Below are 113736 nucleotides of genomic sequence, written 5' to 3' on the forward strand. Positions count from 1 at the left end.
GAACAGGATTACGCGGTCTGCGCCCTCGTCGGCTCCTCGGGTCTGACCGAGCCCACCGACGCCCAGCTGCACGGACTGCGCGACGCCATCGACCACTGCCGCCGCGAAGGTGCGGCCGGACCGTGGCTCGGCGGCCACAAGGACGGTTATCCCACCAGCTGCCCCGGCGGTCCGCTGCACGCCTGGGTCCGCGCGGGCGCCAGGCGACCCGTCGGCACCGCGCCCGAACACCCCCAGGAGGAAACCGAGATGCCCACCGAGCTCCGCGAGTCCGTCGCGGGCGGACCCGCCCTCCCGGCCGGCCGCTGGACCCTCGTCAAGATGGCCGCCGACACCGCGCTCGTCCAGGGACCGTGCGCGTACACGGTGACCGTGTACGCCACCGTCACCGGCGCCCCCGGCACCCGCGTCTCCGGCCGCTTCCAGGACACGGTCCTGGTCACCGGCCGGGCCTCCCTCGACCTGCCGATGGACGCGGGGACCATCGGCCCCGACGGCCGCCTCGACCTCACCCTCACCCGCCCCGGCACGCTGCCCGCCGGGGTCCAGCTCAGGCTCGAACTCCGCGCCGACCAGCCGGTGACCCTCACCCACCGCGTCCTGCGCGGCCTGCGCTGGACCGCCTGAAGGGACACCCGGTGACCGTCCTGCCGTCCCTGCTGCGGACCCTCGTCCCCCTCCTCGCCGGCTGGGCCCTCGCCCGCGCCGCGGGGGTCGGGTGCGGCGGTGGCGTCGTCGGCGCCACCGCCGCGTACTACACCGCGCTGCGGCTGGCCGAGGAGGCCGGCGTCCGCCTGCCCTGGGACTCGCTGCGGGTGCTGGCCGGTCTCGGCCTCGGCTGGACCCGGCCGCCGCGGTACCCGGGCCGGTCCGCCGTACGCCCGTACAGCCGTGCCGCGCTGGACCGGGCGTACCGCGAGGACGGCATGTGACGTCGCGGAACATGTGAAAGGCCCCTCTCCCCGGGTGCTACGGGGAGAGGGGCCTTGGATCCGGCCGTTCGGATGTCAGGGCGTCCCGGCCGGAAGCCTTGGCACGAGCCGGTCTCAGACCGTGAGGGGCTTGATCGCCGTCGGGGCGTGGCCCGGCTCCGTGGCGAGCTCCTCGAACTCGGTGACGTCGCTCATGTCGACCGTCTTGCTCATCGCGATGTTGGTGATGCGTTCCAGGATGGCCTCGACGACGACCGGGACCTGGTGCTCCACGGCGAGCTTCTTGGCCTGCTCGAAGGCGGCGCCCAGCTCGTTCGGGTCGGTGACGCGGATCGCCTTCACACCCAGGCCCTCGGCGACCTTGACGTGGTCGACGCCGTAGACGCCGATCTCCGGGGTGTTGATGTTCTCGAACTCGAGGTTGACCTCGAAGTTGATGCCCAGGTTGCCCTGCGCCTGACGGATCAGGCCCAGGTACGCGTTGTTGACCAGCACGTGGACGTACGGGACCTTGTGCTGCGCGGCGACCGCCAGCTCCTCGATCATGAACTGGAAGTCGTAGTCGCCGGAGAGGGCGACGATCGGGGTATCCCGGTCAGCCACCGCGGCGCCGATCGCGGCCGGGATGGTCCAGCCGAGCGGGCCGGCCTGGCCGCAGTTGATCCAGTGGCGCGGCTTGTAGACGTGCAGGAACTGCGCCGCGGCGATCTGGGACAGGCCGATGGTGGTGACGTAGCGCGTCTCCGGGCCGAAGGCCTTGTTCATCTCCTCGTACACCCGCTGCGGCTTGAGCGGGATGTTGTCGAAGTGCGTACGGCGCTGCAGGGTGGCCTTGCGCTCCTGCGCCGAGGCCGCCCACGCGGAGAAGTCCGGCAGCTTTCCTGAAGCCTTGAGCTCCTTGGCGATCTCGATGAAGAGCTCCAGCGCGACCTTGGCATCGGAGGCGATGCCGTAGTCCGGCGCGAAGATCTTGCCGATCTGGGTGGGCTCGATGTCGACGTGGACGAACTTCCGGCCCTTGGTGTACGCCTCCATGTTGTAACCGGTGTGGCGGTTGGCCCAGCGGTTGCCGATGCCGAGGACGAAGTCGGACTCGAGGAAGGTCGCGTTGCCGTAGCGGTGGGCGGTCTGCACACCGACCATGCCGGCGGCCAGCGCGTGGTCGTCCGGGATGGTGCCCCAGCCCATCAGGGTCGAGATGACCGGGATGTTGGTCAGCTCGGCGAACTCCACCAGCAGGTCGGAGGCGTCGGCGTTGATGATGCCGCCACCGGCGACGATCAGCGGGCGCTCGGACTCCAGCAGGAAGCTCAGGGCCTTCTCGGCCTGCGCGCGGGTGGCCTGCGGCTTGTAGACCGGCAGCGGCTCGTACGTCTCCGGGTCGAACTCGATCTCGGTCAGCTGGACGTCGATCGGCAGGTCGATGAGGACCGGGCCGGGACGGCCGGAGCGCATCAGGTGGAAGGCCTGCTGGAAGACGCCGGGGACCTGCGCGGCCTCCAGGATCGTGGTGGCGGCCTTGGTGACCGGCTTGGCGATCGAGGCGATGTCGACGGCCTGGAAGTCCTCCTTGTGGAGCTTCGAGACCGGGGCCTGGCCGGTGATGCACAGGATCGGGATCGAGTCGGCGATCGCAGAGTAGAGCCCGGTGATCATGTCGGTGCCGGCCGGGCCGGAGGTACCGATGCAGACACCGATGTTGCCGGCCTTGGCGCGGGTGTAGCCCTCGGCCATGTGGGAGGCGCCCTCGACGTGGCGGGCGAGGGTGTGGCTGATACCGCCGACGTTCTTGAGCTCGCGGTAGAAGGGGTTGATCGCCGCGCCGGGCACGCCGAACGCGTCGGTGACGCCTTCGCGCTTGAGGATCTCAACGGCCGCTGCGGCGGCGGTCATACGAGGCATGGAGTGCTCCTGCTTCGGCCGGGCGGAGACGAGCTCTGATCCGCCCTGGAAGGGCGTCGGCGGCTCGTTTCCGTAATGCGGAAGTATTGTTCTGCTATACGGAAGCAATGTAAGTGGGCTCCGCAACGGTCGTCAAGGGACGCCGTGCAGAGGCCGGCAAGGGGATGGCCAAACTCCCTCCCTCATGGAGCCGCCTTGGGAGACCATGGGGACGGACGAAGGGGGACCCAGTGGGAGAGAACGACGTGCCGGTGCGCTGTCCGGAATGCCGTCGGACGCACGCGTACGCGCCACCGGCCTTCCCGTGCCGGTGCGGGGCGCCGATCGTCCCGCCAGTGCTCCGGGGAGCGCCTGCGGAGCCGATCACACACCGCAACTGGACGGACGAGTGGGTGACGGTCCGCTGCGAGGCGTGCGGGCGCCTGGATCAGTGGCCGCAGCCCGAGCTCGGCTGCGCCTGCGGGGCGGTGCTGCGGATCCCGGTACGGCCGGTGAGCGCCACGGCTCCCCCGGCCGGCCACTCCCCCGACGTCCACCCGGGCTCTCCCCGGGCGACGACCTCCCTGCGCGCGCCCGCCCACATCCCGCTGCCGCCGACCGCCGCCCCGGCCCGCCCGTCGTTCCACCCGGTGACCATCCGGACGGCCCGTGACGCGGTCACCGCGGCCGCCCTGTACCTGCGCTGGCTCGGCTACCGCGACATCGTCCAGCCGGAGGACCGCTCCACCAGCGGCATCGATCTGCGCGCCCCCGGCCTGGTCGCCCAGGTGGACCCCACGACCCGCCACACCTCGCTGCGCGCCGTCGAATGCCTCTGGCTCAACGGCCTGAGCGCCTCCTCGGCGAGCGTGTTCTTCTCCCTGGCCGGATACACCCCCGACGCCCGCTGCCGCGCCGACGACCTGGGGATCCCCCTCTTCGTCATGGACCTCACCGGCACCCCTCAGCCGGTGAACGGCCCGGCCGACGAGCTCGTCGTCCGGGGCGCCTAGTCACGCACCGCCGGACCCGCGGCTGCTCACGGGCCGGGCAGAGCGCCGGGGACCCGGCGGGTACGGGACGGGAGCCGGCCAGGGGGCCCGGTGCCGCTAGCCGACCCCGTACCGCTCCCGCAGCTCCACCTTGCGGACCTTCCCGCTGACCGTCATGGGGAAGCCGTCCAGGATCTCCACCCGGCGCGGGATCTTGTAGTGCGCCAGCCGTTCGCGGCAGTACGCGGTGATCTCGTCGAGCGTGGGCGCGTCGGCCGGGTCCCGGGGGACGACACAGGCGAGGATCTCCTCGCCGTAGCGCTCGTCCGGGACGCCGACGACCTGCACGTCCGCGATCTTGGGGTGGCCGTACAGGAACTCCTCGATCTCGCGTGGGTAGACGTTCTCCCCGCCCCTGATGATCATGTCCTTGATCCGGCCGACGATCTGGACGTACCCGTCCTCGCGGATCACCGCGAGGTCGCCGGTGTGCATCCAGCGACCCGCGTCGACGACCTCGGCGGTCTTCTCGGGCTCGTCCCAATACCCGAGCATCACCCCATAGCCGCGGGTGCACAGCTCACCCGCCTCGCCGCGCTCGACCGTCACACCCGTCACCGGGTTCACGACCTTGATCTCGACATGGGGCAGCACCCGCCCGACCGTTCCGGTGCGGCGCTCCAGGTCGTCGTCGCGGCGGGTCTGGGTGGAGACGGGCGAGGTCTCGGTCATGCCGTAACAGATCGACACCTCGGCCATGTTCATCTCGGCGACGACCCGCTTCATCACCTCCACCGGGCACGGCGAGCCCGCCATGATACCGGTGCGCAGCGAGGAGAGGTCGTAGGAGGCGAAGTCGGGCAGGCTCAGTTCGGCGATGAACATGGTCGGCACGCCGTAGAGCGAGGTGCACCGCTCCTCGGCGACCGCCCGCAAGGTGGCCGCCGGGTCGAAGGAGGGGGCGGGGATGACGATGCAGGCGCCGTGGGACGTGGCACCGAGGTTTCCCATCACCATGCCGAAGCAGTGATAGAAGGGCACCGGCAGGCAGACCCGGTCCGCCTCGGTGTAGCCGATCATCTCCCCCACGAAGTAGCCGTTGTTGAGGATGTTGTGGTGGGAGAGCGTGGCGCCCTTCGGGAAGCCGGTGGTGCCGGAGGTGTACTGGATGTTGATCGGGTCGTCGCAGGACAACTCCGCCTCACGAGCTGCCAGTTGTTCGTCCGTGACGCCCTGGGCGCCGTCCAGGAGCGTGTCCCAGGAGGGATCGCCGATGTAGTGCACCGCCCGCAGCCCGGGGCAGCGGGGACGCACGCTCTCGACCATCGCCCGGTAGTCGCTGGTCTTGTGGAACCGGGAGGCGAAGAGGACCGAGATGCCGGCCTGGCCGAGGACGTACTCCAGCTCGTGGGCGCGGTAGGCGGGGTTGACGGTGACCATCACGGCGCCGATGCGTGCGGTGGCATATTGCACCAGCACCCACTCGGCGCAGTTCACCGCCCAGATGCCGACCCGGTCCCCCTTGGCGACGCCGGCGCCGAGCAGTCCGCGCGCGAGCTCCGCGACGGCCGCGCCGAACTCGGCGTACGTCCAGCGCTGCCCGGAGCCCAGGTCGACCAGCGCCTCCCGCTCGGGCCAGGCCTCGATCGCCCGGTCGAGGTTGCCGCCGATGGTGTCCCCGAGCAGCGGTGTGGTGCCGGTGCCATGGGTGTACGAGAGGCTCATCGCAGGTCCCCCTCGTGGTACTCGGCACCCGAACCCGCTTCCGTACGCTCACGCAGCTCGATCCGGCGGATCTTGCCGGAGACGGTCTTGGGCAGCTCGGCGAATTCGACCCGCCGGATCCGCTTGTACGGGGCGAGGACCGCGCGCGAGTGCGCGAACAGCACCTTCGCCGTGTCCGGGCCCGGCTCCCAGCCCTCCGCCAGGACCACGTACGCCTTCGGCACGGCGAGCCGCACCGGGTCCGGGGCGGGGACCACGGCCGCCTCCGCGACCGCCTCGTGTTCCAGCAGCGCGCTCTCCAGCTCGAAGGGGCTGATCTTGTAGTCACTGGCCTTGAACACGTCGTCCGAGCGCCCCACATAGGTGAGGTAACCGTCGTCGTCGCGGGACGCGATGTCACCGGTGCGGTAGTACCCTCCGGCCATCGCCTCCGCCGTACGCTCCGGGTCACCGTGGTAGCCGGTCATCAGACCGACCGGATCGGCCGACAGATCGAGGCAGATCTCGCCTTCCCGTACCCCCGGCCGCCCCGTGACCGGATCGACGAGCTCCACCCGGAAGCCGGGGCTCGGCCGGCCCATGGAGCCAGCCTTGACCGGCTGACCTGGGCTGTTGGAGATCTGCACTGCCGTCTCGGTCTGGCCGAAGCCGTCCCGGACGGTCACCCCCCAGGCGCGCCGCACGGTCTCGATGACCTCCGGGTTGAGCGGCTCGCCGGCGGCGACGACCTCCCTCGGGGGCGTCCGCAGCTGGGTCAGATCGGCCTGGATCAGCATGCGCCACACGGTCGGCGGGGCGCAGAAACTGGTGACGCCGTGCCGGTCCATCTCGGCCATCAGCCGGGCCGGGTCGAAGCGGGTGTAGTTGTGGATGAAGACGGTCGCCTCGGCGGTCCACGGCGCGAAGAGGTTCGACCAGGCGTGTTTGGCCCAGCCGGGCGAGGAGATGTTGAGATGCACGTCGCCAGGTCGCAGGCCGATCCAGTACATCGTCGCCAAGTGCCCCACCGGGTACGAGACATGGGTGTGTTCGACGAGCTTGGGGCGGGCGGTGGTGCCCGAGGTGAAATAGAGCATCAGCGGGTCGTCGGCCTGGGTGACACCGTGCGGGACGAACGGCGCGCAGGCGCCGTAGGCGTCCTCGTACGCGATCCAGTCGGGAACCCGCCCGCCGACGGCGATCGGAGTGTAATTTCCCGGCACCTCCGCGAACTTGGGTGTGTCCTCGGCGCGTACGATCACATGGCGCGCCCGGCCGCGCTCCACCCGGTCACGCAGGTCGGCGGGGCCGAGCAGCGGGGTGGCCGGGATGACGACGGCCCCCAGTTTCATCGCGGCGAGCGCCGTCTCCCAGAGCTCGGCCTGATTGCCGAGCATCACCACGATCCGGTCGCCGGGCCGCACCCCGAGCCCGCGCAGCCAGTTGGCGACCCGGTGGGAGCGGTCGGACATCTCGGCGAAGCTGCGCCGGAGCTCGCTGCCGTCCTCCTCGACGATGTGCAGCGCGGTGCGGTCGTTGTCCCGGGCGATGACGTCGAACCAGTCCAGCGCCCAGTTGAAGCGCTCCGGACGGGGCCAGGCGAAGCCCTCGTACGCCGTCTCGTAGTCCTCCCGGTGCTCCAGCAGGAAATCCCGGGCCGCCCGGAACCTCTCCGTGGCGCCGCGTTCCGACATGTGTCCTCCTCGTTGCGGGACCGGTCAGGGACATCGTCCATTCGGTGGCCCAGATCTCACTACCCCTTGACGGGGGTGGTCTGCACCCGAGGAACGTCTGCCGCTCAGCCGGCCACCGTCCCGAAGCGCACGGTCCGTACCGGCGCCGTGCCCAGCACCGCAAGCGTCCGCTCGGCTTCCTCCACCAGCTCGTCGCGGTGTGCGCGACCGAGCTTGTCAAAGGGCTGCAAGGTCAGGACCGACTCCTCCCTGGTCTCCTCCAGCCGCCAGATCCCGGCGAGGAATCCGTCGACGAGGAAGGTGCAGTAGGCCTGGTTCCCCTTCCAGGTGCGGTCCTTGAACACGGCCGGTACGACACGGGACCGGTCGGCGTGCGAGAGGAGCAGGTTGTCGAACTCGGCGAGAAGGCGGGGTGGGGCGGGGGTGTCCCCGTCGGGGCGGGGGGCGTCGGGCAGGTCGAAGAGCTCGACGCCGTTCTCGTCTTGGAAGACCAGGAGCCGGGGCCGTAGCCGCTCGAAGGCGTCCCGGAGCCGGGTCAGCCCGGACCAGGTCTGCATGTCCTTGACCGAGGCGGGTCCGAAGGCGGCGAGGTAGCGCAGCACCGTCGCGTCGGGGGAGGGAGCGGGGACGGCGACAGGCCGGCCGAGCCACTGCTCGGCGGTGGTGAGCGCGACCTGTCCGCTGCGGCCCCACACGCCGCGCGGGGTGACCTGGACGAGCGGGAGCAGACAGCGCGCGGCGACAGTGAGGGCGAGGGGGTCGGCGTCGGGCCACTCCTGGAGGAGGAACAGCCGCAGTTCCTTCACCGGGCGGGGCCGCTCCTCGACGAGGGCGCGGCTGAGCGCGGCGAGACGGTCCAGGTCGACGCCGTCGAGCCGCTTGAGGAACATCTTCAGTTCGCGGTCGGGTCCGCCGGCCTGCATGAGCGGGCGCAGGGTGAGGCAGTCCTCGGCGGTGTGGGTGTGGATGGTGGAGCGCATGGTGACGAGCCGGGCGACCGCGCGGCTCTCCATGAGCGTGGCGAGGTCCTCGGGCCGGAAGCCGTCGAGGCGGGCGGCGAGCGCGTAGTAGGGCGGCTTGGTGTTCTGGGCCTGGAGGCCGACGAGGTGGGCGACGGCGTCCTCGGCGGACAGGGCGCTGCGTCGCAGAAGGAGCTGGCGGTCGAGAGTGGCGCGGTTGAGGGCGCGGCGGGAGAGCACCGGGCTCGTCGTCTGAAAGGCCATGGCGGCACGCTATCGAGCGTTGCGGTCAGATTCGGTCCGCGATGGCTGGGCGGGCGCGGGGCGGGCGCGGGGCCGCCGTGCCGGGCCGGTGGGGCCGGTGGGGCCGGTGGGGCCGGTGGGGCCGGTGGGCGTCGTACCCGCGCCGTGCCAGCCGATGGCGCTCGTAGCCGCCGTGCCGGGCGATGGGCGCGTACCCGCCGCGCCAGGCCGGTGGGCTCGTAGCCGCCGTGCCGGGCCGGTGGGGCGCGGATATCCTGCTCATCGGCGCCGTGGACCAGGGCGCCGAGGGTTTCGAGCGCAGGGCGGAGGTGACGCAGACGATGCCGGAGCGCCGTCCGCGCCCTGCGGCGACGCCGAAGAAGCACGCCTGGCGGCGCCAGCCGGACCAGCCGGTCGTTCCGTCCGCGCCGAGCGTCCAGGCGCCGGTCCACCGCGACCGGGAGACGGTCGTGCAGGCGTCCGTCTACCGCGACGGCCACCGGATCTCCTCGCCGGACTCGCTCGCCGAGACGTACCGGCAGCTGCGCGAGGAGCCGTCGGGCATGGCCTGGATCGGCCTGCACCGCCCGACGGAGTCGGAACTGCATTCGCTGGCAGCCGAGTTCGACCTCCACGAGCTGGCGGTCGAGGACGCGCTGGAGGCCCATCAGCGGCCGAAGCTGGAGCGCTACGGCGACACCCTCTTCGTCGTACTGCGCGCGGCGCGCTACATGGACGCCCAGGAGGAGGTCGACTTCGGCGAACTGCACGTCTTCGTCGGCCGGGACTTCCTCATCACGGTCCGCCACGGCGCGGCCCCGGACCTCTCGGCGGTCCGCCACCGCATGGAGGAGACCCCGGAACTCCTGGCCCTCGGCCCGGAGGCGGTGCTCTACGCGATCCTCGACGCCGTGGTCGACGGGTACGCGCCCGTGGTGGCCGGCGTGCAGAACGACATCGACGAGATCGAGACGGAGGTCTTCGGCGGCGACCCGGCGGTCTCCCGCCGCATCTACGAACTCTCCCGCGAAATGGTCGAGTTCCAGCGCGCGACCCGCCCTTTGGTGGGCATGCTGCACGGACTGATGGCGGGCTTCGCGAAGTACGGCACGGACGAGGAACTCCAGCGCTACCTCCGCGACGTCGCCGACCACGTCACCCACATCAGCGAACGCGTGGACGGCTTCCGCCAGGCCCTCACCGAAATCCTGACGGTCAACGGCACGCTGGTGACCCAGCAGCAGAACGCGGAGATGCGGGCCCTGGCGGAGGCGGGCTTCGAGCAGAACGAGGAGATCAAGAAGATTTCCTCGTGGGCGGCAATTTTGTTTGCACCCACTCTCGTGGGAACCATCTACGGCATGAACTTCGACTCCATGCCCGAGCTGGGCTGGAGCTTCGGATACCCCTTCGCAGTCGGCTTGATGGGGGTGGTCTGCGTCAGCTTGTACGTAGTTTTCAAGCGGCGGGACTGGCTATGAGAGGCGACTGACCCCACTCGCGCTGCGCGCACGGTTTGCGCCTGCACCTCCCACACGAACCGCCCATCTAGGACTCTGGGGAGCCCCTGGGGAGAAGTGATGCGGGTGATCTCCTCACCCTCGCGCCGGAAGGCCTCTGACCTGGCCTTTTGAAGGTTCTCGAACGCTGGGAGGATCCGGGGAGAATCGACTGACGACACGGCTCCTGCGTCTGCAGCTTCGTCCATGTCCCCCTTCACGCTCAACATCTCGCTGGTCGCCCTTGCCGCCCCTGCGCCAAATCACAGACAGTGACATTGACCCCGTGCCCCCACTCAGGGACGAGAACGGGCTGCGACAGCCGGTGCACCGCCAGGCTCCACCGCTGCTCACTCCGGGCTCGCACATCACGGCCCGCACCACTTCTGCGGCCGCCATAATGGAGGCATGTCCTCCAGCCCGCAGCACCCCGCACCCGCGCCGAGGGACCTCTCGGACGCGGACGCCGAGAACCTCGCGCTGTACCTGGAGAAGTTCCGGCGCCGTCTGCCGGAGTCGCTGGACGAGCTGCATGGGCCGACGCACGGTGTCGTAGAGCTGCCGCTGCACCTGGCCTGGTCCGGGATGACTTCGTACGACCTGAGCAAACCTCGCCAGCGCATGGGCCTGTACCGCACCGTCCTGCACGAGGGCCTGCACGACGACCTGCCTCTCTACCTCAACCAGGATCTACTCCTCCAGCTGTGGCCCGTCCTGCGCGCCCTCGTCGGACGCACCGTGCGCACCGTATGGGAAGACGCCTTCCCCCAGCTCGCCTCCCACACCCGGGCGGCCGCGTGACGGACATGCCGGAGCTGCACAGGCGGCTCCTGGCGGATGTGATCGCCCTCGGCTCGCCGTATCCCTTGGTCCTCACCGGCGGCTATGCCGTGAGGGCACATCGCCTCGTGAACCGTCCCAGCCAGGACCTCGATGTCGCCACCGAGAACCCGGCGCCGATGGCCGACATCGCGGCCGCACTCTGCCGCGGCCTCGATGCCCGGGGCTGGGAAGTGCAAGCGCTGGAAACTGCCCCACTATCCGCTCGCTTCATCGTGACCGACCCACTCACCGGGCAGGAATGTGAAGTCGATATCCTCAAGGAGATCTTCTGGCGGCCCGTCTCCCAGAGCCCGTACGGGCCCGTCCTGGCGGAGGAGGACGTGATCGGGACCAAGGTCCGAGCCCTTGCCGACCGCGGAGCGCCCCGTGATCTGATCGACGTGTTCGCTGCCTCCCGGCGTTGGACGAACTCCGAGCTCGAGGAGTTCGGCCGTCGCCACGCCCGCGGCCGCTTCGAGCGTGAGGACCTCCAGGCGAACCTCACCGGCGCCGAGTGGACCGATGACGAAGCCTTCGCCGCCTACGGCCTCGACGATGCCACCATCACCGCTCTTCGCACCTGGGCCGTGGAGTGGGCCGACGACCTCGGGTCCCGCCTCCTCGAAGAGTCCGTTGATCCGGACATCGATTGATCGCAGCCGGGCGAGAACGAATCTCCAAGCAGTCCGGCCAGCAGACGCCATTTCAACCCCTCTAGATCAAACGCCTGATCGAGGAGGATGACGCCCCGCAGTCAGCTCGAGATCTGGCAGCCTTTGGTACCTGCCCCAAGGGCGACGTCGCGCTGCCCTGCCCCCCTTGGAGCGTCAGCTCCTTTACTCCGAGAGCCGGGTGGTCGCGCCGAGCCAGCCGACCGCTTTCAAGTCACGGATGAGCCACTCATAAGCGAGTGCAGTCGCCGGGCGGGATGAACCCGTCGGCAGTTCGCGATCTTCGTAATGCGGCTGATGGAAATTCGTCTTTGATTCGACCGGCCCTCCGGGAAACGGCAAGGTGGGGCCGAACCCGGGCTCGGTCCACAGGGCCAAGTCCACCTCGGGCGGGTCGTTGCGGCGCCCGGTTGCCCTGGGGACGGAGAGTGTAGAGCAAGCCGCTGTGTGAACCGTCTGTGTCGTCTTCCGGCATGACCACCATGCCCTCGGCTCTCACGGGCAGCGCGGTGTACAGCCCGAGGGCAGGTCCGAGGGAAGGGAAGTTCAGCTCGACCAGTTGTCGGTAACCGCTGACGGCCTCCCGCAGAATCTGTGCGGCAATGCTCAAGGTCAGCGAAGGGGAGTATCCCTGCCAGACCCGTCCGCGCCGTGGCGGACAAGGCGCATCCAGGCTTCCTGGACCACGTCCTCGGCATCGGCGTGCGAGCCCAGTACGCGGTACGCGACAGCGCGCAGCCGGTCGCGCTGGGCCTCGAACGCCTCGGCCACGAGGCCGGACGGCTGGGCGGTCACGGCTTGAGCGGCTGACGGAGCGAGATCCGATTGCCGTCCGGGTCCACCGCCTCGATGCGGACCCCGAACGGATAGTCCACGGGTTCGGACTCCTCGAACGTGACGCCGCGTTGGCGCATGATCTCGAAGTCCTTTCGCAAGTCCGCGGATTCGAGGATCAGCGGACCGGGCGCGCCCGTGCCGCCGGGCTGTCCCGCGGTGGGCGCATGCGACCACAGGATGATCTGCACGGGGCTGTCGGGAACTCCGACGGTGAGGAAGCGTCCGTCGGGTCCCGGGAAGTCGAGCTGCTTTTCCAGGCCGAGTCGCTCGGTGTAGAACTCCAGCGCGCGGTCCTGATCGGTGACGTAGATCGTCACGTACATGATATTGGTCAGCATCCGGTTCTCGATTCACTCGTTGGGACGACGACCGTTCGTACTCGGCCGTCACACCCAAGACGAATGCCGACGGGAGAAGGTAACAGGACCGGTCCGTCCGAGCGGATACCGTGCGCATGCGGTGGGGCTTGGACACACGCGTACAGCCCGGCACGCCGAGGGAGATCACGCGAAGGGCGGGGAGTCGACTGAGCAGGTTTGGCCCCAACGGGAGCGCCGCCTGAGGAGATTCAAGCTTCTGACCGCGACTCCGCACGCACGCCGAGCCGCCCCGGCTCCGGCTCCGGCGCTCAACATCACCCCTGGCCGGGACGGCCTCTGAGGCCGGGGCGCGCCGAGCCCCGGTGCGGGGTGTCGGGCCCACGGGGAATTCCCCCTGAATCAGGGGGAGCCGAGGGACCGGATCGGCATTCTTCCCGGTCCGGATGCTGACCTGCCGGTCAGCATCCGGACCGTCGGGGCGGCTCAGCCCTTGGGCAGGGTGTAGGTCTTCGCCGCGGGGACCTCGTGGGCCGGTTCGACGTTCGCGAGGCCGCCGGGGGCCGTCTTCGCCGGCTTGTGGATGAAGGACTGGTACGTCGCCGGCTTGGCGCGGTCCGAGAAGTTCAGCGGCACTCCGAGCACCGTGAGCTTGGACTGCTTGCGGTGAGCCGCCGCTATGCCCTCGCGGGTCAGGTCCTTCGCCCGGCAGGCCGCCTTCAGGTCCTCGCCGAGGACACTGATCGCGTTCCAGCCGCTGACGACACCGGCGTCGAGCAGGTCCTTCGGGTACTTCGCCTTGTAGTCGTCGGCGAGCTTCTTCATCGCCGGGTTGTCGGCGCTGAACGCCGGGGCGGGGCTCACCACCTGGAGCATCTTCTCCAGGGCGGGGCCGACCGGGGTCGCCAGCAGCTGCGGGGCGAAGCCCGGCGAGCTGGTGAGGACCGGGACGGCGAAGCCCGCGGCGGCCGCGGTACCGACCAGGGCGGCCGTCTGGCGCGGGCCGGCGCTGATCAGGATCGCCTTGACGCCGGCCTGCTTGAGGGCGGTGACCTGGGCGGTCAGGTCCTGGTCGGTGGGCTTGATCTTCTGCCCGACGATGGTCAGCTTCTGGTTCTTGGCCGCGTACGTGGCACCGGCGAGCGCGTTCTCGCCGTACTCGCCCTCGAAGTAGACGTGGCCGATCTTGTCGCCCGCCTTCAGCTTGGCCGTGCGGACCACGAAGTCGACGCCGTTGATCATGTCGACGTCATACGTGGAGCCGACCACCTGTACGTACTCGCGGCCCAGCAGGGTGGAGGTCCAGGCCATCGGGAACGTGAGCAGGTGCTTCGACTCCAGCTCCTGTTGGAGCGAGGACACCACGGGAGAGCCGACCATCTGGGACACCGCGGCCACGTTCGGCTCGGTCTCGGTGAACGCGGACACGGCCTTCTGCACGTCGTAGCCGTGGTCCTTGACCGTGATCTTGACGGTCCGGCCGCAGATGCCGCCGGAGGCGTTGAGCTGGTCGGCGTACAGCTGCTGGGCGTTGACGATGCTCTTGCCGAGCGAGGCGTACGGGCCGGTGAGGTCGGTCAGCGCGCCCAGGGTGATGGTCTTGTCCGTCACTCCGGGGCCGGTCTTGATGCCGTCGCTGCCGGCGCTGTTCGCGTTGGTTCCGCTCTTGGTGCTGCAGGCCGTGGCGCTCAGGGCGAGTGCGGCGATGACGGCTGCGGCCGGGGCAAGTCGGGTGTGTCTCACGAGGTGTGCTCCTTCGGGGTGGTGCGGGTGCGGAGAGGGAAACGCCGGGTGCGGGGTGAGTCGTCGCCCTTGCGGCGCGGCCGTCTGTGGGCCAGTCCGGCCAGGCCACCGGGGGCGAAGATCAGGACGAGGACGATCGCGGTGCCGTAGAGATAGCGGGCCGCGTCGCCCGGAGACACGCCCGATCCCGTGGTGCCGGGAGCGGTGAGCAGGGGCAGGTCGTCGGCGTACTTGGTGAGCAGGTGCGGGATCAGGGCGACGAAGACCGCACCGCAAGCCGCACCGCCGACCGAGCCGAGGCCGCCGATGACGATCATCGCGAGGTAGTCGATGGACAGCAGGAGCCCGAAGTGGTCGGGGACGACGCGCTTGAACACCAGGGCCAGCAGGGCACCCGCGGCGCCCGCGTACATCGAGGAGATGATGAACGCCGAGGCGCGGTAGCGGGTGAGATGGACTCCCATGACGGCCGCGGCGACCTCGCTGTCGCGTACGGCGCCGAGTGCGCGGCCGGGGCGCCCGCGCAGGAGGTTGCGCGCGGCGAGCCAGGCCACGGCGACCAGGGCCAGGCCGACGTACCACAGGCGCTCCAGCCCGCCGAAGGGGACGCCGATGACGGTGAGACCGTCGGGCGAGGTGTCGGTGAAGGAGAAGCCGAGGATGTCCAGCGGCGGTACGGAGCGGCCGTTGAACCCGCCGGTGACATGCGGGGCGTTGAGCATCATGTGGTGGCCCAGGAAGACCAGGGCGAGGGTCGCGATGCCCAGGTACATGCCGCGCAGCCGGCCGGAGATGGGGCTGAAAAGGCCGCCCGCCGCACCAGCGAGGACGATGGCCAGCACGAAGGCGAGCACGGGCGGGAGCCCGAGGCCGTACAGGCTGCTGGAGCCAGTGCCGGACGGCTCGGACGCCAGCCACACATAGCCGTACGCGCCGACGGCGAGGAAGAAGGCGTGGCCGAGGGAGAGTTGTCCGGTCGTCCCGGAGAGCAGGTTCAGCCCGATGGCGCCGATGACGGCGGCCATGGCGAACAGGCCCGTCTGGAGCCAGAAGGAGCTGACGTAGAAGGGCAGGGCCAGCAGGACCAGCACGCCTGCGGCAAGGGTGGCCGCGCGCCGCCCCCGCGGGGAGACCTTGCCGGACCACCTGCCGGGGGCGGACGGGGAATGGGGGGCGGCGGCGGGAGCCGTCACGGTGTCCGTGGGTTCCGTGGGTTCGGTGGATTCGGCGGATTCGGTGGATTCGGCGGTGGCGCGGGTGTCAGACACGGGTCAGCTCCTTCGATCCGAAGAGACCGGTGGGCCTGACCAGGAGCACGAGCACCATCACGAGGTAGGGGGCCACATCGGCGAATCCGGCGCCCAGGACGCTCAGTTCGTTCTGATAGCCGGCGGCCATCGCCGCCGTGAGGCCGATCACCAGGCTTCCGACGAGCGCGCCGACGGCCGAGTCCATGCCGCCGAGGATCGCCGCGGGGAAGGCACTCAGGGCGATCTGACTGGTCGTACGGTCGAGTCCCGGTGCGGGGAAGGCGGCGAGGAACACGGCGGCGACGGCGGCCAGTGCCCCGGCGACGCACCAGGCGATGAGGCGTACCCGGTCCAGCCGTATCCCCATCAGCGCCGCGGCTTCCGGGTCGGCGGCCGCGGACCGCATGGACAGGCCCCAGCGGGACCAGCGGAAGGCGGCGAAGAAGGCGCCGATGACGACGACCGCGACGACGATGCTCGCCATCCGCGCATCGGCGACGGTGATGCTGCCGAGCCGGGTCACATCGGCGCCCCAGGGGTCGCCCATGGTGAGGTAGTCGGCGCCGACCTGCCGGTTGAGTTCGGTGCTGAGCAGGACGTCCACGCCGATGGTGAGGATCGTCAGCGTGTGGATCTCCGCGCCGCGCAGGCCGCGGGTGGCCAGGAGCTGCACAAGGCCGGCCAGTGCTGCGGCGAGCGCGGCGCCGACGAGGACGGCGGGGATGAAGCCGATGGCGTCGTGGAGGCGGGCGGTGACATAGCCGCCGAAGAGCAGAAGGGAGCCGTGCGCGAAGTTCATGACGCCGGACGCCTTGAAGATCACGACGAAGCCCAGGGCTATCAGCGCGTAGACGGAGCCGAGCGCGAGTCCGTTGAGGACGGTTTCGGCGAACTTGATCATGATTCTTCCTCCGAGTCGCGCTCGGTGTCCTTGGCGGGGTCCGAGGCGGCGGCCGTGGCACGTTCCGGGTCCGGATCGCTGTCCGGTTCGGATGCATCCACCGGCTCGGGTGCCGGGCCGGCTTCTGGCTCGGGTGCCGGGATGGGCTCTGGAGCGGGTGCCGGACCGGGTTCTGGAGCGGGTGCCGGGCCGGGTTCTGGTTCGCGTGTCGGGCCGGGCTCTGGACCCGGCTCAATTTCCTGGACCGGGGTGCCGAGATACGCGCTGATGACCGCCGGGTCGTTCTGGATGCGCTCGGGCGGTCCGTCCGCGATGAGCCGGCCGAAGTCGAGCACCGTCACCGAGTCGGCGATCCGCATGATCAGGCCCATGTCGTGCTCGACGATGAGGATCGAGATCTTCAGGGCGTCACGGACCCGGGCGATCGTCTCGGCCATCGCCGAGCGCTCGGTCGGGTGCATGCCGGCGACGGGCTCGTCGAGCAGCAGCAACTGCGGCTCCATGCACAGCGCGCGAGCCATTTCCACCCGCTTGCGGTCGCCGTAGGCAAGCCCGGCGACCGGCTTGTCGAACGCGGGGCCGAGACCCAGGAAGTCGGCGATCTCGGCCGCCCGCTCCCGGTGGCGACGCTGCTCGCGCACCGTGTGCGGCAGTCGCATCGCGCTCGCCGTGAAGCCCGCCCGGGTCAGCCGGTGGCGGCCGAGCATGAGGTTGTCGGCGACGGTCCCGTGGGTGAGCACGATGTTCTGGAAGGTGCGGGCGACGCCGAGCTGCGCGATGCGGTGGGGTGCGAGGCGGGTGAGGTCCTTGTCCGCGTACCGGACGCTTCCGGCGGTGGCTCGGTAGACGCCGGAGATGACGTTGAAGCAGGTGGACTTGCCCGCGCCGTTGGGGCCGATGAGGGCGTGGATCGTGCCGGGCGGGACCGTGAAGGACAGGTCGTCGAGGGCGACCAGGCCGGAGAAGCGCACGGTCAGGTTCTCGACCGTGAGGGCCGGGACCGGGTCGGGCCCCGCGTCCGGTCCGGGGGTCGTGGCGCCCTCGGGGGTGGTGGCGGCCTCGGGGGTATTGGCCGTCGCGTCGACGCTCATCCGTTCCACCTGCCAAGCTCGGTCAGTCCCGGTCCGGTCACGGCCGGAGTGCTCGCGGACGTCGCGTACGGCGCGTCGGCGTCGGGCGCGCCGCAGCCGGTCCCGTAGCTCTCGCCCAGATACAGCCGCCGCACCTCGTCCGCCGCGGCGAGATCGGCCGAGGCCCCCTCCAGCCGCACCTGGCCCACGTCCAGCACCGACGCGCGGTCGGACAGTTCCAGCGCCATGGCGGCGTTCTGCTCGACGAGCAGGATCGAGGTCCCCTGGGCGTTGATCTCGCGGATGATCTCCGCGATGCGCCGGACCATCAGCGGTGCGAGGCCCAGCGAGGGCTCGTCGAGGAGGAGCAGGCGCGGCCCGGCCATCAGCGCGCGGCCCATCGCGAGCATCTGCTGCTCTCCGCCGGACATCAGCCCGGCGGCCTGCCGCCGACGTTCGGCCAGTACCGGGAACTGCGTGAAGACACGGTCGCGGTCGGCTCGCAGCTCGGCGCGCGAGCGGCGTGCCGACCCGAGGAACCCGGCCTTGAGGTTGTCCTCCACGGACAGGGCGCCGAAGATCCGCCGACCCTCGGGCACCTGCACCACCCCCGCGGCGACGGACCGCGTGGCGTCGCCGCGCAGCCGTACGCCGTCGAAGTGCACGGTGCCGCTGTCGACCGTGCCGCGGTGCAGCGCGAGGGTCCCGGAGACCGCCCGGAGCAGTGTGGACTTGCCCGCGCCGTTGGAGCCGAGCACGGCGACGATCCGGCCCTGCGGGACGGTCAGCGACACCCCGTGGAGCGCCTGCACGGACCGTCCGTAGCTGACGTGCAGATCGCTGACCCGGAGGGTCCCGGCCTCGGTCTCTGGTGGGCTCATCAGGGCGTTCTCCTTGCTTCTCGGCGAGCGGGCGCCGGACTGGAGCGCTACGGGAACACGGCGGGGGCAGGGCGTCCATGGGCTGGGAACGAGCCGCTGTCAGCTCCCAGCTGGGGTGCGCCGTGACTGTGAGGGGGCACAATCCGTACCTCCTGCTGTGCGTGGGTCATCACGATTTGGCGGAGGTCCCGCCCCAATGGGTGACCGACTGCTTAGCATGTGGATTCCTTGAAGGTGCGCCGCCGCCACACGCCGATCGCCGACCGGTGGAGCACCCGCACCTGCGACCCGCGCAGCACAAGACATGGCGACCCGCCGTGGTGTCCCCGCACGCCCCGTCCGTCTGGAGGGTCCATGCACACCAGTTCCGTCCGTGGCTCGGTCCGCCCCCGCGTCACCACCGTCGGTCCGCTGCCCCAAGCCGCCGCCGAGCCTTCGCCGCTCCAGCTGTTCGACCACGCCTGCCGGCGTCTTCTTGGGCGGGGCACCTCCTTCACCGACTCCGTGGTGCACCAGATCCGTACCGAGGTGCCGTACTACGCCGACCCGGTACTCTCGCCGCCCGACCTCAAGCAGTCCGCGGACACCGGCATCCGCTTCGCGCTGGAGGCGGCCCTCGACCCGGGCCGCATCGTGGACATCGAGCGCTACACCCGTGAGCTCGGCATACGCCGTGCCGAGGAGGGCCGCCCCCTCGACGAGGTGATGCACGCCTTCCGGGTGGCCGGCTCGGAGGTCTGGAGCGGGATCATCAGCGTCGTGGAGCGGGACGGGCTCGGCGACCAGCGCCATCTCGTGCACGTGGCGGAGCTCGTGTGGAAGACGAACGACCGCGACGCCGTCCTGGTCGCCGACGCCTACCGGCAGGTCGCCAAGGGCGTGGCCAGCCGGCACAACGAGCGGGTGCGCCTGATCCTCGCCGCCGTCCTGGAGAGCCGTAACGACCCGGCGTTCATCCAGGACGCCGCGTCGATCCTCGATCTGCCGCCCGACGGACGCTTCGCGGTGGCGGAGCTGCGGGCCACGCCGCCCTTCGGCCGAGCACCCGACGCCGTTCCGGAGATCCGTGGCATGCGCGTCCTGCGCCACGTCGGCGCTCAGCGCGATGTGCTCGTCGTCCACCTCGGCGACCGCCCACTCGACGCGCTCGCCTCCGCCCTCGACGCCGGACCCGGCATGCGCATCGGCATCAGCCCCGTCGTCCACGGCCTGAAGAACCTGCCCCGGGCGCGGGACATGGCCGGACTCGCCCTGCGCACCTGCCGCGCGGACGGGGAGGTCGCCCAGCTCGACGCCCGTCTGCCCGACGGTCTGCTGGTCTCACGGCCCGACCTGTCCGCCGAGCTGGCCCTGCGAGTGCTCCGGCCGCTGTACGACCTGGAGCCCGCAGACCGCGAAACGCTGATCGACACGCTCGGAGTGTGGATCGAGAAGGGCGGCTCCGCGGTCCAGGCGGCCCGGCACATGCTGTGCCACCGCAACACGGTGCTGAACCGGCTGCGCCGCTTCGAGCAGATCACGGGTCTCGAACTGTCCCGCCCCCGCGACCTCGTACGGCTCACGCTCGCCTTCGACACGCTCCAACTGCTCGGGCCGGCTGCCGTCCTCGGCTGCGGGGACGCCTGGGACTCCGACCCGGAGAGCTGAAGCCGCACGGCGGTACGCCCGTCTGGCACGAGTAGTCCGCACGGGAGTGCGGCGCCTGGCACGCGTACGGCGCCACGGCGGTACGCCCCTCCCGGCACGCGTACGGCCGCACGGCGGTACGCCCCTCCCGGCACGCGTATCACCATGCCGGATTCCTTGCCGCGGATGGCCGAATGGGCATCAGCACAGTCGCACCCCTACGGCGTTGGGAGCGGACAACGGGGCGCCCGAAGCGCATGGACTGACCGGTCGGTACGTGCTCTGGTGAGCCCTCATCAAGGGGCAATGCCGTCAGGGGCAATGCCCTCGCCATGCCATCGCCCGAGCGAGGCGATGCGCGCGCGTCCCTGCCCGCCAGGAGAGCTCCATGGCCCATCAGCACGCCCATCCGCACACCCCCCCGTTCCGTCAAAGACCCCGGCCCCACCGGCCGGGCAGATCCTTCGCGCTCGTCAACGGACTGACCTTCGCGGTCCATCTCGTGCTTGCCTGCGCCGCGGAGGACCTGCTGGCCACCCGTGTCACCGGACAGATCAACCTCGGCGTCGTCGCCCTTCTCGCGCAGGGCTCGCTCCTGTTGTGGACGGCGGCCCGTTACGACCGCGCCGTCCACGAGGGGGCCGCGTACGAGTCGGCGGAGGAGCACTGATGCTTCCTCAGATCCTGCTCGCCGCAGGGGGTCCCGGCACCCTCGACCTGGACACGGACACCCGTTCCTGGGTTCTCGTCGGCTTCCTCACCTTCATCGTCCCGATCCTGCTCATCTGCGTGCTCAACGGACCCGAGCGGGACCGGGTCAACGACTTCTACACCGCGGGCCGCGGGCTGCGGCCCGTCCAGGGCGCCCTCGTCCTCACCGGCGTCTACCTCTCCGCCGCGACCGTGCTCGGCACGACGGGAACCGTCGCGGTCTTCGGCTTCGACGGCCTGTTCATCGCCCTGTGCACCGTGCTGTCACTCGGCGTCCTGCTCCTGCTGTCCGGCCCGCTGCGGGAACGCGGCAGCTACACCCTCGGCGATACGTTCGCTCTGCGGGCCCCGGGGCCCTCGGTCAGGATCGCGGTCGCCGTCGTCACGCTGAGCGCGTGCGTCCCGTATCTGATCGTCCAGCTCTCCGGCGCGGGCAGAACCACCGCCATGCTGCTGGGCATGTCCGGTCCCGGCGCCGAGCAGACCGCCATCGTCATGATCGGCGCCCTCGTCGTCTGCGCCACGGCCTTCGGCGGGATGCGCGGCATGATCGCGATCCAGGTGATCAAGACGGTGATCCTGCTCGCCATGGCCGTGGCCGTGGCGGCGGTGCTGCTCCACCGCTTCCACTGGAGCCCCGACTCCCTCATCGAGGCCGCCGGGCGGGGCAGCGGCCGTCCCGAGGGCTATCTGCGTCCGGGCCTGCGGTTCGCTGCCGGCAGCCCGGTCCAGGGGACCCTCGACTTCATCGGTCTGATGATCACCGTCGTGCTGGGCGTCGCATGCATGCCCCATGTCGCCACCCAGCTCAACACCGCGCCCGACGCCGCCGCGGCACGCCGTACGGTCCGCCACACCATCGCCATCGTCGGTGCCATCTGCCTGCTCACCACCGTGCTGGGTTTCGGGGCCGCGGCGCTGATCGGCGCCCCGAAGATCCTCGCCGCCGACCCCGGGGCCACCAGCAGCCTGCTGATGCTCACCGCCGACCTGGCGGGCGGCTCGTCGGCGCAGACGGGCGAGGCATGGCTCGTCGTGCTGGTCTCCTGCGCGGTGTTCATCACCACGCTGGCGGTCGTCGCGAGCGTGACGCTGGCGGCCGCAGGCTCGGTCGCCCACGACCTCGTCACCAACGTCGTCCGCCGCGGGCGCACGACCGAGGGCCGGGAAGTGGCCGCGGCCCGTATCGCGTCCGCCTTGGTCGGAGTGCTGAGCATCTGCCTCGCGGTGTGGGTGCAGGGCTGGAACATGGGCTTCCTGTCCACGATCTCCCTGGCGGTGGCGAGCTCCTGCCTGCTGCCGGCGCTGGTGTACTCGCTGTTCTGGCGCGGCTTCACGCACAGGGGGCTGCTGTGGACGCTGTACGGAGGGCTCGGCTGCGCGCTCGGACTCCAGGTCGTGAGCCCCGTCTTCTCCGGCAGCCCGATGGCACTGTTCCCCGAGTGGGACATCGCCTGGTTCCCGCTGCAGACGGTTGCCCTGGTGTCGTTGCCCGTCGCGTTCCTGCTCGGCTGGCTGGGGAGCGTCACGGGACAGCGCCGTGCGGCCGCGTTGCCGGAGAAGCCCGTCAGGGCGTGACGCACGAATGCGGCGGCCGGTGGAGCGCCCTCACACGCTCCACCGGCCGCCGCCCCGTGCCGCGTTCAGCCTGCGGCGACGTCGTCGATACGTGGGTGCAGGCGCCGCATTCCGCGCAGCCACCGGTCGGTGTCGTTCGCGCGGAAGGCGTAGTGGTCCGGTACCTCACCGTGGGGAAGGATCAGGAACCGCCCGTCCTCCAGTCCTTTCATCACCTCGTCGGCCACGACCTTGGGGTCGAGCACCGAGCCGCCGAGCAACCCCGATTGCCCGCCCCGGCTCCGGTGACCACGACACCCGCGCCCTTGAGCTCCATGGGTGCCATCCGTCTCACTCGCCTGCGACGGCGAGCGCGAGCTTGCCGTGGTTCTCGCCGCGGAAGAGCTTGAGCAGCGTGTCGGGGAAGGCGGTCACCCCCGCCGCCCACCACCGGCTCCACGGACGTGCCCCTGCCCTCCGCCCGCCACTCGGCGAACTGACTGACGCCCTCGGCGTAACGGTCGGCGCCTCTTCATCTCCCTCGCCCTCGACCTGGTGATCGTCCACTACGCCTCCCAGATCGTCTCCCCGGCCGTGCCTCAGGTCCCCCTGGTCCAGGCGTTCTTGAGGATCGGCACGCACCTCCGCGGCTAGACGGGCACGCCTCCGCACACGCGGAGCAGATCAAGCTCTGGGAGCCACAGCGGCGATCGCCGCCGCGATGGTTCGGTGCAACTGCTGGGCGTCCGCTCCGGCACGGGAGCGCAGGTTCACACCGTGCGCCAGGAGGGCCAGGACATCGGCCGCGGCGGCCGGGTCGGCCTCATCGGCCAGTTGTCCCTGCCGCTGAGCCGACAGGAGCGCGGTGTGGAGGGCGGTGCGCAGGCCCTGGTGCTGCCGGTCGAGGATGGCGCGGACGGCAGGGTCGCCGTTCTCGGTGCCCGCGTGGGCGTTGGAGATCATGCAGCCCCATTGGGCGAACTCGCCGGTACAGCGGGTCTCGATCAGCCCGGTGAAGAACTCGGTGATGGCCGGCAGTCCGCGGTCGTCCTCCTCGAGCCGGCCGAACCGTGACCGGTCCTGGACGTACCGTTCGAGAGCGGCGCGGTACAACTCCTGCTTGCCGCCGAAGGTCGCGTACAGGCTGGAACGGTTGAGCCCGGTGGCGTTGACGATGTCCTGGATGCCGGTGGTGGCCACGCCTTGCCGCCAGAACAGCCGCACCACCGTGTCCAGGACCGTGTCCGGATCAAAATGCTTGACGTCTGCCATGCTCCACCTCCCATCTTGAACCGAGGATTCCAAGATACTCGCCCCCACCCGTTGACGTGGAGTGCACTCACACCACTATCTTGAAACGAACGTTCCAAGATGACTCCGGGAGAAGACCTATGAGCGTGAACGCCGAACTGCGTGCCTTCTTCGACAGCCGCCGGCAGCAGATCCCCGCCGACGTCCGCGCCGTGATGCAGCGGGCAGCCCTGGAACTGGCCGACTCCGGCCAGGCGGATCAGGCCCTGAGCGTCGGCGCCAAGGCGCCGGCCTTCACCCTGCCCTCGGCCACCGGCCGGACCGTCGACCTGGCCGAACTGCTCGCCGACGGCCCGGTGGTGCTGACCTTCTACCGCGGCGCCTGGTGCCCCTACTGCAACATCGCCCTGCGCTCCCTGCAGCAGCACCACGACGCCATCACCGCCCGCGGCGCCCGGCTGGTCGCCGTCTCGCCTCAGATCCCCGACGAGTCCCTGTCGTACGCCGAGAAGAACGAGCTGGCCTTCGACGTGCTCAGCGACCTCGGCTCCGACACCGCCAAGCACTTCGGTCTCGCCTTCGACCTGCCGGACGACCTCGCGGCCGTCTACGCCGGCTTCGGCATCGACCTGGACCGCTCGAACGCCGGCCACCCACGCACCATGCCCCTGCCGGCGACCTACGTCATCGACCGCGACGGCACGATCCGCTGGGCCTTCGTGGACACGGACTACACCACCCGAGCCGAACCGGCAGACATCCTGGCCGCACTCGACCAGCTGATCTGAGGGAGGGCGGACAAGGGCCGGTGCAGTGGGCATCCACAGCCCCGGCCCGATGACGAACGGCTTACGCCATCGGGCCAGGACAGACGCCCGCCCGCTCAGAGCGTGCGCAGCCTGGTGGTGAAGACATGGTTGGCGATCTTGTCGCCGAGGGTGAGGCCGTCCTCGGCGTCCCACGGGAAGTGGACGCCAAGCCAGATCCTGCTGTAGGCGTTCTCGCGGGCCGCGGCGCTGAAGCTCGTGAAGTGGCGGGACTTCACCGGGGAGCGCGGTTCGTCGGTGGTCATGTCGAAGGCGATGCGGTCCGAGCCGAAGTACCGCTTCATGATGCCCGCCCAGGCCGCGCCGAACGTGGCATGGCCCGATGCCCACGCCGGGAAGCATGGCGACACGTTGACGCCGGCCGGGTTCTTCAGGAGCGGCTTCCACTCCGGGTCGAGCCCGCCTTCCCGGATGGCGGAGACGGGTCGCCACAGGTCGATGGGCGTCAGGAATTTCACGTCGCGGACGGCGATGCCGGCATCGGCCATCGCGATCGAGACAAGGGCGAACAGCTTCGCGTTCTCGTACGTGTTCAGCCCGCGCGTGGTGGCGATCTCGCGGGTGGCCTGAAGGAGCTGGCCGGGCGGCTTGTACGTGCCGTCGTTGTCGTTGGCCCAGAACCAGGCGGCGGCCTCCTGGTCGGGAGTGCGGTTGATCACCGGGGTTTTCGCGGTCGGCTTGTCGGCGCCGGCCGACCGGGCGGCCTCCACCTGAGCCTTGTACGCGTCGCCGGCCAACAGCTGCTCGTAGGTCCCGTACAGGCCGGGCGTGGGCGGCCGGAACTGCGATCCGGAGGTGAGGGCGAAGGGCTTGACCTGTCCCCAGTACGGCGTGACGGCCTGGCTCGCCTGGGCGCAGTTGGGGTCCCGCATGTCCGGGTAGCTGGTCGGCCGCCAGGCCCCGGTCGCGGAATCGCCTACGTAGACGCGGTCGTCGTCCGACCCGTCGCCGTTCCGGGCATCCATCATCTGGGTCACCATCTTGCCGACGACGGTGGTGTCGAGGAGGTCGAACCCGGTCGGCTCGGTGCCGAACCGCTCCCGGAAGCGGGCGTCGAGGTATGCCGTCTGGTTCTTGCCGTACAGCTTGAGCAGGATGTTGTAGGCCGTGCGCCCGACGACCCGCTCCTCCTCGTCCGGGCCTTCGAACCAGCCGGCGTACTTCTCGGCGTGGATGTACGGCTCGGAGGTGATCTTGCCCTTCCACCTGAGCTGGTAGGAGCTCTCGGCGTCGTAGATCGCGGCGTTCATCATGGCCGCGGCGCGTGCCATCGGACCGGGGCCGCCGCCCTCGCGCCGGACCACGTTCAGCAGGACGTCGTTCCAGTAGTGGACGGGGTCCTTGATCGTCTGCGGCGGCAGGGCCGCCTGCGCGGGCTGCGGGGAGACGGTCAGAAGCGTCCCGGTCGTGGCGAGGACGGCGGCGACCGCCAGGGCTCTGAGCCGGTTGCGCGAAGTGGGTGCCCTCACGATGCTCCTTGTGATCACTCGGCTGATCACCACACGTCTGGTGGCGGCGAGATCATGGCGCGAGCCACGGGCGGACTTGGTCCATACCGGCGCGGAATGGCCGACCCCGCGCACGTAGATGGCCGAAAGGCCAGTGCCTCACCGGGATGAAGGACGCCTCGCGGACGGGGCGGGCAGTCGGCGAACGCGGCAGCCGGCGACCGGCGCACCGGAGGCCTGGTGTCCCGCGCACGGAGGACGCGCGGGACACCAGGCTCTCCTGGCTCAGGTCTTGCCGTCGACCGGGACTCCGGTCATCGGGCGCTGCGGGCGGGGAGTTGCCCGCAGTCGCCGTCGGCGCACTTGGTCAGCCAGTCGGCGAAGTCGGCGTCGTACTTGGTGCCGATGGTGTCGCGGAGCAGGGCGTGGGCCGCGTCGTACTCGCCTGCGCGGTAGTGGCCGAGCAGGGTGGCCACGTCCTGGGGGTGAGACTGGAGCAGGTAGCGGACGCCCAGGTAGCCCCACTGGTAGATACGGGTGGTGTCGGCGTTGTCGTAGGTGGTCTGGAAGAGCTGGCTGAGCTTGTAGGTGTTCTTGCCCGCCTCTTCGATGGCCCGGTCGTAGGTGATGCCTCGGTACGAGTAGGAGACGTACTCGGCGAAGCCCTCGATCCACATCACGGTCGGGGTGGTCTGGCCGGCCGCGAAGTCGCCGTACATGTTGAAGCGGCCGTCGAGGTAGTGGGTGTACTCGTGGTTGAGGTTCCAGATCTGGAAGGCGCCGTCCTCGGCCGGCTGCTCGTAGGCGATGAAGCGGGGCTGGTTGCCCTCGGCGGCCGGGTCGCCCTCCAGGTACATGCCGCCGTTGTTGGTGTCGATGCCGAAGACGACACCGGCGTAGGTCTTGTAGTCGGTGCTGGAGTTGAAGGCGACGATCTCGATGCTGGTGTTGTTGTCGTCCTTGACCGGGCCGTTGTCCTTGGCGATGGCGTGGAAGACCGGGTCCTGCTTGAGGACGCTGTCGCACGTGGCCGAGAGTTCGGACGCGGTGAGCTCCTGCGCGACGATCTTCGCGCTCGGACCGCATGAGTGCTCGACGGTCAGAACGGCGTCGCGCACGCGCTTCTGCAGGTCACAGGTGTCGTAGTCGGCGCAGTTGTCCTTGTCGAACTCGTCCGTCATCTCGGCGAGGCCGACCCAGAGCGGGGCGGTGCGCCCGGTGATCTCGCTGCGGCCGAGCAGCTCCTTGACCAGCGGCTTGACGGTGTCCTTGAGCTCGGCGTGCCGCAGGAAGCGGGCGAGTTCGCGTCCGGCGTTGCTGGTCAGGTAGGACTTGCCGGTGCCGAGCAGATCGTCGTGGGCGACGGCGAAGTCACGAAGTCCGGTGAGGACGGCCGGGTCCGCCTTCACGGCCTGCGCGAACTCCGGCAGCTGGTGGCCGCGGAAGAGCACGGTGTAGGTGTTGTTGACGGCCGCGACCATCCCGTAGAACGGGTCGTACGACGCGTCGTAGTCCTTCTGCAGACGCTTGACCACTCCGAGATAGCGGGCGTTCTCTTCGGAGCTGTCGATCAGGGTGACCGTCTCAGCCAGGGTCTCTCCGTTGGCCTCGGTGACGTCGAAGGCGTGGGACGAGCCGAAGAAGCCGTCCAGGGCGCCCTGAATGGCGCTCTTCAGCGTGGGGCCGTATTCGCCGACGTTGTCCGGCTGGTTGTACTGGATGTAGTAGCCGGCGCGCAGGTACAGCACCACCTGGGTGGCGGAAGTGCTGTTGTCTCCCGGGTAGTTGGCTGCGACGTCCTTGAACGCGTTCGCCACCGTGACCATCTGTTCCTCGCGGAAGAGGGCCTTGGAGTCGTCACCGGCCACGCTGAACAGCGTGTTCACGCAGGTGGTTTCCGACTGCTTGATCTGCTCGACCAGGGCGGCGCCGGTCTTCGAGGCGAAGTCGCTGACGTCGCAGTCCGCCGCGGCCTTCGCCGTGGAGCGGGCCTGCTTGCGCTCCGCGGCGTTCTGGGCCGCGGGGAGCGGAGGGCGTTGCGCGGGGTGCCGGCTCTTCGTGGCCGATCGCGCGGGGTCGGCGGCGTGTCCGGGTGCGAGATCGGCGTCGAGCACGGTGGCGGAGGCGGGCTGCGGGGCGAGGGGCTGCGGGGCAGGGGCCGACCTCGGTCCAGGCTTGGGTGCCCCGGCGCCGGCCGGGGCCGCCGCGCCATTCGGGGCGAGCATCGTGAGCCCCAGGCCGGCGGCGGCCGCGGCGGATATCAGTACGTGGGCGAGTTTCCGGGGTGTGGGGGGTTTGCGCATGGCGATGGCCTCCAGGCCGGTCGGCAGCCGTGCGTGGGGGCACGGCGGTGGGGGGTTGCGGACCGTGATGGTTACGGATGTCGCGCGCACTCCCGGAGCTGTCATGCTCACGGAAAGTGTGACCGTACAATTTCACACTTCACATGGCAGCGTAAGAGGTCTGCGCGCAAAACCCGTACTGAAGGGTCGTCAGAGGCGCCTAAGAATCAGGGAGTTGAGCGGCCGGGACGGCGCGGATCCGCAGGCAGGGGCGCCCACGGATCCGTCGCTTCCGTTCGGTCAGCAGCCGGAGGGAGCGGGCGCGCGGCCGATGGTGAGGGTGGTGGGGGCGGCGCAGCAGCCGCCACCCGCCTGCCCGGCCGCCTCGGGCTCGTCGAAGAGGCCCGCGCCGCCGCAGACACCGGTCTCCGGGAGAGTGAGTTCGACACGTTCGGCGGCCTCGCGGTCGCCGGTGAGGGCGGCGGCGATGGAGCGGACCTGTTCGTAGCCGGTCATGGCGAGGAACGTCGGGGCGCGGCCGTACGACTTCATGCCGACGAGGTACACACCCTCCTCCGGGTGGGACAGCTCGTTCACGCCGTGCGGGCGGACCGTGCCGCAGGAGTGCTGGTTGGGGTCGATCAGCGGGGCGAGCGCGACCGGGGCCTGGAGCCGCTCGTCGAGCGCGAGGCGGAGCTCGGCCAAGAAGGAAAGGTCGGGGCGGAAGCCGGTCAGGACGATGATCTCGTCGACCGGGTCCAGTCGGCGCCCGTCCTCGCCGACCAGGATCAGACGGCCGTCCCCAGAACGCTCGACGGCCTCGGTACGGAAACCGGTCACGGCGTCGGCGTGGCCGCCGTCCACCGCGGCCTTCGCCGCCAGGCCGAGGGCGCCACGGGCGGGGAGCTGGTCGGCCTCGCCGCCGCCGAAGGTCGATCCGGAGATCCCCCGGCGCAGAATCCAGGTGGCGTGCGTGCCCGCGCCGCCGTCCGCCCCGGCCAGGTCGGCGAGGGAGACGAGGGCGGTGAAGGCGGAGGCGCCGGAGCCGATCACGGCGGTCCGCCTGCCCGCGTACCGGGCACGGACGGCGGGGTCCTTCAGGTCGGGGACGCGGTAGCTGATGCGGTCCGCGGCGGCCTTCTCGCCCAGCGCGGGAAGTCCGCTGCCGCCCGCCGGGCCGGGGGTGGACCAGGCGCCGGAGGCGTCGATGACGGTGCGGGCCAGGACCCGCAGCTCCCGCCCGTCGACGGTCTCGTACTGGACGACGAAGGGCTGCGTGTCGCGGTCGGCGTCGACGATGCGGTCGCGGCCGGCACGCGAGACGCCGGTGACGGCGGCGCCGTAGCGGATCCGGTCGCCGAGGACGTCGGCCAGCGGCTGGAGGTAAAGCTCGGCCCAGTCTCCGCCGGTGGGGTACGCACCCGCCTCGGGCTTGACCCAGCCGGTCGGAGCGAGGAGCTTCTCGGCGGCGGGGTCGACGACCTCGTCCCAGGTGGAGAACAGCCGCACGTGCGACCACTCGCGTACCGACGGTCCCGCCGTGGATCCGGCCTCGAGAACGAGGGGCTCCAGGCCGCGGTCGACGAGGTGGGCGGCGGCGGCGAGACCGACGGGGCCGGCGCCGATGACGACGACGGGCAGTTCAGCGGTGGCTGGCGCGTTCACGGTGGACTCCCAGGCTGTTTCGACATCTGTCGATGCGTGTGCTGCCAGCATGGCAACTGATTCGACAACCGTCAACATAGACAGACATCGATATGGCGAGTAAGAATGGACGCATGTCGCATACCGAGGTCCTGCCGCTCCTGGAGCCTCAGGCTGCCGTGCCCTGCTGCCCGCCGCTGAACGAGCGCCCGATGTCCGCGGGCGAGGCCGAGATCGCGGCGAAGATGTTCAAGGCCCTCGGGGACCCGGTGCGCCTGCGCCTGTTCTCCGCCGTGGCCTCGCATGAGGGCGGCGAGGCGTGCGTGTGCGACATCTCCGACGTGGGCGTGTCCCAGCCGACCGTCTCCCACCACCTGAAGAAGCTCAAGGACGCCGGGCTGCTGTCCTCCGAGCGGCGGGGTACGTGGGTGTACTACCGGGTCGAGCCGGCCGTACTCGCCGCGATGGGCGCGCTGCTGGCCGGCACCGAGAAGGCGACGTGAGCGCGGTGCGGGCAGGAGCACCGACCGGACCCCGGATCGGACCGCTGCTGCCCGAGCACGCCGATCAGGTCCTGGCGATCTACCAGGCCGGGATCGACGAGGGCGATGCCACCTTCGAGACCCGGGCGCCCGAATGGGCGGCCTTCGACAAGGGAAGACTCGCCGAGCACCGCTTCGTCGCACTGGACGAATCCGGCGCCGTTCTGGGCTGGGTGGCGGCGAGCGCGGTCTCGGAGCGGTGCGTGTACGCCGGCGTGGTCGAGCACTCCGTGTACGTCCACCCGGGCGCTCGCGGCCGGGGAGTCGCCCGCGCCCTGCTCGACGCGCTGATCGCCTCCACCGAAGCGGCCGGGATCTGGACGATCCAGTCCGGCATCTTCCCCGAGAACATCGCCAGCCTCGCCCTCCACGAGCGCGCCGGCTTCCGGGTCGTCGGCACCCGCGAGCGCATCGGCCGCCATCAGGGGGTCTGGCGGGACGTGGTCATGCTGGAGCGCAGGAGCGCGCTGATCACCTGACGGCGCGCCCCCGGCTCGAATCGGTCAGGCGCGCTCGGTCCCGGCGCGCACGAAGATGACCACGACCAGGGCCAGGCCCACCACCGTCCCGATCAGCTGCATGCCGATGAATCCGGCGACCGAGGCCGGGGCGATGCCCGCGAAGGTGTCGGTGAAGGCGCGGCCGACAGTGACGGCCGGGTTGGCGAACGAGGTCGACGACGTGAACCAGTACGCGGCGCCGATGTACGAGGCCACGGCGACCGGGGCGAGGCGGAGGCGGTCGGTGCGGGCCAGGCCGAAGATCAGCAGGATCAGACCGGCGGTGGCGACGACCTCGCCGAGGAGGAGGTTCCCGGCGGAGCGGTCGTGCTGCGACCACGCCACCAGGGGCTCGCCGAACATCGCGTCCGCCAGGATCGCACCCCCGATCGCGCCCGTTATCTGCGCGGACACATACACGGCCGACTCGCGGGCGTCGACGCCGGCGCCTCCGCGCCGGGCGGTCCACCACTCGGCCAGGGTGACCGCCGGGTTGAAGTGGGCGCCGGACACCGGGCCGAGGAGGGCGATCAGGACGCCGAGGCCGAAGACGGTGGCGGTGGAATTGGCCAGCAGCTGAAGAGCCACGTCGTCGGTGAGCCGGGTGGCCTGGATCCCCGAGCCGACCACGATCGCCACCAGGGCGGCGGTGCCGACGAGCTCCGCGGCGGCGCGGGCTGTCAGCGGGGTACGGGGCGGGGTGGCGCCCGGCGCGGGCCGCGGCGCCGCGTCGGCGGCTGTGGCGTCGCTCGCGGCGGGCTCGGTGGCGGTCAAGGTGGGGTCTCCTGGGGCGGGTGAGGCACGGCGTACAAGCCGAATGGTTATGGGCAGGACCGCTTGAGGTTCGCCTCGGCGGTGGCGCGCGCGGTCCGGGCGAGGTCGGCGAACTGACCGGCGAGCGATTCGACGACGTCCGGGCGCAGGCGGTAGTAGGTGAACCGTCCGCAGGGCTCCGTCTCCACGACCCCGGCCTCGCGCAGCACCTTCAGGTGGTTGGAGAGGTTGGTCTGCCTGGCGCCCGTTTCCTCCACGAGGTGGGTGGTGCAGAGGGTTTCGCGGGCGAGCAGGGTCACGATGTGGAGCCTGAGCGGGTCGGCGAGCACCCGCATCAGATCAGTGTCGACTGACGTCATCATGGCCTGATACTGTCACATCAGTCGGGACTGACACCAGTCCGAGCTGACCTCACTGGACAGGAAAGAACGATGTCCTCCACCCCTGCCGCGTCCGTGCTCTTCGTCTGCGTACACAACGCCGGCCGCTCCCAGATGGCCGCCGGATTTCTGCGCCACCTGGCCGGCGACCGCGTCGAGGTCCGCTCCGCCGGTTCGCTGCCCGGCGACCGGATCAACCCTTCCGCCGTGGCCGCGATGGCGGAGCTCGGCATCGACATCTCCGACCAGCGGCCGAAGGTCCTGACCCCCGAGGCCGTCCAGGCGTCCGACTACGTCATCACGATGGGCTGCGGGGACGCCTGCCCGTACTTCCCGGGCAAGACCTACCTCGACTGGCAGTTGGAGGACCCGGCCGGCCAGGGTGTCGAGGCCGTACGCCCCATCCGCGACGAGATCAAGGACCTCATCGAGAACCTCGTCGCGGAGATCGACGCGAAGCCGTCCTCGGCCTGAACGCCATGACACCCTCGGCCTGAACCATGCCGCGCCGGGCATGAGGCGGGGGATACTGGACACACGCAGTTCAGCGGCGGAGGACGGGACCACCTTGCTCTCCCCCTGTCCCGCCCTCCGCCCACCCGGCGAACAGGGGCACATCGGTGGTTCGGATGCGATGGCAGGCTTTTCTCGACGCGGTCCGCGAACGCGGCGAATACCCCACGGCGCATGAGGCCGAGCGCGCGGCCCGCACCGTCCTCGCCCTGCTGGGCGCTCATCTGGTAGGCGAGGAGCGGGCGGAGCTGGCCGCCCGGCTTCCCGAGACCTTCGCGTTGATCCTTCTCAACCCGCTCCAGGCAGCGGAACCGCTCGACCCGGAGCGGTTCGTGCGGGCGACGGCGGCCTGGATCGACGGGGCCAGCGCGGAGACCGCGAAGTGGGACGTGAGCGCGGTCCTGAGTGTGGTGGCCGACGCGGCGGGCGAGGATCTCATGAGTCGTGTACTGCTCCAGCTGCCCCCCGGCTACGAGCTGCTCTTCGGCCGGCCCCGACCGGACTGAGCAGACACCGGCCGGCCTGAGCAGACCCCGCCGCGCTGTCGCCGGTCGCGGCTGTCGACCGTGGGTGTACACCCCAGATCCGACGACAGCTGATGATCACATCGTTACGATCATCGGCATGCAGGCGACGCCCCTTCTCCCTCCGCTCGCACGTGTGCCGGCCGGCGCCTGGACGGCGTCGGCCTGGGCCGCGGGTGTCGCTTTCACCTTCCTCATCCGGCTACGGCTGCCGGGCGAGACGGGGCCGACGGTCATGCCCGGCGTCATCTTCTTCCGCTGGGACGGAATCACGGCCCTGGTGGTGGCGACCGCCATGGCCCTCTACGCCGCCCGGGTCCTCGAACGCCGACCGCTGGCGGCCACGCTTCTGCTGCTCGCCGCGTCCGCGGTCGCGACGATTCCGCTCGGGGTGGGTGGCATCCCGCTGGCGCAGTTCCTCGCGGTGGATGTCGCGGTCTACTTCGTCGCATCCGCCCGTGCCCGCCGGAGCGCGCTCGCCGCTCTCGTGATGGCGCTCGCCACACTGGCCGGCCACCTCACCATCCGGGTGGTGATGGGCTGGAACGTCGACACGGCGGCGCAGCTGACGGTGGGTCTGGTCGTCGTCATCGCCTGGCTGTTGGGACGGTCGGCGCATCAGGCCCGGGCCCATGCCGAAGAGGCCCGCACCCAGGCGGCCGCGCGGGCCGTCACCGCCGAACGGCTGCGGATAGCACGCGAGTTGCACGACATGGTCGCGCACAGCATCGGCATCATTGCCCTGCAGGCGGGTGCGGCGCGCCGGGTCGTCGAGACCCGGCCGGCCGCGGCCGGGGAGGCTCTGGCGGCGATCGAGACCGCCGGGCGCGAGACGCTGTCCGGCCTGCGCGGCATGCTCGGGGCGCTGCGCCAGGCGGAGCCGGGCGAGGAGGCGCGCGGGGACGCCGGGGCGGCGCCGCTGGAACCGGCCCAGGGGCTTGCCGACCTTGAGCGCCTCGCGGAGGCGACCACGGGCGCCGGGGTCCGGGTCGAGGTGGAGTGGCGCGGCGAGCGGGGCGCGCTGCCGCCGGAGATCGACCTGTCCGCGTACCGGATCGTGCAGGAGGCGGTCACCAATGTCGTACGGCACGCGGGCGCGGATTCGTGCCGGGTGATCGTGGACCGGCGCGAGGGCGAGCTGTCCCTGGAGGTCCTCGACCGGGGGCGCGGCCAGGGCCTCGGCCGTACGGCCGGATCCGGCTGGGGGCTGGCCGGCATGCGTGAGCGGGTCGCCCTGCTGCACGGCGAGTTCTCCGCCGCGCCCCGTCCCGACCGCGGCTTCCGGGTGGCCGCCCGGCTGCCCGTACCCGCACCGACCACCACCATCACAGGAGTGTCATGACCGTCCGTGTACTGCTCGTCGACGACCAGGAGCTGGTGCGCGCCGCCCTGCGGATGGTGATCACAGAGGCCGAGGACCTGGAGGTGGTCGGGGAGGCGGCGAACGGCGCCGATGCCGTCCGGCTCACCGAGGAGCTGCGCCCGGACGTCGTCGTGATGGACATCCGGATGCCGGGGACGGACGGGATCGAGGCGACCCGGCGGATCACGGCCGGGCCGGCCGACGCCCATGTGATCGTCCTGACGACCTTCGACGACGACGAGTACGTCTACGGTTCGCTGCGTTCCGGGGCGTCCGGGTTCCTGGTGAAGGACATGGCGCTGGACGACATCCTGGCGGCGATCCGGGTGGTGGCCGCCGGGGACGGGCTGATCGCGCCGAGCGTCACCCGCCGGCTGATCAGGGAGTTCGCGGGCCGCGCCGAGTCCGTACGGCCGCGCCGCGAGGTCGAGGGGATCACCGAGCGGGAGCGTGAGGTGCTGACGCTGGTCGGCGGCGGGCTGTCCAACGCGGAGATCGCGGAGCGGCTGTTCATCAGCGTCGCGACCGCCAAGACGTATGTGACCCGGCTGCTGGCCAAGCTGGGCGCCCGGGACCGGGTGCAGCTGGTCATCATCGCCTACGAGGCGGGGCTGGTGTCCGCGACCCGGTGACGGCGGACCGCGCCTGTGCGGGCCCCCGGGCCGCCCTGAGCCGGTCCCGGTGCCCGGCCGGTCACACCCACGCCGTCCTCAGCTTGTCCTGGTGCCCGGCCAGCCAGGTCGCGAAGGACTGCAGGGACGGATTGAGGGCGCGTACGGCGTCCAGGTCGCGGGCGCCGATGAAACGAGCCTCGCAGTCTCGGTAGAACTGGAACATGTTGCCGGCCTCTTCGGCGCCCGGGAAGCCCTGCGCCCGGAACGCGTCCGGCTCCAGGGGCTGGTAGACGACCGGCAGACCGGTCGACTCGGAGAGGGCACCGGCCATCTCGGTGAGGGTCAGGTGTTCCCCGGCGATGCTGACCGTACCGCCGATCAGGTCGGTGCCGCGCTTGAAGATGCCCAGGGCGGTCCGGCCGACGTCGTCGACGGCGATGCCGGAGAGTCGCTTGTCGCCCATGGGGTACGAGATGCGGTAGGTGCCGTCTTCGGCGCGCTGCGGAGCGGACATCCGGAGCAGGTTCTCCCAGAAGAAGGTGAGCCGCAGACAGGTGGTCGGCACGCCCCCTTCGGTGAAGAAGGCGTCGGCCTCCGCCTTGGCGTCGAAGTGCGGGACCTTGTAGCGGCTCTGGAGGACGGGCATGCGGGGATCGTCGAGCGGGATGCACTCACGGGTGTCCTCCAGGGTGGACCAGATGGCGTGCTGTACGCCCACATGGGCGCAGGCCTGGGCCATCGCAGCGGCCTGGACCTTCTCCCTGTCCCCGGACATGTGCTCCCAGAAGTTGGTCATGAGGAAAGCGCCGTACGAGCCCTCCAGGGCGGGTGCGAGGGTGGACTCGTCGTCGCTGTCGGCCTGGACCAGCTCGACGCCGAGGCGGGCCAGCTCACGGGCGGCGTCCGACTCGGGGTGCCGGGTGACGGCCCGTACGGCGAACTCTCCGTCGTCGAGGATGGCGCGGGCCAGGCCGCCGCCCTGCGCGCCCGTCGCGCCGAACACCGTGATGATCTTCTTCTCCGGCATGAGATCTCCATCGTTACGTTCCGTGTCCGGACGGACCTCCGCGTTTGGCACGATATGCCGGAGTATGTGACCACACAGCGCACACACCTCCGCTTGGGTGCGGGGGCGTCCCGAAGGGGTGTACGTCATGGGTGCAACCGAGCCTTCCGAGGGCCGCGTCAAGACGGTCGACCTGACGCCGGAGATCTACGGCTATCTGGTGGCGCAGGCCGAACCGGCCACCGAGGTCCAGCTCGAGCTGGCCGCCCGTACCGAGCGGCTCGGCCGACCCGCCCGGATGCGGGTCCCGCACGAACAAGCCGTGTTCCTCACCCTGCTCGTACGGCTGCTCGGCGCCCGCCGGGTCGTGGAGGTGGGGACCTTCACCGGCTACTCGACGCTCGCGTTCGCCATGGGCCTCGCCCCCGGCGGCACGGTCCTGACCTGCGACCTGTCGGAGGAGTGGACCCAGATCGCCGAGGAGGCCTGGCATCAGGCGGGCGTCGCCGACCGTGTCGAGCTGCGGCTCGGACCGGCCGCCGAGACCCTCCGGTCCCTGCCCGCCGGGCCGGAGGTCGATCTGGTCTTCCTGGACGCCGACAAGTCCGGCTACATCGACTACTGGGAGCAGCTGGTGCCACGTGTCAGGCCCGGCGGGCTGCTGCTCGCGGACAACACTCTCTGGGGCGGCGCGGCGGCGGACCGGCAGGCCACCGGTGACGGGGCCGCGATCCGGGCGTTCAACGCGCATGTACGCGCCGACGACCGGGTCGAGTCGGTGCTGCTGCCGCTGGCCGACGGTCTGACGTTCGCCCGCCGCCTGTGAACCACCGGCCCGCCCGGCCCCTCGGCGCACCGAGCGCCCTGCCTGATGGGCCGTCACATGAGTGGCGCAAAGTGCACCTGGACGGCCCTACCAGCCAGTCCTACTCTCAAGTCACTTCGCACCTCCTCGCACCCCCCACCTTCCACCGCCGTTCGAGGAGTCCCCCCATGGCCCTACGTCCGTCACTCACGCGCGCCCTGCCGGCGTCGGCGGCCGCTCTCGCGACCACCGCGGCGCTCACGCTCGGCGGCGCGGCCGTCGCCAACGCCCTTGAGGCACAGGCCGGTTCGACAACCGTCTCGCCCGCCGGGCATTCCTTCGCCGTCAAGCTCACCGGCAAGGCGACCTTCACCGCCGGTTCGACGACGATGACCTGTACGGTCTCGTCCTCGCTGCCGACGACCGGCGCCAACAACAAGATCCCGGCCGCCCCCGGAAACCACAACGCCGCCGGACCGGTCGGCGGAACCATCAACCCGCCCACGTTCAGCGGCTGTACGACCAGCATCGGTGGCGTGAGCGTCACCGTCACCAGCAACGCCACCAACGGCTCCTGGGCGCTGACCGCTCAGCACGGCGCCCCCATCGGCGCCGGTCTGACCATGCCCAAGGGCGGTGTCGTCCTGAAGACCAGCGGCCTGGCGAACTGCACCATCACCGCCTCGCCCGCCGGGCCGACCGCCGTCTCCGGGACCTGGACCAACGGCGCGCCGTCGTCGCTGGCCATCTCCAACGCGCCGGTACCCGCCACGGTCACCGGCGGGTTCCTCTGCCCGACGGGCAACCAGTCGGCGACGTTCACGGCCACGTACCAGGTCACCGACACGACCGACCCGGCGCAGCAGATCACCGTCACCAGCTGACCGGGGCACCTCAGGGGCGGGCTCGGCGTCGCCGTGGCCCGCCCCACTTCTTCAGCCCGTACACCGCTCCCCCGGCGAGCAGTCCCCAGAACGCACCGCTGATGCCGAAGAAGCCCACTCCGGAGACGGTCACCACCAGGGTGACGATCGCCGCCTCGCGGTCGTCGGGGTCGGCGACCGCCCCCATCAGCGCGCTGCCGAGGGCGCCGAGCAGGGCGAGGCCGGCGACCGCCTGGATCAGGGTGGGCGGTGCGGCGCCGACGAAGGCGACCGCGGCGCCCGCGGCCAGGCCGAACAGGATGTACGCGACCCCGGAGACGGCCGCGGCGCGGTACCGCTTACGGGGGTCGGGGCCCGCGCCCTCGTCGGCGCAGAGCGCGGCGGTGATCGCCGCCAGGTTGACGGCGTGGCCGCCGAAGGGCGCCGCGACCATGCTGAAGGCGCCGGACCAGCTGAACAGCGGGCCCGGCCGCGGCTCGTAGCCGTTGACGTTCAGGACGGCGATGCCGGGGATGTTCTGCGAGGCCATCGTCACGACGTACAGCGGCAGGGCGATGCCGACCAGGGCGGCGGCCGGGAACTGCGGGGTCACGAAGACGGGTCCGGCCCACAGCGGCCCGAGTTCGGCGGCGGAGATGTCGGTGGTGGTGGCGATGAGCACGGCGGTGACGAGGACGGCCGCCGGGACGGCGTACAGCTTCTTCACGACGCCGACCAGCGCCCACGTGAGCACGATCACGAGGCCGAGGACCGGCTCGTCCTTGACCGCCTTGGCGGGGGCGAGGCAGAGCGGCAGGAGGATGCCCGCGAGCATCGCGTTGGCCAGCGGTCTGGGGATCGCGGAGACCCAGCGGCCGAGCGGCTGCCACAGTCCGGTGACCACGATCAGGGCCCCGGTGACGAGGAACGCCCCGACGGCGGCGGCGAATCCGCCGGCGGGCGCGGCGGACGCGGCGAGCAGGGCCGCGCCGGGGGTCGACCAGGCGATGCTGATGGGCATCCGGGTGCGCAGGCTGAGAAAGACCGCGCAGGCGCCCATCGCGACGCAGAGCGCCATCAGTCCGGACGCGGCTTGGGCGCGGCTGGCGCCGACCTTGTCCAGGCCTTCGAGGACGACGGCGAAGGAGCTGGAGAAGCCGACGAACGCGGCTATCAGCCCGGTGGTGACGGCCCGTACGAGCTCCGGGCCGCCGTCCTGACGGGTCGCGGCGCCGCTGCCGGGCGCCTGGGTGGTGGTCAAGGGGACTACTCCTCACTTTCCGGCCGCCTCGCGCGGGCCGGTCCGGCGGACTTCAGTGTGGCCGCAGCCGGACGGTGGCGGCCGGGGCGTCCGATATCCGGTCCGCTCCGGTCTGCTCCGCTCCGGTCCGGTCCGCGGGAGGCCGTTCCGGTCCGCGGGAGGCCGATCCGGCCGCGCCTCAGAATTCGTCGCCGGTGTGCGGGAGTTGGCCGGTGTGCAGCGCCGCGTCCAGGGCGTCGGCCGCGCCGGGGGTGTGTTCGCCGATCAGGCCCGCGTGGACGAGACGTACCGCTTTCGTACCGCCGAGGTAGCAGGCGGCGAGGTCCCGTACGTCGAGGGTGAGGTCGGCCGGGTCCGTGGACGGCGTGCAGTGCGCCGCGCCGGAGATGACGGTCAGCCGCAGCCGTCCGGCGTTCGACGGGAGCCGGTCGTCCCGCAGCTCCAGTACGAGGTCGGTGTCGGCTGCCCAGGAGCGGGCGGTCAGCGCGGCGGTCACGTCCACGAGGCGCAGCCACAGCGCGGGGAACTGGCCGGTGACCCTGACCTGGTCGCGGTCGGCGGCGAAGAGCAGCAGCGGGTCGTCGAGGGGGCGGCCCCAGGCGCGGACGGTGCCGGTGAGGTCGATGGAGGCGAGGTAGCTCCACAGGGCGGCGGCGGCCTGCGGGGTGTCGGCCTCCAGCTCGTCGAGGCGGACGAGACCGGGGCTGTGGGTGTCCTCGTTCTCGGGGCGGGTGCGGTAGACCGCGTAGCCGGCGAGCGGGTCGCCGAGGGCGACGATCCGCGGCGGTGAGAGCTCGTCGTCCTCCTCGTCCTTGTCGACGAGCCACTCGCCGCGCCAGCGGGCCGCGTCGCGGGCGAGCCGGCCAGGGCGCCGGGCGCGGGTCGCCTCGTAGTACGGGCCGAGGAGCTCGGGCGCGTCGGCCGGGTCGACCATCCGCAGGGGGCGTTCGTCGGGGGTGATGCGCAGGGCGAGCGGCCGGCGGGAGTCGATCTCGACGGTGATGCCGTCGGTGGCGGCGCCGAAGCCGAAGCGGCCGTAGATGGCGTCCTCGGAGGCCCACAGGACGGCGAGCGGCCATCCCTCGGCGGCGCAGCGGCGGTGGACCTCGCCGATCAGGTCGGAGAGCACGCCGCGGCGCCGGTGCGTGGGGGCGACGCAGACGTAGGTGAGGCCGGGGCAGGGCACTTCGCCGCCGGGGACGGAGAGGGTGAAGCGGTGGAGCGCGACGAAGCCGACCAGGGTGTCCCCGTCGTAGGCGCCGATGCGCTCGCACTCCCGCATCAGCTCCTGCTGGTGCTTGTGGAGCTCGTCCTCCGGGCGTTCGTGGAAGACGAGGTACGCGAGCGCGAGCGCACGGTCGATGTGGGCCTCGGGTACGTCGCGGATGTCCATGCTCCGGACATTAACGCGGGGGTTTCGGACCGGCATCCGGGTTTTGGGCCACGCCGGGCCGACCGTCGTGATCAGGCCAGTCGCACCGGCAGGGTGGCCCAGCCGTGGGCGATGAAGGATTCGCTCTGGCGGGCCGGCCCGGCCTCCTCGTCCGCGCGGAGCTTGGGGAAGCGGGCGAAGAGCGCGGGCAGGGCGATGGCGGCCTCCAGGCGGGCAAGCGGTGCGCCGACGCAGTAGTGCACGCCGTGGCCGAAGGCGAGGTGTTCCTTGTCGACGCGGGTCAGGTCGAAGACCCCGGCGGTGGGGCCGTGGCGGAGCGGGTCGCGGCCGGCGGCGGCGTAGGCGGCGAGGATGGCGTCGCCGCGGGCGATGACCGTGCCGTCGGGGAGGGCGATGTCCTCGACGGCGTAGCGCAGCGGGAGGTTGGCGACGGAGGGGGCCCAGCGCAGGGTCTCCTCGATGACGTCGTTCCAGGGGATCTCGCCGTCCAGGACGCGGGCGAGCTGGTCGGGGTGGGCGAGCAGCGCGTGGACGGCGTTGCCGATGAGGTTGACGGTGGTCTCGTGGCCGGCGCCGACGACCAGGAGGAGGGTGGAGATCAGCTCCTCCTCGGTGAGGCTGGAGCCTTCCTCGTCGCGGGCGGCGATCAGGGCGCTGGTCATGTCGTCGCCCGGGGTGGCGCGCTTGTCGGCGACGAGTCCAGCGAGCAGGGCGAGGATCTCCTGGAGGGTGGCGGTGGCCTGGTCGGGCGTCGCGGTGGTGTCGAAGATCTCCTCGACCAGGCGCGCGGTGTCGGACCTGCGGTCCTCGGGGAGTCCGAAGAGTTCGCAGATGACCTGCATGGGCAGCGGATGGGCGAAGGCGGTGCGCAGTTCGGCCCGGCCGTCGGGGGCTTCGGCCATCCTGTCGAGGAGGGTGGTGGTGATCTCCTCGATGCGCGGGGCGAGTGCGTCGGTGCGGCGTTTGGTGAAGGCCGGGGAGACGAGTTTGCGCAGCCGCCGGTGGTTGGCTCCGTAGGCGGTGAACATGTTGGTCACGCCGACCCAGGTGTTGATCCAGCTCTCCCGGTACCGGCCGTCGATCCACTCCGGCCAGTGGAGGTTGGGGTCCTTCGACACCCGCTCGTCGGCGAGGAGTTGCTTCAGCAGGGCGTGTCCGGTCGGCGCCCAGGCCCTGATGCCGCCGGGGAGTTCGACGAGTGCGGCCGAGCCGCGCTCGCGCAGCCGCTCGGCCTCCGCGTGGATGTCGGCGCCCGCGGGGTCGAGGGCGATGGGCTGCTGGCCCATGGGGACTCCTGCCTGTGGGTGGGACACACGTCAGCCAACCGATCGTAGAAGAACGGGCGTTGACGCACAGGTCGGAATACGGACGGATGAACGGCCGTCGGCAGGTCCCCCGAGTTTGATCAAGATCTTCCGCGCGGCGCGCCTGGTGGCGAGAATACGAACAGGGCCGGATTCGAACGGGGCGGCCCGACCGAACGGGAGGGTGACACATGGTACGCGTCAAGGACTTCGACCACCTGGTGCTCAATGTGCAGGACGTCGAGAAGTCGCTGGAGTTCTACACCGGGCCGCTGGGTCTGGAACCGGTGCGGGTGGAGGAGTGGCGTGAGGGGAAGGTGCCGTTCCCCTCGGTGCGGATAAACGAGCGCACGATCATCGATCTGTTCAGCCGCCCGCGCGCCGAGTCCAATGTCGACCACATCTGTCTGGTCGTCGATCCGCTGGACTGGCAGGAAGTGATCGACTCGGGAGTCTTCACCGTACTGGAGGGGCCGGTGCCCCGCTTCGGTGCGCGGGGCTCGGCCCAGTCGATCTACGTACAGGACCCGGACGGCAACACCGTCGAGCTGCGCTGGTACCCGCAGGACGCCGCCTAGACCCGCGGCGCCCCGGCACCCCTCGATGGGATCAGGCCACCGACCCTATCCGGCCGTCGGGTGCGTGGCCGCCGTCGCGGTGGATCGGGGTGTGGGCGCCGGTCAGGGAGACTCCGCTGCCGCCGCGCCGGTTGGCGACGATCTCGGCGCCGATCGACAGCGCGGTCTCCTCAGGCGTTCGCGCGCCGAGGTCGAGTCCGATCGGCGAGCGCAGCCTGGCCAGCTCCAGCTCGGTGACGCCGACCTCGCGCAGCCGCTTGTTGCGGTCCTCGTGGGTGCGGCGGGAACCCATCGCGCCGACGTAGGCGACGGGAAGCCTCAGGGCCAGTTCGAGCAGCGGGACGTCGAACTTGGCGTCGTGGGTGAGCACGCACAGGACGGTACGGCCGTCCACCTCGGTGCGCTCGAGGTAGGTGTGGGGCCACTCGACGACGATCTCGTCGGCGTCGGGGAAGCGCGCCTTGGTCGCGAAGACGGGCCGGGCGTCGCACACGGTCACGTGGTACCCGAGGAACTTGCCGACCCGTACGAGCGCCGAGGCGAAGTCGATGGCGCCGAAGACGATCATCCGGGGCGGCGGCACGCTGGACTCGACGAGCAGGGTCAGCGGCTGTCCGCAGCGCGAGCCGTCCTCACCGATGACGACGGTGCCGGTGCGGCCCGCGTCCAGCATGGCGCTCGCCTCGCCGGCGGCCGTGCGGTCCAGGACGGGATGCCCGCCGAGGCCGCCTTCGTACGAGCCGTCGGGGCGCACCACGAGGGCGCGGCCCCGCAGCTCGGCGGGGCCGTCGGTGATCCGCGCGACCGCCGCCGCCTCCCCACGGGCGGCGGCGGACAGCGCGGCCGCGAACACCGCCCTGGCGGGAGAGTCCGCGCGGACCGGTGTGACGAGGATGTCGATGCTGCCGCCGCAGGTGAGACCGACCGCGAATGCGTCCTCGTCGCTGTACCCGAACTGTTCGAGCACGGTCTCGCCGTCGTCGAGCGCCTGCCGGCAGAGCTCGTAGACGGCGCCCTCCACACATCCCCCGGAGACCGAGCCGATCGCCGTGCCGCCGCTGTCGACGGCGAGCGCGGCGCCCGGCTGACGGGGCGCGCTGCCGCCGACCGCCACCACGGTGGCGACGGCGAAGTCACGTCCCTGCTCGACCCACCGGTGCAGCTCGTCGGCGATGTCCAGCATGTCGGCCTCCTCTGAAGCTCTGGGATGTGCGGAGGGCGGAGCGTCAGCCGACGCCGAGCCAGCTCTCGATCGGGTGGATCGCGAAGTACACGACGAAGATCGCGGTGAGGCCCCACATGAAGGCGCCCACCTCGCGTGCCTTGCCCTGCGCCACCTTGATGACGGCGTAGGAGATGACACCGGCCGCGACACCCGTGGTGATGGTGTACGTGAACGGCATCAGGACCACGGTGAGGAACACCGGGATCGCCACGGAGCGGTCGCTCCAGTCGACGTGCTTGGCGTTCTGCATCATCATCGCGCCGATGACGACCAGGGCCGCGGCCGCGACCTCCTGCGGCACGATCGCGGTGAGCGGGGTGAAGAAGAGGCAGAGCGCGAAGAATCCGCCGGTGACCACGGAGGCGAGGCCCGTGCGGGCGCCCTCGCCGACGCCGGTCGCGGACTCGACGAAGACGGTCTGGCCGGAGCCGCCGCCGACACCGCCGATGACACCGCCGGCACCGTCGATGAACAGCGCCTTCGACAGGCCCGGCATGCGGCCCTTGTCGTCGGCGAGCTTGGCCTCGGTGCCGACACCGAGGATGGTGGCCATGGCGTCGAAGAAGCCGGCCAGCACCAGGGTGAAGACGATCATGGTGATCGTGATGTAGCCGACGTCGCCCCAGCCGCTGAAGGACACGTCGCCGATGAGCGAGAAGTCCGGTGCGGAGACCGCGCTGCCGTTCAGCTCCGGCGCGCCGGAGAACCAGGCCTTGGCCGGGATGTCGGCGATCGCGTTGAGGAGGGCGGCGACGATCGTGCCGACGACGATTCCGATCAGGATGGCGCCGGGGACGTTGCGGGCCTGCAGGGCGAAGATGAGCAGCAGGGTGACCGCGAAGATCAGGACGGGCCAGCCGGCGAGTTCACCGGCCGGGCCCAGGCTCACAGGGCCGCCGCCGGGGGCGGGGTTCTCGTGGACGAAGCCGGCCTTCACGAAACCGATGATCGCGATGAAGAGACCGATGCCTATGGTGATGGCGTGCTTCAGGGCGAGCGGGATCGCGTTCATGATCATCTCGCGGAGGCCGGTGACCACCAGGAGACAGATGACGGCGCCGTACGCGACACACATGCCCATCGCCTGCGGCCAGGTCATCACCGGGACGACCTGGGAGGCCAGGACACCGGAGACGGACAGACCGGCCGCGAGGGCGAGCGGGACCTTGCCCCAGAAGCCCATGAGCAGGGTGGTCGCGGCGGCGGCGAGCGCAGTCGCGGTGATGAGCGCGGGCTGGCTGAGGACGTTACCGTCCACATCCTTGCCGCCGAGGATCAAGGGGTTGAGCAGAAGGATGTACGCCATCGCCATGAAGGTGGTGACGCCGCCGCGAACCTCGGTCGCGACGGTTGATCCTCTTTCGGAGATGTGAAAGTAACGGTCGAGCCAAGACCGCCCCGCGGGGACGTTCGAGCCGGAGCCCGCGTCCTCTGCGGCGGTCTTCGGCTCCACTGACGACTGGGTCATGGTGCCTACTCCCAAGGTTCAAAGGGGCACCCGCATAAGACTTCGAAAGTCAGACAAGCTGCGGGATTTGGGATCTTGCGTTGGCTGCACGACCCGGGGGACGGCCCGAGACGAACGGTTCACTGATACGTCGGACGACGCCTGTGAGACGGGGTGATGCTGTTCTTGCTGGTCCTGCCGATGGTGCTGGTGGTGCTGTTCTGTTGTGTACCGCCGTTGTGCGGCTTGTCTCCGAACGGTGCGGGCGATGGGACATGTGACGTTCCTGGGAGGCACGCACCGTCCGGAGAGTTCTGGGTCTCCAGCCGTGAGGGCTAGAGGGTGCCGGTGAGGTGCTCGGGGCGTACCGGCGTCTTGTTCAGCTCCAGGCCCGTCGCGTTCCGGATCGCCGCGAGGACGGCCGGGGTGGACGACAGGGTCGGGGCCTCGCCGAGACCGCGCAGGCCGTACGGCGCGTTCGGATCGGCGAGCTCCAGGACGTCGACCGGCATGGTCGGGGTGTCGAGGATCGTGGGGATCAGGTAGTCCGTGAAGGAGGGGTTGCGCACCTTCGCGGTCTTCGGGTCGACGATGATCTCTTCCATCACGGCGACACCGAGGCCCTGGGTGGTGCCACCCTGGATCTGGCCGACGACGGAGAGCATGTTCAGCGCCTTTCCGACGTCCTGGGCGCAGGCCAGCTCGATGACCTTGACAAGGCCGAGCTCGGTGTCGACCTCCACCACGGCGCGGTGCGCGGCGAAGGTGTACTGGACGTGACCGTCGCCCTGACCGGTGACCAGGTCGAACGCCTGGGTCGGGCGGTGGCGGAACTCCAGCTCCAGGTCGACGGACTCGTCCTCGAGCAGCTCGCCGAGGTCCGCGAGGACCTCGCCGCCGTCGGTGACGACCTTGCCGCTTTCAAGGAGCAGCTCGGCGGTGGCCCACGCCGGGTGGTACGAGCCGTACTTCCGGCGGCCGATCTCCAGGACCTTCTCGCGGACGGCCTCGCAGGTGTTCTTCACCGCGCCGCCGGTCATGTACGTCTGCCGGGAGGCGGACGTCGAACCGGCGGAGCCGACCTGGGTGTCGGCCGGGTGGATGGTCACCTGCGTGACACCCAGCTCCGTGCGGGCGATCTGGGCGTGCACGGTGACACCGCCCTGGCCGACCTCGGCCATGGCCGTGTGGACCATCGCGACCGGCTCGCCGTTGATGACCTCCAGGCGCACACGGGCGGTGGAGTAGTCGTCGAAGCCCTCGGAGAAGCCGACGTTCTTGATGCCGACGGCGTAGCCGACACCGCGTACGACGCCCTCGCCGTGGGTGGTGTTGGACAGACCACCGGGCAGCGCGCGGACGTCCGCGCCCTCGCCGGCCGTCTCCCACTGGCGCTCGGGCGGCATCGGGCGGGCCTTGACCCGGCGCAGCAGCTCGGCGACCGGGGCCGGCGAGTCCACGACCTGGCCGGTCGGCATGATCGCGCCCTGCTCCATGGCGTTGAGCCGGCGGAATTCGACCGGGTCCATGCCCAGCTTCGCCGCGAGCTTGTCCATCTGGGCCTCGTAGGCGAAGCAGGCCTGGACGGCGCCGAAGCCGCGCATCGCGCCGCAGGGCGGGTTGTTCGTGTAGAGGGCGACGGCCTCGATGTCGACGTTGTCGATGACGTACGGGCCGACGGAGAGGGACGAGGCGTTGCCGACGACGGCCGGGGAGGCCGAGGCGTAGGCACCGCCGTCGAGCACGATCCGGCACTTCATGTGCGTGATCTTGCCGTCCTTGGTGGCGCCGTGCTCGTACCGGAGCTTCGCCGGGTGCCGGTGGACGTGCCCGAAGAAGGACTCGAAGCGGTTGTAGACCATCTTGACCGGCTTGCCGGTGCGCAGCGCCAGCAGGCAGGCGTGGATCTGCATCGAGATGTCCTCGCGGCCGCCGAAGGCACCGCCGACGCCGGAGAGCGTCATACGGACCTTCTCCTCGGGCAGGCCGAGGACGGGGGCGATCTGCCTGAGGTCCGAGTGCAGCCACTGGGTGGCGACGTACAGGTCGACACCGCCGTCCTCGGACGGCACCGCGAGGCCGGACTCCGGGCCGAGGAAGGCCTGGTCCTGCATGCCGAAGACGTACTCGCCGGTGACGATGACATCGGCCTTCTTGGCGGCCTCGGCCGCGTCGCCGCGGATGATCGGCTGGCGGTGGACGATGTTGGGGTGGGGGACGTGGCCGGAGTGGTGGTCGTCGCGGCCCGGGTGGAGCAGCGGGGCGTCCTCGGCGAGGGCGGAGGCCTCGTCGGTGACGAGCGGCAGCTCCCGGTAGTCGATCTTGATCTTGGCGGCCGCGCGGCGGGCGGTCTCCGGGTGATCGGCGGCGACCAGGGCCACCGGCTCGCCGTGGTGACGTACCCGGCCGTTCGCCAGGACGGGGGTGTCCTGGATCTCCAGACCGTAGTTCTTCATCTTGGCCGGCAGGTCGTCGTACGTCAGGACGGCGTAGACACCGGCCGTCGCGAGCGCCTCGGAGATGTCGATGCTCGCGATCTCCGCGTGGGCGACCGTGGAGCGCAGCGTGTGGCCCCAGAGCATGTCCTCGTGCCACATGTCCGAGGAGTACGCGAACTCACCGGTGACCTTGAGGGTGCCGTCCGGGCGGAGCGTGGACTCGCCGATGCCGCCCCTGGCGTGCTTCTGGGTGACGTTGGTGGGCGTACCGGCGGGAGTGGTGCGGGTGTTCGGCGCCATGGGTCAGACCGCCTCTCCCTGACGGGCGGCCGCCAGGCGGACCGCGTCCAGGATCTTCTCGTAGCCCGTGCAGCGGCAGAGGTTGCCGGACAGGGCCTCGCGGATGTCCTGGTCGGACGGGTCGGCGTTGCGCTCGAGCAGCTCGTCGGCGGCGACGAGCAGGCCCGGGGTGCAGAAGCCGCACTGGACGGCGCCGGCGTCGATGAACGCCTTCTGGATCGGGGCGAGTTCGACACCCTCACCGGTCTGCGAGTCGGCCGGCCTGGCCTCCCACCGCTTCGCCTGGTCCAGGCTGGTGCCGCAGGCGCCGGTGGCGCAGCCGCCACCCTGGTGGCCTTCGGCGCGCTGCTGCGCGTACTCCGCCAGGCCCTCGACGGTGACGACCTCGCGGCCCTCGACCTGACCGGCGGCGACGAGACAGGAACAGACCGGCACTCCGTCGAGACGGACCGTGCAGGAGCCGCACTCGCCCTGCTCACAGGCGTTCTTGGAGCCGGGCAGACCCATCCGCTCACGCAGGACGTAGAGCAGGGACTCGCCCTCCCACACGTCGTCGGCTTCCTGCGGACGGCCGTTGACCGTGAAATTCACGCGCATGGCTATGCAGCTCCTTCGAGCGTGGCGCCGGTGGAGCGGTACTGCTCCCAGGTCCAGCCGAGCGTGCGGCGGGCCATGATGCCCACCGCGTGGCGGCGGTACCTGGCCGTGCCTCGAACGTCGTCGATCGGGTTGCAGGCGGCGGACGCGAGGTCGGCGAACTGCTTGGCGATCGAAGGGGTGATGATCTTGCCGTTGTCCCAGAAGCCGCCTTCCTCCAGCGCCGCGTTCAGGAACTCCTCCGCCTCCTTGGCGCGCACCGGGGTGGGTGCGGCGGAGCCGATGCCGGTCCGGACCGTACGGGTCTCGGGGTGCAGGGCCAGGCCGAAGGCGCACACGGCGATGACCATCGCGTTGCGGGTGCCGACCTTGGAGTACTGCTGGGGCCCGTCCGCCTTCTTGATATGGACGGTCTTGATGAGCTCGTCGGGCTGGAGCGCGTTGCGCTTGACGCCCGTGTAGAACTCGTCGATCGGGATGAACCGGCTGCCGCGGACCGACTCGACCTCGACCTCGGCGCCCGCCGCGAGCAGCGCGGGGTGGGCGTCACCGGCCGGGGAGGCGGTACCGAGGTTGCCGCCGACACCGCCGCGGTTACGGATCTGCGGGGAGGCCACCGTGTGCGAGGCGAGCGCCAGGCCGGGCAGCTCGGCGCGGAGCTGCTCCATGATCTGGGTGTACGTGACGGAGGCGCCGAGACGGACGTTCTCCTCGCCGGCCTCCCAGTCCCGCAGCAGCTCGACGCGGTTCAGGTCCAGCAAGTACTCCGGGCGCCGGTGGTCGAAGTTGATCTCGACCATGACATCGGTACCACCCGCAATGGGCACAGCCGTGGGGTGCTCTGCCTTGGCGGCGAGCGCCTCCTCCCAGCTGGCGGGGCGAAGGAAGTCCATGAGTGGCCTCTTACGTGATCGGGGGTGGTACTGGGGCCTGGGGAGAAGGCCGGCCCTCGACTGCTTGTTCATTCGCTGTTAACGCGGTGTGTGGCCTAGTACACAAGCCGGGCTCCGCCGAGTGCAGTCACCGAAACCATGAAGGAGTTGGCTGGTGACCATCATCGTCTTGTAGATTCGAACGAAAGGCGGGGCTCATTCACCTCGCCGTTTCCCCCCGGAAACGGTGGCCACAGGTCACCGGCAACAACGAGACAGATCGGCGGCAACGAGATGCGGCTGCGCGCACTGCTGGAAACCGACGCGCTGGGGCTGCGCCTGCTCGGTGGTGAGGACGAGCTGGATCGCACGGTCCGTGGCGTGATGACCACCGACCTCAGGGACCCGAGCCGCTATCTGTCCGGCGGCGAGCTGGTCCTCACCGGGCTCGCGTGGTGGCGTGACGCCTCCGACGCGGAGCCCTTCGTCCGGATCCTGGCGTCGGCGGGGGTGGCGGGCCTGGCAGCGGGCGAAGCGGAACTCGGGGACATTCCCGATGATCTGATCGAGGCGTGTTTGCGCCATCGGCTGCCTTTGTTCGCAGTGAACGAGTCCGTTGCGTTCGCGACGATTACCGAGCATGTCGTTCGACAGGTGTCGGGTGAACGCGCGGGCGACCTGGCGGCCGTTGTGGATCGCCACAGGCGGCTGATGACCTCTGGTCCGGCCGGCGGCGGACCGGAGGTCGTCCTCGACCTCCTCGGCTCCGACCTCGACCTCCGGGCCTGGGTGCTCTCCCCCACCGGCCGCCAGATCGCCGGGGCGGGCGAGCCGCTCGGGCCCGCGCTGAGCGCCCAGCTCGCCGGGGAGCACCTGGCGGCGACCCGGACCGGCCGGCGCGGTCCGCACCGCCTCGCCGTCGGCGGTACGACGTACTCCCTCTTCCCGATCCGGAACACCGGGCGCGGTCCGGCCCCCGCCTCGCGGGACGTCCGCGAGACGGTGCTGTCCGACTGGCTGCTCGCCGTCGAGGCCGACGCGAGCGACTGGCCTGCCGCGCGCCTGGACCTGCTGCAGGGCGTCACCCAGCTGATCGCCGTCGAGCGCGACCGGCGCGAGGCGGCGCGTACGGTACGGCGCCGGCTGGCCCAGGAAGTCCTGGAGCTGGTCCAGACCGGGGCCGCGCCGGCCGAGATCGCGGCGCGCCTGCGGGTCGCGGCGCCGGTGCTGCTGCCGGGCCTCGGCACGGCGCCGCACTGGCAGGTCGTGGTCGCCCGGGTCGAGTGGGACCAGGAGGGCGCGGCGGGCCCGGCCGTCGACAGCGGGCCGGTCGCGCAGGCGCTCCTGGAGGAGATCCTCGTCGACCCGGCGACCGTCGGCTCGGAGTCGGCGGACCGGATCGCGGTGGCGCACAGCGGTGACGAGGCGATCGCGCTGGTGCCGCTGCCGTCGGTGACGCCGACGGAGACGCAGGAGGGCGAGACGATAGCGCTCGGGCTGCACGCGGACGCTCTGCTGACGGCGGTCCGCGAGCCGCTGTCGGCGGGCCTCGACGGCGACGGCCGGCTCACGCTCGGCGTCTCGGCGGCGGTCCACTCCGCGGAGGGCCTGCGCGGCGCCCTGGAGGAGGCCCGCCACGCCCGCCGCGTGGCCGCCGCCCGCCCGGGCCGCGTCTGCGCCGCGGGCCACCACGAGCTGGCCTCCCACGTCCTGCTGCTCCCCTTCGTCCCGGACGACGTCCGCCGTGCCTTCACGGCCCGCCTGCTGGACCCGCTGCGCGACTACGACCGCCGCCACCGCGCGGAACTCATCCCCACGCTGGAGGCCTTCCTCGACTGCGACGGCTCCTGGACCCGCTGCGCGACACGTCTGCACCTGCACGTGAACACCCTGCGCTACCGGGTGGGCAGAATCGAGCAACTGACGAGCCGCGACCTGTCGCGCCTGGAGGACAAGCTGGACTTCTTCCTGGCGCTGCGGATGAGCTAACGGGCCCGCCCAGACGGGGCGGGGCCCGTTGGGGGCGGGCTCCCGCGCCCCGTGGGCCCCGGTCCCGGACGCGAGAGCGGGCGCGGTCCGGTCGGGCCAGGCACGGGACCCAGGCGCCGCGTCAGGGGCGCGGCCGGAGGATCCGTGCGGCCATGACGGGCGGCCCCCGCGCCTCAGAGGGCGGGGCCCAGGACCCGGCAGCACGGCCGCATCGCCGGTCGTACGGCGCGAACCGCTCGGCCGCGTCGCCCGCCGTGTCGAGGTTGGCCGTCGTCTCGTCGAGGACGAGGACCCGCGGGTCCGTCAGCAGGGCCCGGGCGAGGGCCACGCGGGCCCGCTGCCTCCCCGACTGCTCGTCGCCGACCAAGTGGCCGGATCCATCTGGGTGTTGGACCTCCCGGACGGCCGGGTCGCGGGCGTGCTCGAAGGCCGCCATCTCGCCGAGCACGCCGGATTCCTCGCCCTGCCCGGAGGGCTCAGCGCCTTCTGGGACGGCGTCCAGCGTCGCGCGATCGCGGCATCACCCGCCGTCGGGTTGACCGCCGTCACCCGTGGCGGTCATGGCGAGATCCATCTCTTCGACGGGGACCGCCCGATGGGCACGCTGACCGTGCCCACGCCCATCGACGACGGCGGTCACCTGGCACTCGTCGCTCCCGGCGACGGCGCCGAGGCCGATCCGGTGGGGCGCTGACCCTCTCCTTGATCACGATCGCGCACCGATAAACACAGGACGATTGTGAAATCATTCACCTGAGCCCTTGGCCCGGCGCGCCATCCATGCTGAGATTCGACCGGACTCAACAGCTCAATGTCGCGCTCGGGGAGGGCAATGTGGCGGATACCGCCATGTCTGGTTCCGGTTCCGAAACAACGGATGGCGACGATCCGTCCCCTGCCTACGGCAGGGAGACCCCCATGGAGACGGCCATATGGCGTCTTCGCTCCCGCGGCTGCTGGACCGACGCGGCCGCGCTGCTCACCCCTCACGCGGGTGAACCGGCCGCGGCCCTGGAGCGGGCCGCGCTGCTGATCGAGCAGTGCCTATACACCGAGGCGGGCTGGGCCGAGGCCGAGGAGGCGCTGCGCGCCGCCGAAGCAGTGGCCCAGAGCGACGAGGAACGCGGGGCCGCCGCCTGCGAGCGGGGCTATCTCGCCTACGCCTCCACGCTGTTGGCCGTACGCGACCGGGCCGACGAGGCGCGGGCCGCGCTCGGCCGGGCGGCGGCGCTGATCGCGCCGGAAGGCGCGGGGCGGCCGCTGCTCGACTTCCGGCGCGGTCTGATCGCCCAGAACCTGGGCGACTCTCCGCAGGCCGCCCGCGCCGCGTTCCTGCGCGCCCACACCGCCGCCGCGGCCCAGGGGGACAGCCTGCTGCTCTCCTCGACCTGGCGCCACATGGCCGGAATCGCCCTGCGCGAAGGGGAGTTGGCGGAGGCGCGGCACGGCTTCGCCGAGTCGCTGCGGATCCGCGAGGAGTTGGGCTACCTGGTGGGTACGGCTCCGGCGCTCGCCTCGCTCGCGGACACGGAGAGCGAGCCGGAGGCCGGGCGGCTGCGCGCGGAGGCGGCGCGGCTGTTCCGTCTGCTCGGCGGGGTACCGACCTGGCTGGCGGGCCGGCTGGCCCCGCAAGCGGCGGTCTGACGACCACCGTTCCGACCTGTCACCGAGGGCCCCGTGCGCGGGCCCTCGGTGACGCCGGAGCGGGACGTTCAGTACGTTCCGCCGAGTACGTCCGGATGCGTACGTACCCGCTGCGTGCGTTCCGCCGCGTACGTACCCGCCCAGTACAGTCCGCTGCGTACGTCCCACCAGTACGTTCAGCCGCGTACGGCTCAGTACGTTCCGGCGGCGAGGTTCTCGAAGAGTTCGTGCCACTCGCTGCGGCGGTTCTCGAACGGCAGTGGGTCGCGGGCGCGGATGTCCTCGACGATCCGGCGTACGTCGGCGTCCCGCGACTCGTGGGCGGCGTCCGCGCGCTCCTCTGCGTCGACCTGGCTCTGGACGTACGCGGCCAGTGAGGCGACGGTCCGGGCGAAGGACGACAGGTCCCCGTGGATCGCGAGCGCGGTCATGGGGCCTTCGGTGAACTGGTGGACCGTTCCGGTCCTGGGGTCCACGGCGACCATGTTGACCGGGAAGTTGCCGAGCCGGACCCAGCCGTCGACCTCCTCGCCGACCTTCCAGCCCAATTCCTTGAGCTCTGCGGAGGAACAGAAGCGGTCCGGGTCGAATTCCGGACCCAGGCCGAAGAAGAGCTCGAGTTCCTCATCCCCCGGAATACCGATCTCGGTGAGGAATTCCGCGGTCGCCCCATCGAATCCGTAAGCCTGGGCGACATCACCGGAAAGGCGGTGGACATTGTCCTCGCCCACGGTCCTGACCAGCTCAGCGTGATCAACCGAGAACAGCATGAAGGCGTGCCACCTACCTTTTCTTTGCTTCCAATGGCCGGCCGTCGGATTCGGGTCATCATACCGCGACCAAGATCGCTCCCCTTGCGCCAATTGCCCCGTGTACCGGCCCGAATGCCCGAATGAACGCCGATGTCCGCCGATTCGCGCGGGCCGGTTCAGTGCCCGGGCGTGAGGCTGAGGAGGGCTTCGTCCATACCGATGACCACGGCGCCGTCCGCCGTCACGGCCACCGCCCGGACCGGCGGTCCCGGCCGGAAGCCGAGGGGCGCGCCGCCGTCGGAGCCGTACAGCTCGACGAGTCCGTCGCCCCAGGCCACCGCGAGCCGCACCCCCGCCGGGGTGTGCGCGGCATGCAACGCGACGACAGGGAAGGGGCGTTCGGCAGCGGGCACGGCGAGCGGGGCGCGGCCCGGCGCCCAGGCCCGTACGGTTCCGTCGGCCCCGCCGCTGTGGACCAGGGGCGCGGGGGTTCCGACAACGCCGACCGCCGTGACCCGGCCGCTGTGCAGCGCCGCCTGATGCACGTCCGTAAGGCCGAAGGCGTGGACGGATCCCATGCGGTCGCCGACGAGGACGATGTCCTCGGCGGCCGCCAGTGCGCTGCCCGGGTGGCGGGCGAGGGTCGCCGCGACGGCCTCGGTCAGCCGCCGGGTCGCGCTCGGGCCCTGCGTCCCGTGCTCGGCGTGGAGTCGGCCGCGCTCGTCGAGGAACAGCACGCTGCCGTCGGGAAGCGCGGCCAGGGCCCTGGCTCGACGGGCGGGCGGGGCCGGGACGAGCCCGGCGGGGGTGGCGTCCTCGGCGTTCAGGAGCCGTACGGTACCGAGTTGATCGGCGGCGAGCAGCCGGCCCGCCGACGGGCCGGCGCCCACGGCGAGCGCGACGACCGGTCCTGGCCAGGGCGGGGTGAGGTCGCCGCGCACCCTGGCCCAGTCGACCCGCCAGGGCGCGGGCGCGGCCAGCTCCGCCAGGGCCGGGCGCAGCCGGGGGTCGGCGCCGTCGCCCAGCGCGGCGAGCAGCACCAGCGCGCGGTCGGCGGGGGTCTGGTCACGGCACAGGGACTGCCCTGCGCGCAGCCAGGCCTGCCGGAGCCCTCCATGGTCGTCGCCGCCGTGGTCGTCACCGCCGTGTCCGATGCCGTAGGCGGCGGTGACGGCGAACGGATCGGCCGCGCAGACCGCGGCGGGGTCGTCGAGGTCGGGCAACTCGTGGACGGGCGCGGGCGGTTCGGGCTGGCGGCGCTCGGGGTCGAGGTCGAGCACGGTGGGCCGCAGGGCGGCGAGGCTGGCGTGGACGTCGGTGCCGGCGGGGGCCTCGACGACAAGCCGGAGGTGGCCCAGTTCGCCGAGGGCGGCGACGAGTTCGGTGAGCGGGCCGGGCTCGGCGGCCTGGTGCAGCCCGGGCAGGACGACGACGGTACGCCGGGGGTCGGTGGCCAGGATGCGCACCAACTCCCCCGGCTCGCGGGCCACGACGCCGAGCCGGTCGGCGAGCAGCCAGGCCGCGCCGAGGGCGCTCTGCCCCTCCAGGGGCACGCGCGCGTGGATCGCCCGCTCACGGGCGGCGCCGCCGCGGTCGCCCTGGCGGGCGAGCCAGTCGAGCAACCGTGCCGCGCTCCGTCGGCGCCCACCGCCGCCGACGAGACAGAGCCGGGGCGCGGCGGGGTCGGCCAGCCAGTCGAGCAGCGCGGCGGCCGCGGCCTCCAGACCTGCGGGCAGCCGCCTGCGCCGCGTGGCCCGGGTCATACCCGCCGCCCCCGTCGCGCAGCGCCCGGGAGGGAAGGCGCGGAGGGCCGGGTGCGTGCCCCGGAGATGGGGCGTACCTCCTGCGGGAGCACGGCGGCACGCGGCAGGGCCCCGTCTACCCCGGAGCAGGCACCGGCCAGAGGACGTACCTCCTGCCCGAACACAGCGGCGCGCCCCAGGGACCCGTCCGCCCCGGAGCGGGCACCGGCCAGGGGGCGCACCGCTTTCGCAAGCGCGGTGGCGCCTGGGAGGGAAGGCTCGGAGGGCCAGGTGCGTGCCCCGGCCAGCAGGCGCACCTCCCGCGGGAGCACAGCGGCACGCGGCATGGTCCCCTCTGACCCGAAGCGGGCACCGGCCAGAGGACGTACCTCCTGCCCGAACACAGCGGCACGCGGCAAGGTCCCGTCCGCGGACGGGAGTTCGCCGCCCTCGTCCGGGTGCCGGACCGCCGGCACGGAAGTCGCGGACGACATGGGGCACCTCGCGCACGGACCAGAAGCGTCTGACGGTACGACCTTAGTACCCGCGGCCTCCCGTCCGGTCAGCCGTCGGCTCCGGTGAAGTGCTCTCGTACGAGTGACTGGACCACGGTCAGGTCCTGGGCGGCGAGCGCGTCGAGGAGGGCGGTGTGTTCGGCGGCGTCGGCGACGAGGTCGGCGTGGCGGCTGACGGGGGCGGCCATGAGCGGCCACTGGGAGCGCCGGTGCAGGTCGTCGGCGACGGCGACGAGCTGGTCGTTGCCGGCCAGGGAGAGGACCGCGCGGTGGAAGGCGCGGTCGGTCTCCGCGTAGTGCGCGCGGTCGCCGCGGGCCGCCGCGGCGGCGGTCGCCTCGGCGAGGGGGCGCAGCTCGCACCAGCGCTCGGCGGGGACCGTGCGGGCCAGCCGCAGCATGACGGGGATCTCGAGGAGGGCGCGGACCTCGGCCAGCTCGGCGAGTTCGCGCGGGGTGCGCTGGATGACGCGGAAGCCGCGGTTGGGGACGACCTCGACGGCGCCTTCGAGGGCGAGCTGCTGCATGGCCTCGCGTACCGGTGTGGCGGAGACCCCGAAGCGCTCACCGAGGGCGGGGGCGGAATAGACCTCGCCCGGGACGAGCTCGCCGCCCACGAGGGAGGTGCGCAGGGCCTGGAGTATCTGGCCCCGCACGGAGTGGCGCTGGACCGGCCGGGGGCTCTGGGCGGGGGCGGCCGGCTCGCTGTGGGTGTGCTCGCCGCGGGCCTGCTCGGGGACCCGGTGTTCCGCGGGGGCGCAGGGCTGTCCGGGGGCGCGTACCGAAACGGCAGGCGCAGAGGGCGCGTGCGGGCGCTCCGTCGCCCTGTCGCGCGCTGTGCTCTGCTCCACCCGGGTCCTCCTGGGGCCTCGTCCCGGACCCCGCTCACGGTGCAAGGGCCTCATGTGCACCATAGGCGGACACAGTGGCAGTTCAAACATCGATCGCATCGGGTAAGGTAAGGCTTACCTGCTAACGATCGCGATTCGGTGGTCCCGCATGTCACTGCCCGCACTGCTGCCCGGCCTCACGTCGCCCGTCGCTGCGGCGTACACCCGGCTCACGGAGGTCTTCCCCGGCCTGGGCATACGAGAGCTGGCGGCGGGCGAACAGGCCCCTCGCGGTGGGGGCTGGGTCGGCGCGGACGAGCTCGCGGCCGGGGGCGCCGCCCTCGACGCCTTTCTCGCCTGGGACAACGAGCAGGTAGTGCGGGACTACGGGCAGCGCGCCCGCCCCGACGTGGTGGCCGGCTTCGGACTGCACCGGTACGCCTGGCCCGCCTGTCTGCTGGTGACGGTGCCATGGTTCCTGGACCGGCGGGTGCCCAGGATCCCGGTCGAAGGGGTCGCCTTCCAGCGGACACTCGGGCGGATGACAGTACGGATCGAGGAGTTCGCCTGCCTGCCCGGCGACCCGGCGGCCGCGCTGCCCGGCGCCCGGGTCGTGGCGGACGAGGAGGCGCTGCGCGCCGAGGTGCGCGACTCCGTCGCCGAGCACTTCGCCCGGATCCTGGAGGGGTTCGGGCCTCGGATGCGGCGCGGACGGCGGGCGCTGTGGGGCATGGCGACGGACGAGATCGTCGAGGGCCTGTGGTACATCGCACATCTGCTCGGCGAGGAGAGCCGGGCGATGGCGGAGCTGGAGCTGCTGCTCCCGGGCACCGAGAAGCCGTACGTGGGCACGGCGGGGTTCCGCGAGCTGACCGGGCCGGGCGGGGCGCCGCTGCCCACCCGGGACCGGTCAAGCTGCTGCCTCTTCTACACCTTGCGCCCCGAGGACACCTGCGTCACCTGCCCGCGGACCTGCGACGCGGAGCGGATCCGCCGGCTGAGCGAGACCGCCTGACGTTCATGCCACCCGTTCGGGTGGCATGAATCGAACTCAACTCAGCTTCCGCAGATGAAAGTTCGACCAGAACGCACCTATTTGTATGCCTCGTCGCCTCAATGGCGTTCTCTTGCCCGGAAACCCCGTGGGCAGCTGTGGGCTTCGGCCAGTATGGGCCGCCGAAACGCCCCACTGCGATGCAAGGGACACCGCATGAGACTGACCGACATATCGCTGGACTGGCTGCTTCCGGGTGGCGTGATGCTCGCCGGAGTCCTGACGGCGGTGGCGGTGCTCGCGCGCGGCAAGCGCGCCGGTGACCAGACCTCGGCCGACGACACCTGGGAACGCAGCGAGGAACGCCGACGGCGCAAGGAGGCCGTCTACGGCACCGCCTCGTACCTCCTGCTCTTCTGCTGTGCAGCGGTCGCCGCCGCACTCTCCTTCCACGGCCTGGTCGGCTTCGGCCGACAGAACCTCAGCCTCACCGGCGGCTGGGAATACCTGGTCCCCTTCGGACTCGACGGCGCGGCGATGTTCTGCTCGGTCCTCGCGGTCCGCGAGGCCAGCCACGGCGACGCGGCCCTCGGCTCCCGGCTGCTCGTCTGGACCTTCGCCGGAGCCGCCGCCTGGTTCAACTGGGTGCACGCCCCGCGGGGCCTGGGCCACGCGGGCGCGCCGCAGTTCTTCGCCGGGATGTCCCTGTCGGCGGCCGTCCTCTTCGACCGGGCCCTGAAGCAGACCCGCAGGGCCGCCCTGCGCGAGCAGGGTCTGGTGCCGCGTCCGCTGCCGCAGATCCGGGTCGTACGGTGGCTCCGGGCGCCCCGGGAGACCTTCGGCGCCTGGTCGCTGATGCTGCTGGAAGGCGTACGGACGCTGGACGAGGCCGTCGAGGAGGTCCGGGAGGACCGGCGGGAGAAGCAGCGCAACCGCCACCACCGGCGGGAGAAGGAGAAACTGGACCGGGCCCGCTACCGCGCGATCAGCCGGCAGCACCGGGCCTGGGGCATCGGGCGGGGCGGCGGCCGTCAGGTCGAGGTCCAGGCCCTCACCTCCGCGGCGGGCTCCGCGACGGCGGCCGTGGGGTCGTCGGTCGCGGAGCCGGCCATATCCGACCCTGGACAACTGCCGCTTCGACCCCGGCCCTCCCTCCAGGCCGTGAAGGGCGCTGAGCCCCGGACGGTGGATCTCACCGCCGAGGACGACACCCAGACCCTGCCGCGTCTCGACTCCCTCGAGCGCAAACTCAAGGACCTGGAGCAGCAATTCGGCTGAATGCCGCCCACGGCGCTCCCCGCGCCGGCGACACGGGCGGGTCCACCCCTTCGACGGGCGGACCCGCCCGTCGCCGTATCAGGCCCGCCCGTGTCAGGCCCACCGTTGCCCGGCCCGCCGTTGTCAGGCCGTCGCCTTGCCGTTCAGCTCGAACCAGACCACCTTGCCCGCCCCGTCGGGGCGCACCCCCCAGGAATCCGCCAGCGCCTGGAGCAGTACCAGTCCCCTGCCGTGCGTACCGTCGTCGGCGTACGGTGCGTGCGAGGGTCCGGGCAGGCCGGCGACGTGGTCGCGCACCTCCACGCGCAGGGCGTCGGGGGCCACGGTGGCGGTGACCTCCGCGCCGTGGTCGGTATGTATCAGCGCGTTGGTGACCAGCTCGGTCGCGAGCAGCTCGGCCACGTCGCAGGCGCCCGCTTCGCCCCAGTGCCGCAGCATGTCGCGCAGGGCACCTCTCACCTCCCGTACCGCCGAGAGGTCCGCGCGCCCGACTCTCCGGCGCCACCTGGTCGACTGCCCGCTCATAGCCCCCACCCGCACGACGTCACGACCTCTCAGCTCGAACACGCTCACGGAATGCATGCCCCACCCCGTAGCGCCCATTCATGTCGAATCGTCAATCACCGGATGCATCGGGGTAAGTCAACACTCGGCCGTATGCGCCGTATGCGCCGTACGCGCCGTCCGCGGGAAGCCGTGCGAGAGACACCGAAAGACACCGAGGGACACCGGAGACAGGGGTGCTGCGATGCATGACGACCGTCCGCAGGTGGAGGCGCGCCTGGAACGCGCGCTCCGCCGATTCGTCCGGCCCGCGCAGTACGGCGAGCGGGTCCCGCTCACGCTCTCGGTCTGGCACACCCCCGGTGAGCCGGTGCCGGCCGCCGAGGCGCTGCGGGCCACGTACGAGCCGTTCGACCTGGGCACGCCCTGGGGGCCGCCTTGGTCGACGAGCTGGTTCCGGCTGCGCGGCACGGTGCCGCGTGCCTGGGCCGGACGCCGGGTGGAGGCGGTCGTCGACCCCGGTTTCACCGGCGAGGGGCCGGGCTTCCAGGCGGAGGGCCTGGTCCACGACGCCGAGGGGGTCCCGGTCAAGGGCATCCATCCGCGTAACCGCCATGTCCCCGTCGCCGCGCCCGCCCGGGGTGGGGAGAGCGTCGACCTGCTCCTGGAGGCGGCGGCCAACCCCGCGGTGCTACGGGACTTCGAGCCGACCGCGCTCGGCGACGTCCTGACCGCGGGGGACCGGCCGCTCTACCGCTTCGCCGCCGCGGACCTCGCCGTCCTGAACGAGGACGTGTGGCATCTGACCCTGGACGTCGAGGTGCTCTCCGAGCTGATGCGGGAGCTGCCCGAGGACCGCTCGCGGCGCCACGAGATCCTGCGCGCGCTGGAGGACATGCTCGACGCGCTCGATCTGCACGACGTGCCGGGCACGGCGGCCCTGGCGCGGGAGCGGCTCGCGGACGTCCTGGCGCGGCCGGCGGCGCCGAGCGCCCACCGGGTCTCGGCCGCGGGGCACGCCCATATCGACTCGGCGTGGCTGTGGCCGCTGCGCGAGACCGTGCGGAAGGCCTCACGCACCTTCGCCAATGTCACGGCGCTCGCGGAGGACTACCCGGAGCTGGTGTTCGCCTGCTCCCAGGCGCAGCAGTACGCCTGGGTGAAGGAGCACCAGCCGCACATCTGGCGGCGGATCCGGGCGGCAGTGCGGGCGGGCAACTGGGCGCCGGTGGGGTCGATGTGGGTGGAGTCGGACGCCAACATGCCGGGCGGCGAGGCGCTGGCCCGGCAGATCGTCCACGGCAAGCGCTTCTTCGAGCAGGAGCTGGGCGTCGAGACCCGGGAGATCTGGCTGCCCGACTCCTTCGGCTACACGGCCGCGTTCCCCCAGCTGGCCCGGCTGGCGGGGGTGCGCTGGTTCCTCAGCCAGAAGCTGTCGTGGAACCAGTCCAACCGGATGCCGCACCACACGTTCTGGTGGGAGGGCATCGACGGCACCAGGGTCTTCACCCACTTCCCGCCCGTCGACACCTACAACGCGCAGTTTCACGGCCGTGAACTGGCGCACGCGGAGCGCAACTTCGCCGACAAGGGGCGGGCGACCCGCTCCCTGGTGCCGTTCGGCTGGGGGGACGGCGGGGGCGGTCCCACCCGGGAGATGCTGGAGAAGGCCCGTCGGCTGCGGGATCTGGAGGGCTCTCCGCGGGTGGCGATCGAGCCGCCGTCGGCGTTCTTCGCCGCGGCCGAGGAGGAGTACGGAGCCCAGGCTCCGGTCTGGTCGGGCGAGCTGTACCTGGAGCTGCACCGGGCCACCTACACCACTCAGGCCAAGACCAAGCAGGGCAACCGCAGGTCCGAACATCTGCTGCGCGAGGCGGAGTTGTGGGCGACGGCCGCGGCGCTGGCATCCGCCTCGTACACCTATCCGTACGAGGACCTGGACCGGATCTGGAAGACGGTCCTGCTCCATCAGTTCCACGACATCCTGCCCGGCTCCTCGATCGCCTGGGTGCACCGGGAGGCACGGGAGACCTACGCGCGCGTGCAGGAGGAGCTGGCGGGGATCACCGCCACCGCGCTGGCCGCCCTGGGCACCGGCGGGGATCAGGCAGTCGTGAACACCTCACCGTACGAGCGGGTGGAGGTCGTCGACGCCGAGAAGGGGGCACCGGTCCTGGTGCGGGTGCCGGCCCTTGGCGCGGCCCCGCTGCGGCAGGACCGCGTGCCGGCCGGCGCGAGCGGCGCCCGTGTCGGGCGTGAGGGGATCGTGCTCGACAACGGGCTGCTGAGGGTGGTCGTGGACCAGGACGGGCTGCTCGCGTCCGTGCGGGATCTGCGGGCCGGCCGGGAGGTCCTCGCGCTCGGCGGGCGGGGCAATCTGCTGCAACTGCACCCCGACCACCCCAACCAGTGGGACGCCTGGGACATCGACCGGCACTATCTGCGCAGCCGCACCGATCTGACCGCCGCCGACTCCGTCGAGCTCGTCGAGGAAGGTCACCTGCGCGCGGTGGTACGGGTGGTGCGGAGCTTCGGGGCGTCGCGGATCACCCAGGAGATCGTGCTGCGGTGCGCGAGCGCCCGGCTCGACGTCGTCACCGACGTCGACTGGCAGGAGTCCGAGAAGGTGCTCAAGGCCGCCTTCCCGCTCGATGTGCACGCCGAACGGTCTACCGCCGAGGTCCAGTTCGGACATGTGCACCGGCCCACACATACCAACACCGGCTGGGACGCGGCCCGGTTCGAGATCTGCGCCCATCGCTGGCTGCGGGTCGCGGAGCCCGGCTACGGCGTGGCGCTGCTCAACGACTCGACGTACGGCCATGACGTGAGCCGCGCTCCGCACGCCGACGGGCTCGGTACGACCGTACGGCTCACCCTGCTGCGGGCGCCGCACAGCCCGGACCCCGAGACGGATCTTGGCCGGCACCGCTTCACCTACGCGCTGCTGCCGGGGTGTTCGGTGACCGATGCCGTACGGGAGGGGCTGGCGCTCAATCTGCCGCTGCGCGTGGCGCCCGGGGTGCCGGCGCGTGGGCCGCTGGTCGAGGCCGGTCATCCGGCGGTGACGGTGGAGTCGGTGAAGCTCGCCGACGACCGGGGCGGTGATGTGGTCGTGCGGCTCTACGAGTCGGCCGGGTCGCGCGTCACGACCACGCTGCGTACCGCCTTCCCGCTGCGCAAGGCGCGGGTCACGGATCTGCTGGAGCGGCCGCTGCACCCCGCCGAGCGGGACGGCGAGGGGGTGGTGGTGCAGCTGCGGCCGTTCCAGATCCTCACGCTGCGGCTGACCCCCGCCTGACGGGCCGGCCCCGGGGCTGCGGGGGCTCAGGGACGGGGGACGTTGCGCAGGTTGGAGCGGGCCATCTGGAGCATCCGGCCCACTCCCCCGTCCAGGACGATCTTGCTGGCGGAGAGCGCGAAGCCGGTGACCATCTCCGCCTTGATCTTGGGCGGGATGGACAGGGCGTTCGGGTCGGTGACCACGTCGACGAGCGCGGGGCCCTTGTGCTTGAAGGCGTCCTTGAGGGCGCCGGCGAGCTGCTTGGGCTTCTCGACCCGGACGCCGTAGGCGCCGGCCGCGCGGGCGAGGGCGGCGAAGTCGGGGTTGTGGTTGGCCGTTCCGTACGAGGGCATGCCGGCGACCAGCATCTCCAGCTCCACCATGCCCAGCGAGGAGTTGTTGAACAGCACGATCTTCACCGGCAGGTCGTACTGCACGAGGGTGAGGAAGTCGCCCATCAGCATGGCGAATCCGCCGTCGCCGGAGAGGGAGACGACCTGCCGGTCGCGGTCGGTGAACTGGGCGCCGATCGCCTGCGGCAGGGCGTTGGCCATGGAGCCATGGCTGAATGATCCGATGATCCGGCGCCGCCCGTTGGGCGTGAGGTAGCGGGCGGCCCACACATTGCACATGCCGGTGTCGACGGTGAACACGGCGTCGTCGTCGGCGAGTTCGTCGAGGACCGAGGCGACGTACTCGGGGTGGATGGGGCGGTGCTTCTCGACCTTGCGGGTGTACGCCTTGACGACGCCTTCGAGCGCGTCGGCGTGCTTCTTCAGCATCTTGTCGAGGAACCGCCGGTCGGCCTTGGCCCGCACCCGGGGAATCACACACCGCAGCGTCTCGCGCACATCGCCCCAGACGGCCAGGTCCAGGGTGGAGCGCCGGCCGAGGTGTTCGGGGCGTACGTCCACCTGGGCGATCTTGACGTCGTCGGGGAGGAAGGCGTTGTACGGGAAGTCGGTGCCGAGCAGGATGAGCAGATCGCACTCGTGGGTGGCCTCGTAGGCGGCGCCGTAGCCGAGCAGTCCGCTCATGCCGACGTCGTAGGGGTTGTCGTACTGGATGAACTCCTTGCCGCGCAGGGCGTGGCCGACGGGCGCCTTGAGGCGCTCGGCGAACTGCATGACCTCGGCGTGGGCGCCCGCCGTGCCGCTGCCGCAGAACAGTGTCACCTTGTTCGCGTCGTCGATGAGCCGGACCAGTGCGTCGATCTCGGCGTCGCCGGGGCGGACGGTGGGTCGGGAGGTCACCAGGGCGTGTTCGATGCTCTTCTCGGGGGCGGCCTGGGAGGCGAGGTCCCCGGGCATGGTCACCACGCTGACCCCGCCGCGGCCGACCGCGTGCTGCACGGCGGTCTGCAGCAGCCGTGGCATCTGCTGCGGGTTGGAGATCATCTCGCAGTAGTGGCTGCACTCGCGGAAGAGATGGTCGGGGTGGGTCTCCTGGAAGTAGCTGAGCCCGATCTCGCTCGATGGGATGTGCGAGGCGAGGGCGAGCACGGGGGCCATCGAGCGGTGTGCGTCGTACAGGCCGTTGATGAGGTGGAGGTTGCCCGGGCCGCAGGATCCGGCGCAGGCCGCCAGCTTGCCGGTGATCTGTGCCTCGGCGCCGGCGGCGAAGGCGGCGGCCTCCTCGTGGCGGACGTGGATCCAGTCGATTCCGGCCGTGCGCCGGATGGCGTCGACGACGGGGTTCAGGCTGTCGCCGACGACTCCGTACAGCCTGCGCACGCCGGCGCGGACCAGGATGTCGACGAATTGTTCTGCGACGTTCTGTCGGGCCATGGGTCCATCAACCCATGACCGGTGGCATTACGCCTCCCAGACCGCCACGGCCGTACGGTCGTCGGCGTACCCCTTCACCCGGGTCTGGGTGTCGGCGAGGAAGGCCGCGAGGCCGGGCGGTCCGGCCGTTCCCCAGCGTGCGGCGAGCGCGTCGGCGAGCGCGCGCTCGCTCCGGACCGGTTCGGCGAAGCCCTGTGCGGCGAGGAGCAGCGTGTCCCCCGGCCGGGCGACCGAGGCGCGGAAGCGAAACGGTTCGGCCGGTGGGGGCAGCGGTCCCTCCACGGCCGGGGGCGCGGCCTGGGTGACGCCGAGGGCCACGGTCAGCGGGCTTGCGTCGGGACCCTGTTCGCCGACGCGGGGGTCCTGGGGCGGCGAGCCGAAGCCGACGACCGCCTCGCCGGTGACGGCGCCAGGGTCGGGCAGCGCGGGTTCGAGGTCCTGCCAGGCTCCGTCGCGCAGCCGGAAGAGCCCGCCCGGACCGACACCGAAGAAGACCCGGGTGCGGCAGTCGGGGTCTGCGGAGAGCAGCAGGCAGCGCAGGTGCGCGGTGTACTCCTGCGGGTCGGCGCCGAGTTCGGTGGCGCGGGCGCGGAGTCTGCCGTACGTGCGGTCGGTGAGCCGGTGCAGCCCGGACTTGAGGTCGCCGCGGCGGCCGGCCCGGATGTCCTCGGCGAGCCGGGTGTGGCTGCGGCCGACGGCTTCGCCGATCCAGCGGCAGGCGTCGGCGGCGGCCATATGAGGGGCCGCGGCGGCGCGGGCGCCGGTGGCGACGGCGACGAGGACGAGGGCTCCGCGGCCTTCGCCGAAGCGGGCGGTGATGAGCGCGTCGCGGCGGGGCTCGCCGCGGTAGCGCGCGGAGTCGCCGCGCACGGAGGCGGCGCGCAGGGTGTACGTGCCGTACCGGGCGCCGTCGAGGACGGTGTCGGCGACGAGTTCGGCCAGCTCGTCGGGGTGTGCGGCGGGCAGGGCGGTGGGCTCGGGGTCGTAGGTGGGTGGTCCGTCGCCGACGTAGCCGGTTCGGGGGTCGGCCTGGGGCGCGGTGGTGGGTGGCGGCGGTGTGCTGGGGGCGGGCGGGAAGGTCCGCGGCCCTTCGGCGGGGGCGGCGGGGGACGGTGGCTCCCAGGGGGCCCGCTGCCTCGGCGGGCGGGGTGGGGCCGGTGGGGCGGTGGGTGGGGGTGGGGGTGGAGCTGTGGGCGGTGGCGGTGCGGCCGTGGGCCGTTCGGGTGACGGTTCGTCATCGTCGCGCCCTGCCGTGGGGCGCGTGTCGTCCGGTGTCCCGGCGCCTGCGGCCGTGTCAGGCGCGGTCTCGTCGTAGAGCTTGTCCCACCAGTCGTCCGGGCCGGCGGTCCGCCTATCCCCCTGCTGAGTCATGCCCTTATTGTCCACCGCGGGGGGCGTACGAAAACGGCGCATCCAGAAAAAGCGGAAAAGGAGTCCGCCGGGCGACCCCACCCCCCACGGGAAGGACGCCCGGCGGACCGGCGTGATCAGCGCACGTCGTCAGCGCGGACCACGGTCTGGGTGGGGGTCGCTGCCGGAGTCGGTAGGAGTACGCGGGCTTCGCCGGGGTGAGCGCTGCGGGGCTGTGGCCCACGCGGCCCGTCGTCGTTGGTGCTGCGGTGGCACCACATTGGCAGAGGAACGGGTGGTGCGGGGATGATGGGCGAGGCGGGAATGCGCCGTGGCTGATTCCCGCCACGGCGACAGCGGAACGAGTGGGTCCGGCGGGCGGGGCGCCGGGTCGGGCAAGGGGTGGGCAGCGATGCTGGGAGCGATCGGTCTCGACGAACGGCAGGAGTCGGCCTATCGCGCGCTTGTCGCGCTGGGCGCGGCTGAGGTGGCCGATCTGGCCCACCGGCTGGCGCTGCCGGAGGGCGAGACCGAACGGGCGCTGCGCCGGCTGGAGGCGCAGGGGCTCGCCGCGCAGTCCTCGTCCCGTACGGGACGGTGGGTGGCGGCGCCGCCCGCGGTGGCGCTGGGCGCGCTGCTGACCCAGCAGCGCCATGAGCTGGAGCAGGCGGAGCTTGCGGCGGTGCTGCTGGCGGAGGAGTACCGGGCCGAGGCCGCCGAGCCGGCCGTGCACGACCTGGTGGAGGTGGTCACCGGCGCGAGCGCCGTCGCCCACCGCTTCCTCCAGCTCCAGCTCGGCGCGGCCGAGGAGGTGTGCGCGCTGGTCACCGGACGTCCGGTCGCGGTCACCGGCATCGACAACGACGCGGAGGAGCGGGCCTCCGAGCGGGGTGTGGCGTACCGGGTCGTGCTCGAAAGGGAGGTGCTGACGCTGCCCACGGGGCTCGTCGAGCTGTCGGCGGCGCTCGGCCGCGACGAGCAGGTGCGCGTGGTGGAGAAGGTGCCGACGAAGCTGGTGGTGGTCGACCGGTCGCTGGCGATGGTGCCGCTGACCGGTCGCGGCGCGGAGCCCGCGGCTCTCGTCGTGCACGCGAGCGGGCTGCTGGAGTCGTTGATGGGCCTGTTCGAGGCGGTGTGGAAGGACGCGCTGCCGCTGCGGCTGGGGGCGGGCGGGCAGGTCATGGAGGACCGGCTGCCGGGGCCGGACGCCACCGACCTGGAGATTCTCTCCCTGCTGCTTGCGGGGATGACCGACGCGAGCGTCGCCAAGCAGCTGGAGCTGGGGCTGCGGACCGTACAGCGGCGGGTGAAGGGGCTGATGGAGCTGACGGGGGTGACGACCCGGCTCCAGCTGGGCTGGCACGCGTACGAGAAGGGCTGGGTGTCCCGGGACCCGAGGGCCGCCCGGGCCTGACGAGGTCCGTCGGCCGGGGACCGGGAAGCGTGCCCGTGGCCGGTCCGGCACGCTTGACAGATGGGTGTGTGGCAGCTCCTTCTGATCGGGGTGGTGATGCTGCTCGGCCTGGCCGGGGTGCTGGTTCCCGTCGTGCCGGGGCCGTGGTTCGTCTGGGCCGCGATGCTCTGGTGGGCGCTGCACATGCAGACCGGCCTCGCCTGGGGACTCCTGGTCGGTGCGACGGCGCTGCTGCTGGTCACCCAGGCGATCGTGTGGCACCTGCCGCCGCGCCGGATCCGGGGGGTCGGGGTCACCCGCCGGATGGCGGCGTTCGCCGGTTTGGGGGCGCTGTTCGGTTTCTTTCTGCTGCCGGTCGTCGGCGGTGTCCTCGGCTACCTCGGCGGCATCTACACCTGCGAGCGGATCCGTCTCGGCGGCCACGGCCAGGCGGTGGCCTCGACCCGCACGGTGATGCGGGCCGTGGGGACGAGCGTGCTGGTGGAGCTGATGGCCTGCCTGCTGATCGTGGGGGCGTGGATGGGTGCCGCGATCTGGGGCGGCCCGCCCGCCCCGGCACCCGCCTAGCGACGGCGGGGGCTGGGCGGGCGGGCCCAGGAGTCGGAACTAGCGCGGGCCGGGCAGCTCGATCTGGTAGCGGATGAAGCCGCGGTTGTCGGCGACCTGGTCGTACAGCCGCCGGGCGGTGGCGTTGGTCTCGTGCGTCATCCAGTACAGCCGGCAGCAGCCCTGCTCCTCGGCCCACACCCGGACGGCTTCGATCAGGGCGCGGGCCACGCCCTTGCCGCGCGCCTCGGGGGCGGTGAAGAGGTCCTGCAGATAGCAGAGGTCCGGGCCCGAGGTGCTGGGGTGGATGAAGAAGTGGGTGATGCCGACGAGCCGGCCGTCGAGGCGGGCGCCGAGCGCGTGCAGCCGGGTGTCCTCCTGGAAGGCGGCCCAGGAACGCTCGTACATCGCGTCGGGTTCGGTGCGCCCGTAGAAGTCGATGTAGCCGCGGAAGAGCTGCTCCCAGGTGTCCCGGTCGGACGGTGCGAGCCTGTCGATGGTGATCATGGGTCCACGGTAGGACACGCACGGAACGCCATTCGCTCAGGCGTACGACTCGATGCTCGGATCCGGCGAGGCCGCGGTCCGGTCCAGATACCGCCCGGCGTACGAGCGCCAGGGCCGCCAGGCCTCGCGGTCGGCGCGCGGGTGGACCGCCACGTCCGGGTCGCCGAGCGCCCGCATCCGCACCAGCGCCGCGGTCTCGGCCGTGACGTGCGGGACGGCGAGCAGGGCGTGTTCCGCCTCGTCGCGCTCGGCGCCGGGATCGAGCCGTACGGCCCGGTCGGCGAGGGCGGTCGCGAGGGAGCCCACGACCGGATGGCCGGTGAGCGCGGCGGGCTCGGGGAAGAGGCGGGTGAGGCCGCCGCAGGGGCGTTCCAGCGGTGTGCCGTACGCCTCGGCCAGCCGTGCCGCCTCCTGCTGTCCGGCGACGGCCCGCACGGCGAACTCCTCGGGTTCGGCCGCGCCGGGCGAGCGCAGGCCCGGGCGGGCGGCGACGAGCGGGCCGAGGAGCGGGTCGGGGCCGAGCCGTTCGGCCACCGCGTACGGGTCGGCGTCCAGGTCGAACAGCCGGCGCAGCCGCTGGACGGCGGTGGTGAGGTCGCGCAGATCGGTGAGGTGGATCCGGGCCTGGAGCCAGCGGCCCGGCGACTCCTCGTCGACGGCGGCGATCGCGGAGCCGTACGGCAGGCGGAGGGTGCGCCGGTAGGTACGGGCGCCGGGGGCGCCGGTGACCTCCTCGACCTGGGGCAGGGCCTCGGCGGCGAGCAGGTCGAAGACCTCCCGGGCGGCGTACGGACCGCGGTGGGCCAGCCGCAGCGGGACGCCGGCGCTCACGGCGGTACGGGGTCCCGCGCCGGTGCCGGATTCGGCGCGCAGGGCGCTCGGGGTGCGGGCGTAGATGCCGCGGATGGTGTCGTTGAACTGCCGGACACTGGCGAACCCGGACGCGAACGCGATCTCGGTGATCGGCAGGCTGGTGGTCTGGAGCAGCAGCCGCGCGGTGTGGGCGCGCTGGGCGCGGGCGAGCGCGACGGGCCCGGCGCCGAGCTCGCTGGTGAGCTGCCGCTGGACCTGGCGGGCGCTGTACCCGAGGCGTCCGGCGAGGCCGGGGACGCCTTCGCGGTCCACGACTCCGTCGCCGATCAGACGCATGGCGCGGCCGACGACGTCGGCGCGGACGTTCCACTCCGCGGAGCCGGGCACGGCGTCCGGCCTGCAGCGGCGGCAGGCGCGGAAGCCGTGTCCCTGGGCGGCGGCCGCAGACGGGAAGAACGTGACGTTCTTGCGCTTGGGCGTGACGGCGGGGCAGCTGGGACGGCAGTAGATGCCGGTGGTGCGGACGGCGAAGAAGAACTCGCCGTCGAACCGCGCGTCCCGGCTGCTGACCGCCTCGTACCTGGTCTCTTCGTCCATCACGAGACCCAGTGTGCGTCACCCCCGGCACCCTTTCCGGCGGTTTTCGGACGTGGCACTCCGCGTCCCGCCGGGGCCTCGGCTACCGGTCCCGGCCCTTGACCTGGGCCGCCCGGCGTCCCTCGGCCGCCTTCCGCTTCCAGTCCTTGAGGAGCTCCGTACGCAGCCGCGCGTCGGTCTTGGCGACGATCCGCCGGTTCTCCCGCAGCAGTTTGCGGTAGCTGTCGAGACGCCGCTCGGGCAGCGTGCCGTCCGCCAGCGCGGCGAGCACCGCGCAGCCGGGCTCGGACTCGTGAGCGCAGTCGTGGAAACGGCAGCCCTCGGCCAGCTCCTCGATCTCCGAGAAGACCTGCTCGACCCCGCTGCCGGCGTCGTACAGGCCGACGCCGCGCAGGCCGGGCGTGTCGATCAGGACGCCGCCGCCGGGAAGGAGGAGGAGATTACGGATGGTGGTGGTGTGCCGGCCTTTGCCGTCGACGTCGCGGGTGGCCTGGACGGCCATGACGTCCTCGCCGAGGAGTGCGTTGGCGAGGGTGGACTTGCCCGCGCCGGATGCGCCGAGGAGCACGCTCGTGCCGTCGCCGACGATCGCGGCGAGCGCCTCCACGCCCTCACCGGTGTTGGAGCTGACGGCGAGGACCTGCACGCCGGGCGCGGCGGCCTCGACGTCCTGGACGAGATACGACAGCCCGATCGGGTCCGGCACCAGGTCGGCCTTGGTGAGGACGACGAGCGGCTGCGCGCCCGACTCCCAGGCCAGTGCGAGGAACCGCTCGATCCGGCCGAGGTCGAGCTCGACGGCGAGCGACACCGCGATGATCGCGTGGTCGACGTTGGCGGCGAGGATCTGCCCCTCGGACCGCTGGGACGACGTGGAGCGTACGAAGGCGGTGCGGCGCGGCAAGTACTCCCGTACGTAACGGGGGTTGCCGCCGGCGTCGACCGCCGCCCAGTCACCGGTGCAGATGACCCGGAGCGGATCGTGCGGGGTGACGAAGGCGGTGTCGGCGCGGACGAGACCCTCGGCGGTGACGAGGTCGCACTGCCCGCGGTCGACCCGTACGACCCGGCCGGGGACGAGCCCCCGCTCGGCGTGGGGAGCGAACTCGGCCGCCCAGCCCTCGTCCCAGCCGTACGGGACGAGAGCGTGCGACGTCGGATCCGGAGGAGCAGCCTGAGGAGAAGACTGGAGAGAAGCCTGACGAGAGGAGAGAGACAAGGGGTGACCCTTCACAAGGGTGGCCCCGGCGCGCGCACTCGGGCGCGCAGAGAAGGAAGATCAGCCGGTGGCCACGGAGGTGGAGTTGATGAACTTCTGAATGAGGGCGGCGCCCATCGACACGACAGCCATCACTCACACCTCCTGGATCACAGAGACCGGCACACGCGGACGACCGCATGGCGTGTCCGCAAGAACGACCACACCATAGCCCCGGCCCTGCGGCGCGCGCGAAGCATTTTCGTACGGGCGCGCGCCGCACCGTTCACACCCCGAGCTCCCCGGCGGACTACAGGTGTTTGAGCTGTGCCCGCCAGGGGCCGTCGGCCATCTCCAGGTGCACGATCAGCGGGCCTTCGGGCAGCGGGAGGGTCTCGCGCCGCTTGCCGATCTCGTTGACGACGTTCTCGTACGAGGGCAGGGCCGTGGGGTCCTGGTGGCCCGCCAGTTCGTAGAGGTGGACGATGAGGTTGTCGTCGCCGCGGTAGCGGATGGTGAGGTCGGCCGGGCCCGCCGTGTGCAGCAGGACGTCGGGGCCGCCGCACTCCAGCTTTTGCGCCGTCAGCCGCCGGGCCGCCGCCAGCGGCAGTACCCGTACCTGCCACGGCCCGTCCGCCTCCAGCCGCAGGCGCAGGGGCCCTTTGCCGGGGACCTCGGCGAGCATCCGGCCACGGAAGTCCGGCTCGGTGCTGTTGACGAGGTTGTCCTTGTTTTTGTTGCGCCGGTCGAGGAGCCACAGGCCCGTGTATCCGTCGCCGTTGACGGCGAGTTCGACGATGACCGGCCCGGGCGGGAGGCCGTCCACGGAGATCACGTCGTTGTCCCGGCCGGTCCATGTGTACGGCTCGAAGACCGCTCCGTACGACCACCGGTCGGCCACGGGCGGCTGCGCGGCCGGCGGCGTGACGGGCGACGGCGCGGCGAACGGGACCGGGGCGTAGGCCTGGACCGGGGCCGGGCCCTTGACCGGGTGCGGCGGCGCGAAGTGTGGGACCGGCGCGGCGGGCGGCTGTGCCGGGAGTGGCGTCGGGGCCGGAGCAGGCGCCGGGCCGGCGTCCGCCACGTTCACGCCGTGGTCCCTCGCCAGGCCGGCCAGGCCGTTCACGTAACCCTGACCCACCGCGCGGAACTTCCAGCCGCCCGCCCGCCGGTACAGCTCCACCAGCACCATCGCCGTCTCGCCGCCGGCGTCGGTCACGTCGTAGCGCGCGACCGGCGTACCGTCCGGCGCGAACGCCTCGACGGACGGCCCGGCCACGTCCCGGATCGCGCCACCACTGGTCGAACCGACCACCAGAACGGAGGCGATCTCCGCCTCGATCCGGGTGAGGTCCGCCTCCAGCCACGCCGTGCCGTCCGCGCCGCCGGTCAGCCGTACGGCGTTCGTCGGATGGACCGGCGCGCCGTGGAAGACGACGTCCCCGTCCCCCCGGACTGTGCCCTGCTCCGTCAGCAGCAACGCCATGGCTTCCAGCCCGCCCCGCACCGCGACCCGCAGCGGCACCGTCGGAACAAAAGCGTTGGCTCCCTTGATCATTCCCCCACCATTCATCACGGGGGCATCTTCCGTCCCGCCGAGCCCGCAGGACAAGGCCCGGCCGTCGCGGAACCGGCAATCCCCGTCAGCTCTTGGTCAGTTCCTTACCGACCAGGTCCCGGAGGGCGATGTTGAGCTGGAGCACATTGACGCGGGGCTCGCCGATGAAACCGGCGATCCGGCCGTCGGTGTGGTCGGCGACGAGCTGCTCGACCTTGGCGGCGTCGAGCCCGTTCCGCTCGGCGACGCGGCGGACCTGGAGTTGGGCGTACTCGGATGAGATGTGCGGGTCGAGGCCGGAGCCGGAGGAGGTGACGGCGTCGGCCGGCACGTCCTCGGGCCGTACGGGGTGTCCCGGGGTGGAGTTGTCCCTGACGACCGCGGCCTTGGCGTCCTTCACCCAGGCGATCAGATCCGCGTTGTCGCCGGAGCGGTTGGTGGCGCCGGAGACGAGCAGCTTGTACCGGGTGTTGACGGTGTTGCCGCCCAGGCCGTTGGAGGGGCGCGGCTGGAACCACTTCAGGTCCGGCGCCGCGGTCTCCTCGCCGTCCTTCGGCGGCAGGTCGTAGCGCTGGCCGATGAGTTCGGAGCCGACGACCTTTCCGCTCCCGTCCTTGATCTCGGAGCCGTTCGCCTTGGCCGGGAAGGCCACCTGGGCGACGCCGGTGACGGCCAGCGGGTAGAGCACGCCGCAGACCAGCGTGAGGACGAGGAGGGCGCGCAGCCCCGCCCACAGACACGGCCGGCGTTTCCTGTCGAGTTGTTCATGATCGTCAGCCGATTCCGGAGATGAGGGAGAGGAGCAGGTCGATGATCTTGATGCCGATGAACGGGGCGATCAGGCCGCCCAGTCCGTAGAGACCGAGGTTGCGGCGGAGCATCCTGTCGGCGCTGGTCGGCCGGTACCGCACCCCCTTCAGGGCGAGCGGCACGAGCGCGACGATGATCAGCGCGTTGAAGATGACGGCGGAGAGGATCGCGGACTCGGGCGAGGACAGGCCCATGATGTTGAGCTTGTCCAGGCTCGGGTAGGCCACCGCGAACATCGCCGGGATGATCGCGAAGTACTTGGCCACGTCGTTGGCGATCGAGAACGCGGTCAGGGCGCCCCGCGTGATGAGGAGTTGCTTGCCGATCTCGACGATCTCGATGAGCTTGGTCGGGTTGGAGTCCAGATCGACCATGTTCCCGGCCTCCTTGGTGGCGGACGTGCCGGTGTTCATGGCCACGCCCACGTCGGCCTGGGCCAGCGCCGGGGCGTCGTTGGTGCCGTCGCCGGTCATCGCGACCAGCTTCCCGCCCGCCTGCTCCCGCTTGATGAGCGCCATCTTGTCCTCGGGCGTGGCCTCGGCGAGGAAGTCGTCGACGCCCGCCTCCTCGGCGATCGCCTTCGCGGTCAGCGGGTTGTCGCCGGTGATCATGACCGTCTTGATGCCCATCCGGCGCAGCTCGTCGAACCGCTCCCGCATGCCCTCCTTGACGACGTCCTTCAGGTGCACGACACCGAGGACGCGCGCGCCCTTGCCGTCTTCCACGGCCACCAGCAGCGGCGTGCCGCCGGCCTGGGAGATCCGGTCGGTGAGTTCCCGCGCGTCGTCGGCGACCTCGCCGCCCTGCTCCTTCACCCATGCCAGGGCCGAACCGGCCGCGCCCTTGCGGACCTTGCGCCCCGCCACGTCCACACCCGACATACGGGTCTGGGCGGTGAAGGCGATCCATTCGGCGTGGTCGAGTTCGCCCTGGTGGCGCTCGCGCAGCCCGTACCGCTCCTTGGCGAGGACGACGATCGAGCGGCCCTCCGGGGTCTCGTCGGCGAGCGAGGAGAGCTGCGCCGCGTCGGCGACCTCGGCCTCCGTCGCGCCGCGTACGGGGACGAACTCGGCGGCCTGGCGGTTGCCGAGGGTGATGGTGCCGGTCTTGTCGAGCAGCAGGGTGGAGACGTCGCCGGCGGCCTCGACCGCCCGCCCCGACATGGCGAGCACGTTGCGCTGTACGAGCCGGTCCATCCCGGCGATGCCGATCGCCGAGAGCAGCACGCCGATCGTGGTCGGGATGAGGCAGACGAGCAGGGCGGTGAGGACGATCAGCGAGGTCTGCTCGTCGGCGCCCGCGTAGACCGCGAAGGGCTTCAGGGTGACGACGGCGAGCAGGAAGACGATCGTCAGCGAGGCGAGCAGGATGTTGAGCGCGATCTCGTTGGGGGTCTTCTGCCGGGCGGCGCCCTCGACCAGGTTGATCATCCGGTCGATGAAGGTCTCACCGGGCCTGGTCGTGATCTTGACGACGATCCGGTCGGAGAGGACCTTCGTACCGCCGGTGACGGCCGAGCGGTCGCCGCCGGACTCGCGGATGACGGGCGCCGACTCGCCGGTGATGGCGGACTCGTCGACGGAGGCCACCCCTTCGACGACGTCTCCGTCGGCGGGGATGATGTCGCCGGCCTCGCAGACCACGAGGTCGCCGATGCGCAGTCCGGTGCCGGGGACCTCCTCCTCGCCCGTCTTCGTGAGACGCCGGGCGACGGTGTCGGTCTTGGCCTTGCGCAGGGTGTCGGCCTGGGCCTTGCCCCGGCCCTCGGCCACCGCCTCCGCCAGGTTGGCGAAGACCGTGGTGAGCCACAGCCAGGCGGTGATCGCCCAGCCGAACCAGTCGCCCGGCTCCTTGAGTGCGAGCACGGTGGTGACCACCGAGCCGACCAGGACCACGAACATGACGGGCGACTTGACCATCACGCGCGGGTCGAGCTTGCGCAGCGCGTCCGGGAAGGACGAGACCAGCTGCTTAGGGTCGAAGAGCGTACCCCTGCCTGAGGGAGCCGACCATCCGGCCGAAGGTCCGGGTCAGGGCGAACGGGATGGCCAGGATCAGGAAGATCTCGAAGAGGTTGGAGAGCCCGTTGGGGTTCTCGAACGGGTGGGCGGAGTTGGCGTTGAAATAGCCGCCGCCGTTGGTGCCCAGCTCCTTGATGACCTCCTGGGAGGCGACCGCGCCGCCGTTCCACTGCTGCGAGCCGCCCGTGAACTGGCCGACCTCGTGGATGCCGGCGAAGTTCTGGACGGCGCCGCAGGCGACCAGCACGAGCGCGCCGATCACCGAGATCGGCAGCAGGATGCGGACGACCCCGCGGACCAGGTCGGCCTAGAAGTTGCCGAGCTCACCGGTACGGGACCGGGCGAAGCCGCGCACGAGCGCGACCGCGACCGCGATGCCGACCGCCGCCGAGACGAAGTTCTGCACGGCGAGGCCACCGGTCTGGACGACATGGCCCATGGCCTGCTCGCCGGCGTACGACTGCCAGTTCGTGTTGGCCACGAACGACGCGGCGGTGTTGAACGCCTGGTCCGGGTCGATCGAGGCGAAGCCGAGCGAGCCGGGCAGCGAGCCCTGGGCCCGCTGGAGCAGGTAGAGGAAGAGGACGCCGACGGCGGAGAAGGCGAGCACGCCGCGCAGGTAGGCGGGCCAGCGCATCTGGGTGTCGGGGTCGGCGCCGATGCTCTTGTAGATCCACTTCTCGGCGCGCAGGTGCTTGCCGGAGGAGTACACCCGGGCCATGTGGTCGCCGAGGGGGCGGTACGCCAGTGCGAGCGCCGCGGTCAGGGCGAGGAACTGGAGCACCGCGGCGAGGATGGGGCTCATGCCCCCCGCAGCGGCAGCGACTGATGTCACCGTCAGAACCTCTCCGGCTTGAGCAGGGCGAGGACGAGATAGCCCAGCAGGGCGGCGGCCACGATCAGGCCGACGATGTTCTCGGCGGTCACAGCTTGGCCACCCCCTTGGCGATGAAGGCCACCAGCGCGAAGACCGCGACCGTGGTGACGACGAAGGCCAGGTCGGCCATCGTGAGCTCCTGGATGAAGAACGGATTCTCGGACCAGATGAGAAAATCGCCTTTCAGCCAGGCTCCCGCCGCCGTTGACGCCTCCCATACGGCCCGGCGCGCCCTCTTGACGGTTCCTCTACGGGGGCGCCGCGCCTCCGCCATCGCAGTGGATTCGCCGCACGACCAGCGCAATCACCGGTGTCACCACCGGACGCGCCGGATACTTCGGCCGACGCTGGCGGCAGTCCGCCGTGTTCGAGGCCCGGGAGGAAGTACCCGCCATGAGGGTCAGGCCCGTCACTCGTACCCGCACGCTCCTGCTGCTGGCCGGAGCGCTGCTCCTGGCCGCCCCGGCCGGGGGGCTGACCGCCCGCCCGGCCGCGGCCGACGGTGTCGGTTCCCGGGTGCTCGGGCTGACCGTGACCGTCAACAACCGCCCTGGCCGGGAGGCGGAGCGCCGGGGTGTGCGGGTGGGGCACCCGGTGGTCAAGAAGTACCGGATCGTCAACCGCTCGGGCGCCGATCTGCACCGGGTCACGCTGAGGGACCCGGCCGTGCCCGGCGGCGTGGTGCGCTGTCCGGGCGGGCGGTCGTTCTGGCTGCGCGGAATGAGCGGGGTCGTCTGTACGGCGCGGTTCACCGCCACGGCCGGCCGGCACACCACGACCGCGCACGCCGAGGCCCAGGTCCCCTCCCTCGGTCTGCGGCCCCGTGCCTCGGCCACCGCCGGGTACCAGGGGGTGGGCGGAACCCTGCGGCTGTGGGTGTCGGTGACCTCCGTCCAGGCGTCGCGGGCGGTGGTGAGGTACACCGTCGGCAACTCCGGCAACCGGCCGGTGTACGGGGCCCGGCTCACCGAACTGGACCTGCGCCCGCCCCGGATCACCTGCGCGGGGCACCGCACGCCGGTGCTGCTCGTACCCGCCGGGGGGACGGTGGTGTGCGAGGCCCGGCTGACCGGGCTGCGGCCGGGGGCGTACCGCAGCGCGGCCGTGGTCCGGGGCAGTGACAGGCTGTCCACGATCGACCCGAAGGGCTGCGCCAAGGCCCCGCCGGTGCTTCTGGCGCGGGCGACGGACCACTTCGCCGTACGGGGCACGGCACGGGCGGTACCCGGGCAGCCCACCAGCCCGGCGGCGGCCACGCCGTCTCCGGGGGCGGTGGCGACGACTCCGGCGGCCGCAGCCACGCCGGCAGCTCCCGGCACTCCGGCGGCTCCGACGGCCGGGACCGCGCCGGGCGCTGCGGCCCCGGCGGCCGGTGCACCCGGTGCGCCTGGTGCGCCTGGTGCAGCCGGGATCCCGGCGGCTGGGGCGCCTGGTGCAGCCGGTGCTGCCGGGGCGGCAGGTGCAGCAGGCGCCGCCGGTGCAGCTGCGGGAGCGGGAGCGGCCGGTGCAGCTGCGGGAGCGGGAGCGGCACCACCCCCCGCCCCTGCCGCGCCCGCCGCCCCTGCCCCGGCGCCCGCTCCTCCCGCCGGACCGGCCGCCCCCGGCGCCGTGGTCCCCCCGCTCGCCGCCCTCGCGCTCGGCGGGGAGGCCCAAGCCGCTGATGCCGGCGACGCCGCCGGAACCGCCGCCGGAGCCGCCGGAATCGGTGAGTCCGCCGCGGACAGTGAGGCCGCGGCAGCCGCCGCAGCTGCGGACGCCGCAGAAGCTGCCGCTGCTGCCGCCGCCGCGGCTGCTCCGGCCGCCCCCGCGGCCCCCGGTTTCGCGGTGGCCGCCGGAATCGCCACGCCGACGCTCGGCCCGGTCACCGCCACGACTCCGGCAACAGACCCGGCAGACCCAGCCGACCCAGCCGACCCGGCCGACCCAGCGGACCCCGCGGACCCGGCAGACCCGGCAGACCCGGCAGACCCCGCAGACCCAGCCGACCGAACCGGGGAGACAGACCAGACGGACCAGACGGACCGGGCAGCTCAGAACAATCAGACCGAGCAGACGAATCCGGCCAACCAGAACGGTCCCGTCCGGGCGGCCGGCGGCTCGCCCCGGCGCGAAGAGGGGATCTCCGTCGCCATGTCGCTGCTCCTGCTGCTGATTCCGGCGGCGCTCGTCGCCATGCTGGCGAGCCGCCGGCTGTGACCGTACGACCGCCGGACCGCCGCCCGCCCGAGGGAGCGTCATGAAGCACGTCGTCGAGATGGTCGCCCTGGCGCTGCTCGCCGCGATGATCGCCGCCGCCGCCGTCGTCGTCTGGCGCCGTTTCCGCCCGTCCGAGGAGGAGGAAGGGGACGGCGAGGAGGCGGCCGAGTACATGTCGATGATGATCGCCCTGCTGTACGCGCTGCTGCTCGGTCTCGCCCTGGTCACTGTCTGGGAGTTGCGGGACAGCGCCGAGGGGCACACCGTCGCCGAAGCGGGTTCGCTGCATCAGATGACCGTGGTCGCCCAGGGAATGCCGCCGGACCAGCAGCGGCGGATCAACGAGCTGGCGGCGGTGTACGCCACCCATGTCGCCCAGGACGAGTGGCCGCGGCTCGCCGAGGGCGACGGCCTGGGCGAGGACGGCTGGGTGCTGCTGCGTCAGCTGCGGGAGGCGTCCGCCGCCCCGCCCGACGCCACCATGGACCAGCAGGTCACCGCCCTGGAGCTGCTCGCCCAGCTCGGCACCCTGGACGACGCCCGCAGGGGGCGGGAGGCGGACTCGCGGGAGACGCTGTCGCCGGTGATGTGGGCCGGACTACTGATCGGCGCCATCCTGTCCGTCTGCATCCTGTTCTTCTTCCGCATCGGCCGGAGCGTCAGTCATCTGGTGATGGCGATGGGGATGGTGGTGCTGACGGTCTTCCTGGGCCTGGTCATCCACCATCTGGCCTCTCCGTTCGGGGAGGTGATGGGGATCGGCCCGGAGCCGTTCACCCGCTACTTCCCGGCCGCAGCGGAGAAGTAGCGGGCAGGCGCCGGGGCTCAGATCCGGTCGGCGACGATCAGGAGGTAGTGGAAGCTGCCCTCCTTGTAGGCGGTGAGGAAGGGGTCCTCGATGCCGGTGGCCACCGAACACTTCGCCCGCAACTCCCAGTAGGGGATGGTCTGCGGGGTGAGGTCGACGACGTTGATCGGCACGAGGTTGTTGGCCGCCATCGCCTTGAAGTACTCGCTGCGCGGGTGGATGTTGCAGGTGTAGTGCTCGTCGATGCGGCTGACGGCCTTGGAGCGGCCACCGGTGACGTCGTTGGAGCAGCCGGTGATGCAGACGTAGCGACCGCCGTATTCGAGGAGCCGGGAGAACTCGTCGAAGAGCTCGAACAGGTCGACGTACATCGTGGTCTCGTTGGTCCAGATGGCGCGCCGCGAGCCGGTGGGGAACTGCGTGTCGAGCATGTTCCGGAAGTGGAACCGCACCCGGTCGGCGACCCCGCGCTCCTCGGCCTGGGTGTTGGCGAAGCCGACCTGGTACTCGGAGATGCTGACCCCGTCGACCTGGCAGCCGAAGCGCTCGTGGGCCATGAAGCTGGTGCCGCCGCGGCCGGATCCGGCGTCGAGGAGGAGGTGGCCGGGGGCGATGTCACCGAGGTGGTCCAGGAGGACGTCGGCCTGCGCGGTCTCCAGGCGGTGCAGCTCCTCGATGATGCGCTGGTCGCGGGTGGACTCGTCGCCCTCCAGGACCGATGGGTCGTACTCGCCCAGACCGTAGTGGTGGTGGTAGAGGCCGTCCACCTCGCCGAGGCGGAGGTTCACCGGGTCCTGCTGATTGGTGTTCCAGTACGAGGCGACGGACTTCTGGTACTCCGTGCGCAGGACGTCGGTCATGGGGGCGGTTGTGGTCATGGGGACGGGGGCTCCTTGCGTGAGGTGGGGGGGGTGAAGTGGGGTTGGCGTGGGGAGTTGGCGTGGAGGGGGTCAGCTGTTGTAGCGGCCGCTGCCGGCGTGCCACTCGCGGTTGCCGGCCACCCAGGCCCAGGATCCGGCCAGGAAGCGGCCGAGTTCGGGGGAGCCGGTGGCGGCGAGGGCCGAGGCCTCGGCCTCGAAGGTGTGCATCAGCTCGTCGTGGATGAGGACGCTCTGCTCGACGGCCTCCTCCAGGGAGCACTGCTCCTCGGCGGCGATCAGCATGGGCAGGCTGAAGTCCGTGGGGTCTTCCTTGCCCATCGAGTAGAGGTCGTTCATCAGGACGGTCGCGGTACCGGCCAGGTTGAAGGTGCGGCGCACCCGGGGGTCGGAGAACTCGGCCATCGGGACCTCGTAGCCGGCGATCGCGTCGACGAGCACCATGCACGGGATGAAGCTGTTCTCGTGCCGGTGCATCAGGTACTCCCAGACGGGCGGCCGTTGCCCGGTGGTGTGCCAGACCGCCTCCTGGTTGTACGCGACGAACATGATGGCCAGTTCGTGGCGGAGCCGGCGCACCTGTGTCGTGGTGGCGTAGCGGGAGAGGCCGTCGAGGGCGGAGCGCAGGGCGACCGCCACGGGGTCCTTGCGGACGACCGCTTCGAGCTGGGGGGCGTAGCGCAGGGGCAGTTGGGCCTGGTCGATGACGGAGTGGCAGATTGCGAGGCGCTGTCCCAGCACCTCGTGGCGCGCCTCCTCCACCTCGCAGTCGACGATGTGGTCGTCGACGGCCCACTCCGAGAGACCGCACTTCGCGGCCGCGAGGAGCATGTCGGGGTCGTCCGTCTCGGGGTGGGCGAGCATCATCAGGCGGCCGAAGTTGGCGGTCCTGACCATGTCGAGGCGGCCGGGGTAGATCCCGACCTCCTCGGCCCAGGCGACCAGGCGTTCGTTGACGGCGTCGCCGAGCGCGCGGTCGTCACGGGCGGCGGGCGGACAGTACAGCACGGGCGGGGCGGAGCGCTTGGCGCCGGTCTCCGGCCGGGGTTCGCCGTCCTGTCGCCCCTGCGCGGAGAACCGCGCAGCGGAGGTGCCGAGCCCGGTGGGCGGGCCGAGCGCGGGCAGGGCGGGGCGGGTCGGCGGGCGCGGGGCGGCGATCTGCGACGCGCCCGGGGAGGGCTGCGGGATGAGCGCGCGGGCCGCGGCGGTGCCGAGCCCCGACGGGCCGCCGAGGGCGCGGCGCACCTCCGGCCGCCCCGAACGGACCGAGGATCCCGGCCCCAGCAGGTCGGGGCGCGCGGGGCGCGCCGGGTTGGTCAGCAGGGCGCTCACGAGCTCCGCCGCCTGGTGCGCCGAGGCCGCGGCGGAGATCCGGGTCAGCAGGGACACCGGCTCGGCCCTCCTTCACCGGTGGTGGCGGGGAGGCGGTCAGGCACGCGGACGGACCTCGACGTTCTCGAGGATGCCGATGGCGTCCGGGACGAGGATCGCGGCCGAGTAGTAGGTGGTGACCAGGTACGAGATGATCGCCTGCGCGTCGATGCCCATGAACCGTACGTTGAGGCCGGGCTCGACCTCGTCGGGGATGCCGGTCTGGAAGAGTCCGATGACGCCTTCGTTGTCCTCGCCGGTTCGCATGGCGATGATCGAGGAGCTCTGGTGCTCGGTGACCGGGATCTTGCCGCAGGGCAGGATCGGCACACCGCGCCAGGCCGGGATGTGGTGGCCGTCGACGTCGACGCTGCCCAGGGAGATGCCGCGCTTGTTGCACTCCTTGCCGAAGGCGGCGATGGCGCGCGGGTGGGCGAACATGTACTGGGTGCCGCGGCGCATGCTCAGCAGGTCGTCGAGGTCGTCGGGGGTGGGCGGCCCGGAGTGGGTCTGGATGCGCTGCTCGAAGTCGGTGTTGTGGAGCAGTCCGAACTCGGGGTTGTTGACCAGCTCGTACTCCTGGCGCTCGCGCAGCTCCTGGACGGTCAGACGCAGCTGCTGCTGGGTCTGGTTCATGGGCTGGTTGTAGAGGTCGGCGACCCTGCTGTGCACCTTGAGGACGGTCTGCGCGACGCTCAGCTCGTACTCGCGGGGGGTGAGTTCGTAGTCCGCGAACGCGCCGGGCAGGACCGCCTCGCCGACGTGGCCGGCACTGATGTCGATCACGGCCTCGCCGTGCTTGTTGACCTTGTGGCCGTTGGCGCCCAGTGCCTGGACGTGCTCTCGCAGCCCGTCGTACTGCCCGGCGACGGTCTTGTACGCGGAGACGGGCAGGGCGAGGATCGTCACCGAGGTCGCCGCCCGGGCGGTGAACTCCCACTTGGCGCCGTTTCCTGCGAGGAGCTGGCCGCCGAAGGTGTCGCCGTCGCCGAGCCGGCCGAGGATGGTGTCGTCGCCGTACTTTCCGGTGCCGACCTTCTCCACCTTGCCGTGCGCGATCATGTAGATGTGGTCGGCCTTCTTGCCGGCGTGCACGATGACCTGGCCGGGCTCGTACTCCTTCTGGACGAACTTCGCGGCCAGCGCGCCGAGGGCCGTCAGGTCGTCGAAGCCGCGCAGCAGCGGCAGTTCGGCGAGCTCGGCGGGGATGACCTGGACCTTGGAGCCGTCCTTCAGGAAGGTCACCCGGCCGTCGCCGACCGTGTACGACAGCCGTCGGTTGACCCGGTAGGTGCCGCCCGGCACGTGCACCCAGGGAAGCTTGCGCAGCAGCCACCGCGAGCTGATGCCCTGCATCTGGGGTTCGGACTTGGTGGTGGTCGCGAGGTTCCTCGCGGCCGCCGTGCTGAGGCTCTGCTGGACGCGCTCCTGGGTGGTGATCGCCACCGCGGGCCTGCTCGTGTCGACCGACATCGGTCACACCTTCCTGATTCCGCTGACAGCCGGCCGGACGACCGGATGCGATTACTCTACGTAGCCACAAGCGAACCACTCGTCACCTTGAGTGAGCGACACGCGGGCCTGCGGTTGCACACCCGCAACCACCACACGCCCCCTGAACCAGCCCCCGCACGCCTGAATGCGCCCCCTCCGGAAGACCTTGAGCCAGCCGAGGGACACGTATTGACATGTCTTTTCCGTACTCCCAAGGATGAGTACGGGACCGGCAGTTCGATTCGGTTGTCGCCGTTTCACCCCGATCGGCCCCTCCCGGACATCCCAATCCCGGGAACACCCCCCACAAGGAGTACGACATGACGGCTGCCCTCAAGCAGCGGAAGCTCCAGCGCCACTTCGAACTGCTCGACATCGACGGAAACGGATTCATCGAGCAGAGCGATCTGCGGGAATTCGCCGACAGAATCACCGAGGCGGCGGGAGCCGAGGGCTCCCCCCAGTCCAGAGCCCTCCGCACGGAGGCCGACCGGCTGTGGCAGGCCCTGCAGAAGACCCTGGACGCCGACGGCGACCAGCGCGTCAGCCGCGACGAGTTCATCAGCGCGGCCGACATCACCCAGGTCATGAACGAAGCCGTCAAGCTCGGGAAGATGTCGTTCGACGTCATCGACTCGGACCAGGACGGCCGGATCAGCCGCCAGGAGTGGCTGCGGATGGACCAGAAGCTCGGCGTGGCCCCCGCCGACAGCGAGCAGGGCTTCCAGCACCTCGACATGGACGGTGACGGCTTCGTCTCCAAGGCGGAGTACGCGAAGGGCGTCGAGGAGTTCTACCGCAGCGACGATCCGACCGCGCCCGGGAACTGGTCCTTCGGAAAGTTCTGATCCAGGGATCGCCCACTCGGACATCCGGAAGACCGGGAATTTCTCCTTCCGGTCTTCCGGGTCTCCGCCCAACGAGGAGACCCGCTCCATGCACGCCGACATCGGCGACCTCGTCCGCCCCACGGTCCGCGAACTCCCTCCCGTCGGCCCTTTCAGTCCCCGCCCGGAAGGCCGAGGCCTGGTGAATCTCCGATTCAACGAGAACACCTTCTCAAGGGCGTACGGCCGATATCCCGACCACGGACTGCGCGCCCTGGCCCTGCGCTATCGCGAAACGCTGGACATACTCGAACCTCCCGCCCCCGGCCCGTCCTCCGCCCCTGGCGACCCTCTGTTGACCCGGGGCGCGGTCGACGCCCTGGAGCTGGTCCTGCGGACCTTCTTCGAACCAGGCGCCGACGCACTCGCGGTGACACCGCCGAACTTCGGGTTCTTCGACCGGCTTGCCGCCCTGCACGGTGTTCGGCGGTACGCCGTGCCGCTGCGCGGGTGCCGCCACGACGAGCTCGACGTCGACACGCTGCTGGCCCTGCCCATCAAAGGCGTACTGCTGTGCGATCCGGGCAACCCGACCAGTACGCACCTCGCCCCGGACACGCTGCGCGAACTCCTGGAGCGCTTCCCGGGCCTCGTCGTCCTCGACGAGACGTACGCCGAGCTGGCCCCCCGGCCCTCCCACCGTCACCTGGTCGCCCGGCACCCCCGGCTCGTCGTGCTGCGCTCGATGTCCAAGGGGCTCGGCCTCGCGAACCTGCGACTTGGCGCCGTCTTCGCCGACCCGGTCGCCCTGGCGGCCCTGCGTGCCGCCCAGTCCCCGTTCCCCGTCCCCGGTCCTGTCGTCGACGCGGCCCTGGCCGAACTCACAGACGTGCCTGCACTGCGCCGGCGCGTCGACGCCTTCGTGGCCGAACGAACCCGGCTGGCCAAGGCTCTGGCGGACAGTCCGCTGGTACGTCGGGTCCACGCGGACGCCGGGTTCGTCACCATCGAGGTCACAGCCCCGCCGCGGGCCGCGCAGGCGCTGGCCGCCGCCGGTCTCGACGCCGTCGTCGAACCGGACGGCTGGCCGGGCCACCTGCGCCTCTCGGTCGCCACGCCGCCGGAGAACGACCGGATCACCGCGGCTCTCGCAGCCGCGGCCGGGTCGCCCCGGCCATGTCCGGTCCACTGAACTCCCCGAGAAGTTGAGGACGTGTCATGAACGCTCTTCCGACCCTGGACGTCACCCCCCGGCAGGCGCGCGCACCCATGCGGCCGTCGGTGGTGGCCCGCGACGACATCAGGGTCCTCACCTCCGTCGAGGTCGGCGGGGAGCTCCACCACCTGGGCGAGCACCGCGACTTCCGCCGCCACCCCGCGCTGGCCGGCTTCCTCCCCGAACACGGCCGGCTCTCCCTGGCCTGGGTGCGGCTGCGCGACGGCGAGCGCCTCGACGTCCACGATCACCCCACGAAGTCGGCCGTCCTCGTCTGCAAGGGGTCCGCGCGGTTGGTCGGAGACTGTGAGCAGACGCTGGCCGAGGGCGACACGGTGTGTGTGCCGCCCGGCGCCCGGCACGGGTTCGAGACTCTGCCCGGCGAGGAATTCCACGGTCTGTCAGTCCAGTTCGAGGGCGCGGGACTGTACGAGGACGAGCAGGGGCCGCGGGTCCGGTTCACGGAGGCGGCCTCCGCCGCGTACGCCGACCTCGAACGGCACAACGCCGAGCGGCTGCGCCGCTACGGACAGCACCGGCTCTTCGCCCCCTTCGACGACGGCAGAGTCGGCCGCGACCCCGCCCTGCGCCGTCGATTCCTCTCCGCGCTCTACGTCTGGTCGGTCTACTTCCAGCGGATGCTGCTCGCCCGGCAGGCGGTCTGCGCCGACGAGCGGCTGCGCGAGCTCTACGCGGGCCACCTGCGTGAGGAGTTCGGTCACGACGTGCTGCTGCGGGAGCGGCACGGGGTCGACACCGGCGTGTACGACCCCGTGCTCGAAGCCGCCGGCCACTGGTTCCTCATGCAGATGCACGGCGCCGACGAAGCCGCCAAGATCGTGATCGTGCATCTGGTCGTCGAGTCGAGCTGCGACGTCTTCGGCCGGCGCACCCGCGTCGCCTTCCCGCACTCCGGCGCGCCCGACGAGTCGTACTTCGACCTGCACGCCGCCGTCGACGAGGACCACAGCCGTATCGGGCGCGACCATCTGAAGTCCTTGTCGCCCGCGCAGTTCCCCGAACTGATCAAGGTCTGCGACCGGGCCTGGGACCAGCTGGAGCTCGCCCACGAGCGGATCGCCGCCCACCTCCTGGGCCCGGCGTGACCGACCCCTCCCACTCCAGGGCGCTGGACCTCGTACGGGACCTCCTCGCCGACCACGACCGCTGGCGGGCCGCCTGCACCGGCGGTCCGCGCGGGCCCCTCCCCCCCGGCGCACGGGACCTCCTGCGGACACTCTCCGCGCGGCTCGCCCAGGAGTCCACGCCCTGGCCCGCGCCGGGACACCTCGCTCACATGACGGCGGACACTCCCCTGGAGGTGACGCTCGCCTATCTCTGCGCGCTTCTCTACAACCCCAACAACATCGCGCCCGAGGCCTCCCCCGTCACCACCGCGCTGGAGCACGAGGTCGCGGACGATCTGTGCCGGCTGGTGGGCCACGACCCCACGACCGGATGGGCGCATCTGTGCTCGGGCGGGCACGCCGCCGGCTACGAGGCGCTGTGGATCGCCCGGAACCTGCGGGGGCGTGCTGTGCGGGGCACCCTGCTGTACGGGCGGAACGCCCACTACGCCTGGGAGAAGGCGGCCGATCTCCTGGGATTCGGTCGCGGCGAGGTGGAGGTGGTCGGCGTCGGCCCCCGTCACCGGATGGACATGGCCGACCTCGCGGCGCGGGTACACCGGCTGAGCTCCGCCGGGCGGCCCGTCACGGCCGTCGTGGTGACCTTGGGCACCACCAGCCACGGCGCCGTCGACGATCTGCCGGCCGTTCTGCGGCTGCGCGAGGAGTGCGAGCGGACGTACGGGGTGTCGTTCCGGATCCATGTGGACGCGGCGTACGGCGGCTACTTCCGCACGGTCGACGAGGCGCTGCTCACGCCGGAGGTGCGGGCCGCGTTCCGGGCCCTGCCGCTGGCCGACTCGGTGACCGTGGACCCTCACAAGTGCGGCCGGGCGCCCTACCCGGCTGGGGCGCTGGTGCTGCGGGACCGGCGTGCGGTCCGGGCGGTGTCGACCCGGCCAGGGCCGTTCGGTGCGGACGGCGACGGCGAACGGCTGCCGTTCGCGCCGTACACCCTGGAGGGCGCCCGGCCGGGTGCGGCAGCGGCGGCGGTGTGGACGGCGCACCGGATCGTCGGGCTGGACACGGGCGGGTACGGGCGCTTGCTCGGGGGCTGCCTGCGCGCGGCCCGGGCGCTGCACGAGGCGTTCGCCGCCGGGGACGGGCCGCTGGTCAGCCGGACCGCACCCGATCTGGCCGTGGTCAACCTGACGACGGGGTCGGCGGATTCGGACCGGGAGTGGTCGGATCGGCTGCGGGCCTCCGGGGTCTCCGTCTCCTCCACGGGCGGGGCGGAGACGGAGGTGCCGGGGGTGCGGCTGTGTGTGATGGATCCCCTGGCCCCGGGCGACCTGGAGCGTCTCACGCGGGTGCTGGGGGAGACGGCCGCCGGGGCACTGTCCCGCGTATGAGCGGCTCAGTAGGCGTAGACGCTGTAGGCGTCCCGGGCCGCCGCGAGATGGTTGATGCCGCTGCCCGGCGGGAGCACCATCACCGGTGTTCTGGAATTGGTCTTCGTGCCGTCGCCGAGCTGGCCGTTGCTGTTGCTGCCCCACGCGACCACGGATCCGTCCTCCAGGACGGCCAGGCTGGTGGCGTAGCCGGCGGCCAGCTCCTTCACGCTCGTCAGCCCTTTCACCAGGACGGGCGTGGTGCGGAACGTCGGCGCGGGCGGCTGGTCCTGCCGTTCGCCCAGCTGTTCGCTGGCGTTCGCGCCCCAGGCCTTCACCGTGCCGTTGTCGAGCAGGGCGAGGGTGTGGTGACCGCCGGCGGCGAGGGCCACCGCCCGGCCGAAGTCCTTCACATCGGTCGGTGTACTGACCGGCACGGTGGAGCTGAAGGCGTCGTTGCCGATCTGGCCCGAGGAGTTGTAACCCCAGGCTTTCACGGTGTGGTCCTTGGTGAGTGCGAGGGCGTGCCAGGCGCCTGCCGCGATGTCGGTGATACCAGTGAGCCCGGGCACCTGCTGCGGGGTGTTGTGGTTCGGGGCGGCCGGGGTGTCCTTGCCCGACTTTCCGTTGCCGAGGGTGCCCCACACGTTGGATCCCCAGGCCCAGACGGTGCCGTCCGCCCTGAGAGCGAGGCTGTACTCGGCTCCGGCGGCGATGGCGGTGACGTTCTCCAGGCTCTGGACGTCGACCGGGCTTTTCGCCGTGACCTCGGGGGTGCCTGTGCCGAAGTTGCCGTTGCCGAGCTGGCCGACATCGTTGCGGCCCCAGGCGAGAACCCGGCCGTCCTTGAGGGCGAGGGCGTGGTGACGGCCGGCAGCGACAGCCTCCACGCCCGTGAGCCCGACAACGCTCGCCGGGACCGTCTGGTCGTTGGTGGTGCCGTTGCCGAGCTGCCCGTAGGCGTTCTTGCCCCAGGACTTCACGGTGCCGTTCTTGAGCAGGGTGACGGCGAAGGCGGTGTTCGCGTCCAAGCCACCGGCCGCGATGGACTTGACGTCGGCACGGGCGAGGTTGAGGACGGGCCCGGGGTTCAGGCGTTCCGTCGTGGTGCCGTTGCCGAGCTGCCCGGCGCCGTTGGGGCCCCAGCTGTACACCCACGGGTCGTGCGGGGCAGCCTCGGCCGCCGCCGGGGTCGAACCGGCGAAGAGGGCGAGACCGAGCGTGCTCGCGGCGAGTATCGTCGCCACCGGCCTGCTCGGGCGTTGCGTGGTGCCTACCGCTGCTGTGTTCACGGAGACGTTCCCTTCCTTGACGGATGTGTTGGGTCAGTGGGCGTAACTGGTGTGGCCGAGCAGCGAGGTGACGACCTTCTGGATGTTGCGCTCTGGTGGGAGCACGGTGACCGGGGCGCGGCTGAACATGTTGGTGCCGTTGCCGAGCTGGCCCTTGCCGTTGCTGCCCCAGGCGATGACCGATCCGTCGCGTACGGCGAGGTTGTGGGTGTGGCCCGCCGCGATGGCTGTGACGGACTCCAGGCCGGGGATCACCACGGGCGTGGTGCGGTGGGTGGTGGTGAGGTCCGCGGGAGTCGTCGCGTCCGGCTCCAGCATCTGGCCCTGACCGTTGTTGCCCCAGCCCAGTACGGTCTTTCCGGCCTTGACCGCGTAGTTGTGGAACGCTCCGGCGGCGATGGAGTCGATCTCGGTGAGGCCGCGTACGTCGACCGGAGTGGGGCTGCTGGCGGTGGAGGCGTTGCCGAGCTGGCCGTAGACGTTGTATCCCCAGGCCTTGACAGTGCCGTTGTTGGTCGCCAGGGCGATGACGTGGCCGCAGCCGACGGCGATCTCCGCGATGACCGGGAGTCCTTCGACCTTCTGCGGGACGCTGCGGCTGACCGTGTCTCCCGTGCCGAGCTGTCCATGGACGTTGCGGCCCCAGGTCCAGACGCCGCCGGCGTCGTCCAGGGCGACGCTGAAGTCGCAGCCCGCGCCGACCTGTTTGACGGTGGGGAAGCTGTGCTGGACGGCTACGGGGACGGTGTGGGACGTGTCGGTCAGGTTGTTGCCCAGCTGGCCATAGCGGTTGTCGCCCCAGGCCCATACCTGGCCGTCCTTGACCGCCAGGGCGTGCGAGGCGCCGGCGGCGATTGCGGTGACGTCGGTCAGACCGGTGACGGTGCTGGGCACGATCTGGCTGTGGCGATTGCCGTTGCCGAGCTGGCCGGAGGCGTTGTGGCCCCAGGCGTCGATCTGCTTGTCCTTGCGCAGGGCGATGGCGAACGAGTTGTCGCTGCCCGCCCCTCCGGCCGCCAGGGCCGTGATGTCGCTGCGGTTCATGCCGGCGACCGAGCCGGGCGTCCAGCGGTCGGTGTTGCTGCCGTTGCCGAGCTGTCCGCCCTCGTTCGAGCCCCAGCTGAGGACCTGGTGCTCCTCGGCGACGGCGGCGGGGGAACCTGTCAGCAGCGGGCTCGCGGCGAGTCCGAGACCGGCGGCCAACAGCACGGCCGTGGTCCGGGCGGTGGGCCTGCGGCGGCGGGATGGGATGGCGTTCATACGATGTGCTCCTTTCTGCGAATCTGACAATCCGACCTGATGCGTAGCCCTCCTTGGCCGTTTGCCTTCCGGCCACCTCACTAATTCACGCCAATGGTCAGGAAGTTGAGCCAGTGGAGCTGCCCCGTACCCGAACAGCGGAGTTGGGCTCGGCAGCGCTCGCCGAGTCCTCCCCGCCGTGCCGAGGATGAGAGCGGCCGGTGCGCCGGGAATGCGAACCGGCGCTGCTTTCCTGGAAGGAAGCGTATGAAGAATCGAGAAATCCGCTCTCCCCTCGCCGTCCTCACGGGAATCGCCCTCGCCTTCTCGGCTTTCGTCGCCCAGCCCGTGTCCGGGTCCGCGAACGCGAACGCGAACGCCGGCGTCGAACCGCTCCGGGTCGGCGTGCTCAACGGCGACTTCGCCGCACCGCTGGTAGAGGAGGACAAGGGCCAGAAATGGCAGAGCCCTCTCGTCGGCTGGACCGGCGAGGGCGGGGTATACGGCAGGACGCTCGCTGCCCACCCGTCGGGATTGCAGGCCGCCTCACTCAACTGGTCCGGCGCCGGGGCGATCGGGACCACGCTGAAGGCGGTGAGGGAGGGCGCCAAGGTGACGGTGCGGTGGGACGACAGCTCCAGTACGTACGCGTCATGTACGGCGGCCCAGCTCGCGGGCGGTCAGCGCTACACCGTGTCCGTCGAGGGCGGCGACGCCGCCGAGAAGCCGGTGACCACCAAGCCGGGCCAGGTCGGCGGGGCCGCGTGGACGCGGGACAGGACGTTCACGTTCCTTGCCACGCGGGACGCCCCGAGGGTCGTGTTCACCTCGCAGGAGAAGGGCGCCCACGTCAGTTGCGGTCCGCTGATGACCGATGTGCGGGCCGAACAGGTGCCGAAGGCCGCTGCCACGGATCCGTGCGCGAAGCAGGACGAGGGCGCCCCGCCCAATCCGGCCTGTACGGACCAGGCCGCGAACAAGGACGCCATCAACCAGTGCCCTGCCTCCAGCCGGGACTGCCTGCAGTCGGTCGCCGGGGACGGCGCAGAGGAGAAGCAGGGGATCTCCGACCAGAAGACGACCCAGGACAAGTTCTCCAAGACCGAACGCGAGACGAAGCCCGACGCGGCCCGGCAGGAACTTTGCGGGACGGGGATCTCCGGGCGCCTCACCCCCGATGACGTGGTCGTGCCTCCGGGCGACTGGTGGTTCTGCTGACCGTACGGGCCGTCGGCCCGCGAAAGGAGACAGGGTGTCACATCGGTATGTCAGACGTGGTACGACGGCGGCCGTCGGAGGAGCACTGGTGCTCGGCTCCCTGGCCGGTCCGGCGTCCGCCGCCGGGGAGGTTCCGGTGGAGGTCCTCAACGGCACCTTCGCCGCTCCGCAGGCCAAGGCGGGCACCCACGCGACCGGACATGACGACTGGTCGGGCACCGGGGCCGGCCAGACCGGCGGTGCTGTGTTCGCCGCGGACCTGGCCGGTCACCCCGGTGCGTTCCAAGCCGCGACGCTGAACTGGAACGGCGACCTCACCGTCAGCACGCGCCTGTGGGGAGTGAAGAAGAGCGCCGTGGTCAGGGTCGCGTGGGACGACAGTCCCAGTACGTACGCGCAGTGCACCGCCACGCAGTTGGCGGCCGGACAGAAGTACCGGGTCATGGCCACGGGCGGTGAGAGCCAGGCGTACACCACCGAGCCGTCCACGAAGGTGGGTTCGGCGAAGTGGGCGACGGGGCGGACCTATTCGTTCACCGCGGGGGAGAACAATCCGCTGGTCTCCTTCGTCTCGGAGGAGAAAGGCGCGAACAGGTCCTGCGGTCCTCTGGTGACGCGGGTGACCGGCGAGCAGGTTCCGGCGCCGGTGGACACCTCGGTGAAGAAGACCGTGATGCCGCTGCCGGAGGCGTACGACCTACACACGGTCATCGACCCGGGTCTGGTCGTCACCCACTGCAACACGAGCGACACCCATTGCACGTTCGAGAAGGACGCTCGGTACTCCTACCAGTACTACGACCGGCCCCGGATGCTCGGGGACGTCTATCTCAACTGCACCCGCAACGCGCTGCCCGACGAACGCGTCCTGAAGTGGGACGAGTTCCCCTACGACAGCATCTCCCAGTACTACGTACAGAAGAAGCCGCCGGCCCCGCTGGACCCCCGGGACAACATCGCCAAGAGCCGCGACCGGCTGGGGCGGCAGATCGCGGCGGGCTTCACGGTCGCGGACGGCAACACCCACCAGATGGCCACCACCAATCCGCTCACCTGGTCGCGGACGAACGAGCGCAAGCTGACCGTGAGCGTGCAGCCCGGTGAGGTGAGCTGGATCGAGGTGCAGCCGTCCCGGGAGCGGGTCACCGGGGCCCTGATCAGCACCAACAACAAGTACCGGATGGACGTCATGCTCGACACGCCCTCTCAGTCCCTCGCCGACCGCTTCTACCAGCGGACCGGCCCGCTGAGCCGGATCGAACTCGACCGCTGCGGGGACCACCGGCTCACGGCAGTGACCCCGGACAACGCCGCGGGCGCACCGACGCTCAAGTCGACCGGGAAGAAAACCCTCTCCCCGTAGCCGACAGCCGGAAGCGGCCGGAGGGATCGTTTCCTCCGGCCGCTTCCCGATGACCGCCGGTCGCCGGACTGCCGACGCTCAGCCGATCCGGACCCAGCGCCCGTCCGTGTCGAGCAAGGGAGCGGTGGACACTGCGGGCGTGGCGGGCGGCCGGGCCCGGGTCCCGGGCGGCTTGGGGGGCTTCGCGATCGCACCGGACGGCCGCAACTTCAGGCATTTGTCCGGGTTTGTAAATGTCTGGGCCACAATGGTGGACGAGTTGAGCGTCGAGGGACTGTCGACCGCGATGTTCTTCACGATCTTGCCGGTGCCGCCGACCATGAGGTTTCCGATCGTCCGGCTCATGGCGTTCATCACGCCGAACTGGATCTCGTCCTTGGCCTTGATCCTGAACTCGACCTCCGTCTGCTCGGTGTTCGTGGTGGTCCACTCATGGAAGTACGTGGCCTTGAACGCCATGGTGAAGCTGGCCTTGGCCCCCAGATGAAGGGAGTTCTTGGCCTCGGCGGTGGTCTGCGTCTTGTTCGTCGTGGACGTCTTGTCCTCGCTGTTGGGGCCCTTGTCCTTCGGCGAGCTGTGATCGGTGTGCGAGCTCTCCGTCGCGGTCTCGGCGGCGGTCTCACCGCGGACGTCCGTCGTGTTGTCTACCGTGCCCTCCAGGGTTGCCGAACCGGAGATCTCGCCGCCGATGTTGTCCCGGCTGCCGGTCTCGAATTTCACCGTGCGCCTCACCAGCATTTCGGTGTCGGTGCAATTGATGACACCATTGCTGACCGACACCACTGCGCTCGTGTATTCCCGGGATTTCGTCGGGTCGATGGCGAATGTGCACGCGGAGCCGGTGGAGCAGAGCTTCGTCACCTCCCGGACAGAGGGAAGTGCCGTATTTCCGTCGAAGGCCTGCGCCTTCGGCATGTCGTCGACGCCCGGCGTTCCATGTTCCGCGGCGGCCGGATGGACCAGCACGGAAAGGGGGACGAGCGACAGTGCGGACAGCAGAATTGCTTTTCGGGGCAAGACACGCTCCTTCCGGGATTCTTGACCTCCTCATCGTCATATGCGAATGCGTTCCCGGCGAACGGTCGTGGCTCAACCTGCGCCAATTAGGTGGGAGGTTCGCTCCGGCGGAAGGGGGGCGGGGTGGAAGTCCCCGGCCGGGCCGGTCATACAATCCACAGTCAAGCCTCACTGCTCAAGAACCAGAAGGATCCGGATCCGCGATGACCACGCCGTTCTTCAGCACCGCCCCGGCATCGGCCCCCGATGTGTCGGTGATCATCGCGGTCTACAACGCCATGCCCTATCTGACGGAGTGCCTGGACTCCGTCCTCGGCCAGTCCATAGGACTCGACCGCATCGAGGTGATAGCCGTCGACGACGGCTCCACCGACGGCAGCGGGGCCGAACTCGACCGGTACGCGCGGGCGTACCCGCAGCTCCAGGTGATCCACCAGCCCAACACGGGGGGCCCGAGCCGGCCGCGCAACCGCGCGCTCGACCTGGCCCGCGGCCGGTTCACCTTCGTCGTGGACGCCGACGACTACCTGGGCCGTGAGGCGCTCCAGCGGCTGGTCGCCATGGCCGACGCGCAGGACAGCGACGTCGTCCTGCCCAAGCTCGTCGGCCTGGGCCGGGCCGTCGCGGACAAGGCGCACAAGCACGCCGAGCGGGCCGACCTCTACCGCTCGGAGGTCTACCGCTCGCTGCACAGCGCCAAGTTGATGCGCCGGGAGATGCTGGAGACCCACCGCATCCGCTACCCCGAAGACCTGTGGTTCGGCGAGGACCAGCTCTTCGTCACCGAGGCCTATCTCGCGGCCCGGACCATCTCCGTCGTCGGCGACTACGACGGCTACTTCCTGCGCCGCCGCGAGGACGGCGGCAACATCACCGCGCGCAGCCGGACCGCCGCCGAGACCGTGCAGCACATCGAGAGGGTCATGCAGCTGGTCTCCGACCGGGTCACCGATCCGGTGGGCCGCCGCCGGATGCTCGGCCGGCACATCCGCAACCTCCTCGGCAAGGCGATCCTCCCGGCCGTACGGTCCCGGGCCGCCGACCCCGCCTTCGCCTGGGAGGTGCTCGACCGCAGCCGCGCCCTGTGCGCCACGCACTTCACCGACGACATGTCCAAGGAGCTGTCCCAGCTCGCCTGGATCCAGCTGTACGCGTTCCTGCACGGCAACGACCTCGCCCTCGACGCGCTGGCCCATCACACCCCGAGCGGCCCGGCCCCGATCGTCATCGACAACGGGCGGCTCTACCGCGCGCATCCGCTCTTCCGGGATCCCCGCGCGGGGCTGCCGGACGAGCTGTACGACGTCACCGACTCGGTACGTACGCCGCAGCGGCTCCAGAAGCTGGAGTGGCACGAGGGGAAGCTGCGGCTGTCCGGCTACGCGTACATCGACGTCCTGCCGACCACCGGCATGACGACCGAGTTCGTGCTGCGCCGCCGCCAGACGCAGACCGAGGTGGCGGTGCCGGTGACGGTACGCGCCACCCCCGCCCTCGCGGCCAAGGCGGGTTCGGACGGTGCGGACCACTCCATGGCCGGATTCGACCTCGACCTCGACCTCAACACCGCCGAGCGCGGCGGGCCGCTGACCCATGGCACATGGGACTGCTTCCTGCGGCTGCGGGCGGAGGGTGTCGAGCGCACGGTCCGGTTCGGGCGGGCCCTCGGCAAGACCGTGGACCGCACGGCACGGCGGCCGGTGGTGTTCGGGTCGATCGAGGGTACGGACCTGGAGCGCACCGCCGTGGTGTATTTCACGGACAAATGGAACAACATCAGCCTGGAAGTGCAGGAACGCCGCATTTTCTCGGCTCCGCCGACGCCCCTGCCTGCGGCCCGGGTCGAGGTGCGGGTGCCCGAGCAGATGGGCGTCCAGGCGCCGGTCTTCCCGTCCGGATCGGGCGGCCAGGCACCGGTGTTCCCCTCCGGTCCGGGGGGTGTTCAGGCCCCCGTCTTCCCGCAGCAGCCGGGCGTACAGGCTCCCGTGTTCCCGCAGGCCACGCCTGTCTGGCCGCAGGAACCGGGCGGGCACTGGGACCGCTGAGCCTGCTGTACATTCCCCGTGTCCGCCGGGGAAGCCGGTGCGCGCGGGGCCGATGAGCCCGCCGTGCCGCCGCTGCTCCCCGGTTTCTCATGAGCGAGGGGTGGGGGCCGCATGCAGCGGCGTCGTGTGTGGGGCACGGCCATGGCCGTGGCCGCCGGTCTGGCCGGCGTACTGGTCTTCGAAGGAGTCACCGGCCTGCCGGACGCGGGGTCCGACGACCGGGGCGGGCACGGGCCCGTCCAGGTCGACACCAGGACCGTCGCGCTGAGTACCGGCGACGGCGGGCGCTCCGCGTCGCTCGGCCGGCGGGACACCGAGCCGTTCAGCATGCTCGGGGTGACCTGGGCCGATCCCAAGGCGCGGGTCACCGGCACGATCGAGGCCCGTACCCGGGCGGTGAGGACGGGCACCTGGTCGGCCTGGCTGCGGCTCGACGGCGACAGCGGCCAGGGCGAGGCCTCTGCCCGTCGCGGCGGCACCGAGCCCGCCTGGGTGGGGCCGTCCGACGGAGTGGAGATACGGGTCGTCGCCGACGGCAAGACCTCGTCGGTCCTGCCCAAAGGCATACGCCTCGACATGATCGACCCCGGCAAGGGGCCGGGCGACGCCCGAGGGATCGCCATGGCACCGGCCGCGTTCGCGGCCGAGACCGAGGGCCCCGACGCCACCGCGTCCACCGCCCCGGCCGAGCCTTCGCCGAGCGCGACGGCCGCGCCGCCCGAGCCGGTCCCCTCGGACTCCCCGACCACCACGGAGCCTTCGGCCACCGCCACCGGGCCGGTCCAGAGCGGCTCCCCCTCAGCGACGGCCACCACTCCCCCGGCCTCGTCCCCGGCACCGGCCTCCCCGACGCCCACGCCGTCGGCGACCGGCGGCCCGTCGTCCACGGCGCCGCGTCCCGCGATCACTCCCCGGTCCGGCTGGGGCGCCGATGAAACGATCAGCCCGGAGGCTCCGGGCTACCTCCCCGGCGGGAAGATCAAGGCCGTGGCGGTGCACCACACCGCCGAGTCCAACTCCTACACCTGCGCCGAGGCCCCGGCCGTCGTCCGCGGCATCTACGCCTACCACGTCAAGCAGTTGACGTGGAAGGACATCGGCTACAACTTCCTCGTCGACAAGTGCGGCACCGTCTACGAGGGCCGCAAGGGCGGTGTCGACCGGCCCGTGCAGGGCGCGCACTCCTACGGTTTCAACGCCGAGACGACCGGCATCTCCGTCCTCGGCACCTACACCGACGCCGCGCCGTCGCAGGCCGCGATGGTGTCGGTCGCCCGGATCGCCGCCTGGAAGCTCGGCCAGTACGGGGTGAACCCGACCGGCACCGCGACGCTGACCGCCGGTGACGCGGGCACCAACTACTTCCGCAAGTCCTGGGCGAAGGGCGCGCAGCTCGCGTTCCCGGTGATCCACGGCCACCGCGACGGCTACAACACCCAGTGCCCGGGCGGGGCGTTCTACGGCAAGCTGTCCTCGATCCGCTCCTGGGCGGCCGGTCCCGTGACCGGTCTGACCGTCTCCTCGGTCACCGGCGCGACGGCCTCCGGCGGCACGTACCACACGCGTGGCCCGATCACCGTCAACTGGTCCTCGACCACTCCTGCCGCCTTCGTCACCCGCCATGAGGTGCTGGTCGACGGTGCCGTGGTGGCCACGGCGGCCGGTTCGGCGACCTCCGCGCAAGCGAGCGTCCCGGCGGGCAGCCACAGCGTCCAGGTCCGCGCCGTGCACCAGACGGGCAAGGCGGCGACCAGCGCGGCCGTGACCGTCGTCGGTGACGTCACCGCGCCGGTGTTCACGACGAAGCCGGCGCTCTCGCTCCGTACGGGCCTGGTGAACGCCTCGGCGGTACCGCTCACGCTGGCGTGGAAGGCGACCGACGCGGTCGGCGTGCGCGACGTACGGCTGACCGCTCCGCTCGCCGCGACCTACGGTCCGACGGTTTCCTCGGCCCCGCAGAACGGCACGTCCGGCAAGGCGACGACCTGGTCGCTCTCGGCGTACGACCGGGCCGGGAACCGCGGCGCCGCCTCGGTGACCACCACGCCGGTGGTGCTCCAGGAGACCGCGGCGGTGCGTACGGGCACCTGGGCCACCAAGACCGCCAGCGCCTACTTCGGCGGCCGTTCCTACAGCAGCGCCACCAAGAACTCCTCCCTGACCTGGACGTTCACCGGCCGCTCGGCGGCGCTGGTGGTGTCGCGGGCGGCCACGTCGGGCCAGGTGTACGTGTACGTGGACGGGACGAAGGTGGCCACCGTCGACCTCAAGTCGTCGACGGCGAAGTACCGGGACGCGATCTGGACCAAGAGCTGGCCGGCCGCCGCCCAGCACACGGTCAAGATCGTGGTGGTGGGCACGGCGGGCCGTCCGACGGTCACGACGGACGGGCTCTTCTACCTCAAGTAGCCGTCGGCGACGGCGGGAACGGCACGGCCGCGCGGGTGCTCCGCGCGGCCGTGCCGCGTTCTCAGGGTCCGGGCCCCGGGGCTGGTCCGATTCGTACAAGACCGGGGCCCGGCCGCGCTTCTACCGTGTGGCCATGACTACTCCACGATTCGATGTGATCGGCCTGGTCGTCTCGGACATGGCCGCCTCCCTCGCCTTCTACCGGCGCCTCGGCCTGGACATCCCCGCCGACGCCGACGCCGCGCCGCATGTCGAGGCGCCGCTGCCGGGCGGGCTGCGGATCGCCTGGGACACCGAGGAGGTGATCCGGTCGTTCGACCCGGGCTGGACCCGGCCCACGGGCGGTGAGCGCATCGGGCTCGCGTTCGTGTGCGCGAGCCCGGCCGAGGTGGACGCGGTGTACGCGTCGCTGACCGAGGCCGGATACGAAGGGCATCTGAAGCCCTGGGACGCGGAGTGGGGGCAGCGTTACGCGGTGGTGCTCGACCCGGACGGCTGTGGCGTCTCACTCTTCGCCAACGCCTCGTAGGCGCTCAGCGTCGTGCCCGCAAGGGCTCTCATCTCGCGGGCCAGATGCGCCTGGTCGGCGAAGCCCGCGCCGATCGCCGCCGCCGCGTACGGCACACCCGTCCGTACGAGCGCGAGCGCCCGCTGGAGGCGCAGCACGCGGGCGAGGGTCTTCGGGCCGTAGCCGAACGCGTCGAGGGCCCGCCGGTGCAGCTGGCGGGCGCCGAGGCCGACGGCGTCGGCCGTGGCGGCGACGCCCGCGCCGGCGTTCAGCCGGGCGACGACGGCCCGCAGCAGCGGATCGGGCGGTGCGGTGTCCGCGGCGGCACTCACCGCCAGCGCCTCCAGGGCTGCGGCGGTGTCGGCGGCGGCCGCGACGCGGCCGGCCAGGCGCCGTACCCGCGCGGCGGGCCACAGCTCCGCGAGCTCCACCCGCTGGTTCCGCAGCTCATGGGCGGGCACTCCGAGCAGCGCGGGCGCGTCCCCCGGCGCGAACCGGACCCCGGTCCAGCCGCCGCCGGTGGCCTCGGGGACGTGGGCGCGGGTGTCGGGCCCGGCGACGAGCAGCCGGCCGTCGTGCCAGAGCAGGTCCATGCATCCGTCGGGCAGAACGGGGCAGGGCCGCCGCCCCCGCAGGGGCGTACGGGTCCAGACGACCGCGCCCGAGAGCTGTGACGGACGTTCCTCGTACACGGCTTCGAGATTAGCCGTGCGGGGGTGGCGGGAGCGAGCGGTGGGACGCGGGCCTGAGACCTCTGGGGCCTGTGCCCTTTGGGGTCAGCCCTGGTGCCGGTCTCTGTCCCGCTCCCGGTCCTTGTCCCGGTCCTTGGGCTGTTTCTCCTTCTCGCGGACCGTGTGCAGCCGGGACTTGACGTCGTCCGGCGGCAGGAACTTCGACCAGCGCTCGGGGAACTCCGAGGGCATGTCCGGATCGTCGTCGTCCAGTTCCTCCACCGCCGCCTTGGCCCGGGCGACCAGCTCCGCCGCCTGCTGCGTACGGACCCGCTCGGTGGCCTCGCGGGCCGCGGCGGTGGCGACGGAGGGCCAGACCCGGTCGATGGCGGCGTTGACCGCGGCCCCGACCAGGACGGCGAAGGCGGAGATGCCGATCCACAGGAGCACGGCGATCGGGGCGGCCAGCGAGCCGTAGATCGTCGGGCCCTCGACCTGGCTGGTGAGGTAGATCCGCAGGAGGAAGCTGCCGAGCACCCACATCCCGAGGGCCACCAGCGCCCCGAGGATGTCCTCGATCCAGGGCGAGCGGACCGGCACGGACACGTGGTAGAGGGTGGTGAGGAAGGCGATGGACAAAAGGATCACCACCGGCCAGTACAGCACCGCCACCACTTCCGTGCCCCAGGGGATCAGCTCCACCACCCGGTCCGGGCCGACCACGGCGAGCGGCAGCACCACCGCGCCGATGAGCAGGGCGATGATGTAGAGCAGGAAGGCGAGCAGCCGGGTGGCGACGATGCCGCGGTGCCCGTCGAGGCCGTACATGACGGTGATCGTGTCGATGAAGACGTTCACCGCCCGCGAGCCGGACCACAGGGCGATGGCGAAACCGATGGAGATGATGTCCGGCCGGCCGCCGCGGGTGACGTCCTCCAGCAGCGGCTTGGCGATGTCGTTGACGCCCCGGTCGGACAGGACCGTCCCGGCGGCGCCCAGGATGTTCTCCTGGATGGAGGCGACCGTGGTGGTGCTGGTCCAGTCGTCGACGTAGCCGAGGAGTCCGAGCAGACTCAGCATGAGGGGCGGCAGCGACAGGATGGTGAAGAACGCCGCCTCGGCGGCGAGACCGAGGATGCGGTACTCGATGCACGAGTTGACCGTGTCCTTCAGAAGCAGCCAGACCATTTTCCGCTTCGAGACGTTGCGGTAGAGGACTCGGGCCCGGTGGAGCCTGCCCGGTGACCGCTCGGGTGTTTCATTTGCTGCCTGCACCTCCTTACCGTATCGGCATGGCAGCCACCACCCACACAGTGACCAATCAGGCTCCACCCCTGGTGGGGTACGACGCCTTCGCGGCCGATCGTGCCCTGACCGAGGCCGTGGAACGGCATCTCGCGCCCGAAGTCCTTCCGCAAGCGCAAGAGGAGCTGACCGAACTGGGGCGCGCGGCGGGCTCGGCGCAGGCCCAGGAATGGGGTTTCCTCGCCAACGAGAACCCGCCGAAGCTGCGCACCCACGACCGGTACGGCCACCGGATCGACGAGGTCGAGTTCCATCCGGCCTGGCACCGGCTGCTCGGCCGGGCCGTCTCCGCCGGGCTCACCGGCGCCTGGGCACGCCCGGGCGGGCATGTGCGACGCGCCGCGGGATTCCTCGTCTGGACGCAGGTGGAGGCCGGACACGGCTGCCCCCTGTCGATGACGCACGCCGCGGTGCCCGCGCTGCGGGCCGATCCGGAGCTCGCCGCCGAGTGGGAGCCGCGGCTCACCTCCCCGGTGTACGAGGAGGGGCTGCGGCCCGCCGCGGAGAAGGGCGGGGTGCTCTTCGGGATGGGCATGACGGAGAAGCAGGGCGGCAGTGACGTCCGGGCCAACACGACGGTGGCGAAGCCGCTGGACGCGGCGGGCGAGTACGTGCTCACCGGCCACAAGTGGTTCTGTTCGGCTCCGATGAGCGACGGCTTCCTCGTACTGGCCCAGGCGCCCGGCGGGCTGACGTGCTTCCTGGTGCCCCGGGTGCTGGCGGACGGGACACGCAACGCCTTCGCGATCCAGCGGCTCAAGGACAAGCTGGGCAACCGCTCCAACGCGTCGAGCGAGGTGGAGTTCGCCGGAACGTGGGCGCGCCGGGTCGGTGAGGAGGGGCGCGGCGTGCGCACGATCATCGAGATGGTGGCGGCGACCCGGCTGGACTGTGTGATCGGCTCGGCGGCGCTGATGCGCCAGGCGGTGGCGCAGGCGGCGCACCACGCCGCGTACCGCAGCGCCTTCGGCGGCCTGCTGATCGACAAGCCGCTGATGCGCAACGTCCTGGCGGATCTGGCGCTGGAGTCGGAGGCGGCGACGGTCCTGGCGATGCGGCTGGCGGCGGCGTACGACACGGTCGAGGAGTCGGGCTCGGAGCAGGAGCGGGCGTTCCTGCGGCTGGCGGTGCCGACCGCGAAGTACTGGGTGACCAAGCGGTGCACGCCGGTGACGGCGGAGGCGCTGGAGTGCCTGGGCGGCAACGGCTACGTGGAGGAGTCGGGCATGCCGCGGCTGCTGCGCGAGTCGCCGCTCAACTCGATCTGGGAGGGCTCGGGCAACGTCCAGGCCCTGGACGTGCTGCGGGCGTTGCAGCGGGAGCCGCGGGCGCTGGACGCCTTCCTGCGGGAAGTGGGCCAGGCGCGCGGCGCGGACCACCGGCTGGACGGGGCGATCAAGGCGCTGCTGACCGAACTGGCCGATCTGGACGGCATCGAGGCGCGGGCCCGGCGGCTGGTGGAGCGGATGGCGCTGGTGCTGCAGGGTTCGCTGCTGGTGCGCTGGGCGCCGCCGGAGGTCGCGGACGCGTTCTGCGCGTCGCGGCTCGGCGGAGACTGGGGGGCCGCGTTCGGGACGCTGCCGCACACGCTCGACCTGGCGTCGGTGGTGGAGCGGGCCCGCGCGGTGGTCTGAGCCGGGGGCACAGCTGAGGGTGGTGCTGCGCCGACACGGCACCACCCCCGCTTGATGCAACTTTCATGTACGGGGCGACGGGTTGCCAGAGTTGCAAACCGTTGCAGGTTTGAGGGAACAGGCCCTCTTGGAGGGTTTGCGGGCGGCACGATGGGGACGAACACGCCAGAATGCCGTTCTGCGTCGGGACGCCAGGCGACGCCTGACCCAGCAGAACCGATACAGCACAGCCCGGTGGCTGGGGGACCGATGAACAACAACTCGCTCGACCTGACCCGTCTCGCCGCCATGGACGCCGCTCAGGCCGCTCGGCTGCTGCATCAGGTACGGGACGAGACGCTGGCCGGGCGGCGGCCTCCGATCGCCCCCCGGCCGGTGATCGACGCGTCGTGGCGGCGGATGTTCCGGCTCGGCCTGGACCCCGACCAGTCCACCAGCAGTGTGCTGCTGGAGCGCGACGAGCTGGAACACCGGCGGCGGACGACGGCGCTCGGCGAGCTGATGCGGACCCTGAGCGCCGGCCTCTCCGGGATCGCCGACGCCTCGATGCAGATCATGGTCGTGACCGACGACCAGGGCCGGGTGCTGTGGCGGGAGGGCAACCTCGGCGTGATGCGGCAGGCCAACGGCATCTGCCTGGAGGAGGGCGCGGCCTGGACCGAGGCGACGACGGGCACCAACGCGGTCGGTACGGCCCTCGCCGCGCGCCGTCCCGTGCAGGTGCACTCGGCCGAGCACTTCGTGCAGACGCTGCACAACTGGACGTGTGCGGCGGCGCCCGTGCACGATCCACGCGACCAGCGGCTGCTGGGGATCGTGGATGTGAGCGGGCCTGCGTCCACGTTCCATCCGGCGACGCTGGCGCTGGTCGGCTCGGTGGCGCAGCTCGCCGAGGCGGAGCTGCGGGACCGCCATCTGCGGTCGATCGAGCGGCTGCGCTCGGTGGCCGCGCCGATCCTGTGCGCGGTGGGCGGCCGGGCCGTCGCCGTGGACATCCACGGCTGGACGGCGGCGGTGACCGGCATGCCGCCCATGGACCGGCTGCCGCTGCCCAAGTCCTTCCGCGCGGGGCGGACATGGCTGCCGTCGCTCGGGATGTGCGCGGTGGAGCCGCTGCCGGGCGGCTGGCTGCTGCGGCTGGACGACGACGGGGCCGGGGGCGCGCGGTCCACGGCGGAGACGGTGAGCCGGGTGGTCCTTGACGTCAGCCGCCCGCGCCGCTGGACCCTGGAGGTGTCCGGCGCGGCCGGCAGCTGGCGCCAGCAGCTGAGCCCCCGTCACGCCGAGCTGCTGTACGTGCTGGCGCTGCACCGCGACGGGCGCAGCGCGGCGGAGCTGGCGGACGACGTCTTCGGTGACCGGACGCGTACGGTCACCGTACGCGCCGAAATGTCACGCGTGCGGCGGCATCTGGCGGGGGTGCTCGCGCACCGGCCGTACCGCTTCAGCGAGGAGGTCGAGGTGGAGCTGATCGGACCGGACAGCCCGGCCGATCTGCTCCCCCACTCCACGGCCCCGGCCGTGTGCGCCGCACGCGAGGGGCTGCCCCGCCACGCCTGAGCCGCGTCGCCGCGTCAGTAGCCGAGGGCGTCGTCCAGGCTGTTCTGCCAGTACGTGACCTTCGCGTCGTCCGTCTTGTACGTCCCGGCCTGGAGCTTGAGGGACACCGAGCGGCCGGTGGAGCCGGAGCCGTCGCCGGCCGCGAAGAGGACGGCGAGCTGGGTCACGTCACGCCCGCCGGCCTCGCTTCCGGTCCGCTCGCCCGCCAGGACGACGGCGGCGTACGCGGACTGGCCGGGGGCGAGCCGGATCACGCTCTGCGGGCGGGTGGCCTCGTCGATGGCGGTGGCTGCCTGGTCCTGGCCGAAGCGGAGGAACGGCGCGCCGTAGAGGTCGCAGGGGACGGAGCCCTTGTTCGTGGCGGTGAGCAGGAGGTGGTTGATGGGGCGGGCGGGACGGTCGGCGACGACCTTGGTGTTGTAGCCGGTGCAGGTGACGGCCTTGGCCTGGCCGCCCTGCTCCTTGGCTCCGCCGGTCGGCTGGTGACCGGTGGCTCCGCCCTTCCCGGAGCTGCCCTGCCCGGCGGTCTCCTTGCCGCTCGTGTCCTCGCCGCTGGTGTCCTTACCGGCCGTGTCCGTCCCGCCGGTCGGGGGCAGGGCGCTCGCCGACGGGCCGGCGGTCACACCCTTGGCCGCGGGCGAGGGGTCCTTGGTGACGTCGTCCGCCCCGCAGGCGGTGGCCGAGAGCGCGGCCGCCAGGACGGCGGCGGCGACGGCGGTGCGGCGGATGCTGAAGGTGCGCATGGTTGTGTGTCCCCCGTTGTACGAGTGGGTGCTGACGGTCCGTCGGTGGCGGCGCCGGTTCCGGCCACCGCCGCATCCACCGTGCGCGCCGCCTCGGCGTTCCAGCCAGCCGACGGGGACAATAGGGGAGGCTGGAACGGTCACGCCGGATCTGACCTGCGGAAACACAGGCCGCCTGGGACGCGTTCCTGGAACGGCGGTACGGAAGGGAACATCGGGGTGGGGTTACGGAGCGAGGGCCTGGCGGGTCTTCTGCGGGAGTTGAAGGAACGGTCCGGGCGGAGTTACGGCGCGCTCGCCCAGCAGTTGCACGTGAGTACGTCGACATTGCACCGGTACTGCAACGGTGACGCGGTGCCGACGGAGTTCGCCCCGGTGGAGAAGCTCGCGCGGCTGTGCGGGGCGGACCGCGATGAGCTGCTGCGGCTGCACCGGGCCTGGATCGTGGCGGACGAGGACCGCCGCCGGGCCCGGTCGGCCCCGCCCGCCGCGCCCCAGGAGACGCCCGGCGCCCGGCCGGAGACTCCTGAGGAGGCCCGGCCGAAGGCCCCGGCGGACGAGGCCGAGCCGGCCTCGCGGGCCGCCGTACCGGAGCCCGCCGGGCAGGACGCCGTAACCGAGCCCGCCGCGGCCGCCGACCCGGAGCCCGTACCCGAGCCCCTGCCGGAACCGGAAGCCGAAGCACCGGCCACCTCGGACCCGGCCGCCCAGCCCCGGCCGGAGGCCCCGGAGGGCGCCCGGCGCCGCCGTCTGGGACCGCTGGCCGCCGCGGCGGGGTTGGTCCTTCTCGCGGCGTCCGGAGCCGCCGTCGCCCTGACCGGCGACCCCAGCCGGGCAGCCGCCCCTGTCCCGTCCCGTTCGACCGGGAGTTCCGCCGCGCCTTTCCCCGGAACGGGCACCGCCGGCGGAGGGGACGCCGGCGACGCGCGAGCCACCCCGTCCTCGTCGCCGCCCGCCTCCCCGTCGGCCGGGAACGGCGGCGGCCCGGCGACGCGTCCCATACCCGGCGACGGCACCCAGGCCGCGCCTGACGAGCCGGAGCGGCCGCCCACCGTCCCGTTCACGGCGGACGTGGACCCGTACGTCTGGAAGGACCCCTGCAGCCAGACGTACGTGCTCGACCGGCAGCCGGACCAGGTGCCCCCGCCGCCCTCCCCGCAGGGCGCCCGTGGCTGGGTCACCCCCCTTAAGGGCGTGCCGGGCGATGAGGTGGTGATCGACGTGTCGCTCCAGGGGACCGGCGAGGAGACCGTCCTCCTCAAGGCCCTGCATGTACACACGGTCGGCACGTCCGAGCCACTGGCGGGCAACGCCTATGTGATGGGCGTCGGTTGCGGCGGCGAGGCGCGTCTTCAGAGCCTGGACATCAACTTGGACGCGGCCCAGCCCCGGCCCGTGCCGGTGGCCGGGTACAGGGGCGATCGGTTCGTGCCCGCATCGGACTTCCCGTACAAGGTGTCCGCGGACGACCCGCAGGTGGTGCGGATCACCGCGCACACCAGGGCCCGCAGCGTGCGCTGGTACCTGGAGCTGGAGTGGAGCAGCGGTGGGCGCAGCGGCACGCTCCGCCTGGACGACAAGGGTCGGCCATTCACCACCACCGCCACCACCGGCCTGCCGAAGTACCAGTTCCCACTGGGGGCGAACGCCTGGGAGCCGTACCAGGCCGGATGACGGCCCGAGCCTTCTACTCTGGTGGACCGACGGAGGCGGAGGTAGCGGCGCATGCAACACCCCAGCACCCACAATGTCGTGGAAGCCGGCCAGGTGACGGGCCCGGTCGTGCAGGCCAACCAGATCGGCCAAGTGGTCGGTCAAATGATTGTCCATCAGGGGCAGCCGGGGCCCGCGCCGACGGCGACGGAGGACGCGTGGGTGACCCGGGTGCGCGACTCGTCGGTGTGGGAGCACGTGCCGGGCAGCCGGTCCGGCGACGCCGCCAGGGAACAGGTCGCGGCCGTCGCGGCGGCGCTCGCGGCGCTGCGCGACGAGGCGGGGCAGGAGCTGGCGGACGACCCCTGGCAGGACCCCGGGTGCGCGCTGCGGTTCCTGGAGCGGATCGAGTGGGTGCTCGGCGAGCCGGGCCAGGGCCCGGCGCTCGACCTCTATCCCGCCGAGGCCGCTGCGTTCGTCCTGACCCCGCTGCTCGCCCGGGTGCACGACCTGCGGGCGGCGGTGGAGCAGCTGGCGGTGGCGCCTTGGCGGCTCGGCCCGTGGGACGAGTCCGCCGGACGCCCCGTGGAGCGCGGCGCGTTCGACGCCTTCACGGACGGCCACAGCCTGCTGGTGCAGCGCGCGCTGCTGCGGCCCGCGGCGCAGGCCCCGATCGGCTGGTGGCTGTTCCACCGCTGGCTGGTGCAGCGTGAGGCGTACGGCGGTACGGACGCGGTGGCCGGGCTGCTCGACGCGGTCGGCGCCCCGGCCGAGGCGCTCGGGGACGCCCTGAGCCCGCTGCGGGTGAGCAGACTGCTGCACGGCCTGCGGCGCGGTCCGGACGTCTGCAACCCGGAGTATCTGGAGGCCCTGCCCGCCGACGACCGGCTGCGCGGCCCGGGCCACCAGCGGATCCGCGACCGCCGCCTGGCGCTGCTGACGGCGCTGGCCTTGGCGGCGACGGCCGAGATGGCGGCGCTGCCCGACATCGTCGTCGAGCATCTGGGCATCCCGCACCCGGTCGACCTGCCCGCGCTGCGCCGGACCCTGGAGGAGTCGTCCTGGGGCGGCTCCCACGACCTGCCGGTGCTGCGGGCCGACTGCGCGCACGAGGCGGTGGTGGAGGGGCTGCGGGTGTGCTGTGCGCGCATGGACGAGCTGCTGCACGGTGTGCACCGGACGGTACGGGACCGGATCACCGTCCCCATGCCCGCGCTGCCGGGCCGCCTGTCGGCGGACGGTGTGGTCCCGGCCGGCGGGGCGTTCACGGGCTGGGCGAGCTTCCGGCTGGACGAGCGGCGGGTCCGGGGTCTGCTGATGGGCATCCAGCTCTACAAGGACCGCGACCTGGCGGTGCGCGAGCTGTACCAGAACGCCCTGGACGCCTGCCGCTACCGTCGCGCCCGCACCGCGTACCTGGACCGTACGCATGCGGCGGCCTCGTACACGTACGAGGGTGAGATCCGGTTCGAGCAGGACGTCGACGACGACGGCCGGGAGTATCTCGAATGCCGGGACAACGGTATCGGGATGGGAGAGGCGGAGCTGCGGGGCGTCTTCTCCAACGCGGGAGCGCGCTTCGCCGAGCAGCCCGACTTCAAGGAGGAACGAGCCGCCTGGGCCCGGCTGGACCCGCCGGTGCCGTTCTTCCCCAACAGCCGCTTCGGCATCGGGGTGCTCAGCTACTTCATGTTGGCCGACGAGATCCGGGTGACGACCTGCCGCATGGGCCCCTCGGGCGAGCCGGGCCCCGTACTCCAGGTGTCGATCTTCGGCCCGGGCCATCTCTTCCGGATCGTGCGGGTCGCGGACCGCGGGGCGGAGCCCGGGACGACGGTCCGGCTCTACCTGCGGGAGGCGGGCGAGGACGGGGAGGAGCGGGCGGGGTGGTCGTCGCCGGATGTGCTGGCGCGGGTGCTGGGGATCGCTGAGTTCCCGACGGTGGCGGCGCACGGGGAGCGTACGGAGACCTGGGAGCCGGGGGTGCTGCACCCCCGGGACGCTCCCTCGGGGGAGCAGTTCGGGCTCGACGCGCACGGCGATCTGCTGCCGTGGACCGGCGCGCCCGACGGCGCCCAGGTGATCTGGTGCGACCATGGCGGCGCGCTGCTGGTGGACGGCCTGGTGGTGCATCCGGCGGTGCGGGGCGATGTGCTCTCGACCCAGCCGGCGGGTCTGGTCGGTGCGGTCGTGAACCTGTCGGGCCCGTACGCACCGGAGCGGCTGTCGGCGGACCGGGCTGAGGTCCTGGACGATCTGCGGGGGGTGGTGCGGGGGCTGCTGACGGGGGCGGTCGGGGAACTGGTGGAGGACAAGAAGTCGCTGCTCACCTTCGATTGGCTGTGCGGGGTGTCCGCCTTCAGCATGCCGGCGGCGGATCTTGTCGCCGAGGCGTGTATCGAGACCGGCCGTGGCCTGCGCAACGGCAGCAACATCCTGGACAGCGCGCGGACGGGGTGCTTGCCGTCCGACATCTCGTTCGTACCGAACGTCCTGCGCTTCTACAACCACTCCACGCCCGCGACAGACGCCCACTACATGTTCGTGCCGGATCACATCCGGCTGTGGCGGATGCTGGCCCATGGCTCGGACCGGATGCTGGGTGAGTTGATCAACCTGTGCCCGGAGCTGGCCGAGGTGGGCCCGGTCCTGCCGGCCCTGCCGTCCGACCATGCCCTGCTGACGCTCCGGCTCCACTCGCCCACCCCCAAGGAAGACGAGGTGACGCTGCTGGTGAACGCCGCGGCGGCGCAGGCGAGATCACCCCGCGCGGTGGCGTCACGCGCGGCCCGGCTGGGGCTGCACACCATTCCCCCCGACCTCTTTCCCGACATGGTGGTCCATCCCGTGGGCGTGGCGGAGACCACCACGGCCGTACGGGCCACGGTGGCCGCCCGGAGCGAGCCCGTCACCGTGGCTTGGCTCCTCCGGGTGGCCGAGGCTGCAGGGATGCCGGTCGAGGAGGCGGCGGATCATTGGGGTCCTGACCGGGTGCCCGAGGCGGTACGGCGGGCCGCGGTGGCTGCCCAGGGCGACCACGTGCTCAGGACCGTGCTGAGCGAGGAGGGCGCGGAGTGGTTCGAGACGGGAGCCGAATTACACCCCGGGCACCTGGCCGCCGCCGCCCGAGCCGCGGGTGTCGACGTGCTCGACCTGTGCTGGCGGCTGACCGCATGCGGTCTGACGGCGGACGGACGCGGCCTGACCTCGCCACTCGCGGTTCTGGCCAAGTTGCTGAGCGAAGACCTGACCGGGGAAGGTCCCTGGCTTTCGCGCGCCGAGCCTGTGCCGCCCTTGCATGTGCTGCTGGCTGCGGACCGGCTCAAGATCACGCCGGGCGAGGCCCGCGGCTGGTACGCGCGGCTCGGCTTCACCCCGCCCTCGCCCTTCCCTGAGGTGATCATGCCGAACGACAGCCGCCTGCTGGAGGACTACTCCGAGGACGACGGCTTCTACCACCCTCCGCTCCGGCCGGGCGCCCCTATCCCCTTCACCCAGCTGCTGGCCAACGTGGCCCACGTGGGTCTGGGGCTTGAGGGGCTGACGCGGCGGCTTCGGGACTTCGGTGTAGACGTTGAGCCCATGGGGGGCCGCTTCACTGCGCTCGACGAGGAGCTGTTCACGGAGCACGGCCCGCTGCCCTGGTACGGGGTGCGCTCCAACGAGGTCATACCGTTCGCCCATGTGATGGCTGCCGCCCGGACCCTGCTCGTCCCTCCTCGGGACATCGCGGTCCGGCTCGTCACCCACGGCCTCTCGGTCTCATGCCTGGATCTCCCGGAGGGGCTCACGCACGCGACCGCGCTCATGCTGCTTGAGGCGGACGACGACGCGCTGCTCGATTGCGCCGACACGGTCGACCTCGACGACCTGCTCGAGCGGGCCCGCCGCATGCACGAGCCCCTCACCCGCGTCCGCGACTGGCTCCTCCAGCTCGGCATCGACGTCGTCGACCCCGTCGAAGCCGTCCGCGCCGCCATTCCCCTCATCCCCCTCCGTGACCAGCCATGAGACAGCCATGACCAGTCATGAGACGGCCTTGGCCAGGACCGCACCCTCCGTGATTCCCTGGCAGGCATGAGCATCACTCTCACCACCTGGTCCCTCCAGCAGACCTCCCCCGACGACCTGCGCCCCGCCGCCGCCCCCGACGGCGACGTACGGATCGTCCGGGCCGAGGTGCCGTCCGCCGAGTTCAGCCGGTTCCTCTACACCGCCGTCGGCGGGGACATCCGCTGGACCGACCGGCTCGGGCTGAGCTACGCGGAGTGGCAGAAGATCGTGGAGCGGCCCGGGGCCGAGATCTGGGTGGCGTACGACCGGGGGACGCCGGCCGGATACGTCGAGCTGGACCCGCAGGACGACGGGGTCGTCGAGATCGTCTACTTCGGGCTGATCCCGGCCTTCCGGGGGCGCCGCATCGGCGGGCATCTCCTCTCGTACGGGGTGCAGCGGGCCTGGGACCTGGCCGAGCGGTGGCCGGATCGCGCCCTCACCACCCGCGTCTGGCTGCACACCTGCTCGCTCGACGGGCCGCACGCCATGGACAACTACCTCCGCCGAGGCTTCCGGCTCTTCGGCACCAAGGTGGAGGAGGCGGAGGAGACCGAGGCGCCCGGTCCCTGGCCCGGCGCCTTCTGAGCCGCCCCGCCCACCACCCCTTCCGCTCCCACCGCACGTGACCCACGGCACACTGTCCCACCATTCGAGACAGTGATGTCCACATTATGGATAATGCTGGACTGGGTCCAAAGTCCCGTGACACGCTTCCGTCATGTCTGGAACTGGAATTGCCTTGGTGAGTCGGCGGCACGTCGACCTCGGCCGCATGTCCAGCGCCATCTGTCCGGCGAGCTGACGGAACCAGCACCGCCGACATCACCCCTTGCCCGACCCCTTCTGCGCACCGCTGCGCCATCCCTTGCTCTGAGCGCGAGTGTGCAGGTCAGAGCCGCCCTCCTGCAGTCCCGAAGGACACGACGCCATGGCCGCCACCCCGGAATCCCCCGCTCCCGCCACGACCCGCCGCAAGGCCGGCCGCCACCGCGGCGAGGGCCAGTGGGCCGTGGGGCACTTCACCCCGCTGAACGGCAATGAGCAGTTCAAGAAGGACGACGACGGTCTCAATGTGCGGACACGCATTGAGACGATCTACTCAAAGCGTGGATTCGACTCGATCGACCCCAACGACCTGCGTGGCCGCATGCGCTGGTGGGGGCTGTACACCCAGCGCCGCGAGGGTCTCGACGGCACCAAGACCGGTGTGCTGGAGCCGGAGGAGCTGGACGCCGAGTACTTCATGCTCCGCGTCCGGATCGACGGCGGCCGGCTGACCACCGAACAGCTCCGGGTCGTCGGTGAGATCTCCGAGGAGTTCGCGCGCGGCACCGCCGACATCACCGACCGGCAGAACGTGCAGTACCACTGGATCCGGATCGAGGACGTGCCCGAGATCTGGAACCGCCTGGAGTCGGTGGGCCTGTCCACCACCGAGGCGTGCGGTGACACCCCGCGTGTCATCCTCGGCTCCCCGGTCGCCGGGATCGCCGAGGACGAGATCATCGACGGCACCCCCGCCATCGACGAGATCTACCGCCGCATCGTGGGAAACAAGGACTTCTCCAACCTGCCCCGCAAGTTCAAGTCCGCGATCTCCGGCTCGCCGCTGCTCGACGTGGCGCACGAGATCAACGACATCGCCTTCGTCGGTGTGAACCACCCCGAGCACGGCCCCGGCTTCGACCTCTGGGTCGGCGGCGGTCTGTCCACCAACCCCAAGCTGGGGGTGCGGCTGGGCACCTGGGTCTCGCTGGACGAGGTCCCGGACGTGTACGAGGGCGTCATCTCGATCTTCCGCGACTACGGCTACCGCCGGCTGCGCACCCGCGCCCGGCTGAAGTTCCTCGTCGCCGACTGGGGCGCGGAGAAGTTCCGCCAGGTCCTGGAGGACGAGTACCTGGGGCGCAAGCTGACCGACGGCCCGGCCCCCGAGCAGCCGGCCGGCCAGTGGCGTGACCACGTCGGCGTCCACAAGCAGAAGGACGGCCGGTTCTACGTCGGCTTCGCGCCGCGTGTCGGCCGGGTCGACGGCGCCACCCTGACGAAGATCGCGGAGATCGCCGAGGCGCACGGCTCGGGCCGGCTGCGTACCACCGCCGAGCAGAAGATGCTGGTCCTCGACATCGAGGAGGCGCAGGTCGAGTCGATCGTCGCCGCCCTGGAGGCGCTGGACCTGCGCGTCACCCCCTCGCCGTTCCGGCGCGGCACGATGGCCTGCACCGGTATCGAGTTCTGCAAGCTCGCGATCGTCGAGACCAAGGCGCGCGGCGCCTCGCTCATCGACGAGCTGGAGCGGCGGATCCCGGAGTTCGACGAGCCGATCACCATCAACATCAACGGCTGCCCCAACGCCTGCGCCCGTATCCAGGTGGCGGACATCGGTCTCAAGGGCCAGCTGGTCCTGGACGACGACGGCAACCGCGTCGAGGGCTACCAGGTCCACCTGGGCGGCGCGCTCGGCCTGGAGGCGGGCTTCGGCCGTAAGGTCCGGGGCCTCAAGGTGACCTCCGCCGAGCTGCCCGACTACGTCGAGCGGGTCCTCAAGCGCTTCCAGGCGGAGCGTGAGGACGGCGAGCGCTTCGCCACCTGGGCGGCGCGCGCGACGGAAGAAGCACTGTCATGAGCGAGCGTGCGGCCCCCTTCTACTGCCCGTACTGCGGTGACGAGGACCTGCGGCCGGGCGAGCAGGGACACGGCGCCTGGGAATGCAGGGCGTGCAGTCGAGCCTTCCAGCTGAAGTTCCTGGGGCTCCTCGCCCCGGGCACTTCGAGCAACTCCCATGGAGGGGAAGAGATATGACGACCACCCAGGCAACCGCCACCGAGCTGAAGGCCCTCGCCGAGCAGGCCGGCCGCGAGCTGGAGGACGCCTCGCCGCTGGAGATCCTGAAGTGGGCGGCCGACACCTTCGGCAAGCGCTTCTGCGTCACCTCCTCCATGGAGGACGCGGTCGTGGCCCACCTCGCCTCCCGTGCGATGCCCGGCGTGGACGTCGTCTTCCTCGACACCGGCTACCACTTCCCCGAGACGATCGGCACCCGGGACGCGGTCGACGCGGTGATGGACGTCAACGTCATCACGCTGACCCCGCGGCAGACCGTGGCCGAGCAGGACGCCGCGTACGGGCCGAAGCTGCACGACCGCGACCCGGACCTGTGCTGCGCGCTGCGCAAGGTCAAGCCGCTGGAGCAGGGCCTGACCGCGTACACCGCGTGGGCGACCGGCCTGCGCCGCGACGAGTCCCCGACCCGGGCCAACACCCCGGTCGTCGGCTGGGACGAGAAGCGGCAGAAGGTGAAGATCTCCCCCATCGCGCGCTGGACGCAGGACGACGTCGACGCCTACGTGGCCGAGCACGGGGTGCTCACCAACCCGCTCCTCATGGACGGTTACGCCTCCGTGGGCTGCGCGCCCTGCACCCGCCAGGTGCTGGAGGGCGAGGACGCGCGGGCCGGCCGCTGGGCGGGCCGGGCCAAGACGGAATGCGGGCTGCACGGATGACAGACACCCAGGAATCTCAGGAGACGCATGTGACCGGCGCCACCATCTGGCTCACCGGACTGCCGAGCGCCGGCAAGACGACCATCGCCTACGAACTGGCGGGGCGGCTGAGCGGCGACGGGCACAAGGTCGAGATCCTCGACGGCGACGAGATCCGCGAGTTCCTCTCGGCGGGGCTCGGCTTCAGCCGTGAGGACCGGCACACCAACGTGCAGCGGATCGGCT

94 protein-coding genes and 6 pseudogenes (1 of these 100 only partly in view) are annotated in these 113736 nt (G+C 71.5%); 48 read left to right on the forward strand and 52 right to left on the reverse strand.

Features of this window, described 5'->3' with window-relative positions:
• A pseudogene (locus tag IEZ01_RS34650) lies at nt 1-627 on the forward strand (hypothetical protein); the annotation flags it as partial.
• 11 nt (nt 628-638) lie between these two features.
• A complete protein-coding gene (locus IEZ01_RS03785) occupies nt 639-932 on the forward strand; it encodes a hypothetical protein (RefSeq protein ID WP_019890355.1) in 294 nt (97 codons plus the stop codon).
• Between the two features lie 114 nt (nt 933-1046).
• Here IEZ01_RS03785 and gcl read toward each other — a convergent pair whose 3' ends face one another.
• On the reverse strand, nt 1047-2834 hold the full coding sequence (gene gcl, locus IEZ01_RS03790; RefSeq protein WP_189199875.1) for a glyoxylate carboligase: 1788 nt from the start codon (nt 2832-2834) through the stop codon (nt 1047-1049).
• 245 nt (nt 2835-3079) lie between these two features.
• Between gcl and IEZ01_RS03795 the strand changes: the two genes are divergently transcribed.
• Complete coding sequence (locus IEZ01_RS03795) at nt 3080-3826, forward strand: hypothetical protein (RefSeq protein WP_040875728.1); 747 nt, start codon at nt 3080-3082, stop codon at nt 3824-3826.
• A gap of 96 nt (nt 3827-3922) precedes the next feature.
• Here IEZ01_RS03795 and IEZ01_RS03800 read toward each other — a convergent pair whose 3' ends face one another.
• From IEZ01_RS03800 to IEZ01_RS03810, 3 genes are all read right to left on the reverse strand, one after another.
• Complete coding sequence (locus IEZ01_RS03800) at nt 3923-5530, reverse strand: AMP-binding protein (protein WP_019890352.1); 1608 nt, start codon at nt 5528-5530, stop codon at nt 3923-3925.
• Nucleotides 5527-7203, reverse strand: a complete 1677-nt coding sequence (locus IEZ01_RS03805) for an AMP-binding protein (protein WP_019890351.1) — start codon at nt 7201-7203, stop codon at nt 5527-5529. Before IEZ01_RS03805 ends, IEZ01_RS03800 begins: the two co-directional genes overlap by 4 nt.
• Nucleotides 7204-7307: 104 nt before the next feature.
• Complete coding sequence (locus IEZ01_RS03810) at nt 7308-8426, reverse strand: winged helix DNA-binding domain-containing protein (protein WP_189199877.1); 1119 nt, start codon at nt 8424-8426, stop codon at nt 7308-7310.
• Between the two features lie 320 nt (nt 8427-8746).
• Between IEZ01_RS03810 and IEZ01_RS03815 the strand changes: the two genes are divergently transcribed.
• The 3 genes from IEZ01_RS03815 to IEZ01_RS03825 all read left to right on the forward strand — a co-directional run bounded on the left by IEZ01_RS03815 (nt 8747) and on the right by IEZ01_RS03825 (nt 11379).
• The gene (locus tag IEZ01_RS03815; RefSeq protein WP_189200201.1) at nt 8747-9886 is read left to right on the forward strand and encodes a magnesium and cobalt transport protein CorA; all 1140 of its coding nucleotides are present in this window, start codon (nt 8747-8749) and stop codon (nt 9884-9886) included.
• A 426-nt stretch (nt 9887-10312) separates the two neighbouring features.
• Entirely contained in the window at nt 10313-10705 is a 393-nt protein-coding gene (locus IEZ01_RS03820) for a hypothetical protein (RefSeq protein WP_189199879.1), read from the forward strand.
• Between the two features lie 5 nt (nt 10706-10710).
• The gene (locus IEZ01_RS03825; RefSeq protein WP_189199881.1) at nt 10711-11379 is read left to right on the forward strand and encodes a nucleotidyl transferase AbiEii/AbiGii toxin family protein; all 669 of its coding nucleotides are present in this window, start codon (nt 10711-10713) and stop codon (nt 11377-11379) included.
• 660 nt (nt 11380-12039) lie between these two features.
• On the opposite strand, the pseudogene IEZ01_RS03830 reads toward IEZ01_RS03825, so the two are convergent.
• The 7 genes and pseudogenes from IEZ01_RS03830 to IEZ01_RS03860 all read right to left on the reverse strand — a co-directional run.
• A pseudogene (locus tag IEZ01_RS03830) lies at nt 12040-12192 on the reverse strand (sigma factor); the annotation flags it as partial.
• Nucleotides 12189-12557 (reverse strand): VOC family protein, encoded by a 369-nt coding sequence (locus tag IEZ01_RS03835; RefSeq protein ID WP_229832707.1) that lies wholly within the window; start codon nt 12555-12557, stop codon nt 12189-12191. The gene IEZ01_RS03835 and the pseudogene IEZ01_RS03830, both read right to left, overlap by 4 nt.
• Before the next feature lie 480 nt (nt 12558-13037).
• Complete coding sequence (locus IEZ01_RS03840; RefSeq protein ID WP_189199886.1) at nt 13038-14294, reverse strand: ABC transporter substrate-binding protein; 1257 nt, start codon at nt 14292-14294, stop codon at nt 13038-13040.
• Complete coding sequence (locus IEZ01_RS03845; protein ID WP_189199888.1) at nt 14291-15562, reverse strand: branched-chain amino acid ABC transporter permease; 1272 nt, start codon at nt 15560-15562, stop codon at nt 14291-14293. Before IEZ01_RS03845 ends, IEZ01_RS03840 begins: the two co-directional genes overlap by 4 nt.
• Nucleotides 15555-16445, reverse strand: a complete 891-nt coding sequence (locus tag IEZ01_RS03850; protein ID WP_019890345.1) for a branched-chain amino acid ABC transporter permease — start codon at nt 16443-16445, stop codon at nt 15555-15557. The genes IEZ01_RS03845 and IEZ01_RS03850 overlap by 8 nt, the downstream gene beginning before the upstream one ends.
• A complete protein-coding gene (locus IEZ01_RS03855; RefSeq protein ID WP_189199890.1) occupies nt 16442-17536 on the reverse strand; it encodes an ABC transporter ATP-binding protein in 1095 nt (364 codons plus the stop codon). Before IEZ01_RS03855 ends, IEZ01_RS03850 begins: the two co-directional genes overlap by 4 nt.
• Entirely contained in the window at nt 17533-18396 is an 864-nt protein-coding gene (locus tag IEZ01_RS03860) for an ABC transporter ATP-binding protein (protein ID WP_189199892.1), read from the reverse strand. The genes IEZ01_RS03855 and IEZ01_RS03860 overlap by 4 nt, the downstream gene beginning before the upstream one ends.
• 354 nt (nt 18397-18750) lie before the next feature.
• Between IEZ01_RS03860 and IEZ01_RS03865 the strand changes: the two genes are divergently transcribed.
• The 3 genes from IEZ01_RS03865 (at nt 18751) to IEZ01_RS03875 (ending at nt 22311) form a co-directional block, all read left to right on the forward strand.
• The gene (locus IEZ01_RS03865) at nt 18751-20043 is read left to right on the forward strand and encodes a PucR family transcriptional regulator (protein WP_019890342.1); all 1293 of its coding nucleotides are present in this window, start codon (nt 18751-18753) and stop codon (nt 20041-20043) included.
• Nucleotides 20044-20410: 367 nt separating this feature from the next.
• Entirely contained in the window at nt 20411-20692 is a 282-nt protein-coding gene (locus IEZ01_RS03870) for a hypothetical protein (RefSeq protein WP_019890341.1), read from the forward strand.
• Entirely contained in the window at nt 20692-22311 is a 1620-nt protein-coding gene (locus IEZ01_RS03875; RefSeq protein WP_019890340.1) for a sodium/solute symporter, read from the forward strand. Before IEZ01_RS03870 ends, IEZ01_RS03875 begins: the two co-directional genes overlap by 1 nt.
• A gap of 65 nt (nt 22312-22376) precedes the next feature.
• Here IEZ01_RS03875 and IEZ01_RS03880 read toward each other — a convergent pair whose 3' ends face one another.
• Both IEZ01_RS03880 and IEZ01_RS03890 read right to left on the reverse strand, forming a co-directional pair.
• Nucleotides 22377-22556: a hypothetical protein gene (locus IEZ01_RS03880; RefSeq protein ID WP_229832671.1), complete on the reverse strand. Its 180-nt coding sequence runs from the start codon at nt 22554-22556 to the stop codon at nt 22377-22379.
• 418 nt (nt 22557-22974) lie between these two features.
• Nucleotides 22975-23562, reverse strand: coding sequence for a TetR/AcrR family transcriptional regulator (locus IEZ01_RS03890; RefSeq protein WP_019890338.1), 588 nt, complete (start codon nt 23560-23562; stop codon nt 22975-22977).
• Between the two features lie 119 nt (nt 23563-23681).
• On the opposite strand from IEZ01_RS03890, the gene IEZ01_RS03895 reads away from it, so the two are divergent.
• Entirely contained in the window at nt 23682-24329 is a 648-nt protein-coding gene (locus tag IEZ01_RS03895; RefSeq protein WP_189199894.1) for a peroxiredoxin-like family protein, read from the forward strand.
• A 95-nt stretch (nt 24330-24424) separates the two neighbouring features.
• Here IEZ01_RS03895 and IEZ01_RS03900 read toward each other — a convergent pair whose 3' ends face one another.
• The 3 genes from IEZ01_RS03900 to IEZ01_RS03910 all read right to left on the reverse strand — a co-directional run bounded on the left by IEZ01_RS03900 (nt 24425) and on the right by IEZ01_RS03910 (nt 29763).
• On the reverse strand, nt 24425-25837 hold the full coding sequence (locus tag IEZ01_RS03900) for a vanadium-dependent haloperoxidase (RefSeq protein WP_019890336.1): 1413 nt from the start codon (nt 25835-25837) through the stop codon (nt 24425-24427).
• Between the two features lie 293 nt (nt 25838-26130).
• On the reverse strand, nt 26131-28119 hold the full coding sequence (locus IEZ01_RS03905) for a collagenase (RefSeq protein ID WP_189199896.1): 1989 nt from the start codon (nt 28117-28119) through the stop codon (nt 26131-26133).
• A gap of 279 nt (nt 28120-28398) precedes the next feature.
• Nucleotides 28399-29763 carry an NAD(P)-binding domain-containing protein gene (locus tag IEZ01_RS03910; protein WP_189199898.1) on the reverse strand — a complete coding sequence of 455 codons (1365 nt, stop codon included), beginning with the start codon at nt 29761-29763 and terminating at the stop codon, nt 28399-28401.
• 113 nt (nt 29764-29876) lie between these two features.
• Here IEZ01_RS03910 and IEZ01_RS03915 point away from each other — a divergent pair, with 113 nt between their 5' ends.
• A complete protein-coding gene (locus IEZ01_RS03915; RefSeq protein WP_019890333.1) occupies nt 29877-30245 on the forward strand; it encodes an ArsR/SmtB family transcription factor in 369 nt (122 codons plus the stop codon).
• Nucleotides 30242-30763, forward strand: a complete 522-nt coding sequence (locus tag IEZ01_RS03920; protein ID WP_019890332.1) for a GNAT family N-acetyltransferase — start codon at nt 30242-30244, stop codon at nt 30761-30763. Before IEZ01_RS03915 ends, IEZ01_RS03920 begins: the two co-directional genes overlap by 4 nt.
• A 24-nt stretch (nt 30764-30787) precedes the next feature.
• Here the strand turns inward: IEZ01_RS03920 and IEZ01_RS03925 are convergent, their stop codons facing one another.
• Both IEZ01_RS03925 and IEZ01_RS03930 read right to left on the reverse strand, forming a co-directional pair.
• The gene (locus IEZ01_RS03925; RefSeq protein WP_189199900.1) at nt 30788-31558 is read right to left on the reverse strand and encodes an aquaporin; all 771 of its coding nucleotides are present in this window, start codon (nt 31556-31558) and stop codon (nt 30788-30790) included.
• A gap of 47 nt (nt 31559-31605) precedes the next feature.
• Complete coding sequence (locus IEZ01_RS03930; protein ID WP_028798115.1) at nt 31606-31920, reverse strand: ArsR/SmtB family transcription factor; 315 nt, start codon at nt 31918-31920, stop codon at nt 31606-31608.
• 69 nt (nt 31921-31989) lie between these two features.
• Between IEZ01_RS03930 and IEZ01_RS03935 the strand changes: the two genes are divergently transcribed.
• The 4 genes from IEZ01_RS03935 (at nt 31990) to IEZ01_RS03950 (ending at nt 34970) form a co-directional block, all read left to right on the forward strand.
• Nucleotides 31990-32412 carry an arsenate reductase ArsC gene (locus IEZ01_RS03935; protein ID WP_019890329.1) on the forward strand — a complete coding sequence of 141 codons (423 nt, stop codon included), beginning with the start codon at nt 31990-31992 and terminating at the stop codon, nt 32410-32412.
• 155 nt (nt 32413-32567) lie between these two features.
• Nucleotides 32568-32957 carry a DUF2267 domain-containing protein gene (locus IEZ01_RS03940; protein WP_189199902.1) on the forward strand — a complete coding sequence of 130 codons (390 nt, stop codon included), beginning with the start codon at nt 32568-32570 and terminating at the stop codon, nt 32955-32957.
• A gap of 118 nt (nt 32958-33075) precedes the next feature.
• Entirely contained in the window at nt 33076-34317 is a 1242-nt protein-coding gene (locus IEZ01_RS03945; protein WP_189199904.1) for a sensor histidine kinase, read from the forward strand.
• A complete protein-coding gene (locus tag IEZ01_RS03950; protein WP_189199906.1) occupies nt 34314-34970 on the forward strand; it encodes a response regulator in 657 nt (218 codons plus the stop codon). Before IEZ01_RS03945 ends, IEZ01_RS03950 begins: the two co-directional genes overlap by 4 nt.
• 61 nt (nt 34971-35031) lie before the next feature.
• Here the strand turns inward: IEZ01_RS03950 and IEZ01_RS03955 are convergent, their stop codons facing one another.
• Complete coding sequence (locus IEZ01_RS03955; RefSeq protein WP_189199908.1) at nt 35032-35979, reverse strand: NmrA/HSCARG family protein; 948 nt, start codon at nt 35977-35979, stop codon at nt 35032-35034.
• Between the two features lie 127 nt (nt 35980-36106).
• Between IEZ01_RS03955 and IEZ01_RS03960 the strand changes: the two genes are divergently transcribed.
• Both IEZ01_RS03960 and IEZ01_RS03965 read left to right on the forward strand, forming a co-directional pair.
• Entirely contained in the window at nt 36107-36784 is a 678-nt protein-coding gene (locus tag IEZ01_RS03960) for an O-methyltransferase (protein WP_019890323.1), read from the forward strand.
• A gap of 167 nt (nt 36785-36951) precedes the next feature.
• Complete coding sequence (locus IEZ01_RS03965) at nt 36952-37647, forward strand: hypothetical protein (protein ID WP_019890321.1); 696 nt, start codon at nt 36952-36954, stop codon at nt 37645-37647.
• A gap of 10 nt (nt 37648-37657) precedes the next feature.
• Here the strand turns inward: IEZ01_RS03965 and IEZ01_RS03970 are convergent, their stop codons facing one another.
• The 3 genes from IEZ01_RS03970 to IEZ01_RS03980 all read right to left on the reverse strand — a co-directional run bounded on the left by IEZ01_RS03970 (nt 37658) and on the right by IEZ01_RS03980 (nt 41566).
• On the reverse strand, nt 37658-38887 hold the full coding sequence (locus IEZ01_RS03970; RefSeq protein WP_019890320.1) for a benzoate/H(+) symporter BenE family transporter: 1230 nt from the start codon (nt 38885-38887) through the stop codon (nt 37658-37660).
• A gap of 178 nt (nt 38888-39065) precedes the next feature.
• Entirely contained in the window at nt 39066-40280 is a 1215-nt protein-coding gene (locus tag IEZ01_RS03975; RefSeq protein WP_019890319.1) for a GNAT family N-acetyltransferase, read from the reverse strand.
• Between the two features lie 71 nt (nt 40281-40351).
• Complete coding sequence (locus IEZ01_RS03980) at nt 40352-41566, reverse strand: cytochrome P450 family protein (RefSeq protein ID WP_019890318.1); 1215 nt, start codon at nt 41564-41566, stop codon at nt 40352-40354.
• A 209-nt stretch (nt 41567-41775) separates the two neighbouring features.
• Here IEZ01_RS03980 and IEZ01_RS03985 point away from each other — a divergent pair, with 209 nt between their 5' ends.
• Nucleotides 41776-42162: a VOC family protein gene (locus IEZ01_RS03985; RefSeq protein ID WP_019890317.1), complete on the forward strand. Its 387-nt coding sequence runs from the start codon at nt 41776-41778 to the stop codon at nt 42160-42162.
• A 31-nt stretch (nt 42163-42193) separates the two neighbouring features.
• Here IEZ01_RS03985 and IEZ01_RS03990 read toward each other — a convergent pair whose 3' ends face one another.
• The 5 genes from IEZ01_RS03990 to IEZ01_RS04010 all read right to left on the reverse strand — a co-directional run bounded on the left by IEZ01_RS03990 (nt 42194) and on the right by IEZ01_RS04010 (nt 49062).
• Nucleotides 42194-43345, reverse strand: coding sequence for an XdhC family protein (locus IEZ01_RS03990; protein WP_189199910.1), 1152 nt, complete (start codon nt 43343-43345; stop codon nt 42194-42196).
• Nucleotides 43346-43388: 43 nt separating this feature from the next.
• The gene (locus IEZ01_RS03995; protein WP_189199913.1) at nt 43389-44855 is read right to left on the reverse strand and encodes an NCS2 family permease; all 1467 of its coding nucleotides are present in this window, start codon (nt 44853-44855) and stop codon (nt 43389-43391) included.
• Between the two features lie 314 nt (nt 44856-45169).
• A complete protein-coding gene (gene pucD / locus IEZ01_RS04000; RefSeq protein WP_189199915.1) occupies nt 45170-47572 on the reverse strand; it encodes a xanthine dehydrogenase subunit D in 2403 nt (800 codons plus the stop codon).
• A gap of 3 nt (nt 47573-47575) precedes the next feature.
• Nucleotides 47576-48169: a (2Fe-2S)-binding protein gene (locus tag IEZ01_RS04005; RefSeq protein ID WP_019890312.1), complete on the reverse strand. Its 594-nt coding sequence runs from the start codon at nt 48167-48169 to the stop codon at nt 47576-47578.
• Nucleotides 48170-48171: 2 nt separating this feature from the next.
• Nucleotides 48172-49062 (reverse strand): FAD binding domain-containing protein, encoded by an 891-nt coding sequence (locus tag IEZ01_RS04010; protein WP_019890311.1) that lies wholly within the window; start codon nt 49060-49062, stop codon nt 48172-48174.
• A gap of 273 nt (nt 49063-49335) precedes the next feature.
• Between IEZ01_RS04010 and IEZ01_RS04015 the strand changes: the two genes are divergently transcribed.
• Nucleotides 49336-51030 carry a PucR family transcriptional regulator gene (locus tag IEZ01_RS04015; protein WP_189199917.1) on the forward strand — a complete coding sequence of 565 codons (1695 nt, stop codon included), beginning with the start codon at nt 49336-49338 and terminating at the stop codon, nt 51028-51030.
• Nucleotides 51031-51271: 241 nt separating this feature from the next.
• Here the strand turns inward: IEZ01_RS04015 and IEZ01_RS34655 are convergent.
• Nucleotides 51272-51379, reverse strand: a pseudogene (locus tag IEZ01_RS34655) (ATP-binding cassette domain-containing protein); the annotation flags it as partial.
• A gap of 117 nt (nt 51380-51496) precedes the next feature.
• Between IEZ01_RS34655 and IEZ01_RS04025 the strand changes: the two are divergent.
• Together IEZ01_RS04025 and IEZ01_RS04030 are read left to right on the forward strand one after the other, a co-directional pair.
• Nucleotides 51497-51724 (forward strand): annotated as a pseudogene (locus tag IEZ01_RS04025) (hypothetical protein); the annotation flags it as partial.
• A gap of 86 nt (nt 51725-51810) precedes the next feature.
• Nucleotides 51811-52674 carry a hypothetical protein gene (locus IEZ01_RS04030; protein ID WP_052185696.1) on the forward strand — a complete coding sequence of 288 codons (864 nt, stop codon included), beginning with the start codon at nt 51811-51813 and terminating at the stop codon, nt 52672-52674.
• Nucleotides 52675-52865: 191 nt separating this feature from the next.
• Here the strand turns inward: IEZ01_RS04030 and IEZ01_RS04035 are convergent, their stop codons facing one another.
• From IEZ01_RS04035 to IEZ01_RS04045, 3 genes are all read right to left on the reverse strand, one after another.
• Nucleotides 52866-53444 (reverse strand): SUKH-4 family immunity protein, encoded by a 579-nt coding sequence (locus IEZ01_RS04035; protein WP_019890306.1) that lies wholly within the window; start codon nt 53442-53444, stop codon nt 52866-52868.
• Nucleotides 53445-53602: 158 nt separating this feature from the next.
• Nucleotides 53603-55189, reverse strand: coding sequence for a hypothetical protein (locus IEZ01_RS04040; protein ID WP_189199919.1), 1587 nt, complete (start codon nt 55187-55189; stop codon nt 53603-53605).
• A gap of 541 nt (nt 55190-55730) precedes the next feature.
• Nucleotides 55731-56531, reverse strand: coding sequence for a GntR family transcriptional regulator (locus tag IEZ01_RS04045; RefSeq protein WP_019890304.1), 801 nt, complete (start codon nt 56529-56531; stop codon nt 55731-55733).
• Nucleotides 56532-56679: 148 nt separating this feature from the next.
• Here IEZ01_RS04045 and IEZ01_RS04050 point away from each other — a divergent pair, with 148 nt between their 5' ends.
• Together IEZ01_RS04050 and IEZ01_RS04055 are read left to right on the forward strand one after the other, a co-directional pair.
• Nucleotides 56680-57525: a (2Fe-2S)-binding protein gene (locus IEZ01_RS04050; protein ID WP_019890303.1), complete on the forward strand. Its 846-nt coding sequence runs from the start codon at nt 56680-56682 to the stop codon at nt 57523-57525.
• A gap of 195 nt (nt 57526-57720) precedes the next feature.
• Nucleotides 57721-58782 (forward strand): DUF2637 domain-containing protein, encoded by a 1062-nt coding sequence (locus IEZ01_RS04055; RefSeq protein ID WP_019890302.1) that lies wholly within the window; start codon nt 57721-57723, stop codon nt 58780-58782.
• 123 nt (nt 58783-58905) lie between these two features.
• Here the strand turns inward: IEZ01_RS04055 and IEZ01_RS04060 are convergent, their stop codons facing one another.
• The gene (locus tag IEZ01_RS04060; protein ID WP_373287559.1) at nt 58906-59220 is read right to left on the reverse strand and encodes an ATP-binding protein; all 315 of its coding nucleotides are present in this window, start codon (nt 59218-59220) and stop codon (nt 58906-58908) included.
• Nucleotides 59221-59530: 310 nt separating this feature from the next.
• Between IEZ01_RS04060 and IEZ01_RS04065 the strand changes: the two genes are divergently transcribed.
• Nucleotides 59531-62587, forward strand: coding sequence for an alpha-mannosidase (locus IEZ01_RS04065; protein ID WP_189199923.1), 3057 nt, complete (start codon nt 59531-59533; stop codon nt 62585-62587).
• 26 nt (nt 62588-62613) lie between these two features.
• Here the strand turns inward: IEZ01_RS04065 and IEZ01_RS04070 are convergent, their stop codons facing one another.
• Complete coding sequence (locus IEZ01_RS04070; protein ID WP_189199925.1) at nt 62614-64356, reverse strand: pyruvate dehydrogenase; 1743 nt, start codon at nt 64354-64356, stop codon at nt 62614-62616.
• A gap of 27 nt (nt 64357-64383) precedes the next feature.
• Nucleotides 64384-65727 carry a protein phosphatase 2C domain-containing protein gene (locus IEZ01_RS04075; protein ID WP_189199927.1) on the reverse strand — a complete coding sequence of 448 codons (1344 nt, stop codon included), beginning with the start codon at nt 65725-65727 and terminating at the stop codon, nt 64384-64386.
• Nucleotides 65728-66118: 391 nt separating this feature from the next.
• Here IEZ01_RS04075 and IEZ01_RS04080 point away from each other — a divergent pair, with 391 nt between their 5' ends.
• Nucleotides 66119-67120: a helix-turn-helix domain-containing protein gene (locus IEZ01_RS04080; protein WP_019890294.1), complete on the forward strand. Its 1002-nt coding sequence runs from the start codon at nt 66119-66121 to the stop codon at nt 67118-67120.
• A 60-nt stretch (nt 67121-67180) separates the two neighbouring features.
• Nucleotides 67181-67687: a DUF456 domain-containing protein gene (locus IEZ01_RS04085; protein WP_019890293.1), complete on the forward strand. Its 507-nt coding sequence runs from the start codon at nt 67181-67183 to the stop codon at nt 67685-67687.
• 39 nt (nt 67688-67726) lie between these two features.
• Here IEZ01_RS04085 and IEZ01_RS04090 read toward each other — a convergent pair whose 3' ends face one another.
• From IEZ01_RS04090 to IEZ01_RS04130, 9 genes and pseudogenes are all read right to left on the reverse strand, one after another.
• On the reverse strand, nt 67727-68173 hold the full coding sequence (locus tag IEZ01_RS04090; RefSeq protein ID WP_019890292.1) for a GNAT family N-acetyltransferase: 447 nt from the start codon (nt 68171-68173) through the stop codon (nt 67727-67729).
• A gap of 36 nt (nt 68174-68209) precedes the next feature.
• Nucleotides 68210-69583, reverse strand: a complete 1374-nt coding sequence (locus IEZ01_RS04095) for a DNA-3-methyladenine glycosylase 2 family protein (protein WP_189200203.1) — start codon at nt 69581-69583, stop codon at nt 68210-68212.
• Nucleotides 69584-69665: 82 nt separating this feature from the next.
• Complete coding sequence (gene rsgA, locus IEZ01_RS04100; protein WP_189199929.1) at nt 69666-70802, reverse strand: ribosome small subunit-dependent GTPase A; 1137 nt, start codon at nt 70800-70802, stop codon at nt 69666-69668.
• Between the two features lie 289 nt (nt 70803-71091).
• Nucleotides 71092-72339, reverse strand: a complete 1248-nt coding sequence (locus IEZ01_RS35825) for a TerD family protein (protein WP_189199931.1) — start codon at nt 72337-72339, stop codon at nt 71092-71094.
• Nucleotides 72340-72424: 85 nt separating this feature from the next.
• A pseudogene (locus tag IEZ01_RS04110) lies at nt 72425-73107 on the reverse strand (potassium-transporting ATPase subunit C).
• Between the two features lie 5 nt (nt 73108-73112).
• Nucleotides 73113-75116: a potassium-transporting ATPase subunit KdpB gene (kdpB, locus tag IEZ01_RS04115; RefSeq protein ID WP_189200208.1), complete on the reverse strand. Its 2004-nt coding sequence runs from the start codon at nt 75114-75116 to the stop codon at nt 73113-73115.
• A gap of 13 nt (nt 75117-75129) precedes the next feature.
• Nucleotides 75130-75975, reverse strand: a pseudogene (locus tag IEZ01_RS04120) (potassium-transporting ATPase subunit KdpA); the annotation flags it as partial.
• Nucleotides 75976-76007: 32 nt separating this feature from the next.
• Nucleotides 76008-76097, reverse strand: a complete 90-nt coding sequence (gene kdpF / locus IEZ01_RS04125) for a K(+)-transporting ATPase subunit F (RefSeq protein ID WP_019890282.1) — start codon at nt 76095-76097, stop codon at nt 76008-76010.
• Nucleotides 76094-76321, reverse strand: coding sequence for a hypothetical protein (locus IEZ01_RS04130; protein ID WP_078513437.1), 228 nt, complete (start codon nt 76319-76321; stop codon nt 76094-76096). Before IEZ01_RS04130 ends, kdpF begins: the two co-directional genes overlap by 4 nt.
• A 119-nt stretch (nt 76322-76440) precedes the next feature.
• Between IEZ01_RS04130 and IEZ01_RS04135 the strand changes: the two genes are divergently transcribed.
• A complete protein-coding gene (locus IEZ01_RS04135) occupies nt 76441-78243 on the forward strand; it encodes a hypothetical protein (protein ID WP_189199933.1) in 1803 nt (600 codons plus the stop codon).
• 40 nt (nt 78244-78283) lie between these two features.
• Nucleotides 78284-79051, forward strand: a complete 768-nt coding sequence (locus IEZ01_RS04140) for a bestrophin-like domain (RefSeq protein WP_019890280.1) — start codon at nt 78284-78286, stop codon at nt 79049-79051.
• 17 nt (nt 79052-79068) lie between these two features.
• Here the strand turns inward: IEZ01_RS04140 and IEZ01_RS04145 are convergent, their stop codons facing one another.
• From IEZ01_RS04145 to IEZ01_RS04155, 3 genes are all read right to left on the reverse strand, one after another.
• A complete protein-coding gene (locus tag IEZ01_RS04145) occupies nt 79069-79929 on the reverse strand; it encodes a geranyl diphosphate 2-C-methyltransferase (RefSeq protein ID WP_028798110.1) in 861 nt (286 codons plus the stop codon).
• A 72-nt stretch (nt 79930-80001) separates the two neighbouring features.
• Nucleotides 80002-81318, reverse strand: coding sequence for a family 2 encapsulin nanocompartment cargo protein terpene cyclase (locus IEZ01_RS04150; protein ID WP_189199935.1), 1317 nt, complete (start codon nt 81316-81318; stop codon nt 80002-80004).
• Nucleotides 81319-81357: 39 nt separating this feature from the next.
• Nucleotides 81358-82773 carry a family 2B encapsulin nanocompartment shell protein gene (locus IEZ01_RS04155; protein WP_019890275.1) on the reverse strand — a complete coding sequence of 472 codons (1416 nt, stop codon included), beginning with the start codon at nt 82771-82773 and terminating at the stop codon, nt 81358-81360.
• A 341-nt stretch (nt 82774-83114) separates the two neighbouring features.
• Between IEZ01_RS04155 and IEZ01_RS04160 the strand changes: the two genes are divergently transcribed.
• From IEZ01_RS04160 to IEZ01_RS04175, 4 genes are all read left to right on the forward strand, one after another.
• Nucleotides 83115-83642: an EF-hand domain-containing protein gene (locus IEZ01_RS04160; RefSeq protein WP_019890273.1), complete on the forward strand. Its 528-nt coding sequence runs from the start codon at nt 83115-83117 to the stop codon at nt 83640-83642.
• Between the two features lie 88 nt (nt 83643-83730).
• Nucleotides 83731-84813: an aminotransferase class I/II-fold pyridoxal phosphate-dependent enzyme gene (locus tag IEZ01_RS04165; RefSeq protein WP_019890272.1), complete on the forward strand. Its 1083-nt coding sequence runs from the start codon at nt 83731-83733 to the stop codon at nt 84811-84813.
• Nucleotides 84814-84839: 26 nt separating this feature from the next.
• A complete protein-coding gene (locus tag IEZ01_RS04170) occupies nt 84840-85943 on the forward strand; it encodes a cupin domain-containing protein (protein ID WP_189199937.1) in 1104 nt (367 codons plus the stop codon).
• Nucleotides 85940-87316, forward strand: a complete 1377-nt coding sequence (locus tag IEZ01_RS04175) for a pyridoxal phosphate-dependent decarboxylase family protein (RefSeq protein WP_189199939.1) — start codon at nt 85940-85942, stop codon at nt 87314-87316. Before IEZ01_RS04170 ends, IEZ01_RS04175 begins: the two co-directional genes overlap by 4 nt.
• 5 nt (nt 87317-87321) lie before the next feature.
• On the opposite strand, the gene IEZ01_RS04180 is transcribed toward IEZ01_RS04175, so the two are convergent.
• Nucleotides 87322-88587: an RCC1 domain-containing protein gene (locus IEZ01_RS04180; protein ID WP_229832672.1), complete on the reverse strand. Its 1266-nt coding sequence runs from the start codon at nt 88585-88587 to the stop codon at nt 87322-87324.
• Between the two features lie 33 nt (nt 88588-88620).
• Nucleotides 88621-89847, reverse strand: coding sequence for an RCC1 domain-containing protein (locus tag IEZ01_RS04185; RefSeq protein ID WP_189199941.1), 1227 nt, complete (start codon nt 89845-89847; stop codon nt 88621-88623).
• A gap of 246 nt (nt 89848-90093) precedes the next feature.
• Between IEZ01_RS04185 and IEZ01_RS04190 the strand changes: the two genes are divergently transcribed.
• Both IEZ01_RS04190 and IEZ01_RS04195 read left to right on the forward strand, forming a co-directional pair.
• Complete coding sequence (locus IEZ01_RS04190; protein WP_189199943.1) at nt 90094-91044, forward strand: hypothetical protein; 951 nt, start codon at nt 90094-90096, stop codon at nt 91042-91044.
• An 88-nt stretch (nt 91045-91132) separates the two neighbouring features.
• Nucleotides 91133-92407 carry a hypothetical protein gene (locus tag IEZ01_RS04195; RefSeq protein ID WP_189199945.1) on the forward strand — a complete coding sequence of 425 codons (1275 nt, stop codon included), beginning with the start codon at nt 91133-91135 and terminating at the stop codon, nt 92405-92407.
• Between the two features lie 78 nt (nt 92408-92485).
• Here IEZ01_RS04195 and IEZ01_RS04200 read toward each other — a convergent pair whose 3' ends face one another.
• On the reverse strand, nt 92486-93424 hold the full coding sequence (locus tag IEZ01_RS04200; protein ID WP_189199947.1) for a hypothetical protein: 939 nt from the start codon (nt 93422-93424) through the stop codon (nt 92486-92488).
• Between the two features lie 203 nt (nt 93425-93627).
• On the opposite strand from IEZ01_RS04200, the gene IEZ01_RS04205 reads away from it, so the two are divergent.
• The 3 genes from IEZ01_RS04205 (at nt 93628) to IEZ01_RS04215 (ending at nt 98407) form a co-directional block, all read left to right on the forward strand.
• Entirely contained in the window at nt 93628-95469 is a 1842-nt protein-coding gene (locus IEZ01_RS04205; protein ID WP_189199949.1) for a glycosyltransferase, read from the forward strand.
• 111 nt (nt 95470-95580) lie between these two features.
• On the forward strand, nt 95581-97878 hold the full coding sequence (locus IEZ01_RS04210; protein ID WP_189199951.1) for a peptidoglycan recognition protein family protein: 2298 nt from the start codon (nt 95581-95583) through the stop codon (nt 97876-97878).
• Between the two features lie 133 nt (nt 97879-98011).
• The gene (locus IEZ01_RS04215) at nt 98012-98407 is read left to right on the forward strand and encodes a VOC family protein (protein WP_189199953.1); all 396 of its coding nucleotides are present in this window, start codon (nt 98012-98014) and stop codon (nt 98405-98407) included.
• Here IEZ01_RS04215 and IEZ01_RS04220 read toward each other — a convergent pair.
• Nucleotides 98347-99078, reverse strand: coding sequence for a helix-turn-helix domain-containing protein (locus tag IEZ01_RS04220; RefSeq protein ID WP_028798109.1), 732 nt, complete (start codon nt 99076-99078; stop codon nt 98347-98349). The two genes, IEZ01_RS04215 and IEZ01_RS04220, sit on opposite strands and share 61 nt — an antisense overlap.
• An 84-nt stretch (nt 99079-99162) precedes the next feature.
• A complete protein-coding gene (locus IEZ01_RS04225) occupies nt 99163-100332 on the reverse strand; it encodes a YihY/virulence factor BrkB family protein (protein WP_078513434.1) in 1170 nt (389 codons plus the stop codon).
• 17 nt (nt 100333-100349) lie between these two features.
• On the opposite strand from IEZ01_RS04225, the gene IEZ01_RS04230 reads away from it, so the two are divergent.
• Together IEZ01_RS04230 and IEZ01_RS04235 are read left to right on the forward strand one after the other, a co-directional pair.
• A complete protein-coding gene (locus tag IEZ01_RS04230) occupies nt 100350-101996 on the forward strand; it encodes an acyl-CoA dehydrogenase family protein (protein ID WP_189199956.1) in 1647 nt (548 codons plus the stop codon).
• A gap of 249 nt (nt 101997-102245) precedes the next feature.
• On the forward strand, nt 102246-103556 hold the full coding sequence (locus IEZ01_RS04235; protein ID WP_189199958.1) for a helix-turn-helix domain-containing protein: 1311 nt from the start codon (nt 102246-102248) through the stop codon (nt 103554-103556).
• A 14-nt stretch (nt 103557-103570) separates the two neighbouring features.
• On the opposite strand, the gene IEZ01_RS04240 is transcribed toward IEZ01_RS04235, so the two are convergent.
• Nucleotides 103571-104299 carry a DUF4232 domain-containing protein gene (locus IEZ01_RS04240; protein ID WP_019890256.1) on the reverse strand — a complete coding sequence of 243 codons (729 nt, stop codon included), beginning with the start codon at nt 104297-104299 and terminating at the stop codon, nt 103571-103573.
• A gap of 219 nt (nt 104300-104518) precedes the next feature.
• On the opposite strand from IEZ01_RS04240, the gene IEZ01_RS04245 reads away from it, so the two are divergent.
• The 8 genes from IEZ01_RS04245 to cysC form a co-directional block, all read left to right on the forward strand.
• Nucleotides 104519-105973: a helix-turn-helix domain-containing protein gene (locus IEZ01_RS04245; RefSeq protein WP_028798107.1), complete on the forward strand. Its 1455-nt coding sequence runs from the start codon at nt 104519-104521 to the stop codon at nt 105971-105973.
• A gap of 51 nt (nt 105974-106024) precedes the next feature.
• Nucleotides 106025-109963 carry a wHTH domain-containing protein gene (locus IEZ01_RS04250; RefSeq protein ID WP_189199960.1) on the forward strand — a complete coding sequence of 1313 codons (3939 nt, stop codon included), beginning with the start codon at nt 106025-106027 and terminating at the stop codon, nt 109961-109963.
• A 66-nt stretch (nt 109964-110029) separates the two neighbouring features.
• Nucleotides 110030-110593 (forward strand): GNAT family N-acetyltransferase, encoded by a 564-nt coding sequence (locus tag IEZ01_RS04255; protein ID WP_019890253.1) that lies wholly within the window; start codon nt 110030-110032, stop codon nt 110591-110593.
• A 133-nt stretch (nt 110594-110726) separates the two neighbouring features.
• On the forward strand, nt 110727-110810 hold the full coding sequence (locus IEZ01_RS35980; RefSeq protein ID WP_309486338.1) for a putative leader peptide: 84 nt from the start codon (nt 110727-110729) through the stop codon (nt 110808-110810).
• A gap of 126 nt (nt 110811-110936) precedes the next feature.
• Nucleotides 110937-112634 (forward strand): nitrite/sulfite reductase, encoded by a 1698-nt coding sequence (locus IEZ01_RS04260; protein ID WP_019890252.1) that lies wholly within the window; start codon nt 110937-110939, stop codon nt 112632-112634.
• The gene (locus IEZ01_RS04265) at nt 112631-112810 is read left to right on the forward strand and encodes a hypothetical protein (RefSeq protein WP_078513432.1); all 180 of its coding nucleotides are present in this window, start codon (nt 112631-112633) and stop codon (nt 112808-112810) included. The genes IEZ01_RS04260 and IEZ01_RS04265 overlap by 4 nt, the downstream gene beginning before the upstream one ends.
• Complete coding sequence (locus IEZ01_RS04270) at nt 112807-113511, forward strand: phosphoadenylyl-sulfate reductase (protein ID WP_019890251.1); 705 nt, start codon at nt 112807-112809, stop codon at nt 113509-113511. Before IEZ01_RS04265 ends, IEZ01_RS04270 begins: the two co-directional genes overlap by 4 nt.
• Nucleotides 113493-113736 carry the 5' end (the start) of an adenylyl-sulfate kinase gene (gene cysC / locus IEZ01_RS04275; RefSeq protein ID WP_373287560.1) on the forward strand. The gene runs 338 nt beyond the window's last position, so only the first 244 of its 582 coding nucleotides appear in the window; its start codon is at nt 113493-113495; the stop codon falls past the right edge of the window. Before IEZ01_RS04270 ends, cysC begins: the two co-directional genes overlap by 19 nt.

It is taken from the genome of Streptomyces purpureus, assembly GCF_014648195.1.
In the GTDB taxonomy this organism is placed as follows: Bacteria; Actinomycetota; Actinomycetes; order Streptomycetales; family Streptomycetaceae; genus Streptomyces; species Streptomyces purpureus.

Coding starts and splice junctions, on each gene's coding strand:
- IEZ01_RS04135 (WP_189199933.1), top strand. CDS start 76,441: ATGAGGGTCAGGCCCGTCACTCGTACCCGCACGCTCCTGCTGCTGGCC.
- IEZ01_RS03800 (WP_019890352.1), bottom strand. CDS start 5,530: ATGAGCCTCTCGTACACCCATGGCACCGGCACCACACCGCTGCTCGGG.
- IEZ01_RS04140 (WP_019890280.1), top strand. CDS start 78,284: ATGAAGCACGTCGTCGAGATGGTCGCCCTGGCGCTGCTCGCCGCGATG.
- IEZ01_RS03945 (WP_189199904.1), top strand. CDS start 33,076: ATGCAGGCGACGCCCCTTCTCCCTCCGCTCGCACGTGTGCCGGCCGGC.
- IEZ01_RS04090 (WP_019890292.1), bottom strand. CDS start 68,173: ATGATCACCATCGACAGGCTCGCACCGTCCGACCGGGACACCTGGGAG.
- IEZ01_RS03955 (WP_189199908.1), bottom strand. CDS start 35,979: ATGCCGGAGAAGAAGATCATCACGGTGTTCGGCGCGACGGGCGCGCAG.
- IEZ01_RS04145 (WP_028798110.1), bottom strand. CDS start 79,929: ATGACCACAACCGCCCCCATGACCGACGTCCTGCGCACGGAGTACCAG.
- IEZ01_RS04030 (WP_052185696.1), top strand. CDS start 51,811: ATGCTGAGATTCGACCGGACTCAACAGCTCAATGTCGCGCTCGGGGAG.
- IEZ01_RS04260 (WP_019890252.1), top strand. CDS start 110,937: ATGGCCGCCACCCCGGAATCCCCCGCTCCCGCCACGACCCGCCGCAAG.
- IEZ01_RS03995 (WP_189199913.1), bottom strand. CDS start 44,855: ATGACCCAGTCGTCAGTGGAGCCGAAGACCGCCGCAGAGGACGCGGGC.
- IEZ01_RS04265 (WP_078513432.1), top strand. CDS start 112,631: ATGAGCGAGCGTGCGGCCCCCTTCTACTGCCCGTACTGCGGTGACGAG.
- IEZ01_RS04070 (WP_189199925.1), bottom strand. CDS start 64,356: ATGGCCCGACAGAACGTCGCAGAACAATTCGTCGACATCCTGGTCCGC.
- IEZ01_RS03935 (WP_019890329.1), top strand. CDS start 31,990: ATGTCCTCCACCCCTGCCGCGTCCGTGCTCTTCGTCTGCGTACACAAC.
- IEZ01_RS04010 (WP_019890311.1), bottom strand. CDS start 49,062: ATGGACTTCCTTCGCCCCGCCAGCTGGGAGGAGGCGCTCGCCGCCAAG.
- IEZ01_RS04065 (WP_189199923.1), top strand. CDS start 59,531: ATGCATGACGACCGTCCGCAGGTGGAGGCGCGCCTGGAACGCGCGCTC.
- IEZ01_RS03985 (WP_019890317.1), top strand. CDS start 41,776: ATGGTACGCGTCAAGGACTTCGACCACCTGGTGCTCAATGTGCAGGAC.
- IEZ01_RS04155 (WP_019890275.1), bottom strand. CDS start 82,773: ATGTCGGTCGACACGAGCAGGCCCGCGGTGGCGATCACCACCCAGGAG.
- IEZ01_RS04190 (WP_189199943.1), top strand. CDS start 90,094: ATGAAGAATCGAGAAATCCGCTCTCCCCTCGCCGTCCTCACGGGAATC.
- IEZ01_RS04170 (WP_189199937.1), top strand. CDS start 84,840: ATGAACGCTCTTCCGACCCTGGACGTCACCCCCCGGCAGGCGCGCGCA.
- IEZ01_RS03815 (WP_189200201.1), top strand. CDS start 8,747: ATGCCGGAGCGCCGTCCGCGCCCTGCGGCGACGCCGAAGAAGCACGCC.
- IEZ01_RS03860 (WP_189199892.1), bottom strand. CDS start 18,396: ATGAGCCCACCAGAGACCGAGGCCGGGACCCTCCGGGTCAGCGATCTG.
- IEZ01_RS03855 (WP_189199890.1), bottom strand. CDS start 17,536: ATGAGCGTCGACGCGACGGCCAATACCCCCGAGGCCGCCACCACCCCC.
- IEZ01_RS04085 (WP_019890293.1), top strand. CDS start 67,181: ATGGGTGTGTGGCAGCTCCTTCTGATCGGGGTGGTGATGCTGCTCGGC.
- IEZ01_RS03905 (WP_189199896.1), bottom strand. CDS start 28,119: ATGCGCAAACCCCCCACACCCCGGAAACTCGCCCACGTACTGATATCC.
- IEZ01_RS35980 (WP_309486338.1), top strand. CDS start 110,727: ATGTCTGGAACTGGAATTGCCTTGGTGAGTCGGCGGCACGTCGACCTC.
- IEZ01_RS03870 (WP_019890341.1), top strand. CDS start 20,411: ATGGCCCATCAGCACGCCCATCCGCACACCCCCCCGTTCCGTCAAAGA.
- IEZ01_RS04035 (WP_019890306.1), bottom strand. CDS start 53,444: ATGCTGTTCTCGGTTGATCACGCTGAGCTGGTCAGGACCGTGGGCGAG.
- IEZ01_RS04240 (WP_019890256.1), bottom strand. CDS start 104,299: ATGCGCACCTTCAGCATCCGCCGCACCGCCGTCGCCGCCGCCGTCCTG.
- IEZ01_RS03820 (WP_189199879.1), top strand. CDS start 10,313: ATGTCCTCCAGCCCGCAGCACCCCGCACCCGCGCCGAGGGACCTCTCG.
- IEZ01_RS04015 (WP_189199917.1), top strand. CDS start 49,336: ATGCGGCTGCGCGCACTGCTGGAAACCGACGCGCTGGGGCTGCGCCTG.
- IEZ01_RS04005 (WP_019890312.1), bottom strand. CDS start 48,169: ATGCGCGTGAATTTCACGGTCAACGGCCGTCCGCAGGAAGCCGACGAC.
- IEZ01_RS04130 (WP_078513437.1), bottom strand. CDS start 76,321: ATGGCGGAGGCGCGGCGCCCCCGTAGAGGAACCGTCAAGAGGGCGCGC.
- IEZ01_RS04040 (WP_189199919.1), bottom strand. CDS start 55,189: ATGACCCGGGCCACGCGGCGCAGGCGGCTGCCCGCAGGTCTGGAGGCC.
- IEZ01_RS04270 (WP_019890251.1), top strand. CDS start 112,807: ATGACGACCACCCAGGCAACCGCCACCGAGCTGAAGGCCCTCGCCGAG.
- IEZ01_RS03965 (WP_019890321.1), top strand. CDS start 36,952: ATGGCCCTACGTCCGTCACTCACGCGCGCCCTGCCGGCGTCGGCGGCC.
- IEZ01_RS03835 (WP_229832707.1), bottom strand. CDS start 12,557: ATGTACGTGACGATCTACGTCACCGATCAGGACCGCGCGCTGGAGTTC.
- IEZ01_RS03980 (WP_019890318.1), bottom strand. CDS start 41,566: ATGGGCCAGCAGCCCATCGCCCTCGACCCCGCGGGCGCCGACATCCAC.
- IEZ01_RS04095 (WP_189200203.1), bottom strand. CDS start 69,583: ATGGACGAAGAGACCAGGTACGAGGCGGTCAGCAGCCGGGACGCGCGG.
- IEZ01_RS03990 (WP_189199910.1), bottom strand. CDS start 43,345: ATGCTGGACATCGCCGACGAGCTGCACCGGTGGGTCGAGCAGGGACGT.
- IEZ01_RS04160 (WP_019890273.1), top strand. CDS start 83,115: ATGACGGCTGCCCTCAAGCAGCGGAAGCTCCAGCGCCACTTCGAACTG.
- IEZ01_RS04165 (WP_019890272.1), top strand. CDS start 83,731: ATGCACGCCGACATCGGCGACCTCGTCCGCCCCACGGTCCGCGAACTC.
- IEZ01_RS04230 (WP_189199956.1), top strand. CDS start 100,350: ATGGCAGCCACCACCCACACAGTGACCAATCAGGCTCCACCCCTGGTG.
- IEZ01_RS04060 (WP_373287559.1), bottom strand. CDS start 59,220: ATGCTGCGGCACTGGGGCGAAGCGGGCGCCTGCGACGTGGCCGAGCTG.
- pucD (WP_189199915.1), bottom strand. CDS start 47,572: ATGGCGCCGAACACCCGCACCACTCCCGCCGGTACGCCCACCAACGTC.
- IEZ01_RS03975 (WP_019890319.1), bottom strand. CDS start 40,280: ATGGACATCCGCGACGTACCCGAGGCCCACATCGACCGTGCGCTCGCG.
- IEZ01_RS04185 (WP_189199941.1), bottom strand. CDS start 89,847: ATGAACGCCATCCCATCCCGCCGCCGCAGGCCCACCGCCCGGACCACG.
- IEZ01_RS04250 (WP_189199960.1), top strand. CDS start 106,025: ATGCAACACCCCAGCACCCACAATGTCGTGGAAGCCGGCCAGGTGACG.
- IEZ01_RS04075 (WP_189199927.1), bottom strand. CDS start 65,727: ATGACTCAGCAGGGGGATAGGCGGACCGCCGGCCCGGACGACTGGTGG.
- IEZ01_RS04210 (WP_189199951.1), top strand. CDS start 95,581: ATGCAGCGGCGTCGTGTGTGGGGCACGGCCATGGCCGTGGCCGCCGGT.
- IEZ01_RS04205 (WP_189199949.1), top strand. CDS start 93,628: ATGACCACGCCGTTCTTCAGCACCGCCCCGGCATCGGCCCCCGATGTG.
- IEZ01_RS03865 (WP_019890342.1), top strand. CDS start 18,751: ATGCACACCAGTTCCGTCCGTGGCTCGGTCCGCCCCCGCGTCACCACC.
- IEZ01_RS03930 (WP_028798115.1), bottom strand. CDS start 31,920: ATGATGACGTCAGTCGACACTGATCTGATGCGGGTGCTCGCCGACCCG.
- IEZ01_RS04050 (WP_019890303.1), top strand. CDS start 56,680: ATGTCACTGCCCGCACTGCTGCCCGGCCTCACGTCGCCCGTCGCTGCG.
- IEZ01_RS03810 (WP_189199877.1), bottom strand. CDS start 8,426: ATGGCCTTTCAGACGACGAGCCCGGTGCTCTCCCGCCGCGCCCTCAAC.
- IEZ01_RS03825 (WP_189199881.1), top strand. CDS start 10,711: ATGCCGGAGCTGCACAGGCGGCTCCTGGCGGATGTGATCGCCCTCGGC.
- IEZ01_RS04255 (WP_019890253.1), top strand. CDS start 110,030: ATGAGCATCACTCTCACCACCTGGTCCCTCCAGCAGACCTCCCCCGAC.
- IEZ01_RS03895 (WP_189199894.1), top strand. CDS start 23,682: ATGAGCGTGAACGCCGAACTGCGTGCCTTCTTCGACAGCCGCCGGCAG.
- IEZ01_RS03850 (WP_019890345.1), bottom strand. CDS start 16,445: ATGATCAAGTTCGCCGAAACCGTCCTCAACGGACTCGCGCTCGGCTCC.
- IEZ01_RS04080 (WP_019890294.1), top strand. CDS start 66,119: ATGCTGGGAGCGATCGGTCTCGACGAACGGCAGGAGTCGGCCTATCGC.
- IEZ01_RS03960 (WP_019890323.1), top strand. CDS start 36,107: ATGGGTGCAACCGAGCCTTCCGAGGGCCGCGTCAAGACGGTCGACCTG.
- IEZ01_RS35825 (WP_189199931.1), bottom strand. CDS start 72,339: ATGATCAAGGGAGCCAACGCTTTTGTTCCGACGGTGCCGCTGCGGGTC.
- IEZ01_RS04235 (WP_189199958.1), top strand. CDS start 102,246: ATGAACAACAACTCGCTCGACCTGACCCGTCTCGCCGCCATGGACGCC.
- IEZ01_RS04215 (WP_189199953.1), top strand. CDS start 98,012: ATGACTACTCCACGATTCGATGTGATCGGCCTGGTCGTCTCGGACATG.
- IEZ01_RS04055 (WP_019890302.1), top strand. CDS start 57,721: ATGAGACTGACCGACATATCGCTGGACTGGCTGCTTCCGGGTGGCGTG.
- IEZ01_RS03940 (WP_189199902.1), top strand. CDS start 32,568: ATGCGATGGCAGGCTTTTCTCGACGCGGTCCGCGAACGCGGCGAATAC.
- IEZ01_RS03950 (WP_189199906.1), top strand. CDS start 34,314: ATGACCGTCCGTGTACTGCTCGTCGACGACCAGGAGCTGGTGCGCGCC.
- IEZ01_RS03875 (WP_019890340.1), top strand. CDS start 20,692: ATGCTTCCTCAGATCCTGCTCGCCGCAGGGGGTCCCGGCACCCTCGAC.
- IEZ01_RS03890 (WP_019890338.1), bottom strand. CDS start 23,562: ATGGCAGACGTCAAGCATTTTGATCCGGACACGGTCCTGGACACGGTG.
- gcl (WP_189199875.1), bottom strand. CDS start 2,834: ATGCCTCGTATGACCGCCGCCGCAGCGGCCGTTGAGATCCTCAAGCGC.
- IEZ01_RS03915 (WP_019890333.1), top strand. CDS start 29,877: ATGTCGCATACCGAGGTCCTGCCGCTCCTGGAGCCTCAGGCTGCCGTG.
- IEZ01_RS03805 (WP_019890351.1), bottom strand. CDS start 7,203: ATGTCGGAACGCGGCGCCACGGAGAGGTTCCGGGCGGCCCGGGATTTC.